Origin of the sequence: Pseudoflavonifractor sp. HCP28S3_F10 (assembly GCF_052065415.1) — a bacterium.
Lineage (GTDB): Bacteria > Bacillota > Clostridia > Oscillospirales > Oscillospiraceae > Pseudoflavonifractor_A.
The window spans coordinates 56,104-139,499 of sequence record NZ_JBQHUB010000004.1 but is presented as its reverse complement, the minus strand read 5'-3'; the positions used below and the strand labels follow the sequence as shown (position 1 = coordinate 139,499).

The 83,396-nt window shown below is 63.0% G+C and carries 73 protein-coding genes, 2 tRNA genes and 1 riboswitch (1 of these 76 running past the window's edge); of the genes, 27 read left to right on the top strand and 48 right to left on the bottom strand.

Annotated features, from left to right (window positions below):
* Both ACTNBZ_RS03610 and ACTNBZ_RS03605 read right to left on the bottom strand, forming a co-directional pair.
* On the bottom strand, positions 1-1,112 hold a 1,112-nt coding region (locus ACTNBZ_RS03610), incomplete at its 3' end, for a glutamate synthase-related protein (protein WP_441208335.1).
* Positions 1,112-2,209 (bottom strand): class II glutamine amidotransferase, encoded by a 1,098-nt coding sequence (locus tag ACTNBZ_RS03605; protein WP_441208334.1) that lies wholly within the window; start codon positions 2,207-2,209, stop codon positions 1,112-1,114. The genes ACTNBZ_RS03605 and ACTNBZ_RS03610, both read right to left, overlap by 1 nt.
* A gap of 386 nt (positions 2,210-2,595) precedes the next feature.
* On the opposite strand from ACTNBZ_RS03605, the gene ACTNBZ_RS03600 reads away from it, so the two are divergent.
* The gene (locus ACTNBZ_RS03600; protein ID WP_441208333.1) at positions 2,596-4,671 is read left to right on the top strand and encodes a glutamine synthetase III family protein; all 2,076 of its coding nucleotides are present in this window, start codon (positions 2,596-2,598) and stop codon (positions 4,669-4,671) included.
* 88 nt (positions 4,672-4,759) lie between these two features.
* Here ACTNBZ_RS03600 and ACTNBZ_RS03595 read toward each other — a convergent pair whose 3' ends face one another.
* From ACTNBZ_RS03595 to ACTNBZ_RS03580, 4 genes are all read right to left on the bottom strand, one after another.
* Positions 4,760-6,199 (bottom strand): TrkH family potassium uptake protein, encoded by a 1,440-nt coding sequence (locus ACTNBZ_RS03595; protein WP_441208332.1) that lies wholly within the window; start codon positions 6,197-6,199, stop codon positions 4,760-4,762.
* Positions 6,200-6,392: 193 nt separating this feature from the next.
* Positions 6,393-7,751 (bottom strand): Trk system potassium transporter TrkA, encoded by a 1,359-nt coding sequence (trkA, locus tag ACTNBZ_RS03590; protein ID WP_441208331.1) that lies wholly within the window; start codon positions 7,749-7,751, stop codon positions 6,393-6,395.
* Between the two features lie 396 nt (positions 7,752-8,147).
* Positions 8,148-8,223, bottom strand: a tRNA-Phe gene (locus ACTNBZ_RS03585).
* A 25-nt stretch (positions 8,224-8,248) separates the two neighbouring features.
* Positions 8,249-8,331: transfer RNA gene (locus ACTNBZ_RS03580), tRNA-Leu, on the bottom strand.
* Between the two features lie 140 nt (positions 8,332-8,471).
* Between ACTNBZ_RS03580 and ACTNBZ_RS03575 the strand changes: the two genes are divergently transcribed.
* Positions 8,472-9,317, top strand: coding sequence for a pyridoxamine kinase (locus ACTNBZ_RS03575; protein WP_441208330.1), 846 nt, complete (start codon positions 8,472-8,474; stop codon positions 9,315-9,317).
* A 74-nt stretch (positions 9,318-9,391) separates the two neighbouring features.
* Here ACTNBZ_RS03575 and ACTNBZ_RS03570 read toward each other — a convergent pair whose 3' ends face one another.
* The gene (locus ACTNBZ_RS03570; RefSeq protein WP_441208329.1) at positions 9,392-10,456 is read right to left on the bottom strand and encodes a branched-chain amino acid aminotransferase; all 1,065 of its coding nucleotides are present in this window, start codon (positions 10,454-10,456) and stop codon (positions 9,392-9,394) included.
* A 514-nt stretch (positions 10,457-10,970) separates the two neighbouring features.
* Here ACTNBZ_RS03570 and ACTNBZ_RS03565 point away from each other — a divergent pair.
* The 6 genes from ACTNBZ_RS03565 (at position 10,971) to ftsH (ending at position 18,918) form a co-directional block, all read left to right on the top strand.
* On the top strand, positions 10,971-12,959 hold the full coding sequence (locus tag ACTNBZ_RS03565; RefSeq protein WP_441208328.1) for a DHH family phosphoesterase: 1,989 nt from the start codon (positions 10,971-10,973) through the stop codon (positions 12,957-12,959).
* 47 nt (positions 12,960-13,006) lie between these two features.
* Positions 13,007-13,453, top strand: coding sequence for a 50S ribosomal protein L9 (gene rplI / locus ACTNBZ_RS03560; protein ID WP_441208327.1), 447 nt, complete (start codon positions 13,007-13,009; stop codon positions 13,451-13,453).
* A 56-nt stretch (positions 13,454-13,509) separates the two neighbouring features.
* Positions 13,510-14,856 (top strand): replicative DNA helicase, encoded by a 1,347-nt coding sequence (gene dnaB, locus ACTNBZ_RS03555; protein ID WP_441208326.1) that lies wholly within the window; start codon positions 13,510-13,512, stop codon positions 14,854-14,856.
* Between the two features lie 2 nt (positions 14,857-14,858).
* Positions 14,859-16,247: a tRNA lysidine(34) synthetase TilS gene (gene tilS, locus ACTNBZ_RS03550; RefSeq protein ID WP_441208325.1), complete on the top strand. Its 1,389-nt coding sequence runs from the start codon at positions 14,859-14,861 to the stop codon at positions 16,245-16,247.
* 2 nt (positions 16,248-16,249) lie between these two features.
* On the top strand, positions 16,250-16,795 hold the full coding sequence (gene hpt, locus ACTNBZ_RS03545; protein ID WP_441208323.1) for a hypoxanthine phosphoribosyltransferase: 546 nt from the start codon (positions 16,250-16,252) through the stop codon (positions 16,793-16,795).
* Between the two features lie 173 nt (positions 16,796-16,968).
* Complete coding sequence (ftsH, locus tag ACTNBZ_RS03540; protein WP_441208336.1) at positions 16,969-18,918, top strand: ATP-dependent zinc metalloprotease FtsH; 1,950 nt, start codon at positions 16,969-16,971, stop codon at positions 18,916-18,918.
* A 216-nt stretch (positions 18,919-19,134) separates the two neighbouring features.
* Here the strand turns inward: ftsH and ACTNBZ_RS03535 are convergent, their stop codons facing one another.
* From ACTNBZ_RS03535 to rbr, 4 genes are all read right to left on the bottom strand, one after another.
* Positions 19,135-19,887 carry an amino acid ABC transporter ATP-binding protein gene (locus ACTNBZ_RS03535; protein WP_441208322.1) on the bottom strand — a complete coding sequence of 251 codons (753 nt, stop codon included), beginning with the start codon at positions 19,885-19,887 and terminating at the stop codon, positions 19,135-19,137.
* A 1-nt stretch (position 19,888) separates the two neighbouring features.
* Complete coding sequence (locus ACTNBZ_RS03530) at positions 19,889-20,734, bottom strand: amino acid ABC transporter permease (RefSeq protein ID WP_441208320.1); 846 nt, start codon at positions 20,732-20,734, stop codon at positions 19,889-19,891.
* 118 nt (positions 20,735-20,852) lie between these two features.
* Positions 20,853-21,758: a transporter substrate-binding domain-containing protein gene (locus ACTNBZ_RS03525; RefSeq protein ID WP_441208318.1), complete on the bottom strand. Its 906-nt coding sequence runs from the start codon at positions 21,756-21,758 to the stop codon at positions 20,853-20,855.
* 129 nt (positions 21,759-21,887) lie between these two features.
* A riboswitch (Lysine riboswitch) is annotated at positions 21,888-22,061 on the bottom strand.
* Between the two features lie 251 nt (positions 22,062-22,312).
* Positions 22,313-22,924, bottom strand: coding sequence for a rubrerythrin (rbr, locus tag ACTNBZ_RS03520; RefSeq protein ID WP_441208316.1), 612 nt, complete (start codon positions 22,922-22,924; stop codon positions 22,313-22,315).
* A 257-nt stretch (positions 22,925-23,181) separates the two neighbouring features.
* Here rbr and ACTNBZ_RS03515 point away from each other — a divergent pair, with 257 nt between their 5' ends.
* Together ACTNBZ_RS03515 and ACTNBZ_RS03510 are read left to right on the top strand one after the other, a co-directional pair.
* Entirely contained in the window at positions 23,182-23,379 is a 198-nt protein-coding gene (locus ACTNBZ_RS03515; protein ID WP_441208314.1) for a hypothetical protein, read from the top strand.
* Between the two features lie 125 nt (positions 23,380-23,504).
* Positions 23,505-24,770 carry a putative DNA modification/repair radical SAM protein gene (locus ACTNBZ_RS03510; RefSeq protein ID WP_441208312.1) on the top strand — a complete coding sequence of 422 codons (1,266 nt, stop codon included), beginning with the start codon at positions 23,505-23,507 and terminating at the stop codon, positions 24,768-24,770.
* Between the two features lie 45 nt (positions 24,771-24,815).
* On the opposite strand, the gene ACTNBZ_RS03505 is transcribed toward ACTNBZ_RS03510, so the two are convergent.
* Positions 24,816-25,670 (bottom strand): epoxyqueuosine reductase, encoded by an 855-nt coding sequence (locus tag ACTNBZ_RS03505; protein ID WP_441208311.1) that lies wholly within the window; start codon positions 25,668-25,670, stop codon positions 24,816-24,818.
* Positions 25,657-27,177, bottom strand: a complete 1,521-nt coding sequence (locus ACTNBZ_RS03500; RefSeq protein WP_441208308.1) for a Mur ligase family protein — start codon at positions 27,175-27,177, stop codon at positions 25,657-25,659. Before ACTNBZ_RS03500 ends, ACTNBZ_RS03505 begins: the two co-directional genes overlap by 14 nt.
* A 124-nt stretch (positions 27,178-27,301) precedes the next feature.
* Here ACTNBZ_RS03500 and ACTNBZ_RS03495 point away from each other — a divergent pair, with 124 nt between their 5' ends.
* Positions 27,302-28,105 (top strand): TIGR03915 family putative DNA repair protein, encoded by an 804-nt coding sequence (locus ACTNBZ_RS03495; protein ID WP_441208306.1) that lies wholly within the window; start codon positions 27,302-27,304, stop codon positions 28,103-28,105.
* Positions 28,106-28,162: 57 nt separating this feature from the next.
* On the opposite strand, the gene ACTNBZ_RS03490 is transcribed toward ACTNBZ_RS03495, so the two are convergent.
* From ACTNBZ_RS03490 to ACTNBZ_RS03430, 13 genes are all read right to left on the bottom strand, one after another.
* Positions 28,163-28,603 (bottom strand): hypothetical protein, encoded by a 441-nt coding sequence (locus ACTNBZ_RS03490; RefSeq protein WP_441208304.1) that lies wholly within the window; start codon positions 28,601-28,603, stop codon positions 28,163-28,165.
* Positions 28,604-28,615: 12 nt separating this feature from the next.
* Entirely contained in the window at positions 28,616-29,683 is a 1,068-nt protein-coding gene (locus tag ACTNBZ_RS03485) for a type IV pilus twitching motility protein PilT (RefSeq protein WP_441208302.1), read from the bottom strand.
* Positions 29,684-29,720: 37 nt separating this feature from the next.
* Positions 29,721-30,116: a hypothetical protein gene (locus ACTNBZ_RS03480; protein WP_441208300.1), complete on the bottom strand. Its 396-nt coding sequence runs from the start codon at positions 30,114-30,116 to the stop codon at positions 29,721-29,723.
* Positions 30,113-30,463: a hypothetical protein gene (locus tag ACTNBZ_RS03475; RefSeq protein WP_441208298.1), complete on the bottom strand. Its 351-nt coding sequence runs from the start codon at positions 30,461-30,463 to the stop codon at positions 30,113-30,115. The genes ACTNBZ_RS03480 and ACTNBZ_RS03475 overlap by 4 nt, the downstream gene beginning before the upstream one ends.
* On the bottom strand, positions 30,460-30,945 hold the full coding sequence (locus ACTNBZ_RS03470) for a DUF4860 domain-containing protein (protein ID WP_441208297.1): 486 nt from the start codon (positions 30,943-30,945) through the stop codon (positions 30,460-30,462). The genes ACTNBZ_RS03475 and ACTNBZ_RS03470 overlap by 4 nt, the downstream gene beginning before the upstream one ends.
* Positions 30,946-30,962: 17 nt before the next feature.
* On the bottom strand, positions 30,963-31,289 hold the full coding sequence (locus ACTNBZ_RS03465; RefSeq protein ID WP_441208296.1) for a hypothetical protein: 327 nt from the start codon (positions 31,287-31,289) through the stop codon (positions 30,963-30,965).
* Between the two features lie 21 nt (positions 31,290-31,310).
* On the bottom strand, positions 31,311-32,363 hold the full coding sequence (locus ACTNBZ_RS03460; RefSeq protein WP_441208294.1) for a type II secretion system F family protein: 1,053 nt from the start codon (positions 32,361-32,363) through the stop codon (positions 31,311-31,313).
* Entirely contained in the window at positions 32,353-33,267 is a 915-nt protein-coding gene (locus tag ACTNBZ_RS03455) for a transglutaminase-like domain-containing protein (protein WP_441208292.1), read from the bottom strand. Before ACTNBZ_RS03455 ends, ACTNBZ_RS03460 begins: the two co-directional genes overlap by 11 nt.
* Positions 33,264-34,040 carry a sortase gene (locus tag ACTNBZ_RS03450; RefSeq protein WP_441208290.1) on the bottom strand — a complete coding sequence of 259 codons (777 nt, stop codon included), beginning with the start codon at positions 34,038-34,040 and terminating at the stop codon, positions 33,264-33,266. Before ACTNBZ_RS03450 ends, ACTNBZ_RS03455 begins: the two co-directional genes overlap by 4 nt.
* Positions 34,041-34,054: 14 nt before the next feature.
* Complete coding sequence (locus ACTNBZ_RS03445) at positions 34,055-35,269, bottom strand: BTAD domain-containing putative transcriptional regulator (protein WP_441208288.1); 1,215 nt, start codon at positions 35,267-35,269, stop codon at positions 34,055-34,057.
* Between the two features lie 232 nt (positions 35,270-35,501).
* Complete coding sequence (locus ACTNBZ_RS03440; protein WP_441208286.1) at positions 35,502-36,119, bottom strand: TatD family nuclease-associated radical SAM protein; 618 nt, start codon at positions 36,117-36,119, stop codon at positions 35,502-35,504.
* Positions 36,120-36,134: 15 nt separating this feature from the next.
* Positions 36,135-36,905, bottom strand: a complete 771-nt coding sequence (locus ACTNBZ_RS03435) for a TatD family hydrolase (RefSeq protein WP_441208284.1) — start codon at positions 36,903-36,905, stop codon at positions 36,135-36,137.
* A 130-nt stretch (positions 36,906-37,035) separates the two neighbouring features.
* Positions 37,036-37,980: a 2-hydroxyacid dehydrogenase gene (locus ACTNBZ_RS03430; RefSeq protein ID WP_441208283.1), complete on the bottom strand. Its 945-nt coding sequence runs from the start codon at positions 37,978-37,980 to the stop codon at positions 37,036-37,038.
* A 416-nt stretch (positions 37,981-38,396) separates the two neighbouring features.
* On the opposite strand from ACTNBZ_RS03430, the gene ACTNBZ_RS03425 reads away from it, so the two are divergent.
* The 3 genes from ACTNBZ_RS03425 (at position 38,397) to ACTNBZ_RS03415 (ending at position 39,941) form a co-directional block, all read left to right on the top strand.
* Positions 38,397-38,639 (top strand): hypothetical protein, encoded by a 243-nt coding sequence (locus tag ACTNBZ_RS03425; RefSeq protein ID WP_441208282.1) that lies wholly within the window; start codon positions 38,397-38,399, stop codon positions 38,637-38,639.
* Positions 38,640-38,741: 102 nt separating this feature from the next.
* The gene (gene vanR / locus ACTNBZ_RS03420) at positions 38,742-39,434 is read left to right on the top strand and encodes a VanR-ABDEGLN family response regulator transcription factor (protein ID WP_441208281.1); all 693 of its coding nucleotides are present in this window, start codon (positions 38,742-38,744) and stop codon (positions 39,432-39,434) included.
* A gap of 78 nt (positions 39,435-39,512) precedes the next feature.
* Positions 39,513-39,941 carry a CBS domain-containing protein gene (locus tag ACTNBZ_RS03415; RefSeq protein WP_441208280.1) on the top strand — a complete coding sequence of 143 codons (429 nt, stop codon included), beginning with the start codon at positions 39,513-39,515 and terminating at the stop codon, positions 39,939-39,941.
* A gap of 13 nt (positions 39,942-39,954) precedes the next feature.
* Here ACTNBZ_RS03415 and ACTNBZ_RS03410 read toward each other — a convergent pair whose 3' ends face one another.
* Both ACTNBZ_RS03410 and ACTNBZ_RS03405 read right to left on the bottom strand, forming a co-directional pair.
* Entirely contained in the window at positions 39,955-40,611 is a 657-nt protein-coding gene (locus tag ACTNBZ_RS03410) for a nucleotidyltransferase domain-containing protein (protein ID WP_441208278.1), read from the bottom strand.
* Between the two features lie 274 nt (positions 40,612-40,885).
* Positions 40,886-41,932: a M42 family metallopeptidase gene (locus ACTNBZ_RS03405; RefSeq protein WP_441208276.1), complete on the bottom strand. Its 1,047-nt coding sequence runs from the start codon at positions 41,930-41,932 to the stop codon at positions 40,886-40,888.
* Between the two features lie 81 nt (positions 41,933-42,013).
* Between ACTNBZ_RS03405 and ybaK the strand changes: the two genes are divergently transcribed.
* Complete coding sequence (ybaK, locus tag ACTNBZ_RS03400; protein WP_441208274.1) at positions 42,014-42,490, top strand: Cys-tRNA(Pro) deacylase; 477 nt, start codon at positions 42,014-42,016, stop codon at positions 42,488-42,490.
* A gap of 10 nt (positions 42,491-42,500) precedes the next feature.
* Here the strand turns inward: ybaK and ACTNBZ_RS03395 are convergent, their stop codons facing one another.
* Complete coding sequence (locus ACTNBZ_RS03395) at positions 42,501-43,505, bottom strand: putative ABC transporter permease (RefSeq protein ID WP_441208273.1); 1,005 nt, start codon at positions 43,503-43,505, stop codon at positions 42,501-42,503.
* Positions 43,506-43,800: 295 nt separating this feature from the next.
* Between ACTNBZ_RS03395 and ACTNBZ_RS03390 the strand changes: the two genes are divergently transcribed.
* Positions 43,801-44,640 (top strand): DUF4358 domain-containing protein, encoded by an 840-nt coding sequence (locus tag ACTNBZ_RS03390; RefSeq protein WP_441208271.1) that lies wholly within the window; start codon positions 43,801-43,803, stop codon positions 44,638-44,640.
* Positions 44,641-44,723: 83 nt separating this feature from the next.
* Here ACTNBZ_RS03390 and ACTNBZ_RS03385 read toward each other — a convergent pair whose 3' ends face one another.
* Both ACTNBZ_RS03385 and ACTNBZ_RS03380 read right to left on the bottom strand, forming a co-directional pair.
* A complete protein-coding gene (locus tag ACTNBZ_RS03385; RefSeq protein WP_441208269.1) occupies positions 44,724-46,505 on the bottom strand; it encodes an ABC transporter ATP-binding protein in 1,782 nt (593 codons plus the stop codon).
* A gap of 67 nt (positions 46,506-46,572) precedes the next feature.
* Positions 46,573-47,445 carry a LysR family transcriptional regulator gene (locus tag ACTNBZ_RS03380; protein WP_441208267.1) on the bottom strand — a complete coding sequence of 291 codons (873 nt, stop codon included), beginning with the start codon at positions 47,443-47,445 and terminating at the stop codon, positions 46,573-46,575.
* A gap of 109 nt (positions 47,446-47,554) precedes the next feature.
* Here ACTNBZ_RS03380 and ACTNBZ_RS03375 point away from each other — a divergent pair, with 109 nt between their 5' ends.
* Positions 47,555-48,583, top strand: a complete 1,029-nt coding sequence (locus tag ACTNBZ_RS03375) for a YeiH family protein (RefSeq protein ID WP_441208265.1) — start codon at positions 47,555-47,557, stop codon at positions 48,581-48,583.
* A 47-nt stretch (positions 48,584-48,630) separates the two neighbouring features.
* Here ACTNBZ_RS03375 and ACTNBZ_RS03370 read toward each other — a convergent pair whose 3' ends face one another.
* Positions 48,631-49,020, bottom strand: a complete 390-nt coding sequence (locus ACTNBZ_RS03370; protein ID WP_441208264.1) for a hypothetical protein — start codon at positions 49,018-49,020, stop codon at positions 48,631-48,633.
* A gap of 194 nt (positions 49,021-49,214) precedes the next feature.
* Between ACTNBZ_RS03370 and ACTNBZ_RS03365 the strand changes: the two genes are divergently transcribed.
* Positions 49,215-49,703: a deoxycytidylate deaminase gene (locus ACTNBZ_RS03365; protein ID WP_441208262.1), complete on the top strand. Its 489-nt coding sequence runs from the start codon at positions 49,215-49,217 to the stop codon at positions 49,701-49,703.
* 49 nt (positions 49,704-49,752) lie between these two features.
* Here the strand turns inward: ACTNBZ_RS03365 and ACTNBZ_RS03360 are convergent, their stop codons facing one another.
* From ACTNBZ_RS03360 to dpaL, 7 genes are all read right to left on the bottom strand, one after another.
* Positions 49,753-51,111 carry a uracil-xanthine permease family protein gene (locus tag ACTNBZ_RS03360; RefSeq protein WP_441208260.1) on the bottom strand — a complete coding sequence of 453 codons (1,359 nt, stop codon included), beginning with the start codon at positions 51,109-51,111 and terminating at the stop codon, positions 49,753-49,755.
* Between the two features lie 260 nt (positions 51,112-51,371).
* Complete coding sequence (locus ACTNBZ_RS03355) at positions 51,372-52,715, bottom strand: uracil-xanthine permease family protein (protein ID WP_441208258.1); 1,344 nt, start codon at positions 52,713-52,715, stop codon at positions 51,372-51,374.
* A 745-nt stretch (positions 52,716-53,460) separates the two neighbouring features.
* Positions 53,461-53,838 carry a Rid family detoxifying hydrolase gene (locus tag ACTNBZ_RS03350; RefSeq protein ID WP_441208256.1) on the bottom strand — a complete coding sequence of 126 codons (378 nt, stop codon included), beginning with the start codon at positions 53,836-53,838 and terminating at the stop codon, positions 53,461-53,463.
* A gap of 139 nt (positions 53,839-53,977) precedes the next feature.
* Complete coding sequence (arcC, locus tag ACTNBZ_RS03345) at positions 53,978-54,919, bottom strand: carbamate kinase (protein WP_441208254.1); 942 nt, start codon at positions 54,917-54,919, stop codon at positions 53,978-53,980.
* Positions 54,920-55,207: 288 nt separating this feature from the next.
* A complete protein-coding gene (gene ygeW / locus ACTNBZ_RS03340; protein WP_441208253.1) occupies positions 55,208-56,407 on the bottom strand; it encodes a knotted carbamoyltransferase YgeW in 1,200 nt (399 codons plus the stop codon).
* Positions 56,408-56,534: 127 nt separating this feature from the next.
* Positions 56,535-57,947 carry a YgeY family selenium metabolism-linked hydrolase gene (locus ACTNBZ_RS03335; RefSeq protein WP_441208251.1) on the bottom strand — a complete coding sequence of 471 codons (1,413 nt, stop codon included), beginning with the start codon at positions 57,945-57,947 and terminating at the stop codon, positions 56,535-56,537.
* Between the two features lie 134 nt (positions 57,948-58,081).
* Positions 58,082-59,335: a diaminopropionate ammonia-lyase gene (dpaL, locus tag ACTNBZ_RS03330; RefSeq protein ID WP_441208250.1), complete on the bottom strand. Its 1,254-nt coding sequence runs from the start codon at positions 59,333-59,335 to the stop codon at positions 58,082-58,084.
* 346 nt (positions 59,336-59,681) lie between these two features.
* Here dpaL and xdh point away from each other — a divergent pair, with 346 nt between their 5' ends.
* The 4 genes from xdh to ACTNBZ_RS03310 all read left to right on the top strand — a co-directional run bounded on the left by xdh (position 59,682) and on the right by ACTNBZ_RS03310 (position 66,413).
* Positions 59,682-62,255, top strand: coding sequence for a selenium-dependent xanthine dehydrogenase (xdh, locus tag ACTNBZ_RS03325; RefSeq protein WP_441208248.1), 2,574 nt, complete (start codon positions 59,682-59,684; stop codon positions 62,253-62,255).
* Positions 62,256-62,850: 595 nt separating this feature from the next.
* Positions 62,851-63,933 carry a BMP family lipoprotein gene (locus ACTNBZ_RS03320; protein ID WP_441208246.1) on the top strand — a complete coding sequence of 361 codons (1,083 nt, stop codon included), beginning with the start codon at positions 62,851-62,853 and terminating at the stop codon, positions 63,931-63,933.
* A gap of 267 nt (positions 63,934-64,200) precedes the next feature.
* Positions 64,201-65,277: a BMP family ABC transporter substrate-binding protein gene (locus ACTNBZ_RS03315; protein ID WP_441208245.1), complete on the top strand. Its 1,077-nt coding sequence runs from the start codon at positions 64,201-64,203 to the stop codon at positions 65,275-65,277.
* Positions 65,278-65,348: 71 nt separating this feature from the next.
* On the top strand, positions 65,349-66,413 hold the full coding sequence (locus ACTNBZ_RS03310) for a BMP family lipoprotein (RefSeq protein WP_441208244.1): 1,065 nt from the start codon (positions 65,349-65,351) through the stop codon (positions 66,411-66,413).
* Positions 66,414-66,691: 278 nt separating this feature from the next.
* On the opposite strand, the gene ACTNBZ_RS03305 is transcribed toward ACTNBZ_RS03310, so the two are convergent.
* On the bottom strand, positions 66,692-67,624 hold the full coding sequence (locus ACTNBZ_RS03305) for a selenium metabolism-associated LysR family transcriptional regulator (RefSeq protein ID WP_441208242.1): 933 nt from the start codon (positions 67,622-67,624) through the stop codon (positions 66,692-66,694).
* Between the two features lie 101 nt (positions 67,625-67,725).
* Between ACTNBZ_RS03305 and selD the strand changes: the two genes are divergently transcribed.
* The 5 genes from selD to ACTNBZ_RS03280 all read left to right on the top strand — a co-directional run bounded on the left by selD (position 67,726) and on the right by ACTNBZ_RS03280 (position 71,243).
* Positions 67,726-68,781 (top strand): selenide, water dikinase SelD, encoded by a 1,056-nt coding sequence (gene selD, locus ACTNBZ_RS03300; protein ID WP_441208240.1) that lies wholly within the window; start codon positions 67,726-67,728, stop codon positions 68,779-68,781.
* A 300-nt stretch (positions 68,782-69,081) separates the two neighbouring features.
* Positions 69,082-70,143 carry a YedE family putative selenium transporter gene (yedE, locus tag ACTNBZ_RS03295; protein ID WP_441208238.1) on the top strand — a complete coding sequence of 354 codons (1,062 nt, stop codon included), beginning with the start codon at positions 69,082-69,084 and terminating at the stop codon, positions 70,141-70,143.
* An 18-nt stretch (positions 70,144-70,161) separates the two neighbouring features.
* Positions 70,162-70,365 carry a sulfurtransferase TusA family protein gene (locus ACTNBZ_RS03290; protein ID WP_441208236.1) on the top strand — a complete coding sequence of 68 codons (204 nt, stop codon included), beginning with the start codon at positions 70,162-70,164 and terminating at the stop codon, positions 70,363-70,365.
* Between the two features lies 1 nt (position 70,366).
* Complete coding sequence (locus tag ACTNBZ_RS03285; RefSeq protein WP_441208235.1) at positions 70,367-70,612, top strand: DUF3343 domain-containing protein; 246 nt, start codon at positions 70,367-70,369, stop codon at positions 70,610-70,612.
* 283 nt (positions 70,613-70,895) lie between these two features.
* Entirely contained in the window at positions 70,896-71,243 is a 348-nt protein-coding gene (locus ACTNBZ_RS03280; RefSeq protein ID WP_441208233.1) for a hypothetical protein, read from the top strand.
* A gap of 64 nt (positions 71,244-71,307) precedes the next feature.
* Here the strand turns inward: ACTNBZ_RS03280 and ACTNBZ_RS03275 are convergent, their stop codons facing one another.
* From ACTNBZ_RS03275 to ACTNBZ_RS03240, 8 genes are all read right to left on the bottom strand, one after another.
* Positions 71,308-72,018 carry an aspartate/glutamate racemase family protein gene (locus ACTNBZ_RS03275; RefSeq protein WP_441208232.1) on the bottom strand — a complete coding sequence of 237 codons (711 nt, stop codon included), beginning with the start codon at positions 72,016-72,018 and terminating at the stop codon, positions 71,308-71,310.
* Positions 72,019-72,061: 43 nt separating this feature from the next.
* Positions 72,062-73,270, bottom strand: coding sequence for a carboxylate--amine ligase (locus tag ACTNBZ_RS03270; protein WP_441208231.1), 1,209 nt, complete (start codon positions 73,268-73,270; stop codon positions 72,062-72,064).
* Between the two features lie 78 nt (positions 73,271-73,348).
* Positions 73,349-75,589 carry a RelA/SpoT family protein gene (locus tag ACTNBZ_RS03265; protein WP_441208230.1) on the bottom strand — a complete coding sequence of 747 codons (2,241 nt, stop codon included), beginning with the start codon at positions 75,587-75,589 and terminating at the stop codon, positions 73,349-73,351.
* Positions 75,590-75,635: 46 nt separating this feature from the next.
* A complete protein-coding gene (recJ, locus tag ACTNBZ_RS03260; protein ID WP_441208229.1) occupies positions 75,636-77,708 on the bottom strand; it encodes a single-stranded-DNA-specific exonuclease RecJ in 2,073 nt (690 codons plus the stop codon).
* 97 nt (positions 77,709-77,805) lie between these two features.
* Positions 77,806-78,966 carry an MFS transporter gene (locus ACTNBZ_RS03255; RefSeq protein WP_441208228.1) on the bottom strand — a complete coding sequence of 387 codons (1,161 nt, stop codon included), beginning with the start codon at positions 78,964-78,966 and terminating at the stop codon, positions 77,806-77,808.
* Positions 78,967-79,117: 151 nt separating this feature from the next.
* Complete coding sequence (locus ACTNBZ_RS03250) at positions 79,118-80,983, bottom strand: glycoside hydrolase family 13 protein (protein WP_441208227.1); 1,866 nt, start codon at positions 80,981-80,983, stop codon at positions 79,118-79,120.
* 26 nt (positions 80,984-81,009) lie between these two features.
* Complete coding sequence (locus ACTNBZ_RS03245; protein WP_441208226.1) at positions 81,010-83,232, bottom strand: penicillin-binding transpeptidase domain-containing protein; 2,223 nt, start codon at positions 83,230-83,232, stop codon at positions 81,010-81,012.
* An 85-nt stretch (positions 83,233-83,317) separates the two neighbouring features.
* On the bottom strand, positions 83,318-83,396 hold the 3' end of the coding sequence (locus ACTNBZ_RS03240) for a rod shape-determining protein MreD (protein ID WP_441208225.1). 431 nt of this gene lie beyond the right edge of the window; the window shows 79 of its 510 coding nt (coding positions 432-510); the start codon falls outside the window, past its right edge; the stop codon is at positions 83,318-83,320.

Genomic DNA, 83,396 nt, shown 5'->3' with positions numbered 1-83,396 from the left:
CGCTCGTCCGCCTCGTGGGGCGCGGCGGCCGCCAGGGACAGGTCGTTTGGGGGGCGGTGGGGCGCGCGGGGGGGGGGGGGGGGCCCGCCGGCGCCCCCCCGGAAGCCGTCGATGGCAATGATGTCTGCGCCGGAGCGGGCCACGCCCGAGGCGATGGCCGCCACGTTGTGGACGGCGGCGATCTTCACGATGACCGGCTTTTTATACTCGGTGGCCTCCTTCAGGGAGTAGACCAGCTGGCGCAGGTCCTCGATGGAATAGATGTCGTGGTGCGGGGCGGGGGAGATGGCGTCCGACCCCTCGGGGATCATACGGGTACGGGAGATGTCGGGTCCCACCTTCTGCCCGGGCAGGTGGCCGCCGATGCCCGGCTTGGCGCCCTGTCCCATCTTGATCTCGATGGCGGCGCCCGCCTCCAGAAATTCCTTGTGAACGCCGAACCGGCCGGAGGCCACCTGGACGATGGTGTTGGGGCCATACTGGTAAAAGTCCTCATGAAGGCCGCCCTCACCGGTATTGTAGTAGGTGCCCAGCGCCCGGGCCGCCCGGGCCAGGCTCTCATGGGCGTTGTAGGAGATGGAGCCGTAGCTCATGGCCGAGAACATGATGGGCACGCTCAGCTCCAGCTGGGGAGTCATGTTGCTGATGAGCTTACCGTCCTTGTCCCGCCGAATGGCGGTGGGCTTCTTGCCCAGGAAAGTCCGGGTCTCCATGGGCTCCCGCAGGGGGTCGATGGAGGGGTTGGTGACCTGGGAGGCGTTGATGAGCAGCTTATCCCAGTAGATGGGGTAGGGCTCCGGGTTGCCCATGGAGGAGAGAAGCACGCCGCCGGAGGCCGCCTGGCGGTAGACCTCCTGAATGGCCTTGCCCGTCCAGTTGCCGTTCTCCCTAAAGGTATGATCGCTCTTGACGATCTTCAGCGCCCGGGTGGGGCAGAGGGAAACACAGCGGTGGCAGTTGACGCATTTGGACTCGTCGCTGACCATAACGCCCAGGTCCGGATCGTATTTGTGGACTTCGTTGGCGCACTGGCGCTCGCAGGCCCGGCAGGTGATGCAGCGGTCCTGGTTGCGGACCACCTCATGCTCCGGGTAGAGGAAATTGATGGCCATTACTGCGCGCCTCCTTTCTCGTTAAGGGTAACGATGACCGGCTCGCCGCCCTTGGGGGACCAGATCCGGTCCAGCTCGGGCGCGATGATGCGGATGGCCGACTCCTCAGAGGCGATGTAGACGGTGTCGTCCTTCTCTCCCACCACCATGGAGCGCAGCTTCAGCCGGTCGTTGAGTGCCATCAGGCCCCCCTCGTAGCCCACCAGGATGGAGAAGGGCCCGGTGATGAGAAGGCTTGCAAAGGCGTTTCGCAGGTAGGTCATGTATTTCTTCTCTTCTTCCGGCATCCGGGAGATGGTGTCCCAGAAGGGGGCGGCCATGATGTGGGCTGCCTCCTCCATGGTAAAGCCCTTCTTGCGCACCAGGTAGTCCAGAATATAGGTGATGACCTCGGTGTCGGTCTGGAGGGTGCAGCGGTAGCCGAACATCTCGATATAGCGCCGGTTGGCGTCGTAACTGGAGATCTCGCCGTTGTGGACCACCGAATAGTCCAGCAGGGCGAAGGGGTGCGCCCCGCCCCACCAGCCGGGGGTGTTGGTGGGATAGCGGCCGTGGGCCGTCCAGCAGTAGCCGGCGTAGTCGTCCAGGCGGTAGAACTCGCCCACATCCTCGGGATATCCCACCGCCTTGAACACGCCCATGTTCTTGCCGGAGGAGAAGATGTAGGCCCCGTCGATGCGGCTGTTCACCTTGATGACGCACCGGGCCACAAACTCCCGCTCAGAGAGCTGGCTGTCCGCGAGTTTGTGGGGCAGGGGAGTGACGAAATAGCGCCAGATCAGGGGCTCGTCCACGATGGCCGCGCTTTTGCGGGTAGGGATCTTGGAGAGCTGGATGGTATCGAAGTGCCGGTCCAGAAAGGCCTCACACTCCTGCTTGGCCGCTGTGGAGTCATAAAAAACATGGAGCGCGTAGTAATCCTTATACTCCGGATAGATCCCGTAACCGGCAAAGCCGCCGCCCAGGCCGTTGGAACGGTCGTGCATCACGGCGATGGACCTGACGATGGTTCCGCCCGGGATGGGCTCCCCGCTCCGGGAGAAAATGCCGGAAATGGCGCAGCCCGACGGGATACGCACCTGTCCCTCTCTCAACATGCATGACCACTCCTTCTAAACTGCAAAAATGGCGTCCACAGGAGTGCCGCCCTTCTTTTGGGGAAAGGCGGCGCTTCTGTGAACGCCTTTGTTCATGGGCGGAATTATAGCACCATTTTTCTTTTATTTCAAGGCTTTTTTTGGAAAACGGCCGGTTTACTGCCGCTCACAAAGCGAGTGTCCCTTTGGGACGCGTTTTTTGTCCGTTTTTCACAAGACGTGCAAGTTTAGAAAACTAAGTTGCAAATTTCCTTGACATTTTTCCCCGTCCCGCCTATAATGGCCCCATCGACAGCAAGGGCGCTGTGGCCGGAAAGGCCGCAGCGCCTTTTTTGCGTATGGGGGCGTTCCATCCGCCCATCTCAGCCGGAATAGGAGTGTTTTTTATGAGCAAGGTCCCGGAGCTGTTTGGCAGCATGGTATTCAACGATTCCGTCATGCGGGAGCGCCTCCCCAAGGACGTATACCGTTCCCTCCGCCGCACCATCAATGAGGGCTGTGCCCTGGATCCCGCAGTTGCCAATGTGGTGGCCGCCGCCATGAAGGACTGGGCGGTCAGCAAGGGGGCTACCCACTTCACCCACTGGTTCCAGCCCATGACCGGCGTTACCGCCGAGAAGCACGACTCCTTCATCTCTCCCTGCGGCGGCGGCAGTGTGATCATGGACTTCTCGGGCAAGGAGCTCATCAAGGGCGAGCCTGACGCCTCCTCTTTCCCCTCCGGCGGCCTACGGGCCACCTTCGAGGCCCGGGGCTACACCGCCTGGGATCCCACTTCCTATGCATTTATCAAGGATGACACCCTGTGCATCCCCACCGCCTTTTGCTCCTACCGCGGCGAGATTCTGGACAAAAAGACCCCTCTGCTGCGCTCCATGGACGTGGTCAGCCGGGAGGCCGTCCGGGTGCTGAAGCTCTTTGGCAAGGACGTGTGCCGGGTCACCTCCACGGTGGGCCCCGAGCAGGAGTACTTTCTCATCAACAAGGCCGACTATGCCCGGCGGCCCGACCTGATCCTCACCGGACGCACCCTGTTCGGCGCCCCCTCCCCCAAGGGGCAGGAGATGGAGGACCACTACTTCGGCTCCATCCGGCCCCGGGTCAAGGCCTTCATGGCCGACCTGGATGACGAACTGTGGAAGCTGGGCATCTGCTCCAAGACCGAGCACAACGAGGTGGCCCCCTGCCAGCACGAGATGGCCCCCCTCTTCACCACCGCCAACCTTGCCACCGACCAGAACCAGCTGGCCATGGAGGTCATGAAGAAGGTGGCTGACCGCCACGGCTTCGTGTGCCTGCTCCATGAGAAGCCCTTCGAGGGCGTCAACGGCTCGGGCAAGCATAACAACTGGTCCCTGGCCACCGACGCCGGGGAAAACCTGCTGGAGCCCGGCAAGACTCCCATGGAGAATGCCCAGTTCCTGCTCTTCCTCACCGCCGTCATCAAGGCGGTGGACGAGTACCAGGACCTGCTGCGCATCTCGGTGGCCAGTGCGGGAAACGACCACCGGCTGGGCGCCAATGAGGCCCCTCCCGCCATCGTCTCCATGTACATCGGCGACGAGCTGGCCGACGTGGTGGACACCCTGATCTCGGGCGCCGCCCACGGCGGCGAGAAGCGCCGGGCCATGGACATCGGCGTTACCGCCCTGCCCCCCATCCCCCTGGACAACTCCGACCGCAACCGGACCTCTCCCTTTGCCTTCACCGGCAACAAGTTCGAGTTCCGGATGCCCGGCTCCTCCTTCAACATCGCCTGCACCAACGTGATGCTCAACACCGCCGTGGCCCAGGCGCTGAAGTCCTTCGCCGACGAGCTGGAGGGCGCCGCCGACTTTGACGCCGCCCTCCCCACCCTCATCCGCCGGGAGCTGGCCGCCCACCGCCGCATCCTCTTCAACGGAAACGGCTACGGCGCCGACTGGCCCGAAGAGGCGGAGCGCCGGGGCCTGATGAACCTGCGCACCACCCCCGAGGCCGTGGATCATTTTGACGATGAGAAGAATGTGGCCCTCTTCACCTCTCTGGGCATCTATACTCCGGAGGAGATCCGCTCCCGCAAGGAGATCTGCATGGAGGAGTACGGCAAGACCATCCTCATCGAGGCCAGGGCCACTCTGGACATCCTCCGCAAGCAGATCACCCCCGCCTGCATGGCCTATTCCCGCCAGGTGGCCGACGGTGTGGCCGTCAAGCGTTCCATCGGCATTGAGGCCGGCGTAGAGGCCGGGCTGGTCCGTACCATCACTGAAAAGACCGCCCTGCTGATCCAGAGCCAGGACGCCCTGAGCGCCGCGGTGGCCGCCGCCCCCGTGGAGGCCGCCGAGTGCGCCCACTACTGCGCGGAGCGCATCGTCCCCGCCATGGGCGCCGCCCGGGCCCTGGCCGATGAACTGGAACTGCTGGTGGGACAGGACTGCTGGCCCTTCCCCACCTACCGGGACCTGCTCTTCTATGTTTAACTCCGCTGTTTTCTTTTCTTTCGCATAGATTCCTCTCTCACGACAGATCCCCGCCGCGTTCGCGGCGGGGATCTGTCGTTTTGTCCTGTTAAAACCGCTTCCAGGTCCGGTGGAAGAAGAGCAGCAGCACGGGGAAGAGCTCCAGCCGGCCGGCCAGCATGTCGAAGGTGAGCAGCAGCTTGACCGCCGGTGAAAAGAGGCTGAAGTTCTGCGTGGGTCCTACCAGGTTCAGGCCCGGTCCGATGTTGTTGAGGGTGGCGGCCACCGCCGTGAAGTTGGTGACCAGGTCATACTCATCCAGGCTCACCAGCAGCACCGACAGGGAGAAGAGGACCACATAGGTGATGAGGAACACATTCACCGAGCGGACCACCTCGTTCTCCAGCGGGTGGCCCTCCAGCCGGAGGCAGCGGGTCTCCCGGGGCCGGAGGTAGCAGTGGAATTCCCGCCGCACGGTCTTCATCAGGATGAGGAGGCGGGAGACCTTGATGCCGCCTCCGGTGCTGCCGGCGCAGGCGCCGATGAACATCAGCAGCACCAGGATGGTCCGGGAAAACTGGGGCCACTGGTCAAAGTCGGTGGTGGCAAAGCCGGTGGTGGTAATGATGGATCCCACCTGGAAGGCGGCGTGGCGGAAGGTCTCCTCCAGCGTACCGTACATACTGCGGATATTGATGGTAATGGCCAGAATGCTGCCGCCGATGATGCCCAGATAGGTCCAGAGCTCCTCCGAATGGATGAGCTGGCCCGCCCGCCGGATCAGGATCAGGAAATACACGTTGAAATTGATCCCGAACAGGATCATAAAGACGGTGATCACATATTGGAGATAGGGAGAATAGCCGGCGATGCTGTCATTTCGGACGCCGAAGCCGCCGGTGCCCGCCGTGCCGAAGGCGGTGGTCAGCGCGTCAAAGAGCGGCATGCCTCCCAGCAGCAGGAGCACGATCTCCAGCAGGGTGAGAACGATATAGATGCCGTAGAGGATCTTGGCGGTGGACTGCACCTTGGGCACCAGCTTGCTCACCGAGGGGCCGGGGCTCTCCGCCTTCATCAGATTCATGTGGTAACCGCCGGTGAGGGGCAGAATGGACAGCAGGAACACCAGTACGCCCATGCCGCCGATCCAGTGGGTAAAGCTGCGCCAGAACAGCATGCACCGGGGCAGGCCTTCCACCGCCGGCAGGATGGAGGCGCCGGTGGTGGTAAAGCCCGATACCGTCTCAAACAGGGCGTCCACAAAACTGGGGATCGTGCCGCTGAGGACGAAGGGCAGCGCCCCCATCACGCTGATCATCACCCAACTCAGGGACACGGTGACCAGGCTCTCCCGGGCGTGGAACACCTTCCGCTTCATGCCCATCATCACACGGGGCACGCCGATGGCCAGGCACAGCGCCATGGTGACCGCAAAAGCCCAGCCGCAGCGCTCCCTGTAGAGCAGGGCCACCGCGCAGGACGGCAGCATGAGCGCCGCCTCAATATTCAGGATCCAGCCAATAATAAAGGTGATCGCGGAGCCGTTCATAGCCTTATCCGCCCTCCCGGTCGTTTCATACTAATTTCAAATAAAATGCTTTATTTGAAATTCCGTGTGCTGCGCACACTGGTGCCGCACATGCCGTGCGTCACGGCGTCTCATAAAAATCTGACGCGCTTCGCGCTATCAAAAGCGTTTCACGCTTTTTAACAGATTTTAGTATCGTTTGCGGCGCCATCCGTCAGCGCAGGATGTCCCGGATATCGTGGAACCCCTTGCAGGTGGTCACGATGATGACCGAATCTCCCACCCTGATGCGGTTCTGGCCCCGGGGGAAGATGACCTTCCCCTGCCGGTGGATACAGCAGATGAGCAGATTGGGCTTCAGGTCCAGCTCGCTGAGGGGGGTCTCGGTGACCTCGGACTCGGCCCGGACATAGAACTCCAGGGCCTCCGCCCGGTTGTCCAGGATCTTGTACAGGGTCTCCACGTTGCTGCCGATGGAGTTCTGGGTGGCCCGGACATACTGGGCGATATAATCCGCGGTGAGATATTTGGGGTAGATGACGCTGCCCAGGTCCAGGCTGTCGATCACGTCGTCAAAGGAGATCCGGTTGACCTTGGCCACCAGCTTGGCTTTGGAGTGCTTCTTGGCAAACAGGCCCAGCAGCAGGTTCTCCTCGTCCAGATTGGTCACGGCCACAAAGGATTCCGCATTGGCAAGGCCCTCGTCCAGCAGGAACTGCTGGTCGGTGCCGTCGCCGTTGAGGATGGTGGCCCCGGGCAGCTCCCGGCAGAGGAGCTCGCACCGCTCGGGCTTGAGCTCGATGATATGTACGTCGATGCCCATCTCCAGCAGCTGGCGTGCCAGATAGACCGAGATGGTGCCGCCGCCCACGATGAGGGTGTTGCGGACCTGGTGGGTCTCCAGCCCCACCTTCCGGAAGAAGGAGGCCGCTTCCTGAGGGGTGGCCATGATGGACACGCCGTCCCCGTCCCGCAGGACGAAGCTGCCGTTGGGGATAAAGACCTCGTCCCCCCGCTCCACGGCGCACACCAGCACGTCGCTGCGCAGCTCGCTGACCAGCTTCATCACGGAATAGCCGTCCAGCTTGAACTCCGGCCGCAGCTTGAATTTGAGCAGCTCGGCCCGGCCCTTGGCAAAGGTATCGATCTTGATGGCCGAGGGGAAACGCAGCAGCCGGGCGATCTCGGTGGCCGCTGCCAGTTCCGGATTGATGACCATGGAGATGCCCAGCTGCTCCTTGATGAAGCCGATTTCCCGGTTGTACAGAGGGTTGCGGACCCGGGCGATGGTCTGGCACCCGCCCGACGCCTTTTTGGCGATGAGGCAGCAGAGCAGGTTGAGCTCGTCCGACGCCGTCACCGCGATGAGCAGGTCGGTGTTGCCGATGTCCGCGTCCATCAGCACATTGACACTGGCGCCGTTGCCCACGATGCCCATCACGTCCAGCGAGTCGGTCACTGAAGCCACCTTCTGGGCCGACAGGTCCACGACCACCAGATTATGGCCCTCGGCGCTGAGCCGCTCTGCCAGGGTCTTGCCCACTTTTCCGCATCCAACGATGATGATCTGCATATTTGTCCCGCCTTTGCCCGCCGCGTACCCGCCGCGGGACCGTGAAATCATAGAAAACGCATCCCGGCGTATATCTTAATGCCTTCTTAATCTTAACATTTCTCGCCGGATTTGCAATAGTATGTTCCGTTCTTTTCCGTCCTGCTGTCTGCCTGCCGTTCCGCTTCGGGCTGCAAACCCGGCGAAGCCCTTCGCCGCCGGCAGCGAAGGGCCTCAAAATAGTGTACTGTGATTTTGAAAATATGGAAAATAGTCCCATTCTGCGGTCAGCCAACGCCCGCAGCCAAACCAAAGCCCAACAAAGTGGGTACGGTTTGAAAAGAAGGAACAGCGGCATGAGCGCACTCTGAGTCCTGAAAAAAAGTCGGAGCAAGCCATCTAAAGCTTGCTCCGACTTGGTGCCTCCGGCCGGAATCGAACCAGCGACACGGGGATTTTCAGTCCCCTGCTCTACCAACTGAGCTACAGAGGCGCATATAGGGTCCTGCCGGCCCTTTTGGTGCGGGTAACAGGACTCGAACCTGCACGGTCGCCCACCAGAACCTAAATCTGGCGTGTCTGCCAATTCCACCATACCCGCGCATCGGTCATGCTCGATTATTGTAGCAGACCTTTTGTGAATTGTCAATTGAAACTTTGGCGGCCAGCCGCTATAATGGTCCGTGCCGGCTTTTCTGTTTCCGGCTGTTTTCTGATACTTCCCGAAGGAGGGATCCCCATATGAGACGCGCCCCCGAGGTGGCCGCCATCCACGACCTGTCCGGCTTCGGCCGCTGCTCCGCTTCCATCGTTCTGCCCGTCCTGTCCGCCATGGGCAGCCGGTGCGAGACCATGCTCACCGCCTATCTCTCGGCCCACACCGGCTTTCCCCACTCGGACCGGGCGGTCTTTCTGGACCTGACGGAACAGATGGAGGACTGCATGGCCCACTGGACCGAGCTGGGCGCCTCCTTCGACGCCATTTACAGCGGTTTTCTGGGCTCCGCCCGGCAGATCGGCGTGATCCGGGACTTTATCGCCCGCTTTCGCCGCCCGGGCACGCTGGTGCTGGTGGACCCGGTGATGGGGGACCACGGAACGCCCTACAGCAGCTACACCCCGGAGCTGTGCGCCCGCATGGAGGCCCTGGCGGAAGAAGCCGATGTGATCACCCCCAACCTCACCGAGGCCGCCATTCTGCTCCGCCGCCCCTATTCCTCCGTTCCCCGGGATGAGGCGGGCATGCGGGAATGGCTGGCGCTGCTCTCCATGGACGGGCGGCGCTCGGTGGTCATCACCGGCGTCAGCCTGGCGCCGGGCCAGGTGGGGGCGGGCTGCTTCGACCGGGACACCGGCCGCTTCTCCTTCTCCCAGACGCATGAAGAGCCCTGCCGCTTCCCCGGCACCGGAGACCTCTTCGCCAGCGTGCTGCTGGGGGCCCTGCTCCGCGGGCAGCCGCTTCCCGACAGCATGGAACTGGCGGTCTCCTTTGTCCGGCGCTCCGCCGCCGCCACTCTGGAGCTGGGCACGCCCCCCCTGATGGGCGTCCAGTTCGAGCCCCTGCTGGGGGAACTGATCTGCCGGTGAGCTGCCCCCAGCCGTCCAACGCCAAAAAACGGCCGCCCCTTCGGGCGGCCGTTTTCCATATGCGGCAGGTTTTCTTACACCTTGACGGTCCAGCCGTAGGGATCCTCCAGAGTACCCCACTGGATACCGGTGAGGGTGTCGTAGAGCTTCTGGGTAACGGCGCCGATCTGGCCGTTGTTGACCACGGCATGCTCGTCGTTCCAGCCCATCTCGCCCACGGGAGAGACCACGGCGGCGGTGCCGGTGCCCCAGGCCTCCTCCAGCTTGCCGGCCTTGGCAGCGTCAAAGAGCTCCTGCGCGGTGATGAGACGCTCCTCCACAGGCATGCCCCAGGAGCGCAGCAGCTCCAGGCAGGAGCGGCGGGTGATGCCGGGCAGCACGGAGCCGGTGAGCTTGGGGGTGATGACGGTGCCGTCCACCTTGAACATGACGTTCATGGAGCCCACTTCCTCGATGTACTTGCGCTCCACGCCGTCCAGCCACAGGACCTGGGCATAGCCCTGCTCCTCGGCCCGCTCGCCGGCGCGGATGGAGGCGGCGTAGTTGCCGCCGCACTTGGTGTAGCCGGTACCGCCCCGGACGGCGCGGACGTCGTCGTTCTCCACGTAGATGCGGACGGGGTTGATGCCCTCCTTATAATAAGCGCCCACCGGGCTGCAGATGATGCAGAACAGATAGCTGTGGGAGGCGTGGACGCCCAGAGCGGGGTCGGTGGCGATGATGAAGGGACGGATGTACAGGGAGGTGCCGGGCTCGCTGGGCACCCAGTCCCGCTCCACGTCCACCAGGGCTTTGATGGCGTCCAGAGCCACGTCCTCGGGCAGGGCGGGGATGCACAGGCGCTCACAGGAGTCGTTCATCCGGCGCACGTTGTCCATGGGCCGGAAGAGCTGCACGCCGCCGTCGGGACGGCGGTAGGCCTTCATGCCCTCAAAGACCTCCTGGGCATAGTGGAACACCATGGTGGAGGGATCCAGGCTCAGGGGGCCGTAGGGGACGATGCGTCCGTCATGCCAGCCCTGGCCGGCATTGTAGTTCATCACGAACATGTGGTCGGTGAAGATCTTGCCAAAGCCCAGCGACTTGGGATCGGGCTTTTCTTTCAGCTCAGCGGCACGCTGAATGGGGAATTGGTTCATAAGAGATGACCTCCTGCCTGTTTTGGTTGATTTCCGCCGCCGCCTGTGCCCAGACGGCGCGGCCGGCAGTTTAAACCGCCATACTGCGGCTTATCTGTTCGCCGGAGCAGGGCGCGGATCCGCAGTTTAGTGATTTAAATTGTCTTATTAGAAGCATTATAGCAGTCCCAGCCCCGCCCCGCAAGAGAAAGATTGACCGAAAACAGGCTTTCAGAGTATTTTCTGTTGTGATATAATAGCCGCAAAGCGGCTATTATATCTTCTTTCAGGCCCTTTTTCTCGTCCCCGTCCGGGGACAACCGAAAAAGTCGGCCTCTTGACACCACTCCGCTCCATAGTACGATTACCGCAGCAGGCGTATCCTGTCTGAACACGTTTCCGGCGTCATGTGCCCATATTTTTTGCCCCCGAGGGGGCTTTTGAAATCTATCCCTCCACAATTCCTTTTTTCTATGTTATAATTAGCTATTATCCAATCGCTTGCCGCTTCCGCGGCAGAAGGGAGCTGATCCTCATGCGGAAAAAGAAGCTGTCCCGTCTGCTGGAACCCGGCCTGCAGCTCTACTTTGTGTGTCTGCTGGTCTTCGCGCTGGTCTCCTTTACCCTCAATCCCCTTCTGGGTGGGACAGAGCTGGTGATCGTGCTTCTGCTCTATCTCTATTTTCGCCACAGCAGCGGGCAGCGCCAGAAAGAGATCCTGAAGTATATCGACAACGTCACCTGCAATGTGGACGTGGCCACCAAGGACACCATGATCAACGCCCCCCTGCCCATGGTCATCTTCCGGCCAGAGAGCGACGAGGTCATCTGGTCCAACGACCGCTTTCTCCAGCTCACCGGGGAGCGGGAGCACCTGTTCGACACCAAGCTCTCCAGCGTGGTGCCCGGCTTCTCCTCCCGCTGGCTCATGGAGGGCAAGACCGAGTGTCCCGCCGAGGTGGAGCTGTCCGGCCGGAAGTATCTGGTCTTCGGCCACCTGGTGCGCACCGATGAGAAGGGGGCCCACAGCTTTCTGGCCACCACCTACTGGGTGGACGTCACCGACTACTCCATGGTCCGGGAGCAGTACTACGGCTCCCGGCCGGTGTGCGCCATCCTGACGCTGGACAACTACGAGGAGCTGCTCAAGGGCGTCAGCGACACCGCCAAATCCGCCATTCTCAGCGGCATCGACGAAAAGCTGGAGGAGTGGACCGCCCCTTCCGGCGGCCTGTTCTGCAAGTATGACCGGGACCGGTATCTTTTCCTCTTTGAGGAGCGCTGTCTGCCTCAGCTTCAGGAGGGGAAATTCGCCGTGCTGGACGCGGTGCGCTCGGTCCTCAACCCAAAGGGCATGCCCGCCACCCTGTCCATCGGCATGGGCCGGGACGCCGACACCTTCCAGGAGCTGTTCCAGTACGCCGCGCTGTCGGTGGAGATGGCCCTGTCCCGGGGCGGCGATCAGGTGGTCATCAAGAACAAGTTCAACTTTGAGTTCTTCGGCGGCCACGCCAAAGAGCTGGAGAAGCGGACCAAGGTGAAGAGCCGGGTCATGTCCAGTGCCCTGGGCGAGCTCATTGCCGACGCGTCCAACGTCTTTGTCATGGGCCACAAGTTCCCCGATCTGGACTGCATCGGCGCGGCCGCCGGCGTATGCGCCGCCGCCCGGAAGAAGGGGAGCCCGGTCTATATCATCAAAGATCCCAACCCCAACCCGGCCGCCGACATGGCTTCCCGCCTGGCCGCCCTGCCTGAGTACCGGGACGTGTTCCTCTCCCCTCAGGACGCCATGATCAAGGCCGATTCCCGCTCTCTTCTGGTGGTGGTGGACACCAACCGCCCTGAGCAGACCATATCGGAGGACCTGCTCCTCTCCTGCAACAAAGTGGCCGTCATCGACCACCACCGCCGCGCGGCCACCTATATTGCCGACGCGGCCCTCAACTTCCACGAGCCCTATGCCTCCTCCGCCAGCGAGCTGGTCACCGAGCTGCTCCAGTACCTGCTGGAGCCCGCCGACCTGCTGCGGACCGAGGCCGAGGCCCTGCTGGCCGGCATCGTGCTGGACACCAAACAGTTCACCATGCGCACCGGCAGCCGCACCTTTGACGCGGCTTCCTTCCTCCGCCGGGCGGGAGCTGACACCGGCGACGTGCGCCGCCTCTTCCAGAACGATCTGGACGGCACCATCGCCCGCTACGACATCATCCGCAACGCACGCATGTACCGCAGCGGCGTGGCGGTGGCGGTGGTGGATCACACCGTGGGCCGGGTCACCGCTGCCCAGGCCGCCGACGAGCTGCTCAACATCTCGGGGGTCGACAGCTCCTTTGTCCTCTTCCCCGACGGGGAACGGGTCATTATCTCGGCCCGCTCCATGGGAGATACCAATGTACAGCTGATCCTGGAGAAGCTGGGCGGCGGCGGAAACGCCACCGCCGCCGGCGGACAGATCCCCGGCGAGCTGGGTGACGTGGCCCGCAGCCTTCTCTCCGCCATCGACCAGTATTTTGAAAGCAACTGAACGGGGCCGGCCTTTGACCGGCCCCTGACCAAGAAAGGATGTTTACCATGAAAGTAATTCTGCAGCAGGACGTGAAGGGCCAGGGCAAGAAGGGCCAGCTCATCGAGGCCAGCGACGGCTACGCCCGCAACTTCCTCCTTCCCCGGAAGCTGGCCGTTCTGGCCACGCCCGAGAATGTGAACACCATGAAGCAGCAGGAGAAAGCCAAGCGTGCCCAGGAGGCCGCCGAGAAGGCCGAGGCCGAGGCTGCTGCCGCCAAGCTCAAGGAGGTCACCGTCAAGATCCAGGCCAAGGCCGGCAACGGCGGCCGCCTCTTCGGCGCCGTCACCTCCAAGGAGATCGCCGACGCCCTCAGCGCCCAGTACGGCATTACCATCCCCAAGGCCAAGATCGTCCAGGACGAGCCCATCAAGGCCTTCGGCACCTACAATCTCAAGTGCAAGCTGGGCTACGAAGTGGTGGGCACCCTGAAGGTCATGGTCACCGAGGCCTGAGGCCGGACCCGCGCTCTTTTAACTTTTTAATGTCTGAATGAAATGGAGGTGTTTCCGTGGACGAGGAACTGCTTGTCCGGCAGATGCCCCACTCGGTGGAGGCCGAGCAGAGCGTGCTGGGCTCCATGCTCATCGACGCCCGGTGCGTGCCCGAGGTCATCGAGGCCCTCAAGCCGGAGGACTTCTATCTCCGCCAGAACCGGGAGATCTATGAGACCATCTACTCCATGTTCAACTTCTCCCTGACCATCGACCCGGTGACCGTGCTGGACCACATGCGGCAGAACGGCGTCTACGATGAGAACACCTCCCGCAACTATGTCCTCCAGCTCATGGAGATCACCCCCACCGCCGCCAACGTGAAGGAGTATGTGGCCATCGTCAAGGACAAGGCCCTGCTCCGCCGCATCGCCGAGACTGCCGGGGACCTGACCGCCATGATCCAGGAGGGGACGGGCACCGCCCAGGATGTGCTGGAGGCCGCCGAGCAGCGGATCTACGCCATCCGCCAGGGCCGGGGCGCCCAGGGGCTGGAGCACATCTCCAGCGTCATCCTCAACGTGTACGAGCGGCTCAGCGAGCTTGCCGCCAGCGACTCCGCCGTTCCCGGCCTGTCCACCGGCCTGCCCGATGTGGATATGGCCATCTCGGGCCTGAACAAGTCCGACCTGATTTTGCTGGCCGCCCGCCCCGGCATGGGCAAGACTTCCTTTGCCCTGAACATGCTCCTTCACGCGGGCAAGTTTTCGGGCAAAACGGTGGTCTTTTTCTCCCTGGAGATGAGCCGGGAGCAGCTGGCCATGCGCCTGATCTCCGGCGAGTCCTTTGTGGACAACAAGAAGCTGGTCACCGGCAAGCTCTCCGAGGAGGACTGGAACCGCATCGCCGCCGCCTCGGCCGCCCTGAACAAGACCCAGATCCTCATCGACGACAATCCCTCCCTCAGCGTGGCCGACATGAACGCCAAGTGCCGCCGGGTGGATAATCTGGGACTGGTCGTCATAGACTACCTCCAGCTGATGACCTCCGCCGGAGGCAAGGTCCGCTCCGGGGACAACCGGCAGCAGATCGTCTCCGACATCTCCCGGGCCCTGAAGATCATGGCCAAGGAGCTCAATGTGCCGGTGGTCTGCCTGTCCCAGCTCTCCCGCGGACCGGAGAGCCGCTCCGACAAGCGGCCCATGCTCTCCGACCTGCGTGAGTCGGGCGCCATCGAGCAGGACGCCGACATCGTCATGTTCCTCTACCGGGACGACTATTACAACGAGGACAGTGAGAACCACAACCTGGCCGAGTGCATCATCGCCAAGAACCGCCACGGCGAGACCAAGACGGTGGAGCTGCAGTGGCTGCCCGAGTACACCACCTTCTCCTCCATCGACCGGCGGCATGAGGAGTATTAGGCGTGGACCCGCAGGAGATCGCCATGCTGCAAAGAGTACGGGACCTGACAGAGGAATACGGCATGCTCCCTCCGGGCTGCCGGGTACTGTGCGCCGTGTCCGGCGGGGCCGACTCCGTCTGTCTCCTGCACCTGCTCCACACCATGGCGGAGCAGGCGGGATTCTCTCTCTTTGCCGCCCATTTCGACCACCGGCTCCGGGGAGAGGAATCCACACGGGACGCCGCTTTTGTGGAAAACCTGTGCCGGGATTGGGGCATTCCCTTCACCCTGGGCTCCGGCAACGTAGCCGACGAGGCACGCCGGCGGAGGAAGGGCATTGAGGAGACTGCCCGGTCCATGCGCTACGCCTTTCTGGAGGAGACCGCCCGGGCGCTGGACTGTGACCGCGTCGCCACCGCCCACAACGCCGACGACAACGCTGAGACTGTATTGCTCCACCTGGTCCGGGGCGCCGCACTCCAGGGCCTCACCGGCATAGCACCCCGGCGGGGCCCGCTGATCCGGCCCCTTTTGACCGTCTCCCGCCGGGAGATCGAGGGATATCTGGCCGGTCACGGCCTGCCCCATGTGGAGGACAGCTCCAACGCCGACGATACCTATACCCGCAACCTGCTGCGCCATCAGGTCATGCCCCTGCTGGAGCAGATCAATCCCCAGTTCACCCACCGCCTGGCCGGGACCACCCGTGCCCTGGCGTGCGACCAGCGCTGCCTTAACGATTTGGCCGCCCAGCGGGCCGGTCAGGCCCGGCAGGAGTCGGGGGCACTGGTGCTGGACGCCGGGCTTATCGCCTCCGCCCCCGCCGCCGTCGCCCCCAGAGTGGTCCGCCTGCTGCTGGAGCGGATGGAGGGCGGCTCCGACGGCTGTACCGCCGCCCATCTCAGGGCCGTGACCGGTCTGGCCCGGGGGAGCGATCCCTCCGCCCAGGTCTCCCTGCCTGGCAGGCGGGTGGTCCGGCGGGTCTATGGGGAGCTTTGGTTCTGTCCGGGGCCCTCCGGCGGTTCCTTTGCCCCCACGCCCCTGAATATGGAGGGGGAGACCTGGCCCGAGGGCGCCCTGTACGGCTGCCGCTGCCGCCGGACGGTGTGCCCCACCGATCCGCCGCCGGGCGTCTGCTATTTTCCCGCCTTTCAGGGCCTTCCGCTCCTCCGTCCCCGCCGGACGGGGGACGCCATCCGCCTGCCCGGACGGGGAAGCCGCACCCTGAAAAAGCTGCTCATCGACCGCCGCATCCCCCGGCTGGACCGGGAGCGGCTGCCGGTGCTCTGCGACGGCGGCGGCCTCCTGGCCCTGGCCGGTTTCGGGCCGGACTCCTCCCGGACCGCCCGGCCGGGTGAGGAAGCCTATGAGATCCAATTCATTCACATATCAGAGAGAAAGGAAACATAATTATGCTGGAACAAGACATCAAGTGCGTCCTTTTTTCCGAAGAGCAGCTGGAGCAGCGGGTCTGTGAGCTGGCTGCCCAGATCGACCGGGACTATGCCGGCAAGGAGCCTCTGCTGGTCAGCGTGCTCCGTGGTTCCTTCGTGTTTATGGCCGACCTGGTGCGGCACATCACCCTGCCCTGCACCGTGGATTTCATGGCCGTGTCCTCCTACGGCAGCGGCACCACCAGCTCCGGCCAGGTGAAGATCATCAAGGACCTGTCCGAGCAGATCGAGGGCAAGGACGTCATCGTGGTGGAGGACATCCTGGACAGCGGCAACACCCTGAGCTACCTGCTCAAGCTGCTGGAGGCCCGGCATCCCGCCTCCATCCGGCTGTGCACCCTGCTGGATAAGCCCGAGCGGCGCACCAAGCCGGTGGCGGTGCAGTACTCCGGCTTCACCATCCCCGACGAGTTCGTGGTGGGCTACGGCCTGGACTATGACGAGAAGTACCGCAACCTGCCCTACATCGGCATCCTGAAGCCCAGCGTCTACGGGGGCGAATGATCCGCAGACCCGGAGCCAGGGGGAAAAGAACCCCCTTCCGCCCCGGATATAATTACAGAAGCTGAAAAATAACTTGTTATTTTAACGAAGCAGGCGTTCCCCCCTAGGGGTGCGCCGGGGGGAGTGTCCGCATTTTGAATCGGAAAGGAAGCCTGCGCGACATCAGCTTTTCCATGCTGGTGGTCCTCATCCTGCTGATGACCATTTTTACGCTGCGCGGCATCAATGACCAGCCTCAGCTGACCTATGGCGACATCCGCCAGCTGCTGGTCCAGCAAAAAGTCTCCGAGGTAGTGGTCAAAGGGAACCGCCTTACCCTGACCCTGCGGGAGGACATGGGATACGGCACCAAAACTTTGGTCTATGACCTGCCCAGCTTTGAGGCTTTTTATGAGGAGTTCAACGACATGCTGGCCAGCCAGAAGGCCGCCGGTATCCTGGATTACGACTATCCTGCCGCCTTCCAGAAGCCGTGGTGGTTCGATGTCCTGGCCTGGGTGGCCGTGTTCGCGGTCTTCGGCGGGCTGTGGTACGTCATGTTCCTGCGCCAGAACGGCGGGGGAGGGGGCGGCGGCGACCGCACCGCCCGCTTCGGCCGGGCCCGCACCCGCACCGGGGAGGATCAGGCCAAAAAGGTCACCTTTGCCGACGTGGCGGGCGCCCGGGAGGAGAAGACCGAGCTGCAGGAGATCGTGGAGTTCCTGCGGGATCCCAAGCGGTTCCTGGCTCTGGGGGCCCGCATCCCCAAGGGCGTTCTGCTGGTGGGCCCTCCGGGCACCGGCAAGACCCTGCTGGCCAAGGCCGTGGCCGGGGAGGCGGGGGTCAACTTCCTGTCCATCTCGGGCTCCGACTTTGTGGAGCTCTACGTGGGCGTGGGCGCCTCCCGTGTCCGGGACCTCTTTGACCAGGCCAAGAAAAACGCCCCCGCCATCGTCTTTATCGACGAGATCGACGCGGTGGGCCGCCAGCGCGGCGCCGGCCTGGGCGGCGGCCATGATGAGCGGGAGCAGACCCTCAACCAGCTGCTGGTGGAGATGGACGGCTTCGGCTCCAACGAGGGCGTGGTGGTGCTGGCTGCCACCAACCGGCAGGATATTCTGGATCCCGCCCTGCTGCGGCCCGGCCGGTTCGACCGGCAGGTCTATGTGGGTCCCCCCGACATCAAGGGGCGGGAGGAGATCCTGAAGGTACACGCCCGCAACAAACCCCTGGCCGAGGATGTGGATCTCTCCGAGCTGGCCAAGGGCACCGGCGGCTTTACCGGCGCCGATCTGGAGAACCTGATGAACGAAGCGGCCCTGCTGGCTGCCCGGCGGCATGAGCGCTTCATCGCCATGCGGGACCTGCAGGAGGCCGTCATCAAGGTGGTGGCCGGCCCCGAAAAGAAGAGCCGCGTGGTCATCGAGCGGGAGCGGAAGCTCACCGCCTTCCACGAGGCGGGCCATGCCGTGGTTATCCACGAACTGGAGACCCAGGACCCGGTCCATCAGATCACCATCATCCCCCGGGGCATGGCGGGGGGCATGACCATCTCCCTGCCTCAGGAGGACGTGTCCTTCATGTCCCGCCAGGCCCTGGCCGAACGCATCGCCGTCTGTCTGGGCGGCCGGGCGGCCGAGGAGCTCTGTCTGGGCGACATCTCCACCGGCGCGGGCAACGACCTGCAGAAGGCCACCTCCATTGCCCGGAACATGGTCACCCGGTACGGTATGAGCGATAAGCTGGGCAACGTGGTCTTTGACTCGGGCCATGACGAGGTCTTTATTGGCCGTTCCATGGCCCAGACCAAGAACTATTCGGAAGAGGTTGCCGCCCTCATCGACGAGGAGGTCAAAACCCTGATCGACGAGGCCTATGCCCGGTGCCGGAGCATTCTGGAGACGAAACGCGCCGAGCTGGAGCGCACGGCGGAATACCTGCTGGAGTATGAGAACATGGACGCCGCCACCTTCGAGCTGGTCTTTACCGGCGCCGAAACCCTCCCCCCTCCGGGCGAGGGCCCTGCAAAGGCAGAGGAGCCCGTGGACCTGGGCCCCGAGCTGCTGCCCGAGATCACCGGGGAGCGGTCCGCCCCGTCCCGGGAGGAGTCTCCCTCCGGCAAAGAGGAACGGGACGATCCGTAATTCCCCCACGAAACGGCAAAAGCGAGCGCACCCGGCGGTGCGCTCGCTTTTTTGTACGTTTGTCGTGCTCATACTAAAACTTGTTAAAAAGCTTGAAAAGCTTTTTATAGCGCGAAGCGCGTCAGGTTTTTATAAGACGCCGTGACGCACGCATGTGCGGCACCAGCGTGCGCAGCACGCGGGATTTCAAATAAAGCATTTTATTTGAAATCAGTATCAGTCCCCGCTCACCTGTCCCGTAAAGCGGGAAAGGAACTCCCGGGTGCGGGCCTGCTTGGGGTGGGCGAAGAGCTCCTTGGGCTCGCCCTCCTCGCAGATGACGCCGTCGGCCATATAGACCACATGGTTGCTCACGTCCCGGGCAAAGGCCATCTCATGGGTGACCACCAGCATGGTCATGCCCTCGTTGGCCAGATCCCGCATGACGGCGAGCACCTCGCCCACCATCTCCGGGTCCAGGGCGGAGGTAGGCTCGTCGAAGAGCAGCACCTCCGGCTCCATGGCCAGGGCCCGGGCGATGGCCACCCGCTGCTTCTGGCCGCCGGAGATCTGCCGGGGCTTGGCGTTGATGTAGGGCGCCATGCCCACCTTCTCCAGGTACTTCATGGCGTTCTGGCGGGCCTCTTCCTTGCTCTTTTTCAGCACCTTGGTCTGGCCCACCATGCAGTTTTCCAGCACAGTCATGTTGTTGAACAGGTTGAAGGACTGGAACACCATGCCCACCTTGGAGCGGTAGGAGGCGGCGTTCATCCCCCGGCCGGCCACGTCCCTGCCGTGGAAGAGGATCTCGCCGGAAGTGGGGGTCTCCAGCAGGTTGACGCACCGCAGCAGGGTGGATTTGCCCGATCCGGAGGCGCCGATGATGGAAGTCACGTCGCCGGGATGGACGGTAAAGTCGATGTCCCGCAGCACCACGTGGGCGCCGAAGGCCTTGCTGAGATGCCGGATCTCCAGAATGGCTTCGCTCATCTTACTTCCCCCTCTCCTCTTCCAGATTGCGCTCCAGCACGTCCTCCGCCTTTCCGGGGTGGGTATAGGTGCCGGCAGTCATGGTCAGGGCGTCGGTCTGCACCAGCTCATAGCTGTCCGCGCCGTCCATCCGGCGCTCCACCCACCGCAGCAGGAAGGAGGCGGTGAGGGTCATGGTCAGGTATCCGATCATCTCGATGGCCGCGGAGGGGAAGTACATGTTGTTCACACCCACGATGTAGCGGTGGGCGGCGAAGAACTCGGTGAACATGATGATAAACATGACCGAGGTGTCCTTCACGTTGATGATGAAGTTATTGCCGATCTGGGGCATGATGTTGCGCAGGGCCTGGGGCAGGATGACGCTGGTCATGGTCTGCACATGGGTCATGCCGATGGCCTTGGCGCCCTCGGTCTGGCCGGGGTCGATGGAGATGATGCCGCCCCGGACCGACTCGGCCATGTAGGCGCCGGTGTTGATGGACACCACGATGATGGCGGCCACCCAGGTACCGGTGAGGCCGGTGAACTTCAGGGCGTTGTCGGAGAAGTAGGGCAGGCCGTAGTAGATGAACACCGCCTGGAGCACCATGGGCGTGCCGCGGAACACCTCCACATAGACCCGGACCACCACCCGGATGAGCTTGAGCAGGAAGCGCTTGGGCAGGGGATCATTTTTGGTGTAGGGGATCGTGTTCAGGATACCGCAGATGAGGCCGATGATACAGCCGATGACGGTGGCCACCAGGGCCAGGATCAGCGTGTTCCGAATGCCGCCGAGATACATGGGCCAGTATTTGCTCCACAGCAGGACCACGTCCTGACCCAGCTTGACCAGCTTATCCACACTGGCACGCTCCTTTCAGTAAAGATACGGCGACCTCCGGCCCCATTCCGGGGCCGGAGGAAGTCTTGTTGTTCCATGTTGTCACGCTCCGCCTGTTCGCGGCGGCTGTGCGCTTCTTTTACACCTCGGGCTGGATGGAGATGGCCTCGTCCATCAGGGCGTTGAAGTCGTCCTCGGTCATGGTGGACAGAACAGAGTCAATGGCCTCCTTCAGGGCGGTGTTGCCCTTGAGGACGGAAATGCCGATGTTCACGTTCTCGGCCCGCTCCTCCTCGCTGGCGAACTGGAAGTCGCCGTCGGTACCGGAGAAGTTGAGGATGACCAGATTGTCGTCCTTGGCGGCGGCGCCCATGGCGGTGGGCATGTCGGTGCAGATGAAGTCCACGGTGCCGGTCTGCAGGGCCATGATCATGGCGGGGGCGTTGTCAGCGGGGGCCTGGAGCTCGGCGCCCTCGATCTGGGGCAGGCAGGAATCATACCAGATGGTGCCGGACTGGGCGGTGCACTTGCCGCCGGCAAGGTCGGCGATGGAGGCGGCGGAGGCATACTGGCTGTCCTTGGTGGTGACGCAGACGATGGTGGCGTAGTAGTAGGGGCCCGCCATGTCCACTTCCTTCATGCGCTCAGCGGTCATGGACTGGCCGGCGATATTGGCGTCCATGGTCTTGGACTGGACGGCGGGGCACAGAGAGTCCCACGCGCTGGAGACGATCTCCAGCTCCCAGTTGTTGGCCTCGGCGATCTTCTTGGCGATCATCACGTCGTAGCCGTTGGCGTAGGAGCCGGGCATGTTGGAGATGGGCACGGCGCCATTGGAGTCGTCCATCTGGGTCCAGTTATAGGGGGCGTAGGCGCACTCCATACCGACAGTGAACACGCCGTCCTCCACGCCGGTGTAGCTGTCTCCGGCGGGGGCGGCGCTCTGAGCAGGGGCGGAGGGCTGGGCGGCGGTACCGCCGCCGCAGGCGGTCAGGGACAGGCCCATGGTCAGGGCCAGGGCGAGGGCAAGGATGTTCTTCTTCATTGTTGTTTCCTCCAGTTTCAGTTCTGTGATGTCAGCTTTTCTGTGAGCAACAAAAAAGCCACGAACCTCCCTGGTGGAAGCGTTCATGGCGACAACTGCATCTTCTAACCGGTGTCGGATGCCCTTGTGGTCAATGATAGCGCTCCACACAGATCATGTGGCAGTCCGTGAGATCTTCTCCCAACGGCCCAGGCAACCGCCCCCCAGGCAGGGGTACGGCCCTTCGGCGGAAGGCCCTTTCTCCGGCGGGTGCGCTGCCCGAGCTGCCGGATACTGATGCAATTCCGCGCCTCTATCATTGCAGCGGGGACCGTCCCCCGCGACAATGGGTTCTTGGGCGTATTCTAACACGCAAACACAGGGCTGTCAAGCCTGTTTGTCCGCGTCCGGTGTTCGATTCCGTCTTTTGGGCATTTTGATCGGCACTTTTTTCTGTCATTTGTTTTGAATTTCCCGGCGTTATGGATTAAATGCCCGGATTTGCCCCTGTACGCTTTGGCGGATTCCGACAAAAAGCTCCGGTGTCCATCCAAAACGGACACCGGAGCTTTTCGTCATTTTTTCATCTGCCCGGGCGCAAAGGGCGAGAGCTCAAAGCGGATAAAATAGCCCTGGGGATGTCTGCACACGGGGCACATGGCCGGGGCCACCGAGCTCTCCACGATATGGCCGCATTTGAGGCACATCCATTTGATCTCCACGTCGGAGACAAAAAGACGCTCGCTCTCCAGCAATCCTGCAAATTCCCCGAAGCGGTCGCCGTGGATCTTCTCGATGCGGGCGATCTCGGAGAAAATGTGGGACGCCTGGGGAAAGCCCTCCTCCTTGGCCACCTTGGCAAAACCGGTGTAGTCGTGTTCCCACTCCTGATACTCGTTGTGCTGGGCGGCCTTCAGATGCTCCAGCACCGTGGGGTAGAGGTCCACGGGATAGGCGCCGTCCACCTTCAGGTTCTGTCCGCTCAGCCCCTCCAGCTGGTCATAGAACACCTTGGCGTGGGCCTCCTCCTGCCCGGCGGTAAAGGCGAACACCCCCTCGATGACCTGCAGGCCCTGCCTCCGGGCCAGGCCGGCAGCAAAAGTATAGCGGTTGCGGGCCTGGCTCTCCCCGGCAAAGGCCCGCAGCAGGTTCAGCCGGGTCTCGCTCTGGTCAAAGGAAACTGGCATGTAAACTCCTCCCATTTCTTGGATGGCATGAGTATGCCCGCCGGGCGCTCTTTTTATACCCCCACTATCCGGATGCGGACGCCAGACGGCAGATCGCACATATATATTTCCGCATTCTTGTATGATATATCTAAAAAAGAAAGTTCAGTATAAGTTATATTGGTATGATATAGACAAGTCCCCAGAGGATTGGTATCATATAATATACAGACGCACAGCAATAGGATATTCGCCGCCGTGCCGGAAAGGAGAAGGCCATGTTTGATATGAAATACTCGCGCCCCGGCGCCCTCCACGACCTGGCAGAGAAGGAGGCCGGGACCATTATGGGCCGGGATGAGCGCAAGGCCCTGAAACGGGCCGAGGAGGCTGAGCGGGCCTTCCGCCGGTCCAAGGGCTACGAGCCGGACACCTGGTGGGCCCGGCTCTGGCAACGGTTCAAAAAAGAGAAATGAGCGCATACGCTTATGGCAGGAGGCCGCCCGTTGACCGGGCGGCCTCCTTTTATTCCGGTTGACATGTCCCGCCGCGGGTGGTACTATTATAGTACATTTGTTCTATTCTGTTGGGAGGGACCGCCATGGAGCTGATGGACAAGCTGAATATCCTGGCCGACGCCGCCAAGTACGACGCGGCCTGCACCTCCAGCGGGCTCAGCCGGAGCAGCCGCCCCGGCGGTCTGGGCAGCACCATAGCCGCCGGTTGCTGCCATACCTTTTCGGCCGACGGCCGCTGCGTCACGCTGCTCAAGGTCCTGATGACCAACTACTGCGTCTACGACTGCCAGTACTGTGTCAACCGCCGCTCCCACGACACGCCCCGGGCCGCCTTCACCCCACGGGAGCTGTGCGAGCTGACCATCGGGTTCTACCGGCGCAACTATATCGAGGGTCTGTTTCTCTCCTCCGCCGTGATCCGGGACCCGGACTACACCACAGAGCGCATGATCGAGACCCTCTCCCTGCTGCGGCGGGAGTACAATTTCTGGGGCTACATCCACGCCAAGGCCATCCCGGGGGCAGATCCACTGCTCACCCGGCAGCTGGGTCTGCTGGCCGACCGGCTCAGCGTCAACATCGAGCTGCCGTCGGAGCGCAGCCTCTCCCTGCTGGCCCCGGACAAGAAAAAGGGGGCCATCCTCACCCCCATGGCCCAGATCCGGGACGGCATCGCCGCCTCTGCCCACGAGCTCTCCCGGTATAAGCACGCCCCCCGTTTTGCCCCCGCCGGGCAGTCCACCCAGATGATCATCGGCGCCACGCCGGAGAGCGACCGGCACATCCTCACCCTGACTCAGAGCCTCTATGACAAATACCGGCTCAAGCGGGTGTTCTTCTCGGCCTACATGCCGGTGTCGGACAGCAAACTGCTGCCCGCGCCACAGGGCTTTCAGCCCCCGCTGCTGCGGGAGCACCGGCTCTATCAGGCCGACTGGCTGCTGCGGTTCTACCACTTCCGGGCGGCGGAGCTGCTGGACGAGGGGCAGCCCGACTTCGACCTGCGGGTGGACCCCAAGTGCTCTTGGGCCCTGCGGCATATGGAGTTCTTCCCGGTGGAGGTGAACACCGCCGACTACGAGGCCCTGCTCCGGGTGCCCGGCGTGGGAGTGGTCAGCGCCCGGCGCATTCTGGCGGCCCGGAGGAACGGCGCACTCACCTTCGAGGGACTGAAAAAGCTGGGGGTGGTCCTCAAGCGGGCCCAGTACTTTATCACCTGCCGGGGAAAGCCCATGGAGGGCCTGCATGTGAGCCCGGAGGGGGTGCTCCGCCACCTGACCGCCCTGGAGCGGCCCCGGCCGGCCCAGGACGAACCCCGGCAGCTCTCCCTCTTTGAGAGCGCCGGGTAGGCAAAAAGGGAGCCCCGCCCACATGGGCAGAGCTCCCGCTGCGCTCTATTTTTCCGGTTTTCCCTCTCTTCTCTGGAGGGCCAGGTTCCGCCGCAGCACCGCCGGGCCCCGCCAGGCAAAGGCCCGGTCCCCGAACCGCTCCCTGAACTGCCGGTTGGTCAGGCCTTCCACCATATCCGCCGTCAGGGTATGGATCAGGTCCTGCCGGAACTCGGGCAGTGCGGTCTCCATGGCCCCGGCGTTATGGGGGCACACGCTCTGGCACAGGTCGCAGCCCCACGCATAGGGGTGGGAAGCCACCAGGGCAATCTGCTCCTGCGTCAGCTCCCCCTTCTTCTGGGTCAGGTGGGAGAGGCATTTCTCCGCTTCGAAGGTCCCGCCCCTCAGCGCCCCGCCGGGACAGGCCGCCGCGCACCTGCCGCAGTCCATACAGCCGGGACTGGGCCGGGACTGGGGCAGGTCCAGGGGCAGGTCGGTGAGGATGGTGCCCAGAAAGAGCCAGGAGCCGTAGGGGGGCAGGATGACCAGCCCGTTCCGGCCTATCATCCCCAGCCCGGAGAGCCGGGCGGCCTCCCGCTCGGGCAGGGGGGAGCTGTCGGTCCCCGGCACGAACCGGTACTCCGGGTGTTTTTCCCGCAGCGTATCACACACCGTATTCAGCCGCCGGGTCAAAACCAGATGGTAGTCCCGCCCCCGGGCGTAGAGGGAGAGGTTGCCGGGCATCTGCCCCGCGTAGTAGGAGAAGGCCGCCGTCAGTACGCTCCTGGCGCCGGGGCACAGCTCCTCGGCCCGCTGCCGGGCGCTGCCGTCCATGCCGGCGGCCAGGGTCTCATAGGGCACGCAGCCCCACCCCGCCGCCCCGGCGGCGGCGAAGAGGCCGCCCAGCTCAGCGGCCGTCATAGCGCTCCAGGGCCCGCCGGGCCAGCAGCCCGTCAGGGACGCAGGGCTCCGGGCCGTTTTTCCGCTTCTGGGTCATATCGCATCCCTTGCCCGCCAGCACCACCACGCCGGGGACGGCGCTGTCCAGGATGGCCCGGAACACGGCCTCCTCCCGGTCGGGAATGATCTCCGCCTCCTTGCCCCAGGGGGCGATATGGCTTTGGATCTCGGCACAGATATCGGCCACCTCCTCGGGGCCGGGGTCGTCCTCGGTAAGGAGGATGCGGTCGGCCAGGGCGCCGGCCGCCCGGCCCATGCCCGCGCGGCGGTCAATGGCCTTGCCGCCGGTGCAGCCGAAGAGGACGGTGAGGGTCCGGCCGGGGTACTCCGCCCGGGCCGAACGGAGCAGGGCCTCCAGGCTCATGCCGTTGTGGGCGTAGTCCACGATGACTGAGAGCTGCCCATCGGCAGAGGAATAGTGCTCCATCCGGCCGGGCACCGCCGCCCGGGCCAGCCCCGCCGCCACGGCGCCCTCCGGGACGCCGTACACCTCGGCCACGGCGGCGGCGGCCAGGGCGTTCTCCACGTTGAAAAGCCCCGGCATGCCCAGCACCATGTCCCGCTCATAGCGGGGGGTGCGCAGACGGAAGCGGATGCCGTCCCCCTCCTTGCGGATGTCCGAGGCGTACACATCGGCCGCCGGGTCTGCCCGGGAGAAGGTGAGCACCCGGGGGCAGACCTCCGCCGAGCGCCGTATATCCTCCGCGTGGTCGCAGTCCAGATTGACGCAGGCCGTCTCCGCCTGCCGGAAGATGAGCAGCTTGGAGGCAAAATAGTCCGCCCAGTCGGGGTGCTCGATGGGGGAGATGTGGTCCTCGCCGATGTTGAGGAACACGGCGCAGGAGAGGTCCACCCCGATGACCCGGCCGTACTTCAGGGCCTGGCTGGAAAACTCCATGGTCACATAGTCGGCTCCCGCCGTCACCGCGTTGAGCAGATGCCGCTGCAGGTCCAGGGGCTCCGGCGTGGTCAGCCTGGCGGGGCGGCGCTCCAGCCCGTCGTCGGTAATGATGGTGGAGAGGATGGCAGTCTCCCGCCAGCCCTCTTCCGCGCGCCAGGCGTCCAGGATGGACTTGATGTAGTAGGCCGCGGTGGTCTTGCCCTTGGTGCCGGTGATACCCGTGACCTTCAGCGCCCCGGAGGGATGGCCGTAGGCCAGGTCGGCCAGCAGGCCCATGGCCCGGCGGATATCGCTCACCCGGATGCAGGGGACCGCCCCCCCCTCCGCGTAGGGCCGCTCGCTCACATAGGCGAAGGCCCCGGAGCGGACGGCGTCCGCCAGGTACTGCCCCTTGAAGGCCGCACCCTTGCACAGAAAGAGGGTGCCGGGCACCACCCGCTTGGAGTCGCAGGATACCAGGGCCACCGGCGCCGTCAGGTCGGCGGACAGGGGCTTGTCCTCGGCCAGCAGGCCGTGGCGGAGCAGAAGCTGATAGTAGTCGCCCAGAGTCAGGACGGGTCGTTCCATATCGGTCACCACCAGAAAAAGTTCGATCCGGGCGGGGAGGTTCCCCGCCGCTGTAAGGTTATATTTTATCATATCCGGGCCGGAAAAGGAAGATACCCCGGCCCCCGCCGAAAGGAGAGTCCTTATGCCCTGGACCCAGGTCTCCTACTGTTATGACGGCAGCTTTGCCGGGTTCCTCACCTGCGTTTTTGAGAGCTATGTCCACCGGGAGGCTCCCGCCGCCTTCTCCACCCCCGCCGACCCCCGCCTTTCCCTCTGGCCCGAGCGAAACGTGGAGACCGACGAGGCCCACGCCAAACGGGTATACGCCTCCCTGGCCAACAAGATCTCCCCCGCCGCACGGCAGTTGGTGGTCCGGGGATTCCTCACCTGCCTGCCCGACCAGGAGTTCCACCTGTGGCGGTTCATTCAATACGGTTATGCGCGGGGGAGCGCCGTCACCGCCGACCTGACCGACAGCCGGGTCCTCACGCTGTACCGGGCGGTGCGGCACCTGGAGGGGGAGGCCCATCTGCTCAAGGGCTTTCTCCGCTTCTCGGAGCAGGAGGGGGTGCTCATCGGCGAGATCGAGCCCAAAAACCGGGTACTCCCCCTGCTGCGCCCTCATTTCTGCACCCGCTACGCCGGGGAGGCCTTTCTCATCTACGACCGCACCCACCGGGAGGCCCTGTTCCACCGGCCGGGGGACTGGGCCATCGTCCCGCTGGAGGACTTCCGCGCCGCGGCGCCGGGGGAGGAGGAGCGTGCCTACCGGGCCCTGTGGCGCCGCTTTTATGACACCATCGCCATCGAGGGGCGCTATAATCCCAAATGCCGCATGACCCATATGCCCAAGCGATACTGGGGGACCATGACCGAATTCCAGACCGATCCCCCGCCGGAGAGCGGCGCCCTGCCCCGCCCGGTCAGGAGGGATCCCCTGCATTAGTGCGCAAAAAGGGGGCGTACCGCTTTTACAGCGCGCCCCCTTTTATGGTATCCCCTCTTACACCGGGTGGGAAAAGAGCCGGTGATCCAGGAGCTTGATGAGCTCCAGCACGCTGACATACTCCTGCCTGGTGCCGTCCGGCCACTCCACAAAGCCCTGCCAGGTGGTGCTGCGGCGGGTAATGACGTAGAGCGAAAAGGTGGCCACCTCTCCCCGGCAGGCCTCCACCTCCTCCTTGGTCATGCCGCTGTCCAGATCGGCGGCCACAGGCAGGGGCGCATCCGGGTTTTTCACAAAGCTTCGGGTCCGCTCAAAGGCCTGGGGAAAGTTCTGCCGGTTGAGCACCTCCTCCACCTGGAGCAGCAGATCCCCCAGGTCGCCGAAGGTGATGGGAGCCGTCAGGCGGCGGCTCACCACCCGGCCCCGGATGCTTCCGGCCTCCAGGCTGTCCACACACACCCGCAGGGCAGCGTCATAGTGATTCATTTTTGCTGGCATAACTATCTCTCCTCATTCTCCGGCCGCGCTCAGCCGTCTGTGCAGCCAGTCGCTGTTCACGCTGTGCCGCAGGGCCTCCTCCCGGGAGATTCGCCCCTTCCGGACCAGGTCCAGCAGGCTCTGGTCCATGGTGCCCATCCCCTCGGCGGCCGACTGGGCGATCACATTGTCGATCTGGTGGGTCTTGGCCTCCCGGATCATATTGCGGACGGCGCTGTTGACCGACATCACTTCAAAAGCCGGGGTCAGCTCTCCCTCCACCGTGGTCACCAGCTGCTGGGACACCACACCCTCCAGCACCATGGAGAGCTGGACCCGGATCTGCCCCTGCTGCTCCGGGGGGAAGGAGTCCACGATGCGGTCGATGGTATTGGACGCGCCCACCGTGTGGAGGGTGGAGATCACCAGATGGCCCGTCTCGGCGGCGGTGACGGCGGCACGGATGGTGTCCGCGTCCCGCATCTCTCCCACCAGAATGATGTCGGGCGCCTCCCGCAGGGCGGCCCGGAGGGCGGCGTCGTAGGAGCAGGTGTCGGTGAACAGCTCCCGCTGGGTCACCACGCTCTTCTTGTGCTGGTGCAGGTACTCGATGGGGTCCTCGATGGTGATGATGTGCCGGTTGCGGCTGGAATTCACCGCGTCCACGATACAGGCCAGGGTGGTGGTCTTTCCGCTGCCCGCCGGGCCGGTGAAGAGTACCAGGCCCCGGCTGTACCCGGCGAAGGCCATCACCCGGTCGGGGATGCCCAACGCCCGGCGGTCGGGCAGCTCAAAGGACACCACCCGGATCACCAGCCCCAGGCTGCCCCGCTGCTTCAGGGCGTTGACCCGGAACCGGGACAGCCCCCGCACCGCGAAGGAGAAGTCGTCATCCCCCTGCTCCAGCAGGGCGGACATGCTCCGCTCCCCCGCCATATGGTAGAGTTCCTCCGCCAGAGCCTGGGTATCCGGCGGCAGCAGCCGCTCCCCCTCCCGGCGGATGAGCCCGTTGATTTTATAGGCTGCCGGCATACCGGCGATAATCAGGACGTCGGAGGCCGACCGGCGGACGGCCTCCTCCAGGATCTCCCGGATCGTCATGGCGTTCTTCCCTTCCTTGTCTATGGATGCTGCCGCTCTATCCGGGCCGTTCACCGTCCCACAGCTCCGGGCCCTGGGCCGGTTCGCTCTCCTCCGCCCGGGAGACCGTCTCCCAGGCCCGGATCTGGGGCCTGCCTCCGCTGTTTCGGGTCAGCCGGAGATGGAGCTCCTGGCGGTCCCCCACGGGGAAGTATTCCTCCAGCTCCGCCTGATCCCCGGCAGCAAAGGCGGCATAGCGCCGGGCGGCCGCCGCGTCGGCGGCGTAATAGGCCTTCACCGTCTCGGCGTTGATCCGGGAGAGGGCCAGATCGGCCCGGGCGGAGGAGAGCGTCAGCGCCGCGAAAATGGACAGGGTGAGCGCCAGCAGCACGGTAATAACAGTGATCACACCCACCCCCAGGGGGGAGGACGCCTGTTCGCTGCGTTTCATCATCCTGTCGCCTCCCCGGCCGGGGTGCAGGGCCACGCTGTCTCCAGCGTGTATACCGTCCGTCCCTGGCAAAGCACCCGGATCTCCATGGAGGTCACGCCGTCGGCCTCTTTCGTTTCATGACAGATCTCATAGCCCTCCGGCGGCTCCGGCAGGGCCGCGCCGGTCCGGGCCGCCTCGGCGGCAGACTGGGCCAGATAGACCGCCTGGGTCAGGCGGCCGCTCTCCCGGCTCAGGTCGTGGGCCCGCACCAGAAGTCCCACGCACACGGCGGCGCACAGGGCGAATACAAACAGATCCAGTACCAGCTCCAGCAAAAAGAGGTTGGCTCTGGGGGCGCCCCGGCTCATACCCTCACCTCCCCGGTCTTTTCCAGCCCGGTCCGCGGGGCGACGCAGACGGAATAGCGCTCCCCGCCGTACACCGCGGTAACGGTAAGCAATTCTCCCTCCGCCGTCAGCTCCAGACCGTCCAGCGGCAGAATGGGCACACCGTCCTCCGGTCCCAGACCGGTGCCGCGCTCGGCATAGAGCTCACAGAGCTGCCCGCCGAACACGTAGAGAACAGTATGGCAATCGCTCCCCGACTCGTCCAGGTCCAGGGCGGGCACGCCGCCGAAGGTCCCGGCCTTCACCCGCTGGGCCCGGCGGACCTGATTGATCACATAGGACAGGGCGGTCCGCTGGGTATCATGCGCCTCGGCTGCGGCCGCCACCCCCCGGTAGACTCCGCTGCCCATCAGGGTGATTCCCATGGCCAGCAGGAAAAAAAGGGAGCACAGGGCGGCTGTCAGCGCCGAGCGCAGGCTCCGGCCCGTACCGAATCGTTTCATAGCCGGTCCCTCTCCTCTCATCTTCCGTTCCCGTCCCGGAGCAGGACCGTGACGTCGGGCGCCAGGTTGGAGGCGATATACTGGTAGTCCACAAAAAAACGCTCCTCATCCACCGTCACGCCGTACCGCTCCTTCAGGTGCCCCAGCCCGGTGGGATAGGCCCCCTCCAGAGCGTAGCACTGCACCGCGGCCCGGCGGATGGACTGCCGGGTGAGCTCCAGGCTCTCCTGCCCGGCCCGCCGTTCCAGACTCCGGGCCGCCAGCAAAAGGACTGACAGCAAAAGGCACAGCCAGAGTGCCGGCAGGAGCCAGCGCCGCAGTGCCGGATATCCCCGTTGGAACAAGGAACCACACCTCCAGACAGGTCAGCCGCCGATGGCGGAGAGCGCCCCCATCAGCGGCAGCATCACCGACAGGAGCACCAGACCCACCGCGGCGCACAGGACGGCGATAAGCCCATACTCAAAGCGGCCCAGCAGCGCAGAGAGTGTCTCGTCCGCTTCTTCCTGGCAGCGGACGGCCAGCTCCTCCATAGCCCGCTCGGACACCCCCGTCCGGAAACCGGCGCTGAGGATGCCGGCCTGCAGTCCGGAAAAGATGCCGCACGCCTCCGCCGCGGCGGGGAAGGGAGTCCCCCGCTCCATCTCCTCCCGGCACCGTTCCAGCGCCGGAGAAAGACCGCCGGAGCGCAGCAGGGCGCAGCAGCGGTCCATGGCCTCGTCCAGCGGCAGTCCGCTGGAGAGCATCAGGGCCATGGCCGAGGCAAACCGGCCCCGGTCCACCGCCCGGGCCGGCGCGGTGCGGCCCAGGATCCGGACCAGAGCGGCCCGCCCACGGGCGGTACGGCAGAGCCACAGGGCGCAGGCCGCACAGAGCAGCAGCGCCGCCCCAAAGGCCCACGCCGCCCACCGTCCGGCACTGCCCAGGGCCAGCAGGCCCCGGGCAGCCGGGGAAAGGCTCATGCCCAGCTGGCCCAGCACCTGCCGGAACACAGGCAATACCCGGGATACCAGTACGAGAAAGACCGCCGCGATGAGGGCGGCCATCACCGCCGGGTAGGTAATGGCCCGGCGCAGGCTGCGTCGGGTGTCGGCCTCCCGCCGGTAGTAGTCGGACAGGGCGGAGAGCACCTGCTCCAGCCGGCCGGATACCTGGCCGATCTCCACCATGCGCAGCATATAACCGGGAAACACCCCCGCCCCCTCCAGCGCCCGGGAGAGGGACTCGCCCTCCGTCAGCGCCTGATGCACTCCGGTCAGCAGGTTTTTCTCCTCCGGCGTGCGGGCGTCGCCTGCCAGGATGCCCACGCTCTCCTCCGAGCCGATGCCCGCGTGGAGCATCAGCGAGAGCTGCAGGCAGAACACCGACAGCTCTTCCGCCCCCAGGGGGCGCTTCTTCTCACGCCTCTCAGTAGGCATACTTCTGCACATAGTTGGAGGGGGTGGTGACGTATTTCATGATACTGCTGCACCCCTTGCCGGTGGATACGAAGGTGGGATCCATCAGCGTCCAGTTCTTGCCGTCAAAATAGATGACCTTGTCCACCCAGCCCACGCCGTCGATATAGGCGTTGATCCAGGCGTGGTACACCGATCCGGCATACCCCACCACCAGCTTGCACGGGATCTCCTGGGAGCGGAGCATGGAGGCCATCACAGAGGCGTAGTCAAAGCAGATGCCCTTTTGGGCGGCGAGCACCTTGTCCACGTCGGGCAGATAGCCCACCGGAGGGTTCTTGGCCAGCTCATAGTCGTAGGTAAAGTTCTTGGTGACCCAGGTGAAGATGGCCTGGATCTTGTCCAGGTCAGTGGCGGCGTCCTTCACGATCTCGGCCGCTTTGGCCACCGTGGCCGAATCCTCGCTGAAGTTCACATACTGGTTGGGGTAGAGGAAGGGCAGGAAGGGGTCCCGCAGCTTGAGCGTCACGGAGGTACTGTAGGCCTGGGCGTACCTGGTGCCGCTGATGTTCTCAAATACCCGCACATTGTAGGTCCCGTCCCCCTCGGTCAGGGGGAAGGTCTCATAATTCCCGGCGTTGTTCAGGTTATAGGTGTAGGTGGTGCCTCCGCTCTTGCCGATCTGCACCTTGATGCGCACCTGCCTGCCGCCGGTGTACTTGACCATCACAAAGCCCTCGGACAGGTTGGAGATGTCCACTGCCGCCTTGCCGTTTGAGTTGACGGTGACGCCGCTCTGGACCGCGGCTCTGGTGGGAACGGCGGCGGCTCCGGCATGGGGCAGAAAGGCCGCCGCGGCCACGCCGGCCGTCACGGCCAGGATCAAACACACGGCCCCGGCACGGCTTCTCAGGATATGTCTCATGGTGTTACCTCCTCACTTGGAATGGGGGATGGGTCTGCCGTGCCGATGTCCAGCCAGGCGGGATAGTCGTAATCCGCGTCATAGGGCAGAATGTCCACCTGACGGGCCCGGACCACGTACCGGTGGTCGGCCACGCCGATGGGGGTGCAGGTGGTCAGGGTCAGGCAGGAAAACCCCTGGCAGTAGATGACGCTCCAGTCGTCCGCCTCCACAATGCGGGTCTGATCCCATACGTACTGGTAGATATGTTCTTCGTCGGTCAGGTAAAGGCAGTCGCCGGGACCGATGGTGTGCAGGTAATAAAAGGGCACGTCATCGGTGATCTTTCCGCCCCGGATCCAGTTGCGGTGGCCCGCGATGGAGACGTTGCCTCCCGTCTCACCGGGGAGCTGGGCGTAATCGTAAAGTCCCTCGCCCTGGAGCAGGGTCTTTTCATCCACCCCGTCCAGCACCGGCACGTCCACCTCCAGCTTGGGGATGATGAGGCGCATGCTGCCGCTCCTATAGTTCTTCCGGGCTTCGGTGATAAAAACCCGGTCCTGGGGCAGCCCGCCGTCATCGGCCTCGGGCCAGGGCATGGGGGTAGGCTCGGGTGTGGCCGTGGGCGCAGCCGCCGGGGCCGCAGTCGGGGACACGGCGGACGGAGCGGGGGTATAGCGGGGGGCGGGCAGCTCCCCAGCGGGTCCGCCTTGCCGTGAGAGCAGGACGGCCGCCGCCAGGGCCGCGGCCGCCAGCGCGAAGCAGAGTCCGGCCAGCGCGGTTCGTCTCTTCATGGTCCGGGCTCCTCTCAGGCAAGCTCCAGCTCCCGCACACGGTAGGAGAGCTTGAGATAGTTCCGGCGGTGCTGGCGGTAAAACGCGGTCATGATGCGCTCCATAACCATGTTGGCGTCCTCAAAGTTGGCCGAGGGCAGCATGATGACATACTGGGCACCGCTGTAGCGGGAGATCACATCGCCCCGGCGCAGTCCGTGGATGAGCACCTGGAGGAGCTGGTCCATGGTGTTGTTCAGGGCCCCCAGTTCAGGCATGCCGCCGCTGGGCAGGGAGACCGTGACCAGCGCGATATGGACGCAGGTCCCGCTGCGGGCCGCCCGGCGGGCCTCCAGCCGGTATGCCTCCCGGAAAAAGCCGTACTCGCATACGAAGGCTCCCGGCCGGACCGCCGTCTCCTTCAGGCTCTGCTGAATGACAGCCAGGTCGGTCTCCAGGCTCTTCTCCGTATCCATGATCTGGCGGTACAGCTCCCGCAGCTCGTCGGACGGGGCCACGCCCAGGCTCTGGTAGAGCAGATCGGTGACCTGCTCATACCGCTCCAGAGCGGCGGCGTCCTTGCCCTGCTTCACCAGAGAGCGTATCACCAGGATGTGCAGGCTCTCGTCCAGAGTATCCAGCTCACTGGCCCGGCTGCACAGGGCGTACATCTCCTCAAAGCAGCCGTACCGCTCCAGCAGGGCGGCATATTGTTTCACCGCCTTCACGTAGATGGAGTGGTACCGGGCGGCCAGGGGGACCACCCACAGGTTGCTGCTCTGCCTGGGCAGGAAATCCCCCTCATAGAGATCCGCGGCCTCTTTATAGAGGGCCATCCGGTCCCCGTCACTGAGCCCCTCCTCCCGGGCCCGGGTACACAGCTCCTCAAAGCGGTCGGTGTCCAGCCGGCACGCGATGGCCCGGTTCCAGGAATAGGAGCCCCGCTGGGACAGGATGGGAGGCAGCGCGCTTGGGAACATGGGCTCCAGAATGGCCCGCACCCGGTAGAGCAGGGTCTTCAGGGCGTTGATGGGATTGTTGCTGTTCTCACCGGGCCAGAAGAGCTCAATGAGCTCCTGCTGGGACACATTCCGGTCCCGGTGCACGATCAGATAGCACAGTACGTTCCACAGCTTCTGGGAGCGATTGATCTCATCCGTCAGGATATTCCCATCCACCTGGAGACTGAAACCGCCCAGCATGGAAACCGACACGGTCATCTGTTCCGGCATGACGGCAGGTCGTTTCATTCCAGTCACCCTCCATTTTCCCGCAGGCTGGGAGCCAGCCGTTAAATCTTAATAAGTATAACATATTTTTCTCTGAATTGGTAGCCTTTTTTTAATTTGTTACCGTACTCCCCGAGGCATATCCCCTGCGCCTCAGCCAAGGCTCCCAGACGGGATATTGCCTCTCCGTTCCGGCCCCCGCAAAGCAGAAAAACCGCCCCGGCGGCAGCCGGGGCGGTTTCCTGTATTTGCTTTAATCCGGAATGTAGGCCCGGACCCTCAGCCGGGCGCCCAGCTCCTCCGCCAGGGCGCGGCATGTTTCGATCTCGGCGGGGCTCTTATCCTTGTCCACCACCGTCATCACCACATGGGGGACGAAGGCGGCGGCCTTCCGGGTGAAGTCCAGCATGGCCTCCCATCCCTTCACCCCGTCCCGGGGCCGGGTAACGGCGCAGTACTCCTCCGCGTTGGAGCCGTTGAGAGAAATGGACAGGGTGTCGATCCGGCCCTTCAGCTCGGGCGTCACATCCCGGCCCTGGATCAGATTGGCATGGCCGTTGGTGTTGATGCGCACCGGGGGCAGGCCGGGAACATGCTCCTTCATCCGGTCCACCAGCCAGAGGATATCGTCCATGCGGAAGGTGGGCTCGCCGAAGCCGCAGAACACCAGCTCCCGGTAAGACGGCAGGTCCCGGCCCAGCAGGTCGGCCAGGGCCTCCTCCCGGCTGGGCTCATGGTCCAGCCACAGGTCATCGGCGTAGATGCTGCCCTTGTGGCCGTTGTGCCGCAGGCAGAACACGCAGGCGCAGTCGCACCGGTTGGTCAGGTTCACGTACAGCGCGCCCTCATATTCATAGGAAATGGTCATCATTTTAAAGATCCCTCCTCAGGAAACAATGCCGAAAAAGCGCTTTCCGTTCTCCGTGGTGGCGCGGGCCACCTCCTCGGGGGTAATGCCCTTGATCCGGGCCACGGTCTCGGCCATGCGGTAGAGGTAGCCCGAGTCGCACCGCTTGCCCCGGAAGGGCTCCGGCGTCATATAGGGGGAGTCGGTCTCCAGCATGATGCGCTCCAGCGGCAGCCATTCCAGCACCTCCAGCGCCCGCCGGGCGTTTTTAAAGGTGATGTTCCCGGTAAAGGAGAGCATCCAGCCCATGTTCACCAGGATCTTCGCCTGCTCCACGCTGCCCGAATAGCAGTGGAACACCCCCCGGACGTTAGGATGGGCCCGGGCGATGTCCAGGCAGTCCTGATGGGCGTCCCGGTCGTGGACGATGGCGGGCAGGTCCAGCTCCTCCGCCAGCTCCAGCTGGGCATGGTAGAGGGCCTTCTCCTTCTCCCGGCCCTCCGCTTCCTTGATCCAGTAGTAGTCCAGGCCGATCTCGCCGATGGCCTTGACCCTGGGGTGCCGGGCCAGGGCCCGGATGGCGTCCAGGTCGGAGGGCCCTATGTCCTCCACCATCTCCGGGTGGATGCCCACCGCGGCGTACACGAAGGGCCAGCGCTCCGCCAGCTCCACAGCAAAGCGGGAACTGGCCAGGTCGCAGCCCGGATTCACCACCAGCTCCACCCCCTTTTCCTTCAGGCCGGAAAGCACTTCATCCCGGTCGGCGTCAAAATGGGAGCTGTCATAGTGGGCATGGGTGTCAAAATACATGGCATGACCTCATGGACGCGGCCGGTTGGCGGCGCCCCTTTCTCCAGTTTTCTTCCTGCATATCATACAATGTTTTCTGCCCAAACGCAAGCCGCCCGGCCCGTGAGGTCCGGGCCGGGCGGCGGTGGGATCAGCAGATCACGTTCTTCTGCTCGCCGTCCAGCCAGGCGCGCAGATTCTCACAGACGGTGACCGCCCGCTTCTCCATGGACTGCTGGGTGGCAAAGGCCACATGGGGCGTGGCAATGACGTTTTTGGCGCTGAGGAGAGGATGGTCCCGGGGCACCGGGGGCTCCATCTCAAACACGTCGATGCCCGCCCCGGCGATGCGGCCCTCGTTGAGGGCGTCGGCCAGGGCCCGGGAATCCACCACGGGCCCCCGGGCGGTGTTGATGAGCAGGGCGGTGGGCTTCATCTGGGCGATGCGCTCGGCGTTGATGAGGCCTCTGGTCTCCGCCGTGGCGGGGACGTGAAGGGAAATGATGTCGCACTCCCTGAGCAGGGTATCCAGGTCCACCTGCTTCACGCCGGGCAGATCCCTGGGTGAGCGGCTGTATCCGTATACCTCACAGCCGAAGGCATTGGCGATGACGGCCACCCGGCTGCCGATGGCGCCCAGGCCCACCACGCCGAACTTCCTGCCCTCCAGTTCAAAGCCCACCAGGCCGGCCTTGGTGCCCTCCTGACGGACGGCGGCGTCACACTCCGCCACCTTCCGGGCCAGGCCGATGACCATGCCGAACACCAGGTCGGCCACCGCCACCGTGGAGTAGCCCGCGCAGTTGGACACATGAATGCCCCGCTCTTTACAGTAGTCGATGTCCACGTGGTCCACGCCGGTGAAGGCCACGTCGATGTATTTCAGATCGGGGCAGTGCTCCATGACCTCCCGGCGGTACTGGAAATTGGAGAGAACCACCGCGTCGGCGTCCTTCGAGCGCCGGATCAGGGTGGGCACGTCCTCCGCCCGGTCATTGTAGGCCACCACCTCCATCCGGCCGCCCACGGCCTCCTCAGCCATGGCCACCAGCTTTTCCTGGGGGATACCCAGGGGTTCCAAAAGCGCCAGTTTCATATCTTATATCTCCTTTTCTGTTCGGGGATAATATTATACCGCGCCGGGAACCGGTCCCGGCGCGGCCATTATAGTCCTTTTGGTCCTTTGTTTCAAGATTTTACCGAAAAACCGCAAATTCTTTCCGGCACCTTTACGCCGCGCCGGACAGCTCCTCCAGCGCCTCCCGCTCGTTGTCGGCCGAGAAGCAGAACCGCCCCGCCTGATCGTATACCTCCACATGTCCGCAGACCCATCGAAACTCGTAATCCATAGAAGACGCTCCTTTCTGTTCCGGTTTACACCCTCAGAATACAGAAAAGAAAGTCCCATAAAACGGACTCTCCCTTTTTCATGGAATTTTAATCTTCTATTCATCACGGTTTTACTCCGAAGGTGATATGATAGGGGCACAAAGAGAAAAGGAGCGATCCATTATGCTGAGTCTTTCGCTTGGAGTGCTGACCCTGATCGCGCTGTGCGTCTGCGGCGTGGTAAGCCTGGTACTGGCCATCGTGGGCGTGCCCCTGGCCATCCTGTTCCATCTGGTGCTGCCCACTGCCGCCCTGCTGTACGGTCTGTTCCTGCTCATCCGGGGGCTGGCCCGCCGGCCCTTCGCGTGGAGTGAGCTGGTGCCCGGCGCCGTGGTGCTGGCCATCTGGTATATCCTGTGGCATTAAGCTGCTGAAATCTGAACATTTTCTTACGATCCGCCCCCCTTCTTGACTTGCCGGCGCCCGTCCGGGTATAATGGCACCGTCTATGGAAAGGGGGCGGACGGCATGGAGTCCAACAATATCCTGGTGGTGGATGACGAACCTGAGATCGCCGATCTGGTGGAGGTCTATCTGCAGAGCGAGGGGTTCCGGGTCTACAAGTGCGCCACCGGCACCCAGGCCCTGGCCGTGGTGGGCTCGGTCCCCCTGGACCTGGCCATTCTGGACGTGATGCTGCCCGACATCTCGGGCTTCACCCTCTGCGGGGAGATCCGGAAGGAGCACCATTTTCCTGTTTTGATGCTCACGGCCAAGGCCGAGGACATGGACAAGATCACCGGCCTTACCATCGGCGCCGACGACTATATGACCAAGCCCTTCAACCCGCTGGAGCTGGTGGCACGGGTCAAGGCCCAGCTCCGCCGGTACACCCGGTATAACGAGACCGACCGCAGCGCCGGCGAGGTCATCGACTTCAACGGCCTGACCATCAACCGCTCCACCCACGAGTGCTGGCTCTACGACGAGCAGCTCGTCCTCACCCCCATCGAGTTCGACATCCTGTGGATGCTCTGCGAGAACCGGGGACAGGTCATCTCGGCGGAGCGGCTGTTCGAGGCGGTGTGGAAGGAAAAATACCTGGACCGCAACAACACCGTCATGGTCCACATCCGCCGCCTGCGGGAGAAAATGCACGAGCCCTCCCGCAATCCCCGCTTCATCAAAACGGTATGGGGCGTGGGCTACAAGATCGACTGATCTTTTTCGATCGTAATGGAATAACCGCCGCCTTTTTGGGGGATACTCAGGTATCTTTCCCGAAAAGGCGGCGGTTTTATGCTGGTACGTGACCTGATGAACTCCAATCTTGTGACCATTGCCCCGGCCGAGAGCGCGGCTCTGGCGGCCCGGCTCCTGTCCCGGTATGACCTGGGCGCTCTTCCGGTGTGCCAGAACGACGGCCGTCTGCGGGGCATCGTCACTGACCGGGACCTGGTGCTCCGCTGTCTGGCCCCCGGCGAGGATCCCAGGCGGCTCCCGGTGGGGGATATCATGACCCGCTCCTGCGCCTGGGTCTCCCCCGGGGCAGAACTCTCCGAGGCGGCGGCAGTGATGGCCTCCGCCCAGGTCCGCCGGCTGCCGGTGGTGGACAACCACAAGGTGGTGGGCATGCTCTCTCTTGGAGACCTGGCCCGCTGCCACAACTGCGACATGGAGGCCGCCGCCGCCCTGGCCGACATCTCTCAGGGCGTCAGGCGGGTGTGATCTGCGGCGGAGGTCAGTCTCTTCCCATCCAGCCCCGGGCCCAGCGGAACAGCCTCCCGGACATCCCCTCAAAATCAACGGCTCCCCCGTGTTTCAGCTTCAGAAACGTCCGGATCACGGCCTGCTCTTCTTCCCCCACTGCGTCCAGCAGCTCCTGCTGGCGGCTGACATATGTTCCGGTCTGCTGGAAGCAGATGGCCTGTATGACAAAGGACGCGGACTTATACAGGCTTCTCAGGATGTCCCCGTTTTTTTCATACAGCATATTATGGACGCAGCCATGATACAGATCGCACACGCCCCGCTTGACGGCCCTCTCCACGGCGGCGCTGTCGATCTGCGCCAGCACCTCGTCCAGACTGCCCCTGATCGCCTTTGTGTCGTGGCAGAATTGGAACAGATCCGCCGTGTCCCAGTGCAGCAGCTCGTTTTTTCCCGCAAGAAAGCCGCAGATCAATTCTCTGTGGGGAAGCGTATCCAGCATCCTGCTATAAGACTGAATATCCGGAACGGTCAATTCATCCAGTATCACCACAAGGTCTATATCGCTTGTTTCAGTGGCCTCGCCCCGGCCATAGCTCCCCTGCAGGCCGGTGAACCACACCCGATCTCCAAAATTTGTATGCAGTTCCCGTAAAAAGAGCTCCATCCAGCCAGTCATATCTATCATTTCATTTGCCTCCGTACAATGATGGTATATCGTCAGGCAGTGGAAAACCATCGCGGACATAAGTGCGTCCGCGATGGTTTTTTATCGTCCTGCTTCTGCCCGCGGCAGTCCATTTTATTTCAACAGCCCGTCCACCCCGGACTCTCCCGTCACAGTAATGCCGTTTACCGCTAGGAGGCCCCGGCGACACCGTCATAGCGGCAGGGCGTTCCCAGCAGGCAGGCGCTGATCAGGACGGCTGGCCGTTCCTTTTGCTCCATCGTTCCCGCTCCTTTTATTCGCCGCGGCAGTCCAGATAGCGGGCGGTCAGCTCCAGGGTGCCCAGCATGGCCTCCAGGTGGGTGCGCTCCATGCCGTGGGAGGCCTGTACGCCCGGTCCGATCAGAGCGGCGGGGGCGTCCAGTCCCGCCTTCCAGGCCACCGCCACATCGGAGGAGTAGTGGGGGTACACATCCAGCACCGCGGGGATGCCGTACTCCCGGGCCAGCGCGGAGAGCTGGGTGACCATATCGTAGTCGAAGGGACCGGCGCTGTCCTTGGCACAGATGGACACGTGGTACTCGTCGCAGCTCAGGTCGGCTCCCACACAGCCCATGTCCACCGCCAGCAGCTCCTCCAGATAGGGGGAGAAGGTGGCGCCGCCGTGACCCTGCTCCTCGTATACCGTGAAGGTGATCTCCAGGTTGCAGCGGGGCCGGGCGCCGGTGTCCCGCAGCCAGCGCAGCAGGGTGAGCAGGATGGCCGAGCTCCCCTTGTCGTCGATGAAGCGGGACTTGAGGAAACCGCTCTCGGTAAAGACGGTCTTGGTGTCAAAGCAGATGTAGTCTCCCACCTCTACCCCCAGGGCCCGCACGTCCCCGTCTGAGGACACCTTCTCGTCAATGCGCACGTACATATTCCCGCAGTCCCGGGGCCGGGTGGCCGTGTCATCAAAGACATGGGCCGCCGGGGAGAGGGAGAGGATGGTTCCGGTGTACACCCGGCCGTCCCGGGTGTAGATGCGGCAGTACTCTCCGTCCAGCGAGGGGAGCACCGGCCCGCCGATCCGGTCGAAGAGCAGTTCTCCCTTGGAGGTGATGGAGCGGACCATCAGGCCCAGGGTGTCCACATGGGCGCACAGGCCCGCCGTCCGCGTCCCGTCCCGGCCGGGGACCAGGATGGTCAGGTTGCCCTTCCGGCTGCGGCGGGTCTCATAGCCCATGCCCCGGGCCAGCCCCTCCGCCGCGTCGGTGGCCCGCCGGGTGAAGCCGGTGGGGCTGTCCGCCGCCATCAGCGTGTGAACATATTCCTTCAGCACGGGAATATAACTCTGAAACTCCATTTGAAATAACTCCTTGTTTGTGTTATCGTACAGGGTACAAACAGACCGGGGAGGTGTTCCTCCCTCCGAGAGGCGATAGATATGGCACAGGACAAGACAAACGTGATGCGGCTGCTGGACCAGAAGAAGGTCTCCTACATTCCCCACCACTATGCCGCCCCCGACGGCGCGGTGGACGGCGTCACAGTGGCGGGGCTCATCGGCCGGGACCCGGCGCAGGTGTTCAAGACCCTGGTGACCCGCGGGGCCAGCAAAGCCAACTATGTATTCGTGATCCCCGTTACCGGCGAGCTGGACCTGAAGGCGGCGGCCAGAGCCGCGGGGGAGAAGTCCATTGAGATGATCCGTCAGGCCGAGCTGCTCCCTCTCACCGGATATATCCACGGCGGTTGCTCACCCCTGGGGATGAAAAAGCAGCTCAGGACCTTTCTGGACGAGAGCGCCCGGGCACTGGACACCATGATCGTCAGCGCCGGGAAGATCGGCGCCCAGGTGGAACTCGCCCCCGAAGACCTGGCCGGGCTGGCCCGGGCCCGGTTCGCACCGGTGGCGAAATGATCTGTCTGGCTCAGTCCTTTTGGGATCCGGAGGGTTTTTTCCGCATGTCCCGTACCCGGCTTTTGACCTGCTCCATGGCGGCGGCATAGCGGGTGGAGGTCATCTGTGGGAAGGCCCGCAGCAGGCGGCGCTGGCCGAAGCCGTAGGTGGAGAGCAGCTCCTCGTTGGCGGCCTTGAGTTCGGCCAGGGCGGCCTCCCGGCGTCTGAGGGCGGCCTCCCGGGCAGTCCGGCGGGCCTCCTGCTCCGCCTTCTGGGCGGCCACACGCCCGGCAATGTCCTCCTTCAGGTCGGCGCTCCGCTCGGCCAGCTCCTCCCGGATATCTGCCAGATTTTCCTTCAGGCCGGCACCCCGCTCGGCCAGCTCCTCCTTGATGTCGGCCAGGTCCTCCTTCAGGTCGGCGCTCTTCTCGGTGATGCTGATGGTGGCGTCGGCCAGGTTCTCGCCCAGCTCGTTGGAGGCCTGCTTGATCCGGGCCGCCATCTCGTCGATCTGGCGCAGGCGCTTGTTCAGCCCCACCATGGAAGCCACGGTGGCCGAGAGGTCTACCGCCGCCGTGACGGAGAACAGGCACAGCAGCACCACGCCCAGCGTGTGGGGAACATGGCGCACCATGGCGGCGATCATGGGGTGGATCATATCCATGATGATGAGACAGGCAAAGCCCCACATCAGCGAGAAGATGGGGCAGATATAGCCATTGAGGTTGAAGGGGATATCCGAGTAATCCCACCACTTCTGATGGAAGAGCTTTTCCAACACGAAGCCGGTGACCCACTCCAGGGCGCTGGTCAGGATCACTGAGCACACAAAGAGCAGGAGAAAACGGTCCTTCACCGGCGTGAGAAGCGCCACCACAATGACCACGCCGAACCCGTAGATGGGACAGACCGGCCCGTTGAGGAAGCCCCGGTTCACGAACCGCCCGGTACGCAGGGCGGCATAGCACACCTCGCTGCACCAGCCCAGAAAGGCATAAATGAAAAAGTACCACAGGAAGGTATAAAAAGTCTGCATGGTCAGCTCCCTTTCCCCGGCTGTTCTCCGCCGCCGGTCGATTGCACCACAGGCACAAGTTTCACCAGGCTCCCCACTGCTGGCGCGGCGGCTCGCCAAGTGAAGCTATTGCACCACAGGCACAAGTTTCACCAGGCTTCCCACTGCTGGCGCAGCGGCTCGCCAAGTGAAGCTATTGTATCATAAAGTCTGGTAAAAGGGGGAACTTTTTTGACATTCCTCCGTCCAACCAAGAAGCAGTCATTTCCCGGCGCTGAGGCCGGCTGCAAGACCGATGATATAAGGAGAATGTTTCATGAAGAAGCTTGGCACCCTTGTGCTGACCGCCGCCCTCACCGGCAGTCTGCTGACCCCCGCCCTGGCCGACCAGCCTGAGCTGGTCATCGCCCCCGCTCCCGCCGCCTATCCCGCCGTCCTGTCGGTCAACGGGACCGAGCTGGACACCAGCGCCCTTCCCGCCGGTCAGGGCCTGCCCCTGCGGCTCATCGCCGAGGCCGACCACGGCTCCGCCATGTGGTTCGAGGAGGAGAACACCGGCTCGTTCTATCTGGACGGCTGCTACATCACCGTGAACTTTGCCGACGGCTCGGTTACCCGCAACGACGAGCTCCTGGAGGGGATCACCGCCCAGGTGGTGGAGGGCGTCACCTTCCTGCCGGCGGAGGTCTTTGCCGGGCTGGAGGGCTATGCCGTGGATCTCCACCCCGAGATGGACGCCGGGCGCATCGACATCACCACCCCCAATAACGACCCCCTGGTCCGCCTGGCCTACACGGTGGCCGACGCGGGCGGCGTGGGCTACGGCATGAAGATCGATGAAGAGGCTCTCTCCGCTTATGGCATCGACTCTGCCGCCTTTACCCAGGTCACCGGCTTTTTCCCCATGATGGTCTCTCCTGACACCGTGGTGGTGGGTAAGCTGGCCCAGGACGGCGGGGAGACGGCCCGCGCCGGGCTGGACGCCTACCGCCAGCAGCAGGAGGCCACCTTCTCCTGGTACCTGTCCCAGAATCTGCCCAAGGTACAGGACGCCCGCACCGTGGTGAAGGACGGCTACATCCTCTTTGTCATCGCCGGGGACGCCGACGCCGCCGTGGCCGCCTTCGAGTCCGGCGTGGATGCCCTGAAGGACTGAGCCATATCCACATAACGGATACCAAAAACGCCGGGCCGCGGCACGTTCCGCGGCCCGGCGTTTTTGCATTCTGACATTCCGCCTTACTGGGCGGCGATCTGCTCGGCCAGGTCGTTAAGATAGACCCACCGCTCCATCTTCTCTTCCAGCGCCGCCTCCAGGGCAGAGTGCTCCTCCTGGAGCCGCTGGAGGGAAACATAGTCGCTGCCCGACGCCTCCTGCTCCCGCTGGTTGGCGGCGATCTTCTCCTCCAGCGCCGCGATGTCGCCGTCGATGGTCTCAAACTCCCGCTGCTCCTTGTAGCTGAATTTCAGCTTCCGGGGGGCGGTAGGGCGCTCCTGCTTGGGGGCTGCGGGCTTTTCCGGCCGCTTTTCCGCCCTTTTCCGCTCCTCCCGGATGGCCAGATAGTCGGTGTACCCTCCGGGATACGGCGTGAAGCGGCCGTCCTCCTCTGCGGCGAAGATGCGCCTTGCCACCTTGTCCAGGAAATAGCGGTCGTGGGACACGGCCACCACCGCTCCACGGAACCGCTCCAGATAGTCCTCCAGAATGGTCAGCGTTTCGATATCCAGGTCGTTGGTGGGCTCGTCCAGCAGCAGCACGTTGGGTGCCCCCGCCAGGATGGACAGGAGGAAGAGCCGCCGCTTTTCGCCGCCCGAGAGCTTGACGATGGGGCTCCACTGCACGTCGGCAGGGAAGAGGAACTGCTCCAGCAGCTGGCTGGCCGTCACCGTTCCCTCAGGGGTCTCGATGCGCTCGCCGATCTCCTTCACGTAGTCGATGACCCGCATATCCGGGTCCATAGGCGGGTTCTCCTGGCAGAAATAGCCGATCTTCACGGTCTCGCCCACGATGACCTCTCCCGCATCGGGGGTCAGCCGCCCGGCGATCAGGTTAAGGAGGGTAGATTTGCCGCTGCCGTTGGTCCCCACGATGCCGATGCGGTCATCCCGCAAAAGCATGCAGTCGAAGTCCCGCACCACCGTGCGGCCCTCAAAGGCCTTGGTCACACCCCGCAGCTCGATGGTCTTTTTCCCCAGGCGGCTGGACATGGAGGAGAGCTCCAGCGTACTCTTCTCCGCCGGGCCGGTCTGCTCCTTCAGGGCCTCGTACCGCTCCAGCCGCTCCCGGCTCTTGGTGCCCCGGGCGGTGGGGCCCTGCATCACCCACTGGTACTCCCGCCGCAGGATGGACTGGCGCTTGCGCTCGCTGGAGCGCTCGGACTCCTCCCGCTGGGCCTTCAGGCGGAGGAAGTCCTCATAGTTGCCCTGGTAACCGTAGAGCCTGCCGCCCTCCACCTCCACCATCCGGTTGGTGACCCGCTCCAGGAAGTAGCGGTCGTGGGTGATCATCACCAGCGCACCGGAAAAGGCCCGCAGCCACTCCTCCAGCCAGGCGACCATCTCGCTGTCCAGGTGGTTGGTGGGCTCGTCCAGGATGAGCACGTCGCAGGGCCGGGCCAGGGCGGCCGCCAGGGCCACCCGCTTGCGCTGGCCGCCGGAGAGCTCTCCCATTCTCTGGTCGAAGCGGTCCACCCCCAGCCGGGTCAGAATGGTCCTGGCCTCATACTCGGCCAGGGCCCGGGCGTCGCTGTTCAGCCCCTGGAGCACCTGGTCCAGCACGGTGACGGCGGGGTCGAAATCCGGGTTCTGGGGCAGGTACTCCAATCTCACACCGGGAAAACGCCGCACTGTCCCGGTCTCGGGCTCCTCCGCCTGGGCCAGTATCCGCAGCAGGGTGGACTTGCCCGCGCCGTTGACGCCAATGACGCCCACCCGCTCTCCCCGCTCCAGATAAAAGGAGACGTGGTCCAGCAGGACCCGGGTCCCGTAAGTCTTGGTGATGGATTCCGCCGATAACAGCATATGGATGCTCCTTTTGCTCAAAGTACAGCTCAGTATACACGAAAGGCGCGAAAAAGGCAATCGCCCCTCACGCTCCGCCTTCCCCCATCCACTCGGCCCACTGCCCGGCAAACAGGTTGTCCCTGAGCCAGACAAAGTGGAACGCCCCGCTGAGCGGCTCGCCGGCCAGATCAAACCGGGCCAGGGTACCGGCTGCCAGCTCCCGCTCCACTACCGGGGCATAGAGGAAGGAGATCCCCATGTTATCCTCCACCAACGCCTTGATGGTGGAAAACTCGCTGACTGTGACCGCCCGTGAAAAGCTCCCAAGGGTATGGTTGCGGCGGCGCAGAGCCTCTTCAAAAATCGCCCGGGTGCCTGAGCCCGCCTCCCGGACGATGATGCGCTCCTCCAGCAGCTCCTCCAGCGCAGCCGACCGGCCGGCCAGCGGGTGTTCCGGCGCGCACACGCCGAAGAATGCCTCCCGCCGGTAGAGCCGGGCGGCGTAGTGCTCCCGGTCAAAAAAGCCCTCGATCAGCGCAAAGTCCAGCCGCCCCGCCTCGATCTCCCCCAGGAGATAACGGGTGTTCTCCACCGTCAGGGAGAAGGATGCCTCCGGATGGGCCCGCAGAAACCGGCTGACCAGCGGCGCCACCACAAACTCGCCAATGGTCTTGGTGGCCCCCACCCGCAGGGATACCGGCGCCGGGGAGGCCAGGACCTCCCGGATCTTCCGGCTGTTGTAGGCCAGGGGACGGGCCAGCTCCCGCAGGCGCTCCCCCTGGGCGGTCAGGCACAGGTGCTTCCCCTCGTAGGCGAACAGGCGGCAGCCGTAGTACTCCTCCAGAAAGTGGATGTGATGAGTCACCGCGGGCTGCGTGATGCACAGCCGCTCGGCCGCCCGGGTGTAGTTCATGGTGTCGCAAAGGACCAGGAAGGTAGTCAGTCGGTTGTCCAGCATGCCATCACCTATTACGTAAAATTATGGCAGGATAAGAATCATTCATTTTATTTTATCGTTCTGCTGTACTATAATCAAGCCAAAGATTCAGATAAGGGGCGTGTCTGCTATGAATTTTCTCCGGCAAAAGGGACCGGGCCTGCTGCTGTGCCTGGCCATCGCCATTCCCTGTCTGCTGCTGGGCAGGGCTGTTCCCGTGGTGGGCGGACCTGTGTTCGCCATCCTGTCGGGCATGGTCCTCTCCCTGGTCTGGCGGGACAGGGCCCGCTTTCAGGCCGGCGTCACCTATACCTCCAAAAAGGTCCTTCAGTACGCGGTGATCCTGCTGGGCTTCGGGCTCAACCTCTCCCAGATCGCAAAGGTGGGCGCCCAGTCCCTGCCTATCATCTGCTCCACCATCGCCACATCGCTTCTCATCGCCTTTCTGCTCTGCCGCCTTTTGAGGACCCCGGCCAACATCTCCATCCTGGTGGGAGTGGGCTCCTCCATCTGCGGCGGCTCGGCCATCGCCGCCACCGCTCCGGTCATCGGCGCCGACGACGAGGAGATCGCCCAGGCCATCTCGGTGATCTTCCTGTTCAACGTGTTGGCCGCCCTCACCTTTCCCACTCTGGGCGGAGCCATCGGCCTGACCAACGAGGGCTTTGGCCTTTTCGCAGGCACCGCCGTCAACGACACCTCCTCGGTCACTGCCGCCGCCTCCACCTGGGACACCCTTCACGGTACCAACGGCGCGGTGCTGGAGCACGCCACCATCGTCAAGCTCACCCGCACCCTGGCCATCATCCCCATTACCCTGGTCCTGGCCCTCCGGCAGGCCTGCCGGGCCGGACGGGAAGGGTCCGCCGCCGGAGATTTCTCCCTGCGGAAGGTCTTTCCCACCTTCATTCTGTTTTTCGTGCTGGCCTCGGTGATCACCACTGTCTCCACCATGGCCGGGGCGGACGCCGCCATGTTCCGGCCCCTGAAGGAGCTGTCCAAATTTCTTATCATCATGGCCATGGCGGCCATCGGCCTGAACACCGATCTGGTCAAGCTGGTCAGGACCGGCGGCAAGCCCATTCTCACAGGTCTGTGCTGCTGGGTGGGTATCGCCTGCGTCAGCCTGGCCATGCAGCGGGTGCTGGGCCTGCTCTGAGTCCATAAAAAACCGGCGTCCCCATGGGGACGCCGGTTTTTTGCGTTTCAGCTCTTCTCCTCGAAGCTCACGCCGCAGTTGCGGCAGTTCACCGTGATCTTTCCCTTTCCCCGGGGGACCCGCAGATACTGCCCGCAGTTGGGACATTTGAAATAGCGGTGCTCCTTGTCCCGGTGGATGGTACGCCGCATCTTGTACCAGCGGATAGCCGGACCGGCCGCCGCGAGGAAGCGGGCATTCTCCGCCCTCCGCCGGTCATACTGCCGGGACATGGTACGGTAAAAGCCCCACAGAAGCACCGCCATGGCCAGCCAGGACAAAATCCCCATATGGGGCAGGCCGGCCAGCAGGGTCAGGACCACGTAGACCGCCAGGAGGAACCAGGAGAGCTGATCGCCGCCATACCGCCCGTACATCATTCTTCTGAGCCAATTCATCGTGCGCGGCCGTCTCCTTTTCATTGGAACTATGGGTGCGTCCCCAGACACGCCCACGTTTATTTTCTGTTCTAATGATAGCGCCTGGGCCCTCTTCCGTCAAGAAACCAAACGTAAACAATATGTGAATTGTACTTGCAACTGCGCAGAAAAGGCGCTATACTGTTTGAAAAAGAGAGGCTGGAGGGCAAACAATGGGCCGAATTGACAAAGAAAATTACTATCTTGATATTGCAGAAACTGTTCTGGAGCGGGCCACCTGCCTGCGCCGCTGCTACGGCGCCATCATCGTGAAGAACGACGAGATCGTGGCCACCGGCTACAACGGCGCCCCCCGGGGACGGAAGAACTGCGGCGACCTGGGCTACTGCACCCGGGAGGCCATGAACATCCCCTCCGGCCAGCGGTATGAGCTGTGCCGCAGCGTCCATGCCGAGGCCAACGCCATCATCTCCGCCGCCCGCAGCGACATCATCGGCGGCACCCTCTATCTGGCTGGACGGGACGCCAAGACCGGCGAGCTTTTGCCCGACGCCACCTCCTGCTCCATGTGCCGCCGGCTCATCATCAACGCCGGTATCGACCGGGTGGTCATCCGCCGCACGGAGCGGGAATACTCGGTGGTCCATGTGGAGGATTGGGTGCGGGAGGATGACTCCCTGCCCGGGATTGACCCCGCTTAAATACAGCAAGCCCGCATCCGGAGCGGTCCCGGGTGCGGGCTTTTTCTGTCTATGCCTGTTTGGCGTCCTCTTTTTCTTCTTCCTTGTCCTTGGGCAGCAGCAGGTTCAGGGTAATCGCCAACAGCGTGGCCAGCACTACGGAGGAGCTGCCGAACACGGTGGTCACCCATCCGGGGAAGCCGGGGCCGGCCAGGGAGCCGGTGACCTGCACCACACCGATCCCCACCGCCACTGACAGGCCCACCACCACGCTGCTGCGCATGGTAAAGCCATCCGCGGTGATCATCCGCATACCGGTCATGGTGATCATGGCAAACACCGAGATCGTGGCGCCGCCGATGACGCTCTGGGGGATGGTGGTAAGGACCGAGGCGAATTTGGGTACCAGGCCCGCCGCCAGCAGGATCAGGGCCGCCAGGGTGAAGACCGCCCGGTTGATGACCTTGTTGACGGTGACGATGCCAACATTCTGGCTGTAGGACGCGGTGGGCAGTCCGCCGAAGAGGGACCCCACCACGCTGGCCACGCCCTGACCGATGATGCCGCCCTGGAGTTCCCGGTCGGTGGGCAGGCGGTCCATGCCGCCCAGGGTGGTGGAACTCAGGTCGCCGATGGTCTGCACTGCGTTGACCACATAGACGATAGCCAGGGAGACGCAGGCGCTGGGCTCAAAGGCGATGGAAAAGTGCAGGGGCCGAATGAGCTGGAACCAGCCCGCGTCCCCCACCGAGTCGAAGGAAACCATGCCCATGGGCAGGGCCACCAGATAGCCCACCACCATACCGATAAGAATGGCGCCCAGCTTCAGGGTGCCGCTGGTGAAGTGGTTGAAGAAAATGACCACGGCAAATGTGATCAGGGCCACAGTCCAGTTTTTCAGGCTGCCGAACTGGGCGGGGTCCGCCGGATTGGAGCCGCTGGCCATGTAGCGCACGGCGGTGGAGTAGAGGGAGAGTCCGATGGTAAAGATGACCGTGCCGGTGACCAGAGGCGGGAAGAACACCCGGATCTGCTTGACAAAGATGCCGAACACAATGGCCACCAGGCCGCCCACCAGCTCAGCGCCCAGAATGGCCGGGAGGCCGAACTGTCCGCCGATGGAGATCAGGGTGGGCACATAGGCAAAGCTGATGCCCATGATCACAGGCAGCCGGGCACCGATGCGCCCGAAGAGGGGGAAAAGCTGGAGCAGGGTGGCCAGGGCCGTGGCAATAAGGGAGATCTGGATGAGCAGGGTCTGGTCGCCGGCACTGAGCCCGCACACATTGCCTACCAGAATGGCGGGGGTCACGATGCCCACGATGGCCGCCACCACATGCTGCAGCCCCAGGGGGATCAACTGCCCTAACGGAGGGATGCCCTCATATTCAAAAACGGATGTCCGCGCGCCGGGGGAAGGGTTCCTCATGTCCACGCACCTCACAAAATTTTTTTAGCAATAATTATTTTTTATTACAGTATTACTATACCCCATTCGCGCCCCCGTTGCAAGCATGGCCTTGTCCTTTCGCGTCCAAAAAAAATGCTTGGATTTTGTTTAATTTACCCACTGTTTCCCCTTGTACGCCTGGTTATCCGGAGCTTTTACGCATAAAAAGCCGCGCTGTCCACAATTGGACAGCGCGGCCTCGGCCCCGGCAGCGCACAGCGGCGCCGGACGGTCGTTCTTTATTCTTTGGAACCCTGGAGCGCGGCCTCCTGAGCCGCCTTTTGGGCGGCCTGCTGCCGCTCGTCCTCCAGATCTTCCTCGCTCTTGGGCAGCAGCAGGTTCAGGGGGATGGCGATAAGGGCGGCGGCCACGGGAGCAAAGGAGCCGAACACGGTCTCGATTACGGCGGGCAGGCCGTCCAGACAGCCGGCCACCTGGGTGATGCCGATACTGACGGCCACAGACAGGCCCACGATGGTGCTCTTGCGCATGGTAAACTTGCCCGCGCCGGTGACCATCCGCACGCCGGTCATGGTGATGACGGCGAACACGGACACAATGGCGCCGCCCAGCACGCACTCGGGGATGGTGGTGAGGATGGCAGCGAACTTGGGCACCACGCCGCAGGCCAGCAGGGCAATGGCGGCAATGGCAAAGACCACCTTGTTGACCACCTTGGTCACGGTGACGATGCCCACGCACTCGGAGTAGGAACAGGTGGGCATGCAGCCGAAGAGGGCTCCCACCACAGCGCCGGCGCTCTGGGCCATGATGCCGCCCTGAAGCTCCCGGTCGCTGGGCATGCGGTCAAAACCGCCCATGGTCAGCGAGCTCAGGTCGCCAATGGTCTGCAGGGAGTTGGCCACAAAGAGGATGGCCATGGAAATGCAGGCGGTGGCGTCAAACTTGATGCCAAAATGCATGGGAGGAGCGATGGCAAACCAGCCGGCGGTGCCGATGTTGGAGAAGTCCACCAGACCCATGACAACAGCCAGGATGTAGCCGCAGATCATGCCCCACAGGACGGCGCCCAGCTTGACCAGGCCCTTGCCCCAGTTGTCACAGATGATGACGATGAGCAGGGTGAAGAGGGCCACCACCCAGGGCTTCCAGGTAGAGAAGGTGTCGGTGTAGCCGCCGGCCATGTTGCGGATGGCAATGGGGTACATGGACATACCGATGGTCATGACTACCGTGCCGGTGACCAGCGGTGGGAAGAGCTTGCGGATGGGCTTGAGGAATACGGCGAAAATCATACCCGCGATGCCGCCTACGATCTGCGCGCCCATCATGGTGGCAAAGTCAAAACGGGCGATCATCAGGGTGGGCAGGATGAAGCTGATGCCCATGATCACGGGCAGGCCGGAGCCGAAGCCCCGGACGATGGGAAAGAGCTGCAGCAGGATGGCCACAGCAGTCATTACAAGAGACATCTGGACCAGCAGGATCTGGTCCTCGACGGGACGGCCAAAATTGGCGCTGCCCGCCACGATGAGAGCGGGGGACACAGTACTGACGATCGCCACGACCACATGCTGAAAACCAAGGGGAATCGCCTGGCCCAGGGGAGGGATTCCGTTCAAATCAAATACGGACGCCTTCTTGGCAAGTTTAGACATATTACAACACACCTCATTAATTTTTATAGAAAGCGCGGTGGCACCGCGCCCGGGTTTTTCATGTGTACAGGGGCGTGGGGGGTCTCAGCCTCTCCTCCTTTTTTCCTCGTCTCGTCAGGCGTCCTGGGTCTCAGCAGCAGCTCCTTTCGCTGTTTTTTGCTTTTCAGCATACCACGTGCCGTTTTCCGGCAGGGAAATCGGACGATTGTCCAGTAAATATTAATTTTGCTGTATATATATATCTGTAATTAGTTATATTGCTAAATTATATTTTGGATATTCCGTAATATTTTAGTTGCATTTTTTCATAGACTTTATATGACTATATCACTATAACACATTAAACAAAAACTTTCAACCAAAATCATTTCTTTTTTGTAAAAATATCACTCTCATTTTTGTATAAAATATATAAAATAGCCCTCCGAGTCCCGTTTGAGGCTCGGAGGGCATATCGTTATAATCTATATAATAATGACGAAACTGTACGCCTTTTATATATTATACCTTCGCCGCATCCTCAATGATCTGGGCCCCAGGATCTTGGGAAGGGTAATGGTCTTGCTCATCAGCTAAAGTCAGCGCCCATGATCACCGGCAGGCCGGAGCCCACACAGCGGATCCCGGGGAACAGCATCAAATCTGCAAAACATAAAAGCTCCCCCTCCGGATCCCGGAGGGGGAGCTGGGCATGCATTTGCTCTGGCGCTTAACCCTTGACGGCAATGGCCTCGATCTCGAAGAGGGCGGCCTTGGGCAGGTTGGCGACCTGGAAGCAGGAGCGGGCGGGAGCCTCAGTGTTGAACACGTCGGCGTAGATGGCGTTGATGGTGGCGAAATCGTTGATGTCCGCCAGGAACACGGTGGTCTTGACCACGTCGGTGTAATCCATATCGGCGGCCTTCAGGATGACGCCCAGGTTCTTCAGGGCCAGGGTGGCCTGCTCGGACACGTCCTTGCCCATAGCGCCGGTAGCGGGGTCAACACCCAGCTGGCCGGAGATGAAGAGCATATTGCCAGCCAGCTTGGCGTGGCAGTAGGGGCCGGAAGCGGCGGGAGCGCCGGCGGCAGTGATGGTCTTGTTCATAGGATTCGTACCTCCATTCCAAAGAATAAAGTATTCGCAGAGAGATAGGGACTTAAGAGACTTGCGTTTATCTTTTCCGGGGCCGCCCTTTTGCATCAACGGCCCCGGTCCAGATCAAGAATGAAAGAATGCGCCGCGCTTAAGCGTGGATGCTGGTGCCGGTCTTACCGGCGACGCCGTCCTTGGCCTTCTCCAGCAGGGTGATCAGAGAGGTGCGGCCGGCCTTGGACTCGGCGAACTGCAGGGCGGCCTGGACCTTGGGCAGCATGGAGCCGGGAGCGAACTCGCCGTCGGCGATGTACTTCTGGGCCTCGGCAGGGGTCAGCTCGTCCAGCCACTTCACGTCGGGCTTGCCGAAGTGGATGGCAACCTTCTCCACGGCGGTGAGGATGATCAGGCAGTCGGCGTCCAGCTGCTGGGCCAGGACACAGGAAGCGAAGTCCTTGTCCACCACAGCGGCGGCGCCGTCCAGGCGGTTGCCCTCGGTCTTAAAGACAGGGATGCCGCCGCCGCCGCAGGCGATGACCACATGGCCGGCCTCCACCAGGGCGCGGACGGTGTCGATCTCGGCAATGGACTGGGGCTTGGGAGAGGCCACCACACGGCGATAGCCGCGGCCGGCGTCCTCCTTCACCACATAGCCCCGCTCGGCAGCCAGCTTCTCAGCCTCTTCCTTGCTCATGAAGGCGCCGATGGGCTTGGTGGGGTTCTGGAAGGCGGGATCATTCTTGTCCACGATGACCTGGGTCAGAACGGTGGCGCAGGGCTTGTCGATGCCGCGGTTGAGCAGCTCCTCGCGCAGGGCGTTCTGCAGATCGTATCCGATGTAACCCTGGCTCATGGCCACGCACACGGACAGAGGGCAAGGGATGTACTTCTCAGGGTTGGAGCGGGTCAGCTCGGTCATGGCGTTCTGGATCATGCCCACCTGGGGACCGTTGCCGTGAGCGATGATGACCTCGTGGCCCTCTTCGATCAGGTCGGCGATGGCCTTGGAGGTCTGCTGCACAGCCACCATCTGCTCGGGGAGATTGTTGCCCAGAGCGTTGCCGCCCAGAGCGATCACGATTCTTTTACCCATTTTTCGTCGCACCTCGTTTTCCGTATTATTAAAATACGCAGTATAAATTTTATATAGCTATCATAATGCCTGTTACCGCATATGTCAAATGGTATTTCAGACAAAAATATGATGACTTTCCGCTTTCCCGCCTTACAGGGAAAAACGCGGAGTGAAAGCGGCCTGCCCGGCAGCAGCAAACCACTGCCGGGCAGGCCGTTTTATAGCAGACGTGAGGGCCGGAGGCGAAACCGGTCGCGCCTTGCTAACCTGTGAATGCTCCGGGAGGGATCTTGTCCGGAGTGCCGCTTACTTCTGGAACCAGCGGGCCATGCCCCGCTCCTCCAGGGCCTTCAGGGTGGCCTGGGGATCCTTTACCTTGGCCAGGAAGATCATGGCGGCGATGATATAGGGCTTGTAGGAGGCTTCCTTGTACAGGGGATCGCGGTAGCGGTCAAACACGCTGGCAGCCACCTCGCCGTCCTTGCAGGAGACGTCGTTGATATCGGCGGGCAGGCAGTGCAGGTACAGGGCCTTGCCCTCCTTGGTGGTGGCCATCAGCTCCTCGGTGCAGCACCAGTCCTTGTGCTCGGCGTTCTGGGCCAGCAGGCGCTTCTCCAGGGCCTTGATGCCCTCGCTGTCGCCCTTGCCGTACAGGTCGGTGCGCTCCTCCATGGCGGCGAAGGGAGCCCAGCTCTTGGGATAGACAATGTCGGCGTCCTTGAAGGCCTCAGCCATGGAGTTGACCTTGGTGAAGCTGCCGCCGGACTTCTCGGCGTTGGCCTTGGCCACTTCTTCCACCTCGGGCATGATCTCATAGCCCTCGGGATGGGCCAGCACCACATCCATGCCGAAGCGGGTCATCAGGCCCACCACGCCCTGGGGCACGCTGAGGGGCTTGCCGTAGGAGGGGGAGTAGGCCCAGGTCATGGCCAGCTTCTTGCCCTTCAGGTTCTCCACGCCGCCGAACTCATGGATGATATGGAGCATATCGGCCATGGCCTGGGTGGGGTGGTCAATGTCGCACTGGAGGTTGACCAGGGTGGGCTTCTGCTCCAGCACGCCGTCCTTGTGGCCCTGGGTCACGGCGTCCACCACTTCCTTCTGGTAGGTGTGGCCCTTGCCGATGTACATATCGTCCCGGATGCCGATGACGTCGGCCATGAAGGAGATCATGTTGGCGGTCTCGCGGACGGTCTCGCCGTGGGCCACCTGGCTCTTGCCCTCGTCCAGGTCCTGGACCTCCAGGCCCAGCAGGTTGCAGGCGGAGGCGAAGGAGAAGCGGGTACGGGTGGAGTTGTCGCGGAACAGGGAGATGCCAAGACCGGACTCAAAAATCTTGGTGGAGATATTGTTCTCCCGCATGTAGCGCAGGGCATCGGCCACGGTGAACACGGCCTCGATCTCATCGTCGGACTTGTCCCAGGTCAGGAAGAAATCGCCCTCGTACATCTCCTTGAAGTTGAGCTGATTGAGCTTGTCGATATAGGCCTGCAGCTTAGCGTCCATAAATATATTATCCCCTTTTTTATTCAATTTTGCAATATCTTTTTCCCGGCCGGGCGGAGGCGAATCGGCCCGGCCGGGCCGTAAGGGCAGGAACAGAACGGGTATCTTGCCAAGGACGGAGGAGTTCTTACTTAATATCGTTGTTGGTCAGGCTCTGGCGGAACTGGGTCACGTCAGTGGTCTTGTTCTCCTCCCTGTACAGGCCGGGAACGGCGGCGTACAGGGCGGCACAGCGGACCAGATCGTCCTTCCAGGTGATCTCATTGGGGGCATGGGCCCAGCTCTCGGCGCCGGGGCCGAAGCCCACGCAGGGGATGCCGTACCGGCCCTGGATGGACACGCCGTTGGTGGAGAAGGTCCACTTGTCGGTGAGGGGACGGCCCGCCCGCAGGTGCATGGCGTCGCGGTACTCTTCGGCGTCGGCGTGGCCCTGGCGCTCGTCGCCGAAGAGGCCGTGGTGAGCATCGATCAGGGCCTGGACGTGGGCGGCAGACTCCTTGTTGATCCAGGTGGGGAAGAAGCACTCGGTCTCATAGACCTCGCCGGTCCAGGCGGGACGGTCATACATATACATAGAGACCTTCACGTCGCTGCCGTACTTCTTCACGCTGGGTAGCTCCTCGATCTCCTTCAGGCAGGAATCCCAGGTCTCGCCGGCGGTCATGCGGCGGTCGATGGAGATGGCGCAGGAGTCGGCCACGGCGCAGCGGGAGGGAGAGGTGTAGAAGATCTGAGAGGTGGTGCAGGTACCCCGGCCCAGGAAGCGGGCATCCTCCCAGTGCTCGGGATTGTACTTGGGATCCAGCATCTTGACCAGGCCCTTGACTTCCACGCTGTCGTCGGCGGGGTTCTCGTTGAGGGCACGGACGTCCTGAAGGATGTCCGCCATCTTGTAGATGGCGTTGTCGCCCCGCTCGGGGGCGCTGCCGTGGCAGGAGACGCCCTTCACGTCCACCCGGATCTCCATACGGCCCCGGTGGCCGCGGTAGATGCCGCCGTCGGTGGGCTCGGTGGAGATGACGAATTCCACCTGCTCCTTCTTAATGCCGTTCTGGGGGAAGAACTTGTTGACGATGTACTGCCAGCACATGCCGTCGCAGTCCTCCTCCTGCACGGAACCCACCACCATGATCTTGTAGCCGGCGGGGATCAGGCCCATATCCTTCATGATCTTGGTGCCGTACACGGCGGAGGCCATGCCGCCCTCCTGGTCAGAGCCGCCCCGGCCGTAGATGATGGCGTCGTCCTCCCAGCCCTTATAGGGGTCGGCGGTCCAGTTGTTGATGTTGCCGATGCCCACGGTGTCGATGTGGGAGTCGATGGCGATGATCTTGTCGCCCTCGCCCATCCAGCCGATGATATTGCCCAGGCCATCGATCTCCACTTTGTCATAGCCCAGCTTCTCCATCTCGGCCTTGATGCACATGACCACGTCCTTCTCCTCACAGCTCTCGCTGGGATGGGAGATCATGTCCCGCAGGAACCGGCTCATGTCCGCCCGATAGCCCTCGGCGGCAGCTTTGATCTGTTCAAAGTTCATAATTCTATTCCTCCAAATTACATATATGACTTTTTATGTAAGTACCAGGGGTAACAGACGGCGGCCCCGCGGCCGCGGGGCCGCCGTCGTGCTGAGAACATGTTCGGTTCCTGTGGATATGCCCGGAAATTTCCTTACTTGCTCATCCGATAACCTTCGTACTCAGCCATAGGCGTGTTGGTGGTGGGGTACTCGCCGTCCCAGATGATGCGGCGGAACTTCTGAGGATCGGTGTTGCCCTCGGTGGAGATCAGCAGCACGTGGCTGAAGCGGTTGAGGCCCAGATACTCCTTCAGATCGCTGTAAGCGGGGTTGTTCATGATGGCGTCCAGGCAACCCATACCCACAGCGCCGGACTCGCCGGAGATGACCACCGGATCTCCCTCGCAGGGGACGCCCAGCATGCGCATGCCCTTGGCGGAGACCCAGTCGGGGCAGGAGGTAAAGACGCTGGTGTGGTTGCGCAGGATGTCCCAGCCGATGATGTTGGGCTCACCGCAGGCCAGGCCGGCCATGATGGTCTTCAGATCGCCGGTGACGATACGGGGGTTGCCGTCGCCCACCAGCGCGCCGCGGTACAGACAGTCGGCAGCCGAGGTCTCCATGACCACCACCTTGGGGGGATCATTGGGGAACAGGTTCTGGAAGAAGCCCTGGATAGCGCCGGCCAGGGAGCCCACGCCGGCCTGGACGAAGATATGGGTGGGACGGTTCACACCAATCTCACGGAGCTGGTCAGCGGTCTCAGAGGCCAGGGTGCCGTAGCCCTGCATGATCCAGGAGGGGATGTCCTCATAGCCCTCCCAGGCGGTATCCTGCACGATGACGCCGTTCTCGCACTCCTCTGCCTCAGCGGCAGCCATGCGGACGCAGTCGTCGTAATTCACGTCCTCGATGGTGACCTTGGCGCCCTCCTTGGCGATGTTGTTGTAGCGGGCCATGGAGCTGCCCTTGGGCATATGTACGACCGCTTTCTGCCCCAGACGGTTGGCCGCCCATGCCACGCCGCGGCCGTGGTTGCCGTCCGTGGCGGTGAAGAAGGTGGCCTGGCCGAACTCACGGCGCAGCCGCTCGCTGGTCAGGTAGTCGTAGGTCATCTCAGACACGTCCTTGCCCATCTGCTGGGCAATGTAGCGTGCCATGGCAAAGGAGCCGCCCAGCACCTTGAAAGCGTTGAGTCCAAAGCGGTGGGACTCATCTTTCACATACAGGCCGCTCAGGCCCAGGTACTTGGCCATACGGCTCAGGTTGGCCAGCGGCGTCCACTGGTACTGGGGAAAGCTGCTGTGGAATGCGCGGGCCTTGGCCACGTTTTCCAGCGACATGATCTCCAGCCACTTGTCGTCGCTTTTGGGCATCCGGTTGGGTACCCATTTGATCTGTTCCATCTCCATTTTACTTCTTTCGCCTCCGTAAAAATTTAGAGATCCCTCACGGAATTTCTTCCGCTTTCTGCCTTCATAATAGCAATTATAAACTCATAAGTCAAGTGGCAATCTAAAAATTTTTTATTTTTACTAAAACTCTTTTTGATTTTTGTGTATTCCGCCGATGCTCCTCCTATTGCTTTCCAAAATAATTAGTGTTAAGCTATAAATGGAAGGCAAAACTTCTTTTTTTCGCACTTCTTCGTGCAAGAGAAGCGGAGCCTGCGACAGCACACCAAAAACGCGGGCGGAGGCCGCAGACCCTTCGGAGACTCCCCCAATGCCATTTTTTAAGGAGGCAAACCTCATGTTCGATCTGAACGTCAACGGAGCCGCTGTCTCCATTCAGGAGGACAAGAAGCTGCTGGACTTTCTGCGCCATGACCTGGGGCTCACCTCGGTCAAGGACGGCTGCGACCAGGGTGCCTGCGGTGCATGCACCATTCTGGTGGACGGCAAACCCATCAAAGCCTGCGTCCAGAAGGTATCCAAATTTGAGGGAAAACAAATTATTACCGTAGAGGGCCTGACGGAGCGGGAGCGGGAAGTATTCGTCTACGCCTTCGGCGAGGCGGGCGCCGTCCAGTGCGGCTTCTGCATTCCCGGTATGGTCCTGTGCGGCAAGGCTCTCATCGACCAGAATCCCGATCCCACCCGGGATGAGATCGCTTTTGCCATCCGCAACAACATCTGCCGCTGTACCGGCTACAAGAAGATCATCGACGCCATCGCACTGGCGGCCCGCATCCTGCGGGAGGACCGCAGGAATCTGACGCCCCCCGCCATCACCGGCGTGGGCCAGCGGGCCCACCGGGTGGACGTGCCCGAGAAGGTCCTGGGCTACGGGCAGTACGCCGACGACATTCAGATCGAGGGCATGCTGGTGGGTTCGGCCCTGCGTGCCCGGTATCCCAGAGCCCGGGTGCTCTCCATCGACACCAGCGCCGCCAAGGCGGTGCCCGGTGTCAGGGCGGTCCTCACCGCCGCGGACATTCCCGGTTCTTTTAAAGTAGGACACCTGAAGCAGGACTGGGACGCCCTGGTCCCGGTGGGGCACATCACCCACTATCTGGGGGACGCCGTGGCCCTGGTGGCCGCCGAGACCATGGAGCAGGTGGAGCAGGCCAAGGCCCTGATCCGCGTGGAGTACGAGGTGCTTCCCCCGGTGTTTGACCCCCATGAGGCCCTGAAAGAAGGCGCGCCCCTGGTCCATGAGAGCAGCTCCTCCAATATCCTGGCCCACGAGCACCTGGTCCGCGGCAACGCCGACGAGGCGCTGGCCGCCTCGGCCCACGTGGTCACCCGGACCTACTATACCCCTCCCACTGAGCACGCGTTCCTGGAGCCGGAGTGCGCCGTGGCCATGGTGGACGACGAGAACCAGGAGGCCCTGATCTACACCAGCGACCAGGGCACCTACGACACCCAGCACGAGTGCGCACTGATGATGGGATGGGCCCCCGAAAAGATCCACGTGGTCAACGCCCTGGTGGGCGGCGGCTTCGGTGGAAAGGAGGATGTGAGCGTCCAGCACCACGCCCTGCTGCTGGCTTACCACACCCACTGTCCCGTCAAGGTCAAGCTCACCCGGGACGAGAGCATCCTCATCCACCCCAAGCGCCACGCCGCCTGGATGGAGTTTACCACCGGCTGCGACGAGAACGGCTACCTCACCGCCATGAAGGCGGTGGTGGTCACCGATACCGGCGCCTATGCCAGCCTGGGCGGCCCGGTGCTCCAGCGCCTGTGCACCCATGCCGCCGGCCCCTATAACTATCAGATCATCGACATCGACGGCACCGCCGTCTACACCAATAATCCCCCCGCCGGCGCCTTCCGGGGCTTCGGCGTGACCCAGAGCTGCTTTGCCACCGAGTGCAACCTGAACCTGCTGGCCGAGATGGTGGGCATCTCCCCCTGGGAGATCCGCTACCGCAACGCCATCCGGCCGGGCCAGGTGCTTCCCAACGGCCAGATCGCCTTCCCGGGCACCGCCCTGGTGGAGACGCTGGAGGCCGTGAAGGAGGTCTATGAGAGCCATCCCCGTGCCGGCATCGCCTGCGCGCTGAAGAACGCCGGCGTGGGCGTGGGCCTGCCCGACTGGGGCCGCTGCCGCATCACGGTGGAGGAGGGCCGCATCTGGCTGCGGGCGGGCGCGTCCTGCATCGGCCAGGGTCTGGGCACTGTCCTGACCCAGATCGCCTGCGAGACCCTGCATCTACCCCAGGAGGCGGTGGTCTATCCCCAGGCCGAGACCAATATCGCGCCCGACGCCGGCACCACCTCCGGCTCCCGCCAGACCCTTATCACCGGCGAGGCCTGCCGCCGTGCCTGCCTGGAGCTGAAAAAGGAACTGGACGCGGGCAAGTCCCTCTCCGACCTGAACGGCCGGGAATTTTACGGCGAATATCTGGCCGCCACCGACAGGATGGGGGCCGACAAGCCCAACCCCGTGTCCCACGTGGCCTACGGCTACGCCACCCAGGTGGTCTGCCTGAATGAGGACGGCACCATCGAAAAGGTGGTGGCCGCCCACGACGTGGGCCGGGCCATCAATCCCCTCAGTGTGGAGGGGCAGATCGAGGGCGGCGTGGTCATGAGTCTGGGCTTCGCCCTTACCGAGGACTTCCCGCTGTCGGAGGGCCGGCCCACCGCCAAGTTCGGCACCCTGGGGCTGTTCCGCGCCAACAAGACGCCTCCGGTGGAAGCCATCATCGTGGAGGCCAACCCAGACCCGCTGGGCTATGGCGCAGTGGGCATCGGCGAGATCACCTCCATCCCCACCCCGCCCGCCGTACAGGGCGCCTATTACAAGTGGGACGGACAGTTCCGCACCACGCTTCCCCTGGAAAACACCCCGTACAGCCGCAAAAAGAAGTAAATCAAATCCTCCGGACATCCCGTCCGGAGGATTTTTTGTCCATCCTCTTTCCGTTATTTTCATCTCTTTCCACCGCCGCCCGCACAGGAAGATCATTTTTTTGCGGTACTTTTTTGGTTTAATTTTATCTATTTTTCTATCAATCAGTTCAATTTTATTACTTTTTTAAAAAACCAATCGGTTTAGTTAACGTCATTTTGCACGATAAATATCCCGTTTCGGGACTTTTCCTTGGTTTATTTTACGATAAACATCTTGACTTTTTGGTCAAATTATTTTAATATAGGGGCAAGTTAACCACAAAGTATTATGATGATATATAGTATTTTGTGCGTTCTGACCGCTGCCGGCTCCTGCTTTGCCTATCCTTTCCATCGGGCCGGCAGACCCCTGCACCACGGTATGACCTTGGGATCTGCTCCACTTTACGTCCATATGCCGAAGGACGATAAAGGCTGCCCAAGCCTGCGCCGGCGGACTCCGGTCCGCGAACAGGAGGCATAGTTCCCCGTCCGGCGGGTCTGTGACAGACCCTGTCCCGGGCATACCGTAACCGTTTGGCCGCGTGCCAACAAGAAAAAAGGAGGATAACCCTATGAAAAAGCTGATTCCCTTGTTCCTGGCCGGCGCTATGCTTTTGAGCGTCACCGCCTGCGGCGGCGGCTCCAGCTCCACTCCCGCGCCCGCCGGCTCCAAGGCTCCCGTGGAGTCCCAGGCTCCCGCGGGCGATGACTATGCCGATATCAAGATCGGCGTCATGCTCTCCGGCCCCCCCACCGACGGCGGCTACTGCCAGCAGGGCGCCGACGGCGTCCGCGCCATCCAGGCCAAGTATAACCTGGATGACAGCCAGGTTGCCATCATCGACTCCATTACCACCGCCGACGCTGCCCGCGCCGAGGCCGAGAATATGGCCGCCGAGGGCTATAAGGTGGTCTTTGGCCAGGGCGGCGAGTTCGCCGAGTACTTCAAGGAAGTGGCCCAGGATTATCCCGACACCTGGTTTGTCACCAACGGCGGCTCCGTCACCGCTGCCAACCAGTTCCCCATGTGCATGAGCACTGAAGAGGGCGGCTACGTCTGCGGCGTCATCGCCGGCATGATGACCAAGACCAACACCATCGGCATCATCCCCGGCGGCGATTGGCCCTCCTTTACCAAGCCCGGCGTCGGCTTTGCCCTGGGCGCCAAGAGCGTCAACGACAAGATTGTGGTCAAGAACACTGTTCTGAGCGCCACCAACACCAACGAGGCTTATGAGACCGCCCTGAACCAGATCCAGAGCGGCGCTGACTTCATCTTCCCCAACGCCAATGAGGGCACCTCCGGCGCCATCAAGGCCGTCTCCGAGAGCGACGGCGTTTACGCCTTCGGCGTGTTCGGCGACTACATCTCCGGCGCTCCCAACCAGGTCATCGGCAACAGCATGGTCGACGCCCCCGGCGCCTATGTGGCCGTGTTTGACGCCATCATGGCCGGCGAGGCCACCGGTGACGTCATGTTCCTGGGCATGGGCGACGGCATCGTCTCCTTCCAGTGGAACGAGGACCTGAAGGCCACCCTGCCCGCGGAGGTCGTCTCCGCTGCCGAGCAGGCCATCGAGGACATCAAGGCCGGCAAGATCGACATCCCCAACGAGTATGAGATCGGCGAGGTCGGCGCTGAGAGCTTCTTCTAAGCTTTCCTTTCCGTACTACATAACTACATGCAGCTTGCGGAGGCGGACATGAAATCATGTCCGCCTCCGTTTCGTGTTTGTCCCTGAAAACTTGTCATTTCAATTGACATTCCGGTCAGTCACTCTTATAATGTGTAATATACCCAGAATTAACTTACTTTTCCCCACAATATCTCACTTTTTTCCATATACAGCCCGTCGTGTGTCCTCCTGCAGGACCCCTTTTGTATTTCAGCGCGGATATCCGCGTTTAAGGAGGTTATTCCCATGAAAAAACTGCTCTCTCTGCTCCTGGCCGGCTCCATGCTCCTGGGTCTGTCGGCCTGCGGCGGCGGATCCGGCTCCACCGCGACTCCCGCTCCCTCCCAGGCGCCCGCCGCCTCCGCCCCGGCTCAGTCCCAGGCCCCGGCGGAAACCGCGGATCCCTCTTCCGTCCGCATCGGCATCCTGATCCCCGGCTCCCCCACCGACGGCGGCTTCTGCCAGCAGGGCGCCGAGGCCGGCAAGGCTCTGCAGCAGCTGGGCTACCAGGTGGACGTGGTTGAGGCTGTCACCGCGGAGGAGATCAAGTCCGAATCCGAGAACATGGCTGCCGACGGCTACCGCATCGTCTTCGGCCACGGCGCCCAGTGCACCTCTCCCATGGCCGAGATCAGCGGCGATTATCCTGACACCTGCTTCATCACCCTGGGCGGCGAGGTGGTCACCGCCAACCAGTTCCCGGTGTGTGTCTGCGCCGAGGAGAGCTGCTATGTACTGGGCATCGTGGCTGCCATGCTGAACAAGACCGGCACCATCAGCTATACCCTGGGCGGCGACTTCCCCTCCTATGTGAAGTACACCAACGCCATGAAGCTGGGCGCCCGCAGCGTCAACCCCGATATCAAGGCCCTGGGCGCGGTCCTCAGCTCCACCAATGCCAACGAGTGCTATGAGACCACCATGAACCAGATCCAGCAGGGCGCCGACTTCGTGTTCGGCAACTGCAACGAGGGCCAGCTGGGCGCCATCAAGGCCGCTGAGGACAGCGAGGGCGTCTATGTGCTGGGCTGCCTGGGCGACTTCAGCGAGACCTCTCCCGACAAGGTCATCGCCAACATGGTGTGCGATTACTCCGTGGGCTACATCCAGGCAGTGGAGGCCGTTCTCAGCGGTAATATCCCCACCGAGATCATGATGCAGACCATGGCTACCGGCTGCGTGGGCTTCACCTGGAACGAGCACCTGAAGGACACTCTGCCTGAGGCGGTCGTCTCCGCCGCCGAGCAGGCCATTGAGGATATCAAGTCCGGCAAGATCGACGTGCCCAACGAGTATGAGCTGGACCCCAACGAGCCCATCTGATCCCATGGTATGAAAACGGTGCCCTTTACCGGCCCGCGTTTTCATAAATATTTTTTGGAGGAATCTGTACCATGAAGAAACTGCTTCCCCTGCTCCTGGCCGGCGCTCTGCTCCTGGGCGTCTCCGCCTGCGGCGGCAGCGGCTCCAATGCCACCCCCGCTCCTGCCGCTTCTTCTCCTGCCGGCGGCGAGACCGACTATTCCAGCATGAAGGTTGGCGTGCTGCTCCCCGGCTCCCCCACTGACGGCGGCTACTGCCAGCAGGGCGCCGACGGCGTGCGGGCCATTGAGGCCAAGTACGGCTGCCAGATCAGCATCATCGACTCCGTCACCACCGCCGAGGACGCCCGGGCCGAGGCCGAAAACATGGCCGCCGAGGGCTACACCGCCGTATTCGGTCAGGGCGGCCAGTTTGCCGAGTACTTCCGCGAAGTGGCTCAGGACTATCCCGACACCTGGTTCATTACCAACGGCGGCGCCGTCACCGGCGACAACCAGTTCCCCATGTGCATGAGCACCGAAGAGGGCGGTTATGTCTGCGGCGTGCTGGCTGCCAAGCTCTCCGAGAGCGGCACTCTGGGCACTATTGTCAGCGGCGACTATCCCTCCTTTACCAAGCCCAGTGTGGGCTACTCCGTAGGCGCCAAGAGCGTGAACCCCGACGCCACCATCAAGTTCGCCGTGCTCAGCGCCTCCAACTCCAACGAGTCCTATGAGACGCTGAAGAACCAGATCCAGAGCGGCGCCGACGTGTTCTTCCCCAACGCGGACGAGGGCAACAACGGCGCGGTCAAGGCCGTGTCCGAGGCTGACGGCGTGTACTCCTTCGGCGTGTTCGGCGACTACATCTCCGGCGCTCCTGACAAGGTCCTGGGCAACATGATGGTGGACGCCCCCGGCGCCTATGTGGCCGCCTTCGACGCCATCGTCAGCGGCGAGGCCACCGGCGACATCATGTTCCTTGGCATGAAGGACGGCATCATCTCCTTCCAGTGGAACGAGGACCTGAAGGCCACCCTGCCTGAGGACGCCGTCTCCGCCGTGGAGCAGACCATCGAGGACATCAAGGCCGGCAAGATCGACATCCCCAACGAGTACGACATCGGCGAGACCGGCATCGACATGTACTTCAACTGATTTTTTACCTGCGTATTGGACAAGCCCGGGGGTCTTTTACAGGCCTCCGGGCTTTTTGTCCCTCTGATACTGATTCTTGATTAAAAAATTTAATCAAGAATCCCGTGTGCTGCGCACACTTGCACCGTGCTAACGCACGCTGCGCCGTCTTATGCAGTTCTTGACGCACCTACGGCGCTATAAAAGCTTTAAAGCTTTTTATCAAGAACTAGTATGAACAGACAAGGCCCTGAGACGCGCCGCGCCTCAGGGCCTTTCTATCCGGGTATACGGAGCTTTTATACAGGCTCGTTGTCGCCCCCCGCCATGATCTCTCCCTGGAAGAAGCGGGGCAGTTCCTTCAAAAGCATGGCGGCGGCAGGGGAGTGGGGCCGGTTCCGGTGGTGGATCAGGTAGAACTGCCGGTCCAGCAGAGGGCTGTCATAGTCAAAGGGCAGGATGGCCCCCATACGGACATAGTCGGTGGCCGCCAGGCCGGAGACGATGGAGATGCCCAGGCCGTTCTTCACACCCTGGAGGATGCTCTCGGTGCTCTGGAACTGGGCGGCCAGCACCAGCTCCCGGGGATCGATACCGATGCCCCGCAGGAATTCCTCGCTCCGCTTGCGGGTGCCGGAGCCCGCCTCCCGCACCAGGAAGGGGCTGGAGCGCAGCACCTGGCCCGTCATACTGCCCCCCAGCTCCCGGTATTCCCGAGTATTGGGGGTGACGATGACCATGCGTTCGGAGAAGAAGGGGGTACAGACGCAGCCCGCCTTCTGGACCGGGGATCCCACGATGCCCAGCTCGGCCCCATTCTCAAAGATGCGCTGGGCCACCTGGCTGCTGTCCCCCTGGTAGATCTGGAAAAAGACCTTGGGATAGCGCTTGCGCAGGTGGGGCAGGATGCGGGGCAGCAGATACTGGGAGGGCACCGTGGACGCTGCCACCGACAGCGCCCCCTGAATGTCGGACGAGGCTGTTTTTACGTCCTGCTCCGCCCGCTCACACAGGCCCAGGATCTGGGTAGCATAGCCAAAGAGCACGCTGCCGGTGGATGTGAGCTGGATCTCCTTGGTGGAGCGGATGACCAGCTTGGTGCCCAGCTCGGCCTCCAGCGCGCTGATGTGGGCACTGATGGTGGGCTGGGTCAGATAGAGGGCGTCGGCCGCTTTTGAAAAGCTTTTCAGCCGGGCCACCTGTACAAAGACCTCCAGTTGTTTGAGCTGCATATGTTCGTTCCTCTCCCTGTTGCTATTTTCTTATCTTTGGTCTAAAATAAAAGCACCGTTTTAAAAATTACCGGAATAAATGATAAAAGAAGGTGCGGAACATGTCCTCTGAACCGAAAAAATACAAGCTCACCGAGATGACGTCGGCCGGCGGGTGAGGGGCCAAGATAGGACCGGGTGTCCTAGGAAAACTGCTGGCCGACCTGCCCCGCATCTATGATCCCAACCTGATGGTGGGCTTTGACTCCAGCGACGACGCCGCCGTGTACCGCGTCAATGACGACACCGCCATGATCGCCACGGTGGATTTTTTCCCGCCCATCGTGGACGACCCCTTCCAGTTCGGACAGGTGGCCGCCACCAACGCCCTCAGCGACGTATGGGCCATGGGCGGCACGCCCAAAATCGCCATGAACCTGCTCACCTTCCCCAGCTGCCTGCCCCTGGACGCGGTGCAGGGCATCCTGGCCGGCGGATACGACAAGGTGATGGAGGCCGGGGCCGTCATCGTGGGCGGCCACAGCATTGAGGATAAGGAGCCCAAGTACGGCCTGTGCGTCATGGGCTTCGCCCGTCCGGAGGAGATCCTCACCAACGACGGCGCCCGGGAGGGCGATATTCTGGTCATCACCAAGCCCCTGGGCACCGGCGTCCTCTCCACCGCCGCCAAGGCGGGGCTCCTCTCTGACGGGGAATACAGGGAGATGCTGGACATCATGACCACCCTGAACAAAAAAGGGCAGGAAGCCATGCTCCCCGTCCATCCCACCGCCTGTACCGATATCACCGGCTTCGGCCTTCTGGGGCATGTCCAGGAGATGGCCAAGGGCTGCGGCCACACCATTGAGCTCTGGGCCGACCAGGTCCCCATCGTACCCAAGGCGCTGGAACTGGCCAGGGACGGCATCATCCCCGGAGGGGCCTACAACAACATGGGCTACCTGGCCGAGGATGTGGTGGTGGAGAGCGGTATTCCCCTGGAGCGGTCTGACATCCTCTACGATCCGCAGACCGCCGGAGGACTGCTCATCACTGTGCCTGAGGCCCGTGCGGAAGAGCTGCTCCACCGGCTCCACGATCTGGGGGTGCCTGGAGCAGCCATCGGAGCGGTGGTCCCCAGAGGCGAACACATGGTCCGGGTCCGCCCCGGGCGCTGACAGAACATGATTTGACGCGGGTCCCGGCAGACGCCGGGGCCCGCGCCGCTTTTGGGGCCACAGCCATTCGAGGGTATGGTATCAGTATACACCTTTACCCTTGAAAATGAAATAGTTTATTTGAAATAAAGATATTGTTTATCGATAGATTTTTATTTTAAAGTATTTTATTTATTGTTTTTGTCTATTTATTATATTTTATATTATTGATTCTATCAATTTCCATTCCCTTCCCATATGGTCTATAATGCTTTTAGAATATGCGTTGTGTGGCGCGTATGAGGATAAGGAGGTATTTTTATGACGAAACTGAAAGAGCATGGCCCGATCATCGTGGCCGGCCTGGCGGTGGGCCTGATCGCGGCCATCCTGACCAAGCTGGGCAACCCCGGCAACATGGGCTTCTGTATCGCCTGCTTCCTGCGGGACATTGCCGGTGCCCTGGGTCTGCACCGGGCCGCCGTGGTACAGTACATCCGTCCTGAGATCATCGGCCTGGTCCTGGGCGCCATGGTCATGGCCATGGTGAGCAAAGAGTTCAATGTCCGGGGCGGCTCGTCCCCCATGGCCCGCTTTGTGCTGGGCTTCTGCGTCATGGTGGGCGCGCTGATGTTCCTGGGCTGTCCCCTGCGCATGGTCCTCCGCCTGGGCGGCGGCGACCTGAACGCCCTGATGGGCCTGGTGGGCTTTGTCATCGGTATCTTTGTGGGCACCCTGTTCCTGAAGGCCGGCTTCTCCCTGAAGAAGTCCACTCCCCAGCCCAAGGTAGAGGGCTTCCTGATGCCCGCCATCACTGTGGCCCTGCTGGTGCTGCTGGTGGCCGCTCCCGCCTTTATCTTCTTCTCTGAGGAGGCCCCCGGCTCCAAGCACGCTCCCATCGTGATCGCCCTGGCCGCCGGCCTCATCGTGGGTGCTCTGGCTCAGAAGACCCGCCTGTGCATGGTGGGCGGCATCCGCGATGCCATCATGTTCCGGGATTTCCATCTGCTCATGGGCTTTGTGGCCATCTTCGTGGCCGCGCTGGTGGGCAACCTGATCCTGGGCAACCCCGTCAACTTCTCCTTTACCGACCAGCCCGTGGCCTACAATGACGGCGTGTGGAACCTGATGGGCATGGTACTGGTGGGCTTTGCCTCCGTCCTGCTGGGCGGTTGCCCCCTGCGTCAGCTCATCCTCTCCGGCAGCGGCAACAGCGACTCCTCCGTGGCCGTGCTGGGCATGGTGACCAGCGCCGCCTTCTGCCACAACTTCGGCCTGGCCTCCTCCGGCAAGGGCCCCACCGCCAACGGCCAGATCGCCGTGATCATCGGCCTGATCGTGGTGGCCGTCATCGGCGCCGCCAACCTGAACAAGAAGAAATAAGGGAAGGGAGTACATACTATGAATGAGATCGACGCCAGAGGCTATTCCTGCCCCGAGCCTGTCCTGATGACCAAGAACGCCCTGAAGGGCGGCGTGCCCCTGAAGGTGATGGTGGACAGCATGACTCCCGTGCAGAACATTACCCGCTTCGCCTCCAACGCCGGCTACAAGGTGAGCCACAAGGCCGTGGGCGAGGACTTTGAGATCCTCATCGAGAAGTAAGATGGACCAGATCGCCACCTTCCATACCCACCTGGGGGCCATGAGCTTCCAGCGGCGGCTGAAAGCGGCGGGGGATGCTCCGGCCATGATGCCGGTACCCCGGGCCCTGTCCGCCTCCTGCGGCACCTGCGTGAAGTTCACCCTGGACTTTGACCCGCAGACCATGGCTGACGAGGATCTGGACGCGGTCTACGCCGCCGGGGGCGGCGGGACCTACCGTCTGATCTTCCAGAACGACGAGGAATAACTTAAAATGACCGCCGCCCCCTCCGCAGACGCGGAGGGGGCGGTATTTTTATTCTCGCGGCACAGAGCAAGCCGCCGGAATATACAAAATTTAACAGAACATCAGAGGGCGCAACCGGATGCAACCGCGATGTAAACCAAATGTGACACCGGCGTAACCCATAATTGCGCCGGTGCAACCGCAGATTGCTTTTATTTTTGTATATCCTATGGTAAAATTGGTACAGACAGATTCTATGCTGCCGCAGGCAAACAATAACCATCCATTCGTGAGGTGAACTGCTATGAAAGGCGCCTGGAAGACGCTGTGGGCCTTTGCCTGGGTACTGATCGCGCTCTTTTTCCTGATCTGCGCCCCATTCCCCATGCGGGGCGAGCTGATGGACGGCGGGAAAATGTACCTGCTGTGCGGGGGCGTGTGCTTTATCAGCGCCGTTCTCTTCTATGACTTTGCCCGGCTGGAGAAGTGGAAGGGCTGGAAGCGGGTGGCTTTGGCGGTATTCGTGGGGCTGGCGGCCTTTGTGACCGCAGGGCTCCTCAGCGGCTGGGACTACCAGGGAGCATTGGTGCTCTTGGTGTTTTTCCTGGGCGCGGAGCTGCATTGTCTCTTCGGCCCGGAGGATGAGGAATAGAGCCCTTTCCCTGTTACGCAGAACACCCGCCGTTCCCAATGGAACGGCGGGCGTTTTTCCACATTTACACCATCCGGAGTGGATAACCGCAGGCAGTGATACACCGCTGGGCCAGCACGTCCATGGCGTCCAGGTAGTAGCCGGGCAGGCCGTGGTAGGCCCGGTAGACGCTCAGCTCGGTGCAGCCCAGGATGGCCCCGTCGCAGCCCAGGTCCCGGCGCAGGCACCGGTCCAGCTCGGCAAATTTCTCCCGGGAGCCCTTTTCCCCCCGCTTGATTTCATCGTAAATGATGGACATGACCAGCTTCTGCATCTCCGGCGGCAGGGGAGGGCACTCCATGCCCAGCGCCTCGCACTCCCGCTGGTACACCCCGGTGCGCACGGTGCCGTCGGTGGCCAGGATGCCCACCCGGCGGCAGCCGCTCTCCGCCATGACAGCGGCGGTCTCCCGCACCATGTGGACCAGCTTCAGCGTCTTTAAGTCGGACTGGAGCCGGTCGGCAAAGTAGTGGGAGGTATTGCAGGGGATACCCAGCACGGTGCAGCCTCCCCGCTCCAGCAGCCGCGCGCCGGAGAGGAGCCGGCGGTAGCAGCCCTCCGCGTCCCCGCCCAGGATGGCGGCGGTGCGGTCAGGCATCTGGGTATCGCTGAAGATCAGGGTGGGGACATGCTCCTGGTCCTTGGCCGCGTCGGTCATGTCCAGGATGCGCTGGTAAAAGATCTGGGTGGCCTGGGGGCCCATGCCGCCCAGAATGCCCAGGCGTTCTTCGCTCATACTCTTTCTCCTTCGCGTATGCCGCGCCGGGATATCCGGCGGCTCAGTTGGCCTTCTCCATGGAGCTGGCGTAGCGCTTCTTGTACCGCCACTGGTCCCGGATCACCCGTAGCTTGTGGATCAGGTTCCTGTCCGCCTTGTAGTACAGGGGATTGACCACTGCGCCGGCGTCGATGAGGGCCTTCATCTCCCCGTGGAACTTTTTGGGGATATAGTCGTAGGCCACGCTCTGGGGGATGACCCGCCACATATGGCGGTTTTGGGTCACCAGCAGCTCTCCCGGCTTGTGCTCGATGCGGTCCTCCACCAGGTACCTGGCCAGGTTGTACCCCGCGCCGGTGACATAGTAATTGCTGCGGCCCTGGCGGGTGTTGATCTCAAAGACCTTATACTTACCGTCCCGCCGGTCGTACTTCACGTCAAAGTTGGAGAAGCCGGTATAGCCGATATCCTCCAGGAAATAGCGCAGCTTCTCGCACAGCTCGGGCTCGTGCTCGGTGATGATGACGGCGTGGTTGCCGATGCCGTGGCGGGTATGCTCCTCCAGCAGCACGTGGCCCACGCACATGAGCCGGACCTTCCCATCCTCGCCGGAGTAGTTGGTGACCACCCGCATATAGCTGTCGTCTCCGGGGATAAAGTCCTGAATGATGAGGGAGTCCTCATAGCCGTGCTCGTAGATCTCATCCAGGACACGGTCCACCTCCTCCCGGGTCTGGAGGACGTAGGCCTTCTTCTGGGTGTCGAAGGGGTGGTCCCAGTAGGTGGCGCTCTCGGCGGGCTTGACCACGAAGGGCCCCTCGAAGGGGAGGACGAAGTCGTGCCCCATGCCCTTCCTGTAGACAAAGGTAGCCGGGTGGTCGATGCCGTACTTGTCGCACAGGTCGTAGAACTTCTCCTTGTGGATGAGCACCTCCATCAGCTCCAGGGGGATATAGGGCGCAATGACGTTCTCCGGGTAGTTGGGCAGGTTGCAGGCGATGGACGTGAGGTAGTTGTCGCCGCAGCCCAGCACGATGACCTTCCGGTCGGAGAACTCGGCGGCCACCTTCTTCACGTTGGCCAGCACCACCTCGGGCGCGTCATTGTTCTCACACACCCGGTAGTCGATGATGTCGCTGCCCACGCACACACCCGAGGGATACATGCCGTAGGCCACGGTCTTGACGCCGTAGGCCTCATGAAAGGCCCGGGCCATACTGTATACATTGATATCCGCCCCCAGAAGCAGGGGCACAAAGCGGTTTTCCATATCTGATCACGCCTCCATGCGCTTTTGGAGCCCCGTTTTGCGGGGCTCCTGTGATATTCTTACCAACCGGCGGGCCGCTCAGCCCGTGGTACGCTTGACCTGATAGACCCCCTGGATCTGGCTGAGCTTGTTGATCACGCTGTTGAGCTCGTTCTGATCCCTGACCTCCAGCACCAGGAACACGGCGGCGTATCCGTCGGGCAGGGAACGGGCGGACAGGTTGCTCACCTTCACTTTGGCGGTGGAGAGGGCCATGGCGATGTCCAGGGTCAGGCCGTCCCGGTCCTTGGCCGAGATGTCCAGCGAGGTCTTGTAGGCGGCCAGCTCGCCCTCCACCCAGGAGACCTTGATCCAGCGGCCGGCCTCCTCGGGCTTGCGCTTCTCCGGGGCGCAGTTGGGGCAGTCGGCCCGGTGGACCGACACGCCGAAGCCCCGGGTGATAAAGCCCACCACCGGATCGCCGGGCACGGGGGTGCAGCACTTGGCAAATTTGACCAGGCAGTTGTCCAAGCCCTCCACGATGATGCCCGAGTCGGAGTGCCTGGGGGTCTTGGCGGCCGTCTCGGTCTTGGCCACGGACACCGAGCGGCCGGGCATGATGGCCTCCTGCTGGGTGACGGAGCGCTCGGCGGAGTGCCGCTCGGCCTGGAGCCGGTTCAGACGGGTGAGCTCGTCCTTGATACGGACCACCGCCTTCTGGGCGGTCATACCGCCGTAGCCGATGGCGGCATACAGCTCGTCCAGGGTGCCGAAGCGGACCTTCTTGAGCACGTGGGGCAGCACATCCTCCCCCATGATGGCGGCCAGGGGGATGCCCACATGCTTGAGCTCGGACTCGAAGGCCGCCCGGCCGGTGGCGATGTTCTCCTCCCGCCGCTCCTTCTTGAACCACTGGCGGATCTTGTTGCGGGCCTCGTTGGATTTGCAGATCTTCATCCAGTCCCGGCTGGGGCCGTGGGCCGATTTGGAGGTGACGATCTCCACGATCTGGCCGTTCTCCAGCTGGGTGTCAAAGGGGACCATACGGCCGTTGACCTTGGCGCCGGTCATGTGGTTGCCCACCGCCGAGTGGATGGAATAGGCGAAGTCGATGGGGGTGGCACCGGCAGGCAGGTTGATGATGTCGCCGTTGGGGGTGAACACGAACACCTCGTCGGCAAAGAGGTCCACCCGCATGGAGCGGAGGAATTCCTCTGCCTCGGTGTCCTGCTGGGCCTCCAGCAGCTTGCGCACCCACTCAAAGGCGGCCTCGCTGCCCAGCTCGGTATTGGCCATGCCCTGCTTGTACTTCCAGTGGGCGGCAATGCCGTACTCGGCGGTGTGGTGCATGTCCCAGGTGCGGATCTGCACCTCGAAGGGCAGGCCCTCCCGGCCGATGACCGTGGTGTGCAGGGACTGATAGCCATTGGGCTTGGGCGTGCCGATATAATCCTTGAAGCGGCCCAGCACCGGCTTGAACATATCGTGGATGCAGCCCAGCACATTGTAGCACGCGGGCAGGTCGTCCACAATGACCCGGAAGGCATAGAGGTCAAAGATCTCGTCCATGGTCTTGTTCTGGGCGTACATCTTGCGGTAGATGGAGTAGGCGTGCTTGATGCGGCCGTACACCGTGGCCTTGATGCCCTCTTCCGCCAGGCGCTTCTCGATCTTCTTCTGCACCGTGGCCATGAACTCCTCATGGGCGGCGGCCCGGGCCTCCAGCTCGTCGGAGATCTCTTTATAGCCCACCGGGTCCAGATACTGGAGGGAGGTATCCTCCAGCTCCCACTTGATCCGCTGCATGCCCAGGCGGTGGGCGATGGGGGCGTAGATCTCCATGGTCTCCAGGGCCTTCTCCCGCTGCTTCCTGGGGGACTGGAACTTCATGGTACGCATATTGTGGAGCCGGTCGCAGATCTTGATAAGGATGACCCGGATGTCCTTGGCCATGGCCATAAGCATCTTGCGCAGGTTCTCCATCTGCTCCTCTTCCTTGGAGACATACTTCACCTTGGCCAGTTTGGTGACGCCGTCCACCAGGTCGGCCACGCTCTTGCCAAAGCGCTTGGCCACATCCTCGTAGGTGATGCTGGTGTCCTCCACCGTGTCATGGAGCAGGGAGGCGATGATGGAGTCGGTATCCAACTCCAGATCGGCCGCGATCTCGGCCACCGCCAGCGGATGGGTGATATAGGGCGAACCGTCCTTGCGCATCTGCCCCGAGTGGGCGTTGTCCGCATAGGAGAACGCATCATAGAGGCGCTTGGTGTCCAAACCCGGATTATAGGCTTTTATCTTATCTTCCAGCGCCTGATAGCGCTCTAAAATGGGATCCATATGTTCACCACAACTTTCCATTGAACTCTTCTCTGCGCTCCGGCCCTCAGCCGCTCATCAGGGCGCGGAGCCGGCGGAGGATGGCGGACTGCTCCAGGTCCACCTTGCCCTCCACCGTGCGGAACTGGATCTGGAGGGAGCCGGTATGGCGCTCCAGGGAAATGAGCCCCCGCTCGTCAAAGACCTCTAGGCACACCATGGTCCGGGGGAGGGGCGCGTGATGCCCGAAATCCCGGGACAGGTTCCGGGTCATGCGGCGTGGGCTCTCCTCCATCACAGATTCGTTGCCCGCCCGGCCCTTGAGGTAGCGCCACAGCAGCACAAATTCCTCCCGGCTGGGCAGCAGGAAAGCCGCCTCCTGTGGGCTGAGCTCCTCTCCCCGGGCAAACCGTTCATACAGGGCCTGTTCGCTCTGGGCACGGGTCAATGCGGGGCGCAGGTCGGTGATCTGCAGCTGTACCGACCGCCAGCCCCGGAATTCGTTGATCTGGGGGCAGAAGGCGATGTCAATCCGATCCCCCGGCGACACGCCGGCTTCCGTGGCGGTGGCCGCGAAGAAGATGGCGTCAAAGACCCGGCCGCCCACCGCCAGCTTCAGCTTCAAATGCCGGCCGCCCCCCACCTCTGTACAGGAGGACACAGTACACCCGGTCATGGAAAACACCGGCTTGGCATTGCCGGCGCCGTAAGGTTCCAGAATATCCATCGCCTCCACCTGCTCCAGGGTGAGGACCGAGGGATCGGTGATCTCGGCGTCGATGTCCAGCTCTGAGACCATCTCCTCCCCGCCGGTACGCTGGCGGACCAGGCGGTTCATCCGCTCCCGGAAGGGGCCGATCTGCTCCCGGGCGATGGTAAAGCCGGCAGCCAGCTCGTGACCGCCGAAGCCCTCCAGCAGATCGGAGCACTGCTCCAGGGCGGCAAAAAGGTTGAATCCTCCAAAGGACCGGCAGGAGCCCTTTCCATGCCCGTCCTGAAGGCAGATCATAAAGGCCGGGCAGGAGTACTTTTCCGCCAGGCGGGAAGCCACGATGCCCACCACGCCCTGGTGCCATCCCTCGCCCGAGAGGACCAGGGCGCTGCGCTCCTCTGCCGGCATGGCCTCGCACAGGGCCACGCTCTCGGCAAAGATATCCGCCTCGATGGCCTGCCGCTCCCGGTTCAGGCTGCACAGGGCCTTGGCCAGCTCCTCCCCCCGGACGCTGTCCCCGGTGAGGAGCAGCTCGGCCGCCACCTGGGCACAGCCCATCCGGCCCGAGGCATTGAGCCGGGGGGCCAGGGTGTAGCCGATGTTCATGGAGGTGAGGGGCTTCTCAGCCAGCCCGGCCTCCCGCAGCAGGGCGGAGAGGCCGGGACGGCCGGTATGCCGGATCTGTCTGAGTCCCATATGGACGATGCAGCGGTTCTCCCCGGTGAGGGGCATCACGTCGGCCACCGTGCCGATGGCGGCCAGGTCAGCGTATTCCCGCAGCAGCCCGTCCCGTTTTTCCGGCCCCCCCAGGGCCAGTACCAGCTTGAGGGCCACTCCCACCCCGGCCAGACCCTTGAAGGGATAGGGACAGTCGGGCCGGTGGGGATCCACCACCGCCACCGCGTCGGGAATGGCCTCCTTGCACTCGTGATGGTCGGTGATGACCATATCCATCCCCAGAGCAGCGGCATACCCGGTCTCCTCCACGGCGGTGATGCCGCAGTCCACTGTGATGATCAGAGTGACGCCCTGGGCGTGCAGAAGGTCGATGGCCCCCCGGCTGACGCCGTAGCCCTCCTCCATCCGGTCGGGGATGTACAGGACCACGTCGCCCCCCCGGCTGCGAAGATAACTGGTGAGCAGGCAGGTGGAGGTGATGCCGTCCACATCGTAGTCGCCGTAGACCGCCATGGTCTCCCCGCACTGCAGGGCCCGGGTGATCCGGGCCACCGCCTTGTCCATGTCCAGCAGGGCAAAAGGATCCTCCAGCAGCCCGGGCCCGTTGGAGAGGAACCGGCGGGCCTGCTCCGGCGTATCGATCCCCCGGGCGGCCAGCACCAGCGCCGGCAGGGGGGCGATCCCCGCCGCCGTCAGCGCCGCCTGGCCCCCGGGCTCTGCCGCGGGGCGGTTCCACTGCTGATATTTCATTGGCTTCGCCCCCCTCTCCCAAAAGGCAAGATGAAAATTACCCTTTATTATAGCAAATATCAAAAGAATATACAAGAGAAGGGGCAAAAAATCCAATTTAATCCTTTCGTGTCCGCCGTGACCGGCGGCTTTCCCACAGAAAGAAGAGGGCCGCTCCCGCGCAGCAGGCCGCGCCCAGCAGAAAGCCCTGCTCCACCCCCCGGTCCCCCGCGGCGCCGAAGGCGGGCTGGAGTGCCATGGCCCCCAGGTCCACCACCATGGAATTGCAGGAGAGCCGGGCTGCCCGGCCGCCGGGGGCCGCCCGCTCGTTCTGCACCGACAGGGCCAGCGGGGCCGCACAGGAGCGCAGTCCCTGCAGAAGCGCCACCGCCGCCCCGGCCGTCCAGGGCCGTGCGGTACCCCGCAGCAGCAGGCAGGCCCCGCACCCCGCCGCCGTCAGGGCGGCACAGCACTCCTCCGGGCTCCGCCGCCGGGTGAGGCGGTAGGCCAGTCCGCCGGTGAGTCCCGCTGCCGTCACCACCGCGGAGAGGGCCCCGAAGGCCTCCTCCGGGATACCCGCCCGCCGGTACTGGAGCTGGCTGAGAAAGACCACCCCCATCTGGCAGGTCTGGTCGAACAGGCAGAAGGCCAGCAGAAAGGGGATCAGGGGCGCCGTCCCCCGCAAAAGCGCCGCCGGGGCAGGGGAGGGATCCCGCCGCTGCTCCTCCGCCCGCTCCCCCTCCGGCTCCCGCAGCGCCAGGGTGAGGAGGGCGGCGGCGGTATAGCTCAGGACCGTCAGGGCGGCCGAGCGGCGGTAGTCTCCCCCCATCAGGGGCCAGCACAGGGCCGAAAAGAGCATCCCGGCGGTCTGTACCGCCTCCCACCGGGCAAACACACGGCGGTGCTCCTCTCCCCGGCAGCAGAGGAAAAGAAAGGCGGAGTCGCATCCCGACAGGCCGGACAGGCAGACTGCCAGCAGCAGCCGCTCCGCCAGGAAGCCGGCAAAGGTCTCCGCCCGCCAGAACACCACTTTGGACAGTGCAAACAGGAAAGAACACAGTACGATGGTCCTCCGGTGGCCCAGGGCGTCGGCCCACCGGCCCCAGGGCAGCTCCAGGGCCAGCATGGTCCCCAGAGAGACCGATTCGATCAGCCCCACCTCTGTGAGGCTCAGCCCGCAGGAAAAGCGGTACAGGGTGGCCACCGGGCTGTAAAAGACCATGCCCTGCAAAAAAGCGGCAGCAAAAAGAAGCGCAATATTGCGCCGGTTGGTTCCCATCATCATACCTCCATATGGATCTCCGTTTGAAAGCAGCATAGCAGCGCCCGCCCCCAATGGGGCGGACGTGCGATCAAAACAGTTCAAACGGATCAGATGGGACCAAACATGGCGCAACCGCGCTCCTTTTTGTTATAGTTATAGAATTATATTACCCTTTGTATTTCAATGGTACCAGAAGAAGGGCGCTGCGGGGAGGCAGTACCGCCTCCATATGCCGGGCGCCGGGGGCGGGGAATATTTTCCCGGTAAGGATGTCCCGGGCCGGACGGGTCAGAGGCAGGGTCTCCGGCTCCTCACCCACATTGGCCGCCGCCAGTACCGTCTCGCCCTCCCAGGTCCGCCGGAAGGCCAGCACATGGCCCTCCGCCGCCACATAGCGGATATCGCCCCTGCGCAGGGCAGGGCGGGTGTTCCGGGCCTTGCCCAGGGCGGTGAACCACGCCGTCAGCTCCCGGTCCTCCTCCCCCCAGGGGAAGGTACGGCGGTTAAAGGGGTCCTCAAAGCCCTCCATGCCCGCCTCGTCTCCGTAGTACACCGTGGGGGAACCGGGGAAGGCGAAGAGCAGCAGGGCACCCACCTTCAGCAGCTCTTTGCCCCGCTGGTACTGTTCCGCCGTCATCCGGTGCTCCGCCCGCCACTGGCGGGTTTCTCCGGTACAGGCCGAGCCCATCCCCAGCAGAGTAAGGATGCGGACGGTGTCGTGGGTGCCCAGGGCGTTCATGGCGGAGTAGAAGGCAAAGCGGGGGTAGTTGGCCCGCAGGCGCTCCATCCCGTCCCTGAACTGCCGGGCGTCGCCCCCCAGCAGATAGTCGATGAGGGCGCTGCGCAGGGGGTAGTTCATCAGGCCGTCGCAGTGTCCGCCCAGAATGTGCTTGCGGCGCACGCCGTAGGCGATCTTGGTGGAGCCGTCCTCCCACACCTCTCCGATGACCACGCCGTCTGGCCTGGTCTCCCGCACCGCCTGGTGCACGGCGTGGACAAAGGCGTCGGGCAGCTCGTCTGCCACATCCAGCCGCCACCCATCGGCTCCCGCCCGCAGCCACCGGCGGACAATGCTGTTCTCCCCCCGGATGATGTAATCCACATAGCTCTCGTCACTCTCGTTGACGGCGGGCAGGGAGTAGATGCCCCACCAGGAGTCGTATTGATCGGGCCAGCGGCTGAAGTGGAACCAGTTCCGGTAGGGGCTGTCCTCCGACTGCGCCGCGCCGGGCACGGGAGACGGATAGGAGCCGTCTCCGTTGAAATAGCGGCTGACAAAGGCGGTGTGGTTGAACACGCCGTCCAGCACTACCCGCATCCCCAGGTCATGGGCCTGCTCACACAGGGTGCGGAAGTCCTCCTCGCTGCCCAGCATGGGGTCGATCTTCTCGTAGTTGCCGGTGCCGTAGCGGTGGTTCTCCGGCCCCTCGAAGATGGGGCAGAAATAGATGGTCTCCACCCCCAGGCCCCGGAGGTAGGGCAGCTTCTCGGCTACGCCAGCCAGGCTGCCGCCGAAAAAATCCCGGTTGCGGATCTCGCCCTTCTCGTCGGGCAGGTAGTCAGGCTCCTCCCGCCAGCCGGTGTGGACCCTCCGTCCCCCCACCATACCGGTGGGGTCGGGGATGGCGCGGCGGCGGAACCGGTCGGGGAAGATCTGATAGGATACGCCCTCGCCGAACCAGCCGGGCACTTCCTCACTGCCGTCGTAGACCGTGAGCTGATATTCTCCCAGCTGGGCGGTCCGGCCGTCCAACCCCTCCATGCGCAGGGTGTACCAGACCAGGCCCACATAGTCCCCGGTGTCCAGCGTGCCGGAAAAGAGATCCCGCTCCCCGTCCAGTCCGGACCAGGGGAGAACGCGCTCCACCGTCCGGTCCCCGTCGCTCTCAAACCGGGCGGAGAGCAATGCCCGGGAAAATCCGCTGGAGCGTAAGGGCCGCACGGTAAAGGTCACCACCGTCCCGGAGGGCACGGCGCCGTAGGGCGTTTTATACACGGGATCCGTTGGGTCAAAGGTATACGGGTCTGTCATACATCTCATCCTGTTCTTACGTGTGATCAGCGGAGCAGGGTCCCCTCCGCGGGGACGGCCTCCGCCGTGTTCTCCTGGCTGAAATAGGCGGAGAGGACGTCGGCGGCCACGGCGGCCAGCTCGGTACCCGAGCCGCCCCGCTCGGCCACCAGCGCAACGGCAATCTCCGGGTCGTCATAGGGGGCGAAGCAGACGAACACGGCGTTGGCCTCAGCGGTGGCCGAGCCCACCTGGGCCGTGCCGGTCTTGGCACCCACGGTGACGGGCAGGTCCTTGAAGTAATTTCTGACGCTGCCCTCATTGGCCATCAGGTACATGCCCTTCTTCACGGCCTCCAGATTCTCCTGGCTGATGTTGATGGTATCCAGGGGCTCCGGGTCGTTCTCCAGCACCACCTGGGAGAAATCGTTGCTCTTCACCGACTGGAGCAGATGGGCAGGATAGTGGTCGCCGCCGTTGACCAGCGTGGCGATATAATTGGCCAGCTGCAGGGGGGAGCAGAGGGTGTTTCCCTGGCCGATGGAGGCCGAGAGCAGGTTGCCGCCGTACCAGGTCTGGCCCAGTTTTTCGCTGGTCTCAGGACTGGCCACATAGCCGGTCTCCTCCTTGAGCTCGATGCCGGTCTCCTTGCCCAGGCCGAACATGGCGGCATATTTGTTGATGAGGTCGATGCCCAGCCGGTCGCCCAGGGTGTAGAAGAAGATATTGCAGGAGTCCTCCAGGGCGTGGCCCATGTCCTCCCACCCGTGGGTCCCCCCGTACTGGAGGTACTTCCAGCAGGCGGGATGATAGTCGCCGTAGGGATATTTCTCCCCCTTGGGATACTGGAAGCGCCCGGTGTCCAGGATCTTCTCATAGGCGGTGGTCTTGCCCTCCTGAAGGGCGGCCACGCCGGTGATCATCTTGAAGGTGGAGCCGGGGGAGTACAGGCCCTGAAGGGCCCGGTTATACAGGGGCGTCAGCGGATCGTCCAGCACCGAATTATAGTACTGCGTGTCGCTGTAGAGCCGCTCCAGGTCAAAGGTGGGATAGGAGGCCATGGCCTTCACGCCGCCCTTCATGTCCACCACCACGCCGGCGGCGCCCTTCACCTGGTCCGTCAGGCCGGGCACCCGGCTGGCCAGGGAGCGCTCCAGCGCCTCCTGCAGGCGGATGTCCAGGGTGGTGACCACATGATTGCCGGGCTTGGGCTCCAGGCTCTCGCCGGTGGTCTCGTCGGTATCCCAGGTCTCGCTGACCACCTTTCCGCTGGAATTGGCCTCGATGATCTTTACACCGTCGGTGCCCCGCAGGTAGGACTCAAAAGCCCTCTCGATCCCGTCCTTGCCCACGGTATCGTCCATGCTGTAGCCCTCGTTCTTGTAGTTCTGCCACTCCTCGGCGTAGATGGCCCCCACCCGGCCCAGGATGTGGGCGGCATAGCCGGTCTCATATTCCCGCACCGTAGTGGCCTGGATCTTCACGCCCTTGAGCCCCTGCTCCTTCACCGCGGTGATGAAGCGGATATCCACGTCCCGGGCAAAGACATAGGCGGCGGTGGTGGCGTTCTTGGAGCGCAGGTTCAGCTCGTAGAGCACTCCCACCAGATCCCGGGCCTCCTCATCGGAGAGGGCGGGATCCACTTTAAAATAATCCTCCATTTTGGCCATCAGGGAAGAAGCCGACACGATCCCGTTCCCGGGCTTGTCGGGAGCGGGCTCCGGCGCTTCGCCGTCCTCTCCGGCCTCATCGGCGGCGCTGAGGGCCGCGCTGTACTCCTCCCAGGCGTTGGCCAGGGCCACGCCGGAGGCCGCGGCGCTCTTCCAGCTCTCGCTGCCCGAACCAAAGGTCTCCATCAGCCTGAGGAAGGCCCTGCGGGCGGTGCCGGAGGCGGTATTCATGGTGTAGACGAAGGGGACAGTCCCGGAGACCGGAAGCGTGTCGGTCCAGCTGACGTCATTCTCCCGGCAGATCTCCAGCAGCTCAGTCAGGATGGCGTTGCGCTCTTCCTCCCCGCCCATAGCGGACAGGTCCAGCGTCACCTGGTAGGTGGCCCGGTTGGACACCAGCACCCGCCCGCTGCTGTCCAGGATCTGGCCCCGGACGGCCTCCACCGTCTCCTTGTTGGTGATGCTGCGGGTGGAACGGGCCCGGTAGTCCCCGCCGTTGACCACCTGCAGGTCGTAGAGCACCGCGAAAAACAGCAGGAACAGCGCCGCCATCAGTGCGATGACGCCGTGGACCCGCAGATGGAATTGTTTACTGTCCATATAATTACCCTTTCCGGTGAGGGAGTGCTCAGAAGCTGTACCAATAGCCTTCAGCACGCGTCTTTGCGGCCTATCGGAACAGCTTCTAAAAATGCGTGCTCTTGGGCACCCGGCGGAACACCCACAGAAAGATGCCGTACACCGGGATCACGAAGGGCAGGGAG

Bases quoted from the DNA above. Each gene is read 5' to 3' on its own strand.
- ACTNBZ_RS03605 (WP_441208334.1), bottom strand. From the start codon at position 2,209: ATGTTGAGAGAGGGACAGGTGCGTATCCCGTCGGGCTGCGCCATTTCC.
- ACTNBZ_RS03600 (WP_441208333.1), top strand. From the start codon at position 2,596: ATGAGCAAGGTCCCGGAGCTGTTTGGCAGCATGGTATTCAACGATTCC.
- ACTNBZ_RS03595 (WP_441208332.1), bottom strand. From the start codon at position 6,199: ATGAACGGCTCCGCGATCACCTTTATTATTGGCTGGATCCTGAATATT.
- trkA (WP_441208331.1), bottom strand. From the start codon at position 7,751: ATGCAGATCATCATCGTTGGATGCGGAAAAGTGGGCAAGACCCTGGCA.
- ACTNBZ_RS03575 (WP_441208330.1), top strand. From the start codon at position 8,472: ATGAGACGCGCCCCCGAGGTGGCCGCCATCCACGACCTGTCCGGCTTC.
- ACTNBZ_RS03570 (WP_441208329.1), bottom strand. From the start codon at position 10,456: ATGAACCAATTCCCCATTCAGCGTGCCGCTGAGCTGAAAGAAAAGCCC.
- ACTNBZ_RS03565 (WP_441208328.1), top strand. From the start codon at position 10,971: ATGCGGAAAAAGAAGCTGTCCCGTCTGCTGGAACCCGGCCTGCAGCTC.
- rplI (WP_441208327.1), top strand. From the start codon at position 13,007: ATGAAAGTAATTCTGCAGCAGGACGTGAAGGGCCAGGGCAAGAAGGGC.
- hpt (WP_441208323.1), top strand. From the start codon at position 16,250: ATGCTGGAACAAGACATCAAGTGCGTCCTTTTTTCCGAAGAGCAGCTG.
- ftsH (WP_441208336.1), top strand. From the start codon at position 16,969: ATGCTGGTGGTCCTCATCCTGCTGATGACCATTTTTACGCTGCGCGGC.
- ACTNBZ_RS03535 (WP_441208322.1), bottom strand. From the start codon at position 19,887: ATGAGCGAAGCCATTCTGGAGATCCGGCATCTCAGCAAGGCCTTCGGC.
- ACTNBZ_RS03525 (WP_441208318.1), bottom strand. From the start codon at position 21,758: ATGAAGAAGAACATCCTTGCCCTCGCCCTGGCCCTGACCATGGGCCTG.
- rbr (WP_441208316.1), bottom strand. From the start codon at position 22,924: ATGCCAGTTTCCTTTGACCAGAGCGAGACCCGGCTGAACCTGCTGCGG.
- ACTNBZ_RS03515 (WP_441208314.1), top strand. From the start codon at position 23,182: ATGTTTGATATGAAATACTCGCGCCCCGGCGCCCTCCACGACCTGGCA.
- ACTNBZ_RS03510 (WP_441208312.1), top strand. From the start codon at position 23,505: ATGGAGCTGATGGACAAGCTGAATATCCTGGCCGACGCCGCCAAGTAC.
- ACTNBZ_RS03505 (WP_441208311.1), bottom strand. From the start codon at position 25,670: ATGACGGCCGCTGAGCTGGGCGGCCTCTTCGCCGCCGCCGGGGCGGCG.
- ACTNBZ_RS03500 (WP_441208308.1), bottom strand. From the start codon at position 27,177: ATGGAACGACCCGTCCTGACTCTGGGCGACTACTATCAGCTTCTGCTC.
- ACTNBZ_RS03495 (WP_441208306.1), top strand. From the start codon at position 27,302: ATGCCCTGGACCCAGGTCTCCTACTGTTATGACGGCAGCTTTGCCGGG.
- ACTNBZ_RS03490 (WP_441208304.1), bottom strand. From the start codon at position 28,603: ATGCCAGCAAAAATGAATCACTATGACGCTGCCCTGCGGGTGTGTGTG.
- ACTNBZ_RS03485 (WP_441208302.1), bottom strand. From the start codon at position 29,683: ATGACGATCCGGGAGATCCTGGAGGAGGCCGTCCGCCGGTCGGCCTCC.
- ACTNBZ_RS03480 (WP_441208300.1), bottom strand. From the start codon at position 30,116: ATGATGAAACGCAGCGAACAGGCGTCCTCCCCCCTGGGGGTGGGTGTG.
- ACTNBZ_RS03475 (WP_441208298.1), bottom strand. From the start codon at position 30,463: ATGAGCCGGGGCGCCCCCAGAGCCAACCTCTTTTTGCTGGAGCTGGTA.
- ACTNBZ_RS03470 (WP_441208297.1), bottom strand. From the start codon at position 30,945: ATGAAACGATTCGGTACGGGCCGGAGCCTGCGCTCGGCGCTGACAGCC.
- ACTNBZ_RS03460 (WP_441208294.1), bottom strand. From the start codon at position 32,363: ATGCCTACTGAGAGGCGTGAGAAGAAGCGCCCCCTGGGGGCGGAAGAG.
- ACTNBZ_RS03455 (WP_441208292.1), bottom strand. From the start codon at position 33,267: ATGAGACATATCCTGAGAAGCCGTGCCGGGGCCGTGTGTTTGATCCTG.
- ACTNBZ_RS03450 (WP_441208290.1), bottom strand. From the start codon at position 34,040: ATGAAGAGACGAACCGCGCTGGCCGGACTCTGCTTCGCGCTGGCGGCC.
- ACTNBZ_RS03445 (WP_441208288.1), bottom strand. From the start codon at position 35,269: ATGAAACGACCTGCCGTCATGCCGGAACAGATGACCGTGTCGGTTTCC.
- ACTNBZ_RS03440 (WP_441208286.1), bottom strand. From the start codon at position 36,119: ATGATGACCATTTCCTATGAATATGAGGGCGCGCTGTACGTGAACCTG.
- ACTNBZ_RS03435 (WP_441208284.1), bottom strand. From the start codon at position 36,905: ATGTATTTTGACACCCATGCCCACTATGACAGCTCCCATTTTGACGCC.
- ACTNBZ_RS03430 (WP_441208283.1), bottom strand. From the start codon at position 37,980: ATGAAACTGGCGCTTTTGGAACCCCTGGGTATCCCCCAGGAAAAGCTG.
- ACTNBZ_RS03425 (WP_441208282.1), top strand. From the start codon at position 38,397: ATGCTGAGTCTTTCGCTTGGAGTGCTGACCCTGATCGCGCTGTGCGTC.
- vanR (WP_441208281.1), top strand. From the start codon at position 38,742: ATGGAGTCCAACAATATCCTGGTGGTGGATGACGAACCTGAGATCGCC.
- ACTNBZ_RS03415 (WP_441208280.1), top strand. From the start codon at position 39,513: ATGCTGGTACGTGACCTGATGAACTCCAATCTTGTGACCATTGCCCCG.
- ACTNBZ_RS03410 (WP_441208278.1), bottom strand. From the start codon at position 40,611: ATGATAGATATGACTGGCTGGATGGAGCTCTTTTTACGGGAACTGCAT.
- ACTNBZ_RS03405 (WP_441208276.1), bottom strand. From the start codon at position 41,932: ATGGAGTTTCAGAGTTATATTCCCGTGCTGAAGGAATATGTTCACACG.
- ybaK (WP_441208274.1), top strand. From the start codon at position 42,014: ATGGCACAGGACAAGACAAACGTGATGCGGCTGCTGGACCAGAAGAAG.
- ACTNBZ_RS03395 (WP_441208273.1), bottom strand. From the start codon at position 43,505: ATGCAGACTTTTTATACCTTCCTGTGGTACTTTTTCATTTATGCCTTT.
- ACTNBZ_RS03390 (WP_441208271.1), top strand. From the start codon at position 43,801: ATGAAGAAGCTTGGCACCCTTGTGCTGACCGCCGCCCTCACCGGCAGT.
- ACTNBZ_RS03385 (WP_441208269.1), bottom strand. From the start codon at position 46,505: ATGCTGTTATCGGCGGAATCCATCACCAAGACTTACGGGACCCGGGTC.
- ACTNBZ_RS03380 (WP_441208267.1), bottom strand. From the start codon at position 47,445: ATGCTGGACAACCGACTGACTACCTTCCTGGTCCTTTGCGACACCATG.
- ACTNBZ_RS03375 (WP_441208265.1), top strand. From the start codon at position 47,555: ATGAATTTTCTCCGGCAAAAGGGACCGGGCCTGCTGCTGTGCCTGGCC.
- ACTNBZ_RS03370 (WP_441208264.1), bottom strand. From the start codon at position 49,020: ATGAATTGGCTCAGAAGAATGATGTACGGGCGGTATGGCGGCGATCAG.
- ACTNBZ_RS03365 (WP_441208262.1), top strand. From the start codon at position 49,215: ATGGGCCGAATTGACAAAGAAAATTACTATCTTGATATTGCAGAAACT.
- ACTNBZ_RS03360 (WP_441208260.1), bottom strand. From the start codon at position 51,111: ATGAGGAACCCTTCCCCCGGCGCGCGGACATCCGTTTTTGAATATGAG.
- ACTNBZ_RS03350 (WP_441208256.1), bottom strand. From the start codon at position 53,838: ATGAACAAGACCATCACTGCCGCCGGCGCTCCCGCCGCTTCCGGCCCC.
- arcC (WP_441208254.1), bottom strand. From the start codon at position 54,919: ATGGGTAAAAGAATCGTGATCGCTCTGGGCGGCAACGCTCTGGGCAAC.
- ygeW (WP_441208253.1), bottom strand. From the start codon at position 56,407: ATGGACGCTAAGCTGCAGGCCTATATCGACAAGCTCAATCAGCTCAAC.
- ACTNBZ_RS03335 (WP_441208251.1), bottom strand. From the start codon at position 57,947: ATGAACTTTGAACAGATCAAAGCTGCCGCCGAGGGCTATCGGGCGGAC.
- dpaL (WP_441208250.1), bottom strand. From the start codon at position 59,335: ATGGAACAGATCAAATGGGTACCCAACCGGATGCCCAAAAGCGACGAC.
- xdh (WP_441208248.1), top strand. From the start codon at position 59,682: ATGTTCGATCTGAACGTCAACGGAGCCGCTGTCTCCATTCAGGAGGAC.
- ACTNBZ_RS03320 (WP_441208246.1), top strand. From the start codon at position 62,851: ATGAAAAAGCTGATTCCCTTGTTCCTGGCCGGCGCTATGCTTTTGAGC.
- ACTNBZ_RS03315 (WP_441208245.1), top strand. From the start codon at position 64,201: ATGAAAAAACTGCTCTCTCTGCTCCTGGCCGGCTCCATGCTCCTGGGT.
- ACTNBZ_RS03310 (WP_441208244.1), top strand. From the start codon at position 65,349: ATGAAGAAACTGCTTCCCCTGCTCCTGGCCGGCGCTCTGCTCCTGGGC.
- ACTNBZ_RS03305 (WP_441208242.1), bottom strand. From the start codon at position 67,624: ATGCAGCTCAAACAACTGGAGGTCTTTGTACAGGTGGCCCGGCTGAAA.
- yedE (WP_441208238.1), top strand. From the start codon at position 69,082: ATGACGAAACTGAAAGAGCATGGCCCGATCATCGTGGCCGGCCTGGCG.
- ACTNBZ_RS03290 (WP_441208236.1), top strand. From the start codon at position 70,162: ATGAATGAGATCGACGCCAGAGGCTATTCCTGCCCCGAGCCTGTCCTG.
- ACTNBZ_RS03285 (WP_441208235.1), top strand. From the start codon at position 70,367: ATGGACCAGATCGCCACCTTCCATACCCACCTGGGGGCCATGAGCTTC.
- ACTNBZ_RS03280 (WP_441208233.1), top strand. From the start codon at position 70,896: ATGAAAGGCGCCTGGAAGACGCTGTGGGCCTTTGCCTGGGTACTGATC.
- ACTNBZ_RS03275 (WP_441208232.1), bottom strand. From the start codon at position 72,018: ATGAGCGAAGAACGCCTGGGCATTCTGGGCGGCATGGGCCCCCAGGCC.
- ACTNBZ_RS03270 (WP_441208231.1), bottom strand. From the start codon at position 73,270: ATGGAAAACCGCTTTGTGCCCCTGCTTCTGGGGGCGGATATCAATGTA.
- ACTNBZ_RS03265 (WP_441208230.1), bottom strand. From the start codon at position 75,589: ATGGATCCCATTTTAGAGCGCTATCAGGCGCTGGAAGATAAGATAAAA.
- recJ (WP_441208229.1), bottom strand. From the start codon at position 77,708: ATGAAATATCAGCAGTGGAACCGCCCCGCGGCAGAGCCCGGGGGCCAG.
- ACTNBZ_RS03255 (WP_441208228.1), bottom strand. From the start codon at position 78,966: ATGGGAACCAACCGGCGCAATATTGCGCTTCTTTTTGCTGCCGCTTTT.
- ACTNBZ_RS03250 (WP_441208227.1), bottom strand. From the start codon at position 80,983: ATGACAGACCCGTATACCTTTGACCCAACGGATCCCGTGTATAAAACG.
- ACTNBZ_RS03245 (WP_441208226.1), bottom strand. From the start codon at position 83,232: ATGGACAGTAAACAATTCCATCTGCGGGTCCACGGCGTCATCGCACTG.